This is a genomic window from Colwellia sp. BRX10-3, from assembly GCF_014077505.1.
Lineage (GTDB): Bacteria > Pseudomonadota > Gammaproteobacteria > Enterobacterales > Alteromonadaceae > Cognaticolwellia.
On the sequence record NZ_JACGWA010000002.1, the window covers coordinates 173,014 to 288,356 of the forward strand.

The 115,343-nt window shown below is 38.0% G+C and carries 91 protein-coding genes, 1 tRNA gene and 1 pseudogene (2 of these 93 only partly in view); 50 read left to right on the forward strand and 43 right to left on the reverse strand.

Annotation, left to right across the window (positions count from 1 at the left end; all coding sequences use genetic code 11):
• On the forward strand, positions 1-552 hold the 3' portion of the coding sequence (trmB, locus tag H4J38_RS05835) for a tRNA (guanosine(46)-N7)-methyltransferase TrmB (protein ID WP_182130447.1). The gene continues 174 nt to the left of window position 1, outside the view; only the last 552 of its 726 coding nucleotides appear in the window; its start codon lies beyond the left edge, outside the window; the stop codon is at positions 550-552.
• 135 nt (positions 553-687) lie between these two features.
• Here the strand turns inward: trmB and H4J38_RS05840 are convergent, their stop codons facing one another.
• The 3 genes from H4J38_RS05840 to H4J38_RS05850 form a co-directional block, all read right to left on the reverse strand.
• Positions 688-1,032, reverse strand: coding sequence for a hypothetical protein (locus H4J38_RS05840; RefSeq protein ID WP_182130449.1), 345 nt, complete (start codon positions 1,030-1,032; stop codon positions 688-690).
• Between the two features lie 134 nt (positions 1,033-1,166).
• Positions 1,167-1,643: a methylated-DNA--[protein]-cysteine S-methyltransferase gene (locus H4J38_RS05845; RefSeq protein ID WP_182130451.1), complete on the reverse strand. Its 477-nt coding sequence runs from the start codon at positions 1,641-1,643 to the stop codon at positions 1,167-1,169.
• Positions 1,644-1,702: 59 nt separating this feature from the next.
• Positions 1,703-3,154, reverse strand: a complete 1,452-nt coding sequence (locus tag H4J38_RS05850) for a DNA-3-methyladenine glycosylase 2 family protein (RefSeq protein ID WP_182130453.1) — start codon at positions 3,152-3,154, stop codon at positions 1,703-1,705.
• A 605-nt stretch (positions 3,155-3,759) separates the two neighbouring features.
• Here H4J38_RS05850 and H4J38_RS05855 point away from each other — a divergent pair.
• Positions 3,760-5,259, forward strand: a complete 1,500-nt coding sequence (locus H4J38_RS05855; protein ID WP_220465455.1) for an ATP-binding protein — start codon at positions 3,760-3,762, stop codon at positions 5,257-5,259.
• Between the two features lie 250 nt (positions 5,260-5,509).
• Here the strand turns inward: H4J38_RS05855 and H4J38_RS05860 are convergent, their stop codons facing one another.
• The gene (locus H4J38_RS05860; RefSeq protein WP_182130457.1) at positions 5,510-7,234 is read right to left on the reverse strand and encodes a Na+/H+ antiporter NhaC family protein; all 1,725 of its coding nucleotides are present in this window, start codon (positions 7,232-7,234) and stop codon (positions 5,510-5,512) included.
• A 329-nt stretch (positions 7,235-7,563) separates the two neighbouring features.
• Here H4J38_RS05860 and H4J38_RS05865 point away from each other — a divergent pair, with 329 nt between their 5' ends.
• The 8 genes and pseudogenes from H4J38_RS05865 (at position 7,564) to H4J38_RS05900 (ending at position 18,339) form a co-directional block, all read left to right on the forward strand.
• Entirely contained in the window at positions 7,564-8,235 is a 672-nt protein-coding gene (locus H4J38_RS05865) for a GntR family transcriptional regulator (RefSeq protein WP_182130459.1), read from the forward strand.
• 290 nt (positions 8,236-8,525) lie between these two features.
• Positions 8,526-10,082 carry a SulP family inorganic anion transporter gene (locus H4J38_RS05870; RefSeq protein ID WP_182130461.1) on the forward strand — a complete coding sequence of 519 codons (1,557 nt, stop codon included), beginning with the start codon at positions 8,526-8,528 and terminating at the stop codon, positions 10,080-10,082.
• 91 nt (positions 10,083-10,173) lie between these two features.
• Positions 10,174-10,479 (forward strand): DUF1289 domain-containing protein, encoded by a 306-nt coding sequence (locus tag H4J38_RS05875; RefSeq protein ID WP_182130463.1) that lies wholly within the window; start codon positions 10,174-10,176, stop codon positions 10,477-10,479.
• Positions 10,480-10,711: 232 nt separating this feature from the next.
• Positions 10,712-12,094 carry an amidohydrolase gene (locus H4J38_RS05880; protein ID WP_182130465.1) on the forward strand — a complete coding sequence of 461 codons (1,383 nt, stop codon included), beginning with the start codon at positions 10,712-10,714 and terminating at the stop codon, positions 12,092-12,094.
• Between the two features lie 10 nt (positions 12,095-12,104).
• Positions 12,105-13,364, forward strand: coding sequence for an amidohydrolase family protein (locus H4J38_RS05885; protein ID WP_182130467.1), 1,260 nt, complete (start codon positions 12,105-12,107; stop codon positions 13,362-13,364).
• Between the two features lie 338 nt (positions 13,365-13,702).
• Positions 13,703-13,879: pseudogene (locus H4J38_RS17435) on the forward strand (hypothetical protein); the annotation flags it as partial.
• A 251-nt stretch (positions 13,880-14,130) separates the two neighbouring features.
• Positions 14,131-16,842: an aconitate hydratase AcnA gene (acnA, locus tag H4J38_RS05895; RefSeq protein ID WP_182130471.1), complete on the forward strand. Its 2,712-nt coding sequence runs from the start codon at positions 14,131-14,133 to the stop codon at positions 16,840-16,842.
• 606 nt (positions 16,843-17,448) lie between these two features.
• Positions 17,449-18,339, forward strand: a complete 891-nt coding sequence (locus tag H4J38_RS05900; protein ID WP_182130473.1) for a D-hexose-6-phosphate mutarotase — start codon at positions 17,449-17,451, stop codon at positions 18,337-18,339.
• Positions 18,340-18,482: 143 nt separating this feature from the next.
• Here the strand turns inward: H4J38_RS05900 and H4J38_RS05905 are convergent, their stop codons facing one another.
• On the reverse strand, positions 18,483-19,871 hold the full coding sequence (locus H4J38_RS05905) for a sensor domain-containing diguanylate cyclase (protein ID WP_182130475.1): 1,389 nt from the start codon (positions 19,869-19,871) through the stop codon (positions 18,483-18,485).
• A 173-nt stretch (positions 19,872-20,044) separates the two neighbouring features.
• Entirely contained in the window at positions 20,045-20,725 is a 681-nt protein-coding gene (mutH, locus tag H4J38_RS05910; RefSeq protein ID WP_182130477.1) for a DNA mismatch repair endonuclease MutH, read from the reverse strand.
• Positions 20,726-20,941: 216 nt separating this feature from the next.
• Between mutH and rppH the strand changes: the two genes are divergently transcribed.
• From rppH to H4J38_RS05935, 5 genes are all read left to right on the forward strand, one after another.
• Positions 20,942-21,448, forward strand: coding sequence for an RNA pyrophosphohydrolase (gene rppH / locus H4J38_RS05915; protein WP_182130815.1), 507 nt, complete (start codon positions 20,942-20,944; stop codon positions 21,446-21,448).
• 198 nt (positions 21,449-21,646) lie between these two features.
• Positions 21,647-23,926: a phosphoenolpyruvate--protein phosphotransferase gene (ptsP, locus tag H4J38_RS05920; protein WP_182130479.1), complete on the forward strand. Its 2,280-nt coding sequence runs from the start codon at positions 21,647-21,649 to the stop codon at positions 23,924-23,926.
• A gap of 47 nt (positions 23,927-23,973) precedes the next feature.
• Complete coding sequence (locus H4J38_RS05925) at positions 23,974-24,768, forward strand: sulfite exporter TauE/SafE family protein (protein WP_182130481.1); 795 nt, start codon at positions 23,974-23,976, stop codon at positions 24,766-24,768.
• A 209-nt stretch (positions 24,769-24,977) separates the two neighbouring features.
• Positions 24,978-25,811: a thymidylate synthase gene (locus tag H4J38_RS05930; RefSeq protein WP_182130482.1), complete on the forward strand. Its 834-nt coding sequence runs from the start codon at positions 24,978-24,980 to the stop codon at positions 25,809-25,811.
• 397 nt (positions 25,812-26,208) lie between these two features.
• A complete protein-coding gene (locus tag H4J38_RS05935; protein WP_182130484.1) occupies positions 26,209-27,048 on the forward strand; it encodes an HDOD domain-containing protein in 840 nt (279 codons plus the stop codon).
• Between the two features lie 206 nt (positions 27,049-27,254).
• On the opposite strand, the gene rdgC is transcribed toward H4J38_RS05935, so the two are convergent.
• Together rdgC and H4J38_RS05945 are read right to left on the reverse strand one after the other, a co-directional pair.
• Positions 27,255-28,175, reverse strand: coding sequence for a recombination-associated protein RdgC (gene rdgC, locus H4J38_RS05940; RefSeq protein WP_182130486.1), 921 nt, complete (start codon positions 28,173-28,175; stop codon positions 27,255-27,257).
• Between the two features lie 114 nt (positions 28,176-28,289).
• Positions 28,290-30,041 (reverse strand): sensor histidine kinase, encoded by a 1,752-nt coding sequence (locus H4J38_RS05945; RefSeq protein WP_182130488.1) that lies wholly within the window; start codon positions 30,039-30,041, stop codon positions 28,290-28,292.
• Positions 30,042-30,361: 320 nt separating this feature from the next.
• On the opposite strand from H4J38_RS05945, the gene H4J38_RS05950 reads away from it, so the two are divergent.
• The 4 genes from H4J38_RS05950 to H4J38_RS05965 all read left to right on the forward strand — a co-directional run bounded on the left by H4J38_RS05950 (position 30,362) and on the right by H4J38_RS05965 (position 34,936).
• Positions 30,362-31,288: a porin gene (locus H4J38_RS05950; protein ID WP_182130490.1), complete on the forward strand. Its 927-nt coding sequence runs from the start codon at positions 30,362-30,364 to the stop codon at positions 31,286-31,288.
• Positions 31,289-31,546: 258 nt separating this feature from the next.
• On the forward strand, positions 31,547-32,248 hold the full coding sequence (phoB, locus tag H4J38_RS05955) for a phosphate regulon transcriptional regulator PhoB (protein WP_182130492.1): 702 nt from the start codon (positions 31,547-31,549) through the stop codon (positions 32,246-32,248).
• Positions 32,249-32,258: 10 nt separating this feature from the next.
• Entirely contained in the window at positions 32,259-33,554 is a 1,296-nt protein-coding gene (gene phoR / locus H4J38_RS05960; protein WP_182130494.1) for a phosphate regulon sensor histidine kinase PhoR, read from the forward strand.
• Positions 33,555-33,976: 422 nt separating this feature from the next.
• On the forward strand, positions 33,977-34,936 hold the full coding sequence (locus H4J38_RS05965) for a PstS family phosphate ABC transporter substrate-binding protein (RefSeq protein WP_182130496.1): 960 nt from the start codon (positions 33,977-33,979) through the stop codon (positions 34,934-34,936).
• 273 nt (positions 34,937-35,209) lie between these two features.
• Here the strand turns inward: H4J38_RS05965 and H4J38_RS05970 are convergent, their stop codons facing one another.
• The 4 genes from H4J38_RS05970 to H4J38_RS05985 form a co-directional block, all read right to left on the reverse strand.
• Positions 35,210-35,707 (reverse strand): glycine cleavage system protein R, encoded by a 498-nt coding sequence (locus H4J38_RS05970; RefSeq protein WP_182130498.1) that lies wholly within the window; start codon positions 35,705-35,707, stop codon positions 35,210-35,212.
• Between the two features lie 37 nt (positions 35,708-35,744).
• Positions 35,745-36,104, reverse strand: a complete 360-nt coding sequence (locus H4J38_RS05975) for a PilZ domain-containing protein (protein ID WP_182130500.1) — start codon at positions 36,102-36,104, stop codon at positions 35,745-35,747.
• A 107-nt stretch (positions 36,105-36,211) separates the two neighbouring features.
• Positions 36,212-37,891, reverse strand: coding sequence for an energy-dependent translational throttle protein EttA (gene ettA, locus H4J38_RS05980; RefSeq protein ID WP_182130502.1), 1,680 nt, complete (start codon positions 37,889-37,891; stop codon positions 36,212-36,214).
• A gap of 127 nt (positions 37,892-38,018) precedes the next feature.
• The gene (locus H4J38_RS05985; RefSeq protein WP_182130504.1) at positions 38,019-39,311 is read right to left on the reverse strand and encodes a diguanylate cyclase; all 1,293 of its coding nucleotides are present in this window, start codon (positions 39,309-39,311) and stop codon (positions 38,019-38,021) included.
• A gap of 394 nt (positions 39,312-39,705) precedes the next feature.
• On the opposite strand from H4J38_RS05985, the gene H4J38_RS05990 reads away from it, so the two are divergent.
• Positions 39,706-41,334, forward strand: a complete 1,629-nt coding sequence (locus H4J38_RS05990) for a YdiU family protein (RefSeq protein ID WP_182130506.1) — start codon at positions 39,706-39,708, stop codon at positions 41,332-41,334.
• Positions 41,335-41,337: 3 nt separating this feature from the next.
• Here H4J38_RS05990 and H4J38_RS05995 read toward each other — a convergent pair whose 3' ends face one another.
• Positions 41,338-41,856, reverse strand: a complete 519-nt coding sequence (locus H4J38_RS05995; RefSeq protein ID WP_182130508.1) for a CBS domain-containing protein — start codon at positions 41,854-41,856, stop codon at positions 41,338-41,340.
• Between the two features lie 229 nt (positions 41,857-42,085).
• Between H4J38_RS05995 and H4J38_RS06000 the strand changes: the two genes are divergently transcribed.
• From H4J38_RS06000 to H4J38_RS06030, 7 genes are all read left to right on the forward strand, one after another.
• Positions 42,086-44,326 (forward strand): ABC transporter permease subunit, encoded by a 2,241-nt coding sequence (locus H4J38_RS06000; RefSeq protein ID WP_310733450.1) that lies wholly within the window; start codon positions 42,086-42,088, stop codon positions 44,324-44,326.
• A gap of 15 nt (positions 44,327-44,341) precedes the next feature.
• On the forward strand, positions 44,342-45,979 hold the full coding sequence (gene pstA / locus H4J38_RS06005) for a phosphate ABC transporter permease PstA (RefSeq protein WP_182130510.1): 1,638 nt from the start codon (positions 44,342-44,344) through the stop codon (positions 45,977-45,979).
• A 99-nt stretch (positions 45,980-46,078) separates the two neighbouring features.
• Entirely contained in the window at positions 46,079-46,915 is an 837-nt protein-coding gene (gene pstB / locus H4J38_RS06010) for a phosphate ABC transporter ATP-binding protein PstB (protein ID WP_182130512.1), read from the forward strand.
• Positions 46,916-46,960: 45 nt separating this feature from the next.
• Positions 46,961-47,665 (forward strand): phosphate signaling complex protein PhoU, encoded by a 705-nt coding sequence (phoU, locus tag H4J38_RS06015; RefSeq protein ID WP_182130514.1) that lies wholly within the window; start codon positions 46,961-46,963, stop codon positions 47,663-47,665.
• A 185-nt stretch (positions 47,666-47,850) separates the two neighbouring features.
• On the forward strand, positions 47,851-48,531 hold the full coding sequence (locus H4J38_RS06020; RefSeq protein WP_182130516.1) for a TIGR00153 family protein: 681 nt from the start codon (positions 47,851-47,853) through the stop codon (positions 48,529-48,531).
• Between the two features lie 9 nt (positions 48,532-48,540).
• A complete protein-coding gene (locus tag H4J38_RS06025; RefSeq protein WP_182130518.1) occupies positions 48,541-49,836 on the forward strand; it encodes an inorganic phosphate transporter in 1,296 nt (431 codons plus the stop codon).
• 694 nt (positions 49,837-50,530) lie between these two features.
• Positions 50,531-50,606, forward strand: a tRNA-Phe gene (locus H4J38_RS06030).
• Between the two features lie 80 nt (positions 50,607-50,686).
• Here H4J38_RS06030 and H4J38_RS06035 read toward each other — a convergent pair.
• Positions 50,687-51,442: a hypothetical protein gene (locus H4J38_RS06035; RefSeq protein ID WP_182130520.1), complete on the reverse strand. Its 756-nt coding sequence runs from the start codon at positions 51,440-51,442 to the stop codon at positions 50,687-50,689.
• Positions 51,443-52,115: 673 nt separating this feature from the next.
• The gene (locus H4J38_RS06040; RefSeq protein ID WP_182130522.1) at positions 52,116-53,096 is read right to left on the reverse strand and encodes a rhodanese-related sulfurtransferase; all 981 of its coding nucleotides are present in this window, start codon (positions 53,094-53,096) and stop codon (positions 52,116-52,118) included.
• Positions 53,097-53,438: 342 nt separating this feature from the next.
• On the opposite strand from H4J38_RS06040, the gene fahA reads away from it, so the two are divergent.
• Both fahA and H4J38_RS06050 read left to right on the forward strand, forming a co-directional pair.
• Entirely contained in the window at positions 53,439-54,761 is a 1,323-nt protein-coding gene (fahA, locus tag H4J38_RS06045) for a fumarylacetoacetase (RefSeq protein WP_182130524.1), read from the forward strand.
• A gap of 568 nt (positions 54,762-55,329) precedes the next feature.
• Positions 55,330-57,897: a TonB-dependent siderophore receptor gene (locus H4J38_RS06050; RefSeq protein WP_182130526.1), complete on the forward strand. Its 2,568-nt coding sequence runs from the start codon at positions 55,330-55,332 to the stop codon at positions 57,895-57,897.
• A gap of 105 nt (positions 57,898-58,002) precedes the next feature.
• Here the strand turns inward: H4J38_RS06050 and H4J38_RS06055 are convergent, their stop codons facing one another.
• A complete protein-coding gene (locus H4J38_RS06055) occupies positions 58,003-59,268 on the reverse strand; it encodes a multifunctional CCA addition/repair protein (RefSeq protein ID WP_182130528.1) in 1,266 nt (421 codons plus the stop codon).
• Positions 59,269-59,413: 145 nt separating this feature from the next.
• Here H4J38_RS06055 and H4J38_RS06060 point away from each other — a divergent pair, with 145 nt between their 5' ends.
• A complete protein-coding gene (locus H4J38_RS06060) occupies positions 59,414-61,072 on the forward strand; it encodes an AAA family ATPase (RefSeq protein WP_182130530.1) in 1,659 nt (552 codons plus the stop codon).
• A 109-nt stretch (positions 61,073-61,181) separates the two neighbouring features.
• Here the strand turns inward: H4J38_RS06060 and leuD are convergent, their stop codons facing one another.
• The 4 genes from leuD to leuA form a co-directional block, all read right to left on the reverse strand.
• Positions 61,182-61,778 (reverse strand): 3-isopropylmalate dehydratase small subunit, encoded by a 597-nt coding sequence (leuD, locus tag H4J38_RS06065; protein ID WP_182130532.1) that lies wholly within the window; start codon positions 61,776-61,778, stop codon positions 61,182-61,184.
• A 1-nt stretch (position 61,779) separates the two neighbouring features.
• Entirely contained in the window at positions 61,780-63,198 is a 1,419-nt protein-coding gene (gene leuC, locus H4J38_RS06070) for a 3-isopropylmalate dehydratase large subunit (protein WP_182130533.1), read from the reverse strand.
• Position 63,199: 1 nt separating this feature from the next.
• Positions 63,200-64,312 (reverse strand): 3-isopropylmalate dehydrogenase, encoded by a 1,113-nt coding sequence (gene leuB / locus H4J38_RS06075; RefSeq protein ID WP_182130535.1) that lies wholly within the window; start codon positions 64,310-64,312, stop codon positions 63,200-63,202.
• A gap of 96 nt (positions 64,313-64,408) precedes the next feature.
• Entirely contained in the window at positions 64,409-66,004 is a 1,596-nt protein-coding gene (leuA, locus tag H4J38_RS06080; protein ID WP_182130537.1) for a 2-isopropylmalate synthase, read from the reverse strand.
• A 404-nt stretch (positions 66,005-66,408) separates the two neighbouring features.
• On the opposite strand from leuA, the gene H4J38_RS06085 reads away from it, so the two are divergent.
• On the forward strand, positions 66,409-67,452 hold the full coding sequence (locus H4J38_RS06085; protein ID WP_182130539.1) for a CDP-glycerol glycerophosphotransferase family protein: 1,044 nt from the start codon (positions 66,409-66,411) through the stop codon (positions 67,450-67,452).
• 32 nt (positions 67,453-67,484) lie between these two features.
• Here H4J38_RS06085 and H4J38_RS06090 read toward each other — a convergent pair whose 3' ends face one another.
• From H4J38_RS06090 to H4J38_RS06100, 3 genes are all read right to left on the reverse strand, one after another.
• Positions 67,485-68,228 (reverse strand): glycosyltransferase family 25 protein, encoded by a 744-nt coding sequence (locus H4J38_RS06090; protein WP_182130541.1) that lies wholly within the window; start codon positions 68,226-68,228, stop codon positions 67,485-67,487.
• Positions 68,229-68,280: 52 nt separating this feature from the next.
• A complete protein-coding gene (locus H4J38_RS06095) occupies positions 68,281-69,789 on the reverse strand; it encodes a capsule assembly Wzi family protein (protein WP_182130543.1) in 1,509 nt (502 codons plus the stop codon).
• Between the two features lie 61 nt (positions 69,790-69,850).
• The gene (locus H4J38_RS06100) at positions 69,851-70,450 is read right to left on the reverse strand and encodes a TIGR04211 family SH3 domain-containing protein (RefSeq protein ID WP_182130545.1); all 600 of its coding nucleotides are present in this window, start codon (positions 70,448-70,450) and stop codon (positions 69,851-69,853) included.
• Positions 70,451-70,656: 206 nt separating this feature from the next.
• Here H4J38_RS06100 and H4J38_RS06105 point away from each other — a divergent pair, with 206 nt between their 5' ends.
• The gene (locus H4J38_RS06105) at positions 70,657-72,168 is read left to right on the forward strand and encodes an inorganic triphosphatase (protein ID WP_182130547.1); all 1,512 of its coding nucleotides are present in this window, start codon (positions 70,657-70,659) and stop codon (positions 72,166-72,168) included.
• Positions 72,169-72,347: 179 nt separating this feature from the next.
• Positions 72,348-73,202 carry a L,D-transpeptidase family protein gene (locus tag H4J38_RS06110; RefSeq protein WP_182130549.1) on the forward strand — a complete coding sequence of 285 codons (855 nt, stop codon included), beginning with the start codon at positions 72,348-72,350 and terminating at the stop codon, positions 73,200-73,202.
• Between the two features lie 92 nt (positions 73,203-73,294).
• Here the strand turns inward: H4J38_RS06110 and H4J38_RS06115 are convergent, their stop codons facing one another.
• The 9 genes from H4J38_RS06115 to H4J38_RS06155 form a co-directional block, all read right to left on the reverse strand.
• Positions 73,295-73,555, reverse strand: coding sequence for an LPP leucine zipper domain-containing protein (locus tag H4J38_RS06115; protein ID WP_182130551.1), 261 nt, complete (start codon positions 73,553-73,555; stop codon positions 73,295-73,297).
• 247 nt (positions 73,556-73,802) lie between these two features.
• Positions 73,803-74,288, reverse strand: a complete 486-nt coding sequence (locus tag H4J38_RS06120; RefSeq protein ID WP_259365412.1) for an ion channel — start codon at positions 74,286-74,288, stop codon at positions 73,803-73,805.
• A gap of 55 nt (positions 74,289-74,343) precedes the next feature.
• On the reverse strand, positions 74,344-74,673 hold the full coding sequence (locus H4J38_RS06125) for a hypothetical protein (RefSeq protein WP_182130553.1): 330 nt from the start codon (positions 74,671-74,673) through the stop codon (positions 74,344-74,346).
• A gap of 2 nt (positions 74,674-74,675) precedes the next feature.
• Positions 74,676-75,314: a hypothetical protein gene (locus H4J38_RS06130; protein WP_182130555.1), complete on the reverse strand. Its 639-nt coding sequence runs from the start codon at positions 75,312-75,314 to the stop codon at positions 74,676-74,678.
• Between the two features lie 96 nt (positions 75,315-75,410).
• A complete protein-coding gene (locus H4J38_RS06135; protein ID WP_182130556.1) occupies positions 75,411-76,100 on the reverse strand; it encodes a PspA/IM30 family protein in 690 nt (229 codons plus the stop codon).
• Positions 76,101-76,123: 23 nt separating this feature from the next.
• Entirely contained in the window at positions 76,124-76,537 is a 414-nt protein-coding gene (locus H4J38_RS06140; RefSeq protein ID WP_182130558.1) for a YjfI family protein, read from the reverse strand.
• Between the two features lie 154 nt (positions 76,538-76,691).
• Positions 76,692-78,398: a polyamine aminopropyltransferase gene (locus H4J38_RS06145; RefSeq protein WP_259365413.1), complete on the reverse strand. Its 1,707-nt coding sequence runs from the start codon at positions 78,396-78,398 to the stop codon at positions 76,692-76,694.
• A gap of 98 nt (positions 78,399-78,496) precedes the next feature.
• A complete protein-coding gene (locus H4J38_RS06150) occupies positions 78,497-79,399 on the reverse strand; it encodes a DUF350 domain-containing protein (protein ID WP_182130562.1) in 903 nt (300 codons plus the stop codon).
• 8 nt (positions 79,400-79,407) lie between these two features.
• Positions 79,408-80,418 (reverse strand): hypothetical protein, encoded by a 1,011-nt coding sequence (locus tag H4J38_RS06155; RefSeq protein WP_310733451.1) that lies wholly within the window; start codon positions 80,416-80,418, stop codon positions 79,408-79,410.
• A 112-nt stretch (positions 80,419-80,530) separates the two neighbouring features.
• On the opposite strand from H4J38_RS06155, the gene glnE reads away from it, so the two are divergent.
• On the forward strand, positions 80,531-83,428 hold the full coding sequence (gene glnE, locus H4J38_RS06160; protein WP_310733452.1) for a bifunctional [glutamate--ammonia ligase]-adenylyl-L-tyrosine phosphorylase/[glutamate--ammonia-ligase] adenylyltransferase: 2,898 nt from the start codon (positions 80,531-80,533) through the stop codon (positions 83,426-83,428).
• Between the two features lie 22 nt (positions 83,429-83,450).
• Here glnE and H4J38_RS06165 read toward each other — a convergent pair whose 3' ends face one another.
• Together H4J38_RS06165 and lpxL are read right to left on the reverse strand one after the other, a co-directional pair.
• Positions 83,451-84,134: a TcpQ domain-containing protein gene (locus H4J38_RS06165; protein WP_182130564.1), complete on the reverse strand. Its 684-nt coding sequence runs from the start codon at positions 84,132-84,134 to the stop codon at positions 83,451-83,453.
• Positions 84,135-84,185: 51 nt separating this feature from the next.
• Positions 84,186-85,124 (reverse strand): LpxL/LpxP family Kdo(2)-lipid IV(A) lauroyl/palmitoleoyl acyltransferase, encoded by a 939-nt coding sequence (lpxL, locus tag H4J38_RS06170; RefSeq protein ID WP_182130566.1) that lies wholly within the window; start codon positions 85,122-85,124, stop codon positions 84,186-84,188.
• A 69-nt stretch (positions 85,125-85,193) separates the two neighbouring features.
• Between lpxL and hldE the strand changes: the two genes are divergently transcribed.
• Positions 85,194-86,621: a bifunctional D-glycero-beta-D-manno-heptose-7-phosphate kinase/D-glycero-beta-D-manno-heptose 1-phosphate adenylyltransferase HldE gene (gene hldE / locus H4J38_RS06175; RefSeq protein ID WP_182130568.1), complete on the forward strand. Its 1,428-nt coding sequence runs from the start codon at positions 85,194-85,196 to the stop codon at positions 86,619-86,621.
• A gap of 128 nt (positions 86,622-86,749) precedes the next feature.
• On the opposite strand, the gene tolC is transcribed toward hldE, so the two are convergent.
• Positions 86,750-88,108, reverse strand: a complete 1,359-nt coding sequence (tolC, locus tag H4J38_RS06180) for an outer membrane channel protein TolC (protein WP_182130570.1) — start codon at positions 88,106-88,108, stop codon at positions 86,750-86,752.
• A 182-nt stretch (positions 88,109-88,290) separates the two neighbouring features.
• Here tolC and H4J38_RS06185 point away from each other — a divergent pair, with 182 nt between their 5' ends.
• From H4J38_RS06185 to parC, 9 genes are all read left to right on the forward strand, one after another.
• Complete coding sequence (locus tag H4J38_RS06185) at positions 88,291-88,929, forward strand: NUDIX domain-containing protein (protein WP_182130572.1); 639 nt, start codon at positions 88,291-88,293, stop codon at positions 88,927-88,929.
• Entirely contained in the window at positions 88,930-89,388 is a 459-nt protein-coding gene (locus H4J38_RS06190; protein WP_182130574.1) for a DUF1249 domain-containing protein, read from the forward strand.
• Positions 89,389-89,421: 33 nt separating this feature from the next.
• On the forward strand, positions 89,422-90,192 hold the full coding sequence (locus H4J38_RS06195; protein WP_182130576.1) for a metallophosphoesterase: 771 nt from the start codon (positions 89,422-89,424) through the stop codon (positions 90,190-90,192).
• 24 nt (positions 90,193-90,216) lie between these two features.
• Positions 90,217-90,801 (forward strand): YqiA/YcfP family alpha/beta fold hydrolase, encoded by a 585-nt coding sequence (locus H4J38_RS06200; RefSeq protein ID WP_182130578.1) that lies wholly within the window; start codon positions 90,217-90,219, stop codon positions 90,799-90,801.
• Between the two features lie 16 nt (positions 90,802-90,817).
• Entirely contained in the window at positions 90,818-92,707 is a 1,890-nt protein-coding gene (parE, locus tag H4J38_RS06205; RefSeq protein WP_182130580.1) for a DNA topoisomerase IV subunit B, read from the forward strand.
• 139 nt (positions 92,708-92,846) lie between these two features.
• The gene (locus H4J38_RS06210) at positions 92,847-93,254 is read left to right on the forward strand and encodes a VOC family protein (protein ID WP_182130582.1); all 408 of its coding nucleotides are present in this window, start codon (positions 92,847-92,849) and stop codon (positions 93,252-93,254) included.
• Positions 93,255-93,384: 130 nt separating this feature from the next.
• Positions 93,385-95,301, forward strand: coding sequence for a tetratricopeptide repeat-containing diguanylate cyclase (locus H4J38_RS06215; protein ID WP_182130584.1), 1,917 nt, complete (start codon positions 93,385-93,387; stop codon positions 95,299-95,301).
• On the forward strand, positions 95,294-96,544 hold the full coding sequence (locus H4J38_RS06220; RefSeq protein ID WP_182130586.1) for a GGDEF domain-containing protein: 1,251 nt from the start codon (positions 95,294-95,296) through the stop codon (positions 96,542-96,544). Before H4J38_RS06215 ends, H4J38_RS06220 begins: the two co-directional genes overlap by 8 nt.
• Before the next feature lie 148 nt (positions 96,545-96,692).
• On the forward strand, positions 96,693-98,981 hold the full coding sequence (parC, locus tag H4J38_RS06225) for a DNA topoisomerase IV subunit A (protein ID WP_182130588.1): 2,289 nt from the start codon (positions 96,693-96,695) through the stop codon (positions 98,979-98,981).
• Positions 98,982-99,121: 140 nt separating this feature from the next.
• Here the strand turns inward: parC and H4J38_RS06230 are convergent, their stop codons facing one another.
• The 3 genes from H4J38_RS06230 to tal all read right to left on the reverse strand — a co-directional run bounded on the left by H4J38_RS06230 (position 99,122) and on the right by tal (position 101,068).
• The gene (locus H4J38_RS06230; RefSeq protein WP_182130590.1) at positions 99,122-99,739 is read right to left on the reverse strand and encodes a DUF6942 family protein; all 618 of its coding nucleotides are present in this window, start codon (positions 99,737-99,739) and stop codon (positions 99,122-99,124) included.
• Between the two features lie 81 nt (positions 99,740-99,820).
• Entirely contained in the window at positions 99,821-99,994 is a 174-nt protein-coding gene (locus H4J38_RS06235) for a DUF3545 family protein (protein ID WP_182130592.1), read from the reverse strand.
• Between the two features lie 120 nt (positions 99,995-100,114).
• Complete coding sequence (tal, locus tag H4J38_RS06240) at positions 100,115-101,068, reverse strand: transaldolase (protein ID WP_182130594.1); 954 nt, start codon at positions 101,066-101,068, stop codon at positions 100,115-100,117.
• Between the two features lie 304 nt (positions 101,069-101,372).
• Here tal and yaaA point away from each other — a divergent pair, with 304 nt between their 5' ends.
• Positions 101,373-102,149 carry a peroxide stress protein YaaA gene (yaaA, locus tag H4J38_RS06245; RefSeq protein ID WP_182130596.1) on the forward strand — a complete coding sequence of 259 codons (777 nt, stop codon included), beginning with the start codon at positions 101,373-101,375 and terminating at the stop codon, positions 102,147-102,149.
• 314 nt (positions 102,150-102,463) lie between these two features.
• Here yaaA and H4J38_RS06250 read toward each other — a convergent pair whose 3' ends face one another.
• The 3 genes from H4J38_RS06250 to fldB all read right to left on the reverse strand — a co-directional run bounded on the left by H4J38_RS06250 (position 102,464) and on the right by fldB (position 106,033).
• The gene (locus H4J38_RS06250; RefSeq protein WP_182130598.1) at positions 102,464-103,690 is read right to left on the reverse strand and encodes a dipeptidase; all 1,227 of its coding nucleotides are present in this window, start codon (positions 103,688-103,690) and stop codon (positions 102,464-102,466) included.
• A 481-nt stretch (positions 103,691-104,171) separates the two neighbouring features.
• Complete coding sequence (srmB, locus tag H4J38_RS06255) at positions 104,172-105,407, reverse strand: ATP-dependent RNA helicase SrmB (protein ID WP_182130600.1); 1,236 nt, start codon at positions 105,405-105,407, stop codon at positions 104,172-104,174.
• A 101-nt stretch (positions 105,408-105,508) separates the two neighbouring features.
• Positions 105,509-106,033: a flavodoxin FldB gene (gene fldB / locus H4J38_RS06260; RefSeq protein ID WP_182130602.1), complete on the reverse strand. Its 525-nt coding sequence runs from the start codon at positions 106,031-106,033 to the stop codon at positions 105,509-105,511.
• A 272-nt stretch (positions 106,034-106,305) separates the two neighbouring features.
• On the opposite strand from fldB, the gene dsbC reads away from it, so the two are divergent.
• The 5 genes from dsbC (at position 106,306) to H4J38_RS06285 (ending at position 112,913) form a co-directional block, all read left to right on the forward strand.
• Positions 106,306-107,094 (forward strand): bifunctional protein-disulfide isomerase/oxidoreductase DsbC, encoded by a 789-nt coding sequence (gene dsbC / locus H4J38_RS06265; protein WP_182130604.1) that lies wholly within the window; start codon positions 106,306-106,308, stop codon positions 107,092-107,094.
• A 122-nt stretch (positions 107,095-107,216) separates the two neighbouring features.
• A complete protein-coding gene (locus H4J38_RS06270) occupies positions 107,217-109,001 on the forward strand; it encodes a DHH family phosphoesterase (RefSeq protein WP_182130606.1) in 1,785 nt (594 codons plus the stop codon).
• A gap of 217 nt (positions 109,002-109,218) precedes the next feature.
• A protein-coding gene (gene prfB / locus H4J38_RS06275) for a peptide chain release factor 2 (protein WP_182130608.1) occupies positions 109,219-110,317 on the forward strand; the annotation gives its coding sequence in 2 pieces (ribosomal slippage) (positions 109,219-109,293 and positions 109,295-110,317; 1,098 coding nt in all).
• Positions 110,318-110,428: 111 nt separating this feature from the next.
• Positions 110,429-111,970: a lysine--tRNA ligase gene (gene lysS, locus H4J38_RS06280; protein WP_182130610.1), complete on the forward strand. Its 1,542-nt coding sequence runs from the start codon at positions 110,429-110,431 to the stop codon at positions 111,968-111,970.
• Positions 111,971-112,364: 394 nt separating this feature from the next.
• Complete coding sequence (locus H4J38_RS06285) at positions 112,365-112,913, forward strand: YkvA family protein (protein ID WP_182130612.1); 549 nt, start codon at positions 112,365-112,367, stop codon at positions 112,911-112,913.
• Between the two features lie 257 nt (positions 112,914-113,170).
• Here H4J38_RS06285 and H4J38_RS06290 read toward each other — a convergent pair whose 3' ends face one another.
• Both H4J38_RS06290 and H4J38_RS06295 read right to left on the reverse strand, forming a co-directional pair.
• Positions 113,171-114,967 carry a putative 2OG-Fe(II) oxygenase gene (locus H4J38_RS06290; protein WP_182130614.1) on the reverse strand — a complete coding sequence of 599 codons (1,797 nt, stop codon included), beginning with the start codon at positions 114,965-114,967 and terminating at the stop codon, positions 113,171-113,173.
• Between the two features lie 253 nt (positions 114,968-115,220).
• On the reverse strand, positions 115,221-115,343 hold the 3' end of the coding sequence (locus tag H4J38_RS06295; protein WP_182130616.1) for an AmpG family muropeptide MFS transporter. 1,137 nt of this gene lie beyond the right edge of the window; only the last 123 of its 1,260 coding nucleotides appear in the window; the start codon falls outside the window, past its right edge — the gene reads right to left on this strand; it ends in the stop codon at positions 115,221-115,223.

Here is a 115,343-nt window from a genome sequence, read left to right on the forward strand (position 1 = left end):
AGTGTTTTGTTTGGTAATGACAACCCTGTTGTGCTAGAAATAGGCTTTGGCATGGGTAAGTCGTTAGTTGAAATGGCCAAAAATGCGCCTGAACTTAATTTTATTGGCGTTGAAGTTCACCGCCCAGGTGTTGGCGCATGTATTGGTTTAGCGCAAGAAGAAGGCGTTAAAAACCTTCGAGTATACGAGCATGATGCTATCGAAGTTCTAGCTGATTGTCTTCCTGCTGAATGTTTAACAACGGTTCAGTTGTTTTTCCCTGATCCTTGGCATAAAAAGAAGCATCACAAACGTCGTATCGTACAAGCAAGTTTTGTTGAAGCTATTCGTGAAAAGCTGAAAGTTGGTGGTGTTTTTCACATGGCAACTGACTGGGAAAATTACGCGGAATGTATGTTAGAAGATATGACATCTGCGCCTGGCTTTAAAAACTTATCAGCAAACAATGATTATGTACCGCGCCCGGATTCACGCCCGTTAACTAAGTTTGAAGACCGAGGTCAAAACTTAGGTCATGGTGTTTGGGATCTGCAGTTTGAAAAATTAGCTTAATGAAGCTTATCGTTTAGCTAGTTATGACATTTAGCCAGCAAAAAAAAACAATGAGTTAACTGTTTTAATAGTTAGCGAAGAAAAAGAGCGTATACGCTCTTTTTTTGTAGGTGAGACTTTAGTGTGTAAATAGTACTAGCGGTGCAATTTATCTCGTTCAATATGAAATAAATGCTGGCTGTTACGTAAATTACCTGTTTCTTTTAACCATGGCTCATTAATGATTTCTCGCATTAACGCTGCTTGTAAAACTCTGCCAGCTGAAACGCTCCAATAGTTAATGGTTGCTTCTTGATGGGCAAGGGTATTAGGAAGTTGCTCTGAACGAGTTTTGGTCATTTCGTCAATAATATCGGCAATAACTTTTGGTTTTAGCTCTTGAATTATCTGACGTTTAAATTGGCTAAAATGCTTAGCCCGCATAAGCTGCCAAATTAGCCAAACTAAGAATATGACTGCGATTACAACAATTATTTCCAAAACTATACTCTAGTATTTCTATTAAATATCGGCGTTATCATAACAGTATTTATATCTCGTCCAAATTGTTTTTCATTTGGTTTAAGTGATGATTTGATTTATAAATCGAGCATGGTACTCATGTTGCGAATATTTTAAGGTTTAAATTGTGCACCTTCGTGCATTAAGAGCTTTGCCTTTAATGCTAAGCCGCCTGCGTAGCCAGTTAACTTGCCGTTACTGCCGATAACTCTATGACACGGCACTATTAGTGCAATAGGGTTTGCGCCATTTGCGGTGCCAACAGCGCGAACCGCTTTTTCATTATTAATACTTTTTGCGATCCAACCATAGCTTTTAGTATCACCACAGGGTATTTCGGTTAACGCTTGCCAAACCTTTTTTTGAAAGTTAGTGCCTTCAGGGGCTAAAGGAAGATCAAAGTGCTTTCTGTTACCGGCAAAGTATTCGGTTAGTTGTTGAATTACTTCTGTGAACTTGCTGTTATTTTCGGTTAAGCCAGTAATTGTGATAGGCGACTGTCCTGTTTGAAAAGCGAGTGCGCTTAAACCTTTTTCGTTTGCGGTTAAGACAATTTCACCCAATGGTGATTGATAAGTACAATAATACATTTAGAACTTCCTCGGTTTTGGTACTGGTATTTAGGTCGAACCTTCTACTGAGATTTATACTAACATTGTGCGCTTTGAATTTTAGGTGCTAACGACTGCCATAAATATATAGCGGCGTAGGCACGCCAAGGTCGCCAACACTCTGCTAACGCTAGTATATTTTTGTTTTTTGGTTTTATTTCATCAATAGTTAAGGCTTTTATAATGCCTAAATCAGCACTTGGAAAAGCATCAGGATCGCTTAACCCCCTCATACCAATATAATTTACGGTCCACGGTCCAATGCCTTTGAGTTTTGTTAATCTAGCCTCTAACTCTTCAATCGTTAAGCCTTGGGTAAATATACTGTTATGTTCTTGAAAGTAGGCAACCCAAGTTTGCAAAGTGGCAATGCGAGAGCGAGTTAACCCTATCTCTTGGTAATCTACATTCATTAGTGCAGCAACACTTGGAAAGTACTTTGCAACATTAATATTTTCAGGTTGTTCGATATCAACAACATTATCACCGTACTTTTCTGCGATGCGTTGCGCCAGTGTAGTTGCGCCTTTTACTGATATTTGTTGGCCTAATATTGCTCGAATAGAAAATTCAAAAATATCCCAACAGCCGTGTAATCTTAAACCGGGAAATTGCTCAATAACTAACGCTAATTTAGGGTTTTTTATTAAATGTTGATGAATTAATTGCATATCGGCGTCTAAGTCGAACATGCGACGAACGCGGGCGATAATTTGATTTAGAAAACTGTAGTCAGACAGTTTAACTGTTAAATTTAAGGCGCTCTTATCTTGATGATGGGTGACTTTTATCCAGCCACGACAGTCTTCAAGTTCGACGGTTCTAAAATAGTGTTCAGTGCTAATATCCTCAATATTGCTCATTTTTCTTGAGCGGAAAAAACTCAACATTAAAGGCCAATCAAAAGGTGCTTTATAAGGTAATAAAATGGTTACTGGGTGATCAGAACTCGTTATTTTATTACCTCGGATATCACTGGGCGTGGTTTTATAAGTTTGCATTATGACCTCATTAAAACGGCGTATGCTATTAAAACCGGCTGCAAAAGCAACGTTAGTAATGCTTAAATGTGTTGAAACTAGCAGTTTATGCGCAAGTAATAATCGCTGCTGATGAAAAAACTCACTCGGCGGTAAACCATAATACTGCATAAATAAACGACGAATTTGTCTGTCGCTAATAACGAGTTGCTCGGCACATTTTTGCAAACTGTAATTATTTTCGTAGAAGGCTTGAGTAATTTGTTTTATTTTTCTTGGTAAGGGCAGATTTGGTGCTAATTGGGGGAAACAGCGTTTACAAGGACGAAAACCTGATTGTTGAGCAAGCTCGGCGCTTTCATAGTATGTTACGTTTTCAGGTTTTGGTGGTCTGGCAGGGCAAATGGGGCGACAGAAAATACCGGTAGTAATAACAGCGGTAAAAAACTTGCCATCAAAGCGAGCATCACGGCTTAACCGTGCACTTTCACAAATCTCTGCACTTAACATATTTTTCCTATAATCATGGTTATAGCCTTTAACATCATTATTAACTTTTGATTGATCATACTTCAGGCAATGTAAATGACTAGCGATAATCGGACAAGGCCTAAAATATAAATTTGATTGGTATTTTTAAATAGTTTGAGTAAATGTGGGATATAGTACTGTGATTAATCTCGTTGTAGTGTTTGTTAAAATTCAGTAAAAATACACCCAATTTAAGTTTAATAGAGTCTATGTGGCTAAAACTACTGAGCAAATATATTAACGAGTATATTACTCGTAAACACTCACAATGAGATTCTATCGAAGTAATAGAAAATTTATCTACCCTAATTTTACAATTTTGCCGACATTGAGTTATTTATAGGTTAAATTCATTATTCTGCTATTAGACTTTAAAGGAACTCTACAATTGTAATAGTGTTAAGATTTAAAGTATAAGTTACGTTAAAAAAATTTCAGCAGTCGTATCTGACAATATTATATAAGTGATAAAAATATGTATGGATTGAGTAATGAACAGTAAAGGTGCTTTTAATGGCAAGCTAAGTCGACGAGTTTTTATTTACATTTTTCTGTGTAGTGCTTTTTTATCTGTGTGCTCAACTATGATTCAATTATATGTTGATTTTCAAAATGGCGTTTCCACGCTAGATGAACGCTTTAATAATATTGAATTAAGTTTTAATCAGTCAATATCCACCAGTTTATGGGATTTTAATGAAGATTTAGTAGAACAACAAATTTTAGGTATTCAACGACTTCCTGATATTCGTCATGTTAAAATAACTACCAGTTTTGGTAAGGTTTACCAAGTAGGTGACGCTACCGTTGGTGCTAAAAAAGTTGAAAGTCATCCCATTGCTTTTGAAGGCAATATTATTGGAAATATGGTTATTTCTGCTGACTATCAAGATATTTATCAGCATTTATGGCAGAAAGCCGGTTTTATTATATTTACTGAATTTATTAAAATATTCATAGTTGCCCTTTGTACGTTTTTTATTGTTCATTGGTTAATAACCCGTCATTTGTATCGTATTACTTTATATTCACAGGCCATGAGTGGCGAAAGTATCGATATGCCATTAACGTTGGAAAGTCGTAGCAAAAAAACTGACGAACTTGATGAGTTAGTATCAGCCATTAATATTATGCGTATGACACTAAAAAATGACATTATTAAGTTAGAAGATGCAGAAAATGCATTGATTAATCTCAATGGCGATTTAGAAATTAAAGTTTATGAACGCACCTCGAAATTAGCTGAAAGTAATCAAGAGTTACAACGCTCGCTTAATGAGTTGACCTTAGCTAAGGACCAGCTTGTTCAATCAGAGAAAATGGCTTCACTTGGTCAATTGGTCGCAGGTGTTGCTCATGAAGTTAATACCCCATTAGGAATTTGCGTTACCTCAGTAAGCGCCTTAAAAGAAAAGGTTGCTGAATTGAGTCATGCACTTAATGATGAAACATTAACAAAAAAACAATTAACGTCGATGTTAAGTCTGTTTGCTGAGTATGAAAAAATTATTGAACGTAGCCTAAACAAAGCCGTAGAATTAATTCGTGGTTTTAAATCTGTTGCCGTTGAGTATCATACCGATCCAAAAATAAACATTAACTTAGCACAGCACGTTAATGACATTGTAAATACCGTAAAAACTTTATTTAAACAAAAAAAATATACGATTAAGATCTTGGTTGATAAAGAGCTAAATTTAGTCACATACCCAAGTGCATGGAATCAAATATTAACCAACTTTTTAACTAATTCTCATATTCACGGTTTTGAAAACCGTATAGATGGTGATATTTCTATCGAATTTAAAGCGAATGAAGATAGTCTTTTATTGATATATAAAGATAACGGTAAAGGCTTGGATGCTAAAATAAAAGATAAAATATTTGACCCATTTGTTACCACAAAAAGAGGCTTAGGTGGTTCAGGTTTAGGTATGAATATTGTTTATAATCTAGTTAGTACTAAGCTAGAAGGTACTATCAAAGTTATTGAAAGGGAGAAGGGCTGTTGTTTTGTTGTGGAAGTACCTCTACAAAAAGAAAATATAATTAAGTCAGTGCCAGAGTTAAAAATCATACCTTAATCGCAATGCTTTAAGCAGATAAAGTAGCTAGCTAACCTCAAGTTTACTCACTTTTAATTAAGGTTAGTTATATTTATAGCTATTATTAATTGATCACCCGTAAGCATCCTATTTCAATCCCATGTCAGCATTATTGCTATTCATACATAAAGCTATGATTGATTAACGGGTCTGTACAGCCAGTTTTCTTAATAATATTTTTTATCACACTTTTTACCACAGCTTTTAATAACACGATGTATAAAAAAGATTAAACAAAAAAGTAAGCAGTCAAAGTCCAAAGTAAAGCGGCTAATGAAGCGGCTAATGCTGCAGGCGCTAACTGAGATTTTACATGGTCCATTAAGTCACACCCTGTGGTCATCGCACTGAGAATAGTCGTATCAGAAATTGGAGAACATTGATCGCCAAAAACACTTCCATTTAGCACAGTGGCAAAACATAGCATCATAAATAATTCAGGATTAGCTACCCCTTGGCTTTGAGAAATAGCCCAAGCCAATGGCATGGCTAAAGGAAAGGCTATGGCATAAGTGCCCCAACTTGTACCGGTAGAAAAAGCTATTATCATAGTGATAAGTTGTAAAATCACCGGTAAGCACCAGAAGGGTAATTGCTCACCTAATAAAGAAACTAAAAATAGGCCACCGCCGGTTTCTTTACTAATACTGCCAATAATCACCGCTAACATTAAAATAACCGATGCAAATACCACACCTTTTAAACCGTTACCAAAACCGTCAACGACATCATTTAAAGACATACCTTTTATTAAAGCAATAACCGCTGAAAGTATTAGTGCAGCACCAAAAGCCCAATTAATTTTAGGCGAGCCCAGCATTACAAAGCTGCCAATGGCAATGGCGGTTAAGGTGATTAAAGGTAATATAAATTCAAGCACATGGGGTTTATAACCTTTAGGTATATCTGTACTTTGCAATTCTTTTGCACTTAAAGGCTTGGCAGTAGGAGCGTCTAGTTGATTATGTGTTTCAGCTCGCAGCTTGGCAGCGCGTATACGCTTGCCTGAAAAAGTGGTGATATTTAGGCTTAATAGCAAGGTACCCGTAACAGCAAACATACTATAAAAGCTAAATGGAATACTTTGGAAGAAAAAACTGATCCGGTCTGCTTCTGTTGCTAAAAAAGAAACGCCAGGAATAAATATTAAGGCTTGAACGTATGCTGGCCAAGCATTAAAAGCTAGTATTGATGCGATAGGTGACGCGGTTGAATCAACAATGTAACTCATTTCTTCGTGACTAACTTTTGCTTTATCTGCTAATGGTCGTACTGTGGTTCCTACTAACACTGTACTCATGGTGCCACCCTGGAAAAACAACATGCCAAGTAACCACGAAACCAGTTTTGCGGACTTTCTTCCCTTAACAAAATGTTTGGTCATGAAATTGGCAAAAGCTTGTGCTGCGCCAGTTTTAGACCAAATACCTAACAAACCACCTAATAGCCATAAATAAAGTAACAGCAGTGCGGCAGTGCCTTCTTTTGCCAGATTTGGAATAATGACTTTATCGGTTAAGTCGTAACGGCCTAGCATTATTGAGCCAACTACTACGCCGCCAAGTAAAGCTGTAAGTGGCTCACGGGTTAATAAACATAATGCTATTGTAATAAATGCAGGCAGCAGTGACCAAATACCAAAGTGGAAGGCAGGTTTTAATAGTTTTAATTGCTGGTTTTCGTCTTGTACCCACTGTTGTTCGAGCGCTGGTGAACGGGCTGAAGCACTCAGGTTAAGCTGATTAAGTGGCGAGCTTTGATAATCGACTACATTATCTATAATAACTTTTTGACCTTTATAAATATAACTCGAAATACCTTTAATATTAGTACTAACATCATAAACATAACTTTGTTCTACCCAGTGTGGTGCGATAAATTGTTTAATATAAATTGCTGATAAAATGGCAAAAATAAATGCGATTAGGGCGATACTATTGTGTTTTGTCGGCATACAGAAACTCTTTTATTTTTATTTGTTTAACACGTATGTGCTTAGCTTGTATTTGTTAAGAGGTAATCAAAATATTTTTATAGATTTAACGATAACAGAATTGTCAGTGTATTAAAGGATATTAGTCGCAAAATTATAAGTGTGATAAATCAACAAACTAATACTATTAAATTTATATCCTAATTAACGCTAATTTGTGAACTAAGTCAGTTAATTAAGCAAGCGGACAAAAACCCTGAAAAGTCACCTAATAGCTTGGGTATTGCGCTATTGTTTTGTGTTTAGCTCTGGGTTCTTTATAATGGAATTAATATTTTTAGGAAGCCCATATGAGCATCGTATACAAAACTAGAACTCAATTAGTTGTTGAAACACTTAGAGAAAAAATATTAAGTGGCAAAATTAAAGCGGGTCAGCCTTTAAGACAAGCAGCGCTTGCAACTGAGTTAAACGTTAGTCGAATTCCTATTAGAGAAGCACTACTGCAGCTTGAAGGTGAGGGTTTAGTTGCGTTTGAAGCTCATAAAGGTGCAACAGCGACAGAACTTAATGCTGACCAAGTTGATGAACTGTTTGAATTGCGCGCTATGCTCGAGGCTGATTTATTGGCTAACTCTTTGCCGAATATTAGTGACGAAAAACTAGAAGAAGCAACGCAATTACTGAAAAAACTTGATAAAGCACTAGGCAAAGAAAATGCAGCTAATACCTGGAGTGAGCTCAATTCTGATTATCACAATTGCTTATATTCGGGCGCTAAACGCCCACAAACACAAAACCTAGTGAATACACTCAATAAAAACGCTGATCGTTATATTCGAATGCATTTACTTTGGGCCGGTGGTATTTCTAAAGCAGAATCTGAACATAATGAGATTTTAGCGCTCAGTAAAGCTCGCGATATCGATAAGGCAGTAGCGTTATTGAAACAACATATTTTAGGTTCTCGCGATGAGATTAAAGCATTTTTAGAAGCACGTGAATTAAAAATTAACGGCTAATTTTTGCTGTTTAATCCTCAAGTAAATGGCTCCAAATGGCATAATGCCATTAAGTTTAATATTTGTTTGATAACCTTGATGTAATTATGAGCAAATATTGACTTTTCATAGATATATCTATAGTATTCCCGCGCCTTCAAGCCCCGAAAGATAACGTTTTTCGTTAAATTCGATTGGTATAAAACACCTTTCATCAAGATACTCTCGGGACTGTACCTAACGTATTTAAATTCAAGCTGGTTTTAAACTCAGCTTATTTTTTTGATGTTCTAATCAAAGTAGAGAAAATAATGTTTGAATTACACGCCAGTAAAGTGGCAAATTTAAAAAACGATGTATTATCTGGTTTTACGGTAGCCTTAGCATTAGTGCCCGAAGCCGTCGCATTTGCCTTTGTTGCGGGTGTTGAACCTCTGGTTGGTTTATACGCTGCCTTTATGGTTGGTTTAATTACCTCTATATTTGGTGGTCGTCCAGGTATGATCTCTGGTGCTACTGGCGCAATGGCCGTTGTAATGGTGAGTTTAGTTGCTATTCATGGTGTTGAATATTTATTTGCCACGGTTGTGCTAACCGGGGTGCTGCAAATACTGGCGGGGCTCTTTAAGCTCGGTAAGTTCATTCGCTTAGTGCCTCATCCGGTTATGCTAGGTTTTGTTAATGGCTTAGCAATTGTTATCTTCCTTGCTCAGTTAGGGCAATTTAAGGTCACCAACGATGAAGGTGTATTGGCCTGGATGCAAGGCAGCCAAATGTTAATTATGGTGGGTTTAATCGTGTTAACTATGGCGATTATTCACTTTTTACCTAAGCTGACTAAAGCTGTTCCGTCATCACTTGTTGCTATTGTTGTAGTTACATTTTTAGCGCAAAGCCTAGATTTAGACGCCCGTACAGTGGTTGATTTCGTGCGTGATATGACCAATGATCCTCTGGCTTCTATTGCCGGTGGTTTACCACAATTTAGTATTCCAAACGTGCCATTTAGTTTTGAAACATTCCAAGTGATTTTACCTTTTGCACTTATTTTAGCCGCTATTGGTTTAATAGAATCATTGCTAACGTTAACCTTAATTGATGAATTAACCGGTACACGTGGCCATGGCAATAAAGAGTGTATTGCACAAGGCGCAGCAAATACCGCAACTGGCTTTTTTGGTGGCATGGGTGGTTGTGCCATGATTGGTCAGTCCATGATCAATGTTAATTCCGGTGGTCGCGGCCGTATGTCGGGTGTTACGGCAGCACTTGCGCTACTTGGTTTTATCTTATTTGGATCGGGTTTAATTGAACAAATTCCATTAGCAGCACTTGTGGGTGTTATGTTTATTGTGGTTATTGGTACTTTTGAATGGTCGAGTATTCGTATTCTAGGCAAAGTGCCAAAAGCTGACGCCTTTGTTATTATTTTAGTATCAGCCGTAACTGTCGCCACTGATTTAGCGATAGCTGTTGTAGTTGGTGTTATTGTTTCAGCCTTGGTGTTTGCTTGGGAACATGCAAAACATGTTGTGGTTCATCGTTCAATAAATTCCAATGGATCAACGGTTTATGACGTTTCTGGACCACTATTTTTTGGTTCTGTATCTAGCTTTTTAGAGCAGTTTGATATGGAAGGTGATAGCGATGATGTTATTGTTGAATTTAAAAATTCACGCGTAGCCGACCATTCAGCTATTGAAGCCATCGATACTTTAGCCGACCGTTATATTAGTCACGGCAAGCAAATGCACTTAAGACATTTAAGTAAAGAGTGTACGCTATTGTTAACTAAAGCGGGCAGCTTAGTGGAAATCAACGTGATTGAAGACCCTGATTATCATATCGCCAGTGATAAACTAGGTTAAATAACCTCCAAAGTGATAATTGGGTATATACTAAAAGTATATGCCCAATGGCTTAATTTAAATCAATTGGTATTAAACGAAGTATAACTAGATGCAGTTAGAATTTTTTGATGTCCCTAGCCCTTGTATCGGTATTTGTCAGTCTGATGACAAAGGACAATGTTCGGGTTGTTTTCGTATGCGAGACGAACGTTTAAATTGGATATCATTTGATTCTAACGAGCGTCAAAAAGTTATTAAACGTTGCTTGCAGCGTAAAAATCGTAAAACTAAACCTGTAAAAGTTAAAGTAGCTGAAGTTATTGTTGAAGATAAACAAGCCTCTTTACTTGATTCTCCAAGTAAGCATCGCATTGATAAGAGTAGCGATATTGATTTTGGTGACTTTGAACTTTAACTTTAAATCTCCGCTAGCATCCATTTACCGCAGATAGTTGGCAGTTCAACGCAATTGCTCATCTCCCCTATATGTCTGACTTGTTGTCGAAGACAATTCATAATATTGTAGCAATAATATCTACAATAATTTAGGTTAAATAACTTAACTTGAATAATCACAAACTCATACAAACTCGACTGAATAACATAGTGTTTTTTTGCAGTATGTAGAGTAAAACAGGAATACATTTATGCAAAAATTTCTACCATCATTAGTGATGGCAGCACTTTCTGTTGCCTTAACTGGTTGTTTGCAAAGCGAACAGCAAGACGAAAAAGTGGTGATTAATAAAAACCCATATCCAAGTACTTACAAAGCTTTACCACTGCAAACTACATTAATAAAAAACGCAACGGTATTAACGGGTACCGGCACTCGTATGGATAATGCCGACGTTTTGATGGTAGACGGTAAAATTAACAAAATTGGTAACAACTTAATCGCCGAAGGCGCCGTTGAGATTGACGCTAATGGTAAATGGATAACACCAGGCATAATTGATGTGCACTCACATTTAGGTGTTTACCCAAGCCCTTCTGTAGAGTCACACTCTGACGGTAATGAAATGAGCTCGCCTAATACTTCAGAAGTATGGGCTGAACATAGTATTTGGCCGCAAGATCCTGGTTTTGAAGCAGCGCGTGCCGGTGGTATTACTACACTACAAATTTTACCTGGCTCAGCTAATTTATTTGGCGGTCGCGGTGTAACACTGCGAAATGTTCCTAGTCATACCATGCAAGGTATGAAGTTTCCAAATGCACCATATGGCTTGAAAATGGCTTGTGGAGAGAATCCAAAACGGGTTTACGGTAGCCGTAAAGTCTTGCCGTCAACGCGCATGGGTAATATGGCTGGTTACCGTATGGCTTGGGCTGATGCCACTGAATATAAACGTGCTTGGGAAAAGTATGACACTGACTATCAAGCAGGTAAAAATCCTACAGCACCTGAGCGTGATATAGAACTAGATACTTTAAAAGGCGTACTCGATGGTGATATTTTAATTCATAACCATTGTTATAAAGCTGAAGAAATGGCGATGATGATCGATCTGGGTAAAGAATTTAATTACCACTCGGGTACTTTTCACCATGCTATTGAAGCCTACAAAGTTGCGGATACGCTGGCTGAAAATGGCAACTGTGCAGCCATGTGGCCAGATTGGTGGGGCTTTAAAATGGAAGCTTACGACATGGTGCATGAAAACGTAGCGATTGTTGATGCCGTAAAAAATTCTTGTGCGGTAGTACATTCTGACTCTTCTAGTACCATTCAGCGTTTAAACCAAGAAGCGGGCAAGGTTATGTATCGTGCCAACGAAAATGGTTTTGAGATAACGCCTGAATTAGCTATAACGTGGATCACAGCGAATGCAGCACAATCATTAGGTCTAGCGGATGAAACGGGTAGCTTAGAAAATGGTAAAAATGCTGATGTGGTGATTTGGAATCAAAACCCATTCAGTGTTTATGCCCAAGCTGAACAAGTATTTGTTGATGGCGCGAAAGTTTACGACCGTTTTGATGAAAAATATCAAGCGAAAAGCGATTTCCTGTTAGGTCAAAGATAAGGTGAAGATTATGAAGCATTTTAAAGTATTTAAATCATCGCTAATTGCTTTGGCGCTAGCAAGTTCAACAGCAAGTTTTGCTGAAAGTTTTGCTATTACTAATGCTACTGTACACACGGTAACTGAACAAGGTGTGCTTGAAAATGCCACAGTAGTGATTGAAAACGGTAAAGTTATTGCCATCAACCCAGAAACCATTACCGCCGATACTATTATTGACGCTGAAGGTAAAATTTTAACTCCGGGTTTAATTGGCTCAATGAACCAATTAGGGCTAGTAGAAGTTGGCGCGGTTTCAAAAAGTCGTGATGCCAGCGATAAAAAAGCTGATATTACCTTTGATGCAAGTTTAGCGTTCAATCCACGCTCTACAGTTATTCCATATAGTCGTAAAGGCGGAATTACCAGTAATGTTGTCAGCCCTCGTGGTGGTGATGATATGTTTAAAGGCCAAACTTTTGTCGCTGACCTTTCGGGTGAGTTTGATAGCGTTCGAGCTAGTAACAAAAGTGTTGTTATTGATTTAGGTTCTAAAAGTAAAGGCTCGCGAGCGTTAAGCTTACAAAATCTACAATTTAAACTTGAAGATGCTGTTAAAGAATTAGCAAAAGCGAAAAAGAAAACTAATGACGCAAAAGACAAAAAAGAAGCAAAAGAGCCAAGTCGTGAAGCGCAAGTTATTAACGCGCTACTCGCGGGTGAAAAAGCTTTAGTCGCTTATGCAGACCGCGCTACAGACTTATTGTTTTTGTTAAAGCTTAAAAAGCAGTTTTCATTAGATATGGTATTTGTTGGCGCTGCTGATGCGGTATTAATTGCTGATAAAATCGCTGAAGCTAAAGTACCTGTTGTGATGACGGCGTTAGATAACTTACCAGGTAGTTTTGATTCTTTACATTCGTCACTTGAAAATGCAGCTAAGTTAACTAAAGCGGGCGTGACGGTAGTTTTGACGGTTAACGGCGATACCCATAATCTCTATCAACTGCGTTTCCATGCCGGTAATGCAATTGCGAATGGTTTATCACCTGATGCTGCACTTGCTTCGGTAACGGCTAATGTTGCACAAGCATTTAACCTTGATAGTGGCACAATTTCGGTCGGTAAAACGGCAGATTTAGTGTTGTGGAGTGCTGATCCATTTGAGCTCAGTACTAAGGTTAGTCAAATGTGGATTGGGGGTAAAGAATATTCGACCCGCAGCCGCCAAGACGCCTTGCGTGATCGTTATACAACGCCAAGTGATATGCCGAAAGCTTACGTAAAGTAATGTGAAAATTATTGGTTACATCCGCGTCTAAAACCCCGTAATAAGTTTAAAGCTTGTCAGTAACTACTGATGGGCTTTTTCCCTTTCTTTTTTACCCATCAGAACCCTAGACCAAGTTAATTATTCTCTGTTCATTTTTTAAATGATTATAATGAATACCTACAGCATTATAAATTTTATAAGTCGAATACTACTGACTACATTTAATTTGCATACTTGGCTTCCTTAGAGCGAGTCTAAGTGGATACACAATAGTAGCTGTTATTGGGACCGACTCTTTTTGGGGAGGATAAATAAGCATACTGACACAATAAAAGAAAAAGGATGATAAGGGCGCTTGGGCTATTCTTGCATTGCGTCTAACTCCTACTTTACCTTCTACTATAACAAGTATTTTAGCAGGCAGACTTGAGATAAACATTTTCAAATTTATGTTAGGCTCGACAATAGGCATTGCTCCCATAGACTTGCTTAAGCACAGCATTTTTTTGCAAGGGCGCACTGGAATTTATTAAAGAGCCCTCGAGTTTGGCAATAACATCCATTGTAGCCGCCATCATTCTGTTTGTTATTTATTATGTTATTAAGAAAAAACAGATGGATTGATAATTAGAACAGCTATATTTAAGATCTAGGGCAAAGATCTTATCTTTACGGTTTTTGTAGACTCAAGATTTTTGCTGTAAAAATATGGCTTGAATTACGATGAGTAATCGCTCAATAAGTTACCTTAAAAAAGGCCGGCAACGGTCAAAAGGAGAGTAAAGTGGCATTTTTAAATAAGCATATATCGACACTAAAGGTACGAGGCAAAGATTATAACTACTTTGACCTATCGACATTAAAAGCTAATACCAAAAGGCTACCGCTGACGGCAAAAATATTATTAGAAAACTTGCTCCGCCACAGTGATGAAAAATATGTTCAGCTAGACGATATTCAAAACTTAGCTAAATGGGACACAAGTTCCTCTTCTGATACCGAAATAGCATTTGTACCTTCTAGAGTCATACTGCAAGACTTTACCGGTGTTCCCGCGGTTGTTGATTTAGCTGCTATGCGCAATGCGATGTTGGACTTAGGCGGCGATCCAAATAAAATTAATCCGCTTAAACCGGTAGATTTAGTTATTGATCATTCAATTATGGTAGACGAATTCGGTAAGGCTGATTCGTTTAAGCGTAATACTGAAATTGAGGTTGAGCGTAATAAAGAGCGCTATCAGTTTTTGAAGTGGGGGCAAAGTGCATTTGATAATTTCAAAGTAGTGCCACCAGGAAAAGGCATTGTACATCAAGTCAATTTGGAGTATTTAGCCCGTGTGACCTTTGTCGATGAACAGCAAGACACACCGTTACTTTACCCAGACACCCTAGTCGGTACCGATTCACACACCACAATGATCAATGGCTTAGGTGTGCTTGGTTGGGGCGTAGGCGGTATTGAAGCCGAAGCGGCCATGTTAGGTCAGCCCGTGACTATGTTAATACCTGAAGTGGTGGGAATGGAATTAAAAGGCAAGTTACCCCCAGGAGCAACTGCGACCGACTTAGTATTAGCGGTTACAGAACAGTTGCGTGCATTTGGCGTAGTGGGTAAATTTGTCGAGTTTTTTGGTGCTGGTGTAAAACACTTAACCGTGGCCGATCGGGCAACACTTGCCAATATGTCGCCTGAGTATGGTGCAACGTGTGGCTTGTTCCCTATCGATGAACAAACGACAAAATATTTGGCGTTAACTGGTCGAAGTGAGCTACAGATCGAAATTATTGAAGCTTATTCAAAAGCACAAGGTATGTGGGGCAGTGAAGCTCAAGAACATGCCGAGTATCATGCAACACTCGCTTTGGATTTAGACACTGTTGTTCCTGCCATCGCTGGACCGAAACGCCCACAAGACAGGATCAATCTGGATCAAGCAGCGACTGCGTTTCAGAATTGGATAACAGAACAAAACGAATTAGTTATTTCGACTAACGACAAGCAGGAATCTAACTTTGATGATGAAGGTGGTGCAGAAAATATTGGTTCAAAAACCACCGTATCTTATCGTCATAATGAACAAGACTTTGATCTTCATGAAGGTGCGGTTGTAATTGCTGCGATTACCAGTTGTACTAATACTTCGAATCCATCTGTGTTGGTTGCTGCTGCGCTGTTGGCAAAAAAAGCCAATGAATTAGGACTTACGGTTAAACCTTGGGTTAAAACAAGTTTTGCCCCAGGTTCACAAGTGGTGACTGAATATCTAAACAAAGCAGGGTTATCTAAAGAGCTAGATAAAATGGGATTTAACTTGGTAGGTTATGGTTGTACCACCTGTATTGGTAATTCAGGCCCATTACCCAAGGCCATTTCTAATGCGATTAGGGAAGGTGATTTAACCGTAACATCGGTTTTATCAGGTAATCGCAACTTTGAAGGCAGAATACATTCAGATGTTAAAGCGAATTACTTAGCGTCACCACCGCTAGTGGTCGCCTATGCGCTGGCGGGTAATATGAAAATTGATATTACTAAAGAGCCACTTGGTATCAGCAGTGCTGGCAAGCCAGTTTATTTAAAAGACTTATGGCCAAGCCAACAAGAAATACAAGAGATTGTCACTCGTGTGGTCAATAAGTCGATGTTCTCAGAGAAATATGGCTCTGTTTATGACGGCGGTGATATATGGGAAAATCTCGAAACTGTTGACGCCGATATTTACAACTGGCCAGACAGTACTTATGTGAAAAAACCGACATTTTTTGCAAATATGCCAGCTGAGCCTGAGCCAATTAAAGTTATTGAAAATGCGCGTTGTTTATTGAAATTGGCAGACAGTGTTACCACTGACCATATTTCTCCTGCAGGTTCCATCGGCAAAGATACTCCAGCTGCTGATTATCTTCGTGCTAATCACGTTGAGCAAAAAGACTTTAACTCTTATGGCTCTAGACGAGGTAACCATGAAGTAATGATGCGCGGTACTTTCGCAAACGTTAGACTAAAAAATCAGCTTGCCCCCGGTACTGAAGGTGGTTTTACACGTAAACAACCTAACGGTGAACAGATGACGGTATTTGAGGCTGCGCATCAATATATAGCTGAAAATATTCCCACTATTGTTATTGCTGGCAAAGAGTACGGTACCGGTAGTTCTCGAGATTGGGCTGCCAAAGGGCCGCTGTTATTAGGTGTGAAAGCGGTTATTGCTGAGACCTATGAGCGTATCCATCGCTCTAACCTTATCGGAATGGGCATATTACCCCTGCAGTTTAAACAAGGTGAAGGGGCAAGCACTTACGATTTAGATGGTACAGAGCAATTTTCTATTCAAGCGGTTGAGGCTGGCCAGAAACAAGTGAAAGTAGAGGTGCTAAAAGCTGACGGTGGAAGCCTTAGTTTTGAAACAGACATACGTATTGATACACCAAATGAGTTCGAATATTTTCGCCATGGCGGCATTCTTCAATATGTTATCAGATCATTGCTTTAGAAAAAATAAGTAGTCAGGATCAGATTAGCCAGATAGGCCTAGTATGACTATCTGGCTAATCGCATTGTAGTTGCATGTAATTTTTAAATTATGTGATGAATATGTCGAAATTTGAATGTTCAAATAACGAACCATAGTTTTTTTTCAGATTTTTCAGATAAAAGTGATACTAAGTGAATTAACTATGTCACTAAAGTTCTAGCAGCTAACTTAGAACAAGCAAAGTCTTTAGGTGATTTTTTTATGTTTTATAAGTTTTTTTATGTGAAATTTATTGTGACTTAACCTCCGAAGGCATAATTTAAAACTTATGGTTCGTGTGCTTTAATTCAATGATTTTGCTGCAAATAAGTGAGTTTTTAGGGCTGTGGTCGAACATTAATTTAAAATACTAATTTTTAAATTACTAGCTTACCTGTAAGTATTTTTGATTTCGCTAAGTGATAAAATCATTAAGTTATTTGGTATTACTGACACTTTATTTCTGATGTGATGAAAGTCGATCGGAATACTTTAACGCTTTCATCCACCCGAACAATTACCTAGAATGACTTTATAAAAGTGTGGCGTTCGATATATGCACTATAAAATAAAGAGAGCTGATAAATGCTAGAAATATTGTTAGAAAATGAATTTGGCCGTATTGAGTTATATCAACTTGCCAATGGCTTGCAAGCTTTGCGGTTTTTTCATCAAAAAGGTCAAGGCTCGGTAAGCTTGTATGGCGGCCAAGTGCTTAGTTGGCAGCCTAATGGGCAACAACCCGTGTTTTGGCTCAGTGATACAAGTCATTATAGTGTGGGCAAAGCTATTCGTGGTGGTGTGCCGCTATGCTGGCCATGGTTTGGCGGTGAGGTTAAGTTACCTAATGGCGAGTTAAGTAAAGTCAGTAACCACGGTTTTGCTAGGCAAAGTCAATGGGAAGTTGCTGATACACTAATGTCAGCGTCGGCTGTTACAATAACCTTATCGCTAAAGGCTGAGCAATGCTCACCACATTGGCCTACAGCATTTGAATTAACACAGACTTTGGTGTTTGATGAATCATTTCAACAAAGTTTAGTCATGACCAACTTATCTGAAAAAACGGTAGAATATACTGGCGCCTTACACAGTTACTTTTGTGTTGGCGATCCGCAGCAAACTGAAATTTCGGCATTAAATAATGTGCTTTATGATGACAAACTAAAAGGGAGTAATGATCAAAAATCAACACTAAAAAGTTGTTTAGGCCCAATTGACCGTATTTATCACAGTAGCGATAAGATGGTTATTGTTGATCATAAATGGCAAAGAGAGATTGAGGTTTTGAGTCAAGGATGTCAGCAGTGGGTGTTATGGAATCCGGGTAAAGATGCTCAAGCCATGATTGACTTACATAGCCATGGTGAAAATGAATTTGTTTGTTTAGAAGCGGCAAATACTGACTGGCAAAAAATAGCTAGCCAAAGTAGTGTCAGTATAAGCCAAACAGTTAAATTACATACTAAACGATAACTTATTCTAAGCTATCGTTTAGCTGTTTATATTACTTAACTGGTAGATTTCTAAGTGTTTTTAAAACTATGCTTAAAGGTGCTATAAGAGCCTTATAAGCCCAATGCGCTTACCTGGATTTCACTTAGCGGGAATATGACCATTTAATTAAAAATCACACTTTGATTTCTACCATTAGCTTTCGCTTGGTATAAAGCTTTGTCCGCGCCTTTTATATAATCTTCTATCGTTTTATTTTTTAAAGGTAGTTCACAAATACCAAAGCTAATGGTGGTAGTAAAGGTTCCACTAGTTGTTGATATAGGGAAAGAAATAGCCGCTATGTTTTTTCTAATACGCTCAACAATAATAAGAGTTTGGCTTGCTGTTGTTTCTGGTAACAACATAACAAATTCTTCGCCACCCCATCGGCCAACAACGTCAATTTTTCGTAACGTTTGTGACAATTGTTCAGAAATAATACGCAGTACATCATCACCGACTAAATGCCCGTAAGTGTCATTAATATGTTTGAAGTTGTCGATGTCAGCAATAACCAGACAAAGGTTTTCATTAGTTTTAGCTATACTATCAAAGCGCCAATGCACATGACTACGATTAGGTAGTTGAGTTAAGTGATCTGTTTCAGCGTGCTTAATTAAACGCGATTTTAAATAATTAATGCTATTTAAAAGTATCAGATAAAAAATTATAGCAACGATGAAAAATAGGATAAAACGGCCAATAAATATTTTCCAATACTCACTTTGTTGAGCCGCAGGTGGTGAGACAATAAACATACGCCAATTAAGCTCTTGTATTGGCATTTGGGAAATTAGCAAACCCTCGTCAGAGGTATACATGACCTCTGAACTTAAGTTTTTATCAGCGGCGTTATTTTTGATAAGTGATTGGTGCCAAGGCAAATCACTCAAGCGAGTCATTAATTCTTGGCGATGATGGCTTTCGGTTTTTATAATTTTATTTGAAGATAAGGTGATAATATTATTACTATCAACAAAGTATAATTCAAAGCCAAAACGTTCGTTGTATTCTTGAAATTTGCTAGCAAAATACTTTAGGTCAATGGCTACACCGGTAAAGCCTATGAACTCACCGTTACTATTACGAATTTTATTATCAAAGTATAAATGTGGGTTCTGTGAATTGCCTATGTCGGTAAATTGGTCGCCTGGTAAATCTTTAAGGCGGCTGTACCACTCAGTTTCTTTGCTGCTTAACATGGATTCTTTAGCGTTTGAGTCGATCATTAGGTTGTGTTTTTCTAACGCTATAAACGCAATCATATTATATGATTTGGCAACTTTATTTAAGTAAGAGACAATATAGTCTTTTTCAATTTTTTCTTGGCTGGCATAATCGATAACAAACTGATTTTTAGCCATAAAATTTGCCACATTTAATGGTCGCAGTATTTCACTAGTGACTAAGGAAAATAGGGGAGTTATCGCACTTTGTACTTGTTTATTGTGGCTATTTATTACATCTTTTAGGGTAAAATAAGATGTCAAAATAACCGTGACAATTGTCATGAAAAATATTACTGCGATGTAGCGATCAAATTTATTGCCGAACTTCATGGGAAAATAACAGTGCCTTGTATTAATATATATTAATTTATAACGCGGTTGGTTAATTTTAGCTATGGTTTTTATAATTATAATTATAATTTACTTTTATTTCAATGACTTTAAAATTTGACTCGCTATAAGTTTATACGCAGATACCTATTAAGCAGTGCCTGTGTAAAGCTCGTTTTTAAATAAAACCCTCTAGGTAAGGTCATAAATGGTTGACCAAGACGATTAAATGCTTGGGTTTTTGCTTGGCTGTTTGCTGCTTTAGGTCGAAGTTGTAAAACTTGGCCATGCTTACCGTGAATATTCTCCACATCACCTAGTACTATCATGTCAGTGAGCTCTTGCCAGTCAAGAGCAAGTAGATGCTCTTCTTCTTTTGAAGGTGACCAAATAAAAGCCGTGCCGACCATGCGTTCAGCAACCGGAATGCTTCGCTCAGAAATAACAGGTACCCATAATACACGAGCCATTTTATTGCGAATATGACTGGTTTTCCATTGGGCGCCAACTAAACCTGTAAGCGGGGCAACGCATACAAAGGTCGTTTCCAAAGGCTTGCCTTGATAATTAATCGGTAATGACTTTAGCTCGATGCCTAAATGCGGGAAGTCAGGTTCAGGTCGAGAGCCTGCGCTAGCACCTAATACTTGCTCCAGCAATAATCCGATCCAGCCTTTTTCACGTTTTAGGTCCTTAGGTACAGCAACATTAATAGATTTTGCAATTTCACCTAGCGACATACCGGCAAGATTTTGTGCTCGTGCCAATAATTCTGCTTCGTTTTTAGGGCTTTTTGTACTGCTCAATACTGACTCTTGAATCAATTTTCTTTAGCTTATTATTATTCAGCTTTACGGCTTTGAGCAAGGCAATTATTTTTTGTTATGTTTGAAACTTTTAAATGTTATGGGTAAACAATCACTAATACCGACATATTGTGATGGTTTCTGATAATAAATGTTTGCCCAAAAGTCCAGAGTGTGGAAGAATCAAAGCATTATTTAATGCTGTCAGGAGTTCCTGTGATAGATGCCGAAGGCTATCGAGCCAACGTCGGCATAGTAATAATCAATGACAGGGGACAAGTATTTTGGGCAAGGCGTTTTGGTCAGCATTCTTGGCAATATCCACAAGGTGGCGTTGACGAGGGTGAATCTGCAGAGCAAACCATGTACCGGGAATTAGACGAAGAAGTCGGTTTAAAACCTGAACATGTTAAAATTGTAGCGACCACTAAGCATTGGTTAAGATATAAATTACCAAAAAGGTTAATTAGGCACGAAAGTTTACCCGTATGTATTGGTCAAAAGCAGAAATGGTTTTTACTGCAATTGACAGCACCAGAGTCAGCGGTTGATTTGTTACATTCAAGTCATCCAGAGTTTGATGACTGGCGTTGGGTTTCTTACTGGTATCCAGTAAGACAAGTTGTGTCATTTAAACGCGAGGTTTATCGCAAAGTGATGAAAGAATTTGCTCTAGCGGCAATGCCTAGTTTTCGTCAAGAGCGTCGCCGACGTCGTGCTTAACTATTAATCAACCTAGATTATTATTATGTCTTGTAAAATAGCTCACTTCGGTGAGCTATTTAGTTTAACGTTATTGAATTATCATAGATAATATATCTAACATCATTAAGTTGTGCTGAGTTAGCACTTGTCATTTCAATCATACTAGTTTGTATGATGTCTACATGCACAAAAAAGAACTAACCTAAAGGGACGGTAATGCTTACTATTTTGCGCCGAATTGTTCTAGAGTTTAGTCAAGCATCAGAGCTTGACCAGGCGCTATTGCGCTTAGTTAGCCAGATTAAAGACGCACTTTCTACCCAATGTTGTTCAGTATATTTAGCTGATCATCAGAAACAACACTTCATTTTAATGGCGTCTAACGGCTTAGCAACAAATGCCTTTGGCCGCACCAGCGTTGGTTTTACCGAAGGACTTGTTGGTCTAGTTGGGCAACGTGAAGAACCCATCAATATTGCCAACGCCCAGCAACATCCTGATTTTATTCATGCACCAGAAGTAGAAGAAGAAAATTTTAAAGCCTTTTTAGGTACGCCAATTATTCATCAACGTAAAGTCTTGGGCATATTAACTGTGCAGCAAGAACAAGCCCGTGTTTTTAATGAAAACGAAGAAGCATTTCTGGTGACACTGTCGGCTCAGCTTGCAACCGCATTGGCCAGTGTTGAAGCACAAGGAATGATTGAGTTATGTCATGGTAATCAAAGCCTAGGTAAGAACCTTATAGGTATAGGTGGTGCGCCTGGAGTTGCGATTGGTGAAATGATTGTCGTGCATCCCAAAGCAGACCTATCCACTATTGCGGTTGACAAAACCTATGATAGCCAACAGCAGTTAATAATTTTTAATGATGCGGCAAGTCGTACAATTGCTGAATTCTCTCAGATGAGTGAAAAGTTAAAAGCAATAATTTCAGACAACAGTCTCGATATTTTTGATGTGTATAAGCAATTGCTTGAGAGTGATAATTTCAAAGCCGAAGTTATCGCTAAAATAACGCAAGGTTGGAATGCACAAAGTGCTCTCAAATTGGTTGTTGATCATTATGTTATGAAATTTGAAGCTTTAGATGATGAATACTTGCGTGAGCGTGCCTATGATATTAAAGATTTAGGTAATCGATTATTAAATAATATTCAAAACTTGGCCGAACAGGACCAAAAATTACCTGAGCAATTCATATTGGTTGCAGAAGATGTGAGTGCAACCATGCTCGCTGAATATCAGCACCTTGGGTTGTTGGGAATTGTTTCAATCACAGGTTCAAATAACTCTCACACTGCCATTTTAGCTAAAGCTTTAAATATTCCAGCGATTATGGGCGTTGACTATTTTGCTATTCGTCAGTTGCATAAAAAGCATGCCATTTTAGATGGGTACGCTTATCAGCTTTATGTAAATCCAGGTGAGGCACTGATTAATGAATATCAACATATTCTAGCGGCAGAAAATTTACTCAATTTACAAGTAAAAGAAGCTGAACATTTACCTGCGTCGACAAAAGACGCCCACAGCGTCAGCTTATTAATTAATGCTGGTTTATCGGCAGGGTTTGAATACTCACAAAATGTCGGTGCTGATGGCGTTGGCTTGTATCGTACTGAAATTCCATTCATGAATCGCAGTTGTTTTCCATCTGAGTCAGAACAAACGGTGTTATATCGTCAAGTGTTAGCGTCATTCGAGGGCAAGCCGGTCACCATGCGAACCTTAGATGTGGGTGGCGATAAATCACTCCCTTATTTTCCCATTATTGAAGCTAACCCATTTTTAGGTTGGCGTGGTATTCGTATTACACTCGATCACCCCGAGATATTTTTAGTGCAAATTCGAGCCATGATGAAGGCAAATCATGGCATTGGTAACTTAGCTATCATGTTACCGATGATTTCCAGTATCACGGAAGTAGATGAAGCTATTAGGCTGATTAATCAGGCATATTTTGAGCTTACAACAGAATTATTTTGTGAAGAAGGTCACACGTTAGAACGACCAAAAATAGGGGTGATGATTGAAGTGCCGGGCATTATTTTTCAGTTAGAAGATTTAGCAGCGAAAGTTGACTTTTTCTCTGTTGGCAGCAATGACTTAACGCAATATTTATTAGCCGTTGATCGTAATAATAGCCGTGTAGCAAGTTTATATGACTTTTATCATCCCGCGGTTTTACGTGCACTGAACTATATCGCGCAAAAAAGCCAAGAAAAAAGTGTGCCATTAAGCATTTGTGGTGAATTGGCAAATGAACCTACCGGTGCGCTTTTACTTATCGCTATGGGATATGAAAACTTAAGTATGAGTGCACATAGTCTTGCAAAAGTTAAATGGGTGATTCGTCATGTAAAATATCACGAGTTAACACAAATTTTAACTCAGGTATTGAGCTTAACGAATACCCAAGAAGTACATAGTTATATGCATGAGCAATTAGTTAAATTAGGGTTAGGAGACTTTGTTCATGCAAGATTACAATAAGTGCTTTACAGCACCTTTATTACGCCATTATAAGTTAAGTGATTTCGATGTTTATTAGTGTTTTTGCAGCTTGTGCCCTGCTGGGCGCAGTGGTTGGTTTTTTTGCCGGTTTACTGGGTATTGGTGGCGGGCTAATTATTGTGCCCGTATTGGTATATTTATTACCATTATTAGGTATAAGTGCCGAGCTAGCTTTTCCTATGGCGCTTGCAACGTCTTTGGCTTCGATTATGTTTACTTCCACCTCTGCCGCTTTTGCCCATCATAAAAATGGTAATATTCCTTGGCCGCTGGCAAAAAGCCTAGTAATAACGGTAGCCATTGGTGCTGTACTTGGCGCTATTATCGCTGGGTTACTGTCATTAAAAGCTTTAACAACTATATTTGGTAGCGCGGTACTTATTTTAGCGCTCTACATGTTCTTATCGATTAAAATCGAGCGCAGTGTGCCATTACCCACGAAATGGTGGTTACAATTTATTGGGCTGTTTACTGGCGTTTTAGCAAGCTTAATGGGTATTGCTGGTGGGGCGATATTGGTACCTATTTTAATGTATTGCTCATTGTCTATGCGACAAGCTATTGGTGTTGCTACCGCTTGTGGCATTATTGTCGCGTTATTTGGTACTTTGGGCTATGTCTTTGTCGGTTTGGGACGAAGTGACCTGCCGCCTTGGAGTATCGGTTATATCTATTTGCCTGCTTTATTAGGCATAGTATTAACGTCATCATTATTTGCGCCACTTGGTGTTAAAGCAGGTGCTAAATTGTCATTACCTTATTTGAAAAAAGGCTTCGCACTATTTTTGATGTTAGTAGCAATTAAAATGATGTGGTATTAGGCACAGCGTTGTTCACTTTTATCATAATAATGTTGCCTAGTAGCTGACAATTTCATGCCAAAAAATGCTAAGTACTGATAAACTGCAAGTATTGTAAATCAGTCGTTATCATTATCGCGCTGATATTACGTATTTGGCAGCAACTAATCCCATGTTAATTAATTAACTTGGTTCAATTGTTCTTATTAATAACGTTAAAGGAAAACCTAGTGAAAGCATATCTTGATTTAATGCGCCATGTTAGAGACGAAGGGGTTGAAAAATCTGATCGTACCGGCACGGGTACTAAAAGTATATTTGGTCATCAAATGCGTTTTGATCTTGCAAAAGGTTTTCCGTTAGTAACCACGAAAAAGTGTCACCTTAAGTCGATAATTCATGAGTTATTATGGTTTATAAAGGGCGAGTCTAATATCGCTTATTTACAGCAAAACGGCGTAAAAATTTGGGATGCTTGGGCAACCGAAGAAGGTGAACTCGGTCCAGTATATGGCGTGCAATGGCGTAACTGGCCAGCAATAAATGGGGCAACCATTGACCAATTAGCGCAACTAATTGATGATTTAAAAAATAATCCTGACTCGCGCAGACATATTATAACTGCTTGGAATCCTGCGTTACTGCCTGATACCTCAATAAGTCCATCTGCAAATGCAGCATTAGGTAAACAAGCCTTGCCGCCATGTCATACGCTGTTTCAGTTTTATGTTTTAAATGGCAAGTTGAGCTGTCAGTTATATCAAAGAAGTGCTGATATTTTCCTTGGGGTGCCCTTTAATATCGCCAGTTATGCTTTATTTACCATGATGATTGCGCAAGTTTGTGATTTAGAACTTGGTGACTTTGTACATACTTTTGGTGACGCACATTTATACTTAAATCATCTTGAGCAAGTAGACGAGCAATTAACACGTGAGCCTTTAGCGTTACCCAATATGTGGATTAATCCTGAAGTTAAAAGTATTTTTGATTTTACTTTTGAAGATTTTGAATTACAAAACTATCAAGCTCATCCTCATATTAAAGCGGCTATTTCAGTTTAATGCTGGGCTTATAAAAATAGAAATAAACGAATAGTTATTAAATAAAGAGTGCTAAGGCGCTCCTTATTTATGCCATAAAATGATTTCAGTAGATAGCTACATCTATCAAAGTATACCTCACCAGATCACCATTAATTTATTTACTTTCCATAGCTAGAGCCAAGCTTATTGCCCCTTATTTTCTGTTTATGGCTAGCATATGGCATCGCTACTTTTAGATAACGCTTAACACTACCTAGCGATAAGTTAGCACCACAACAAGGTATTAACTTATCTATATAGATCAAACTTTCGACTAAAAATTATAAAACCATCAATAGCAGGCTTTTAATTACTAAAATTTAAATGTATGGTGGTAAATTGGAGAATTAATAAACGTTGATAGCAAGGAGATTTCATGGGCGCAGAAAACGCACTTTATATAATATTGATCGAAAAAATAAGACAAGATGCGTTAGTGTTACCTACCTTACCCGAAATAGCGTTAAAAGTGAGACAAGCTACAGATGACCCAAATATTAATTTAGGGCAAATGAGCGACATTATTGCCCACGATGCGGCATTATCTTTAGGGATGTTAAAAGTAGCAAATAGCGTTGCATTCGGTCGAGAAGTTAAGGTTGAGTCAGTCGCTAAAGCTGTAACTCGTATCGGCTTAAGACAAATTAAAAGTATTGCAACGGCAATGGCTGTTGAGCAAATGTTTGTCTCTAATAATCAAGTTGTTGCAGAGTATATGCAAAGGTCGTGGCGTAAAACCGTTGATGTTGCCTCGGTTGCTATCGCACTCATGACCTTATATGTACAAAAAAATAAACAAACCACACTCACGCTTGATAGCTTAACATTAGCTGCGCTGATTCATAATATTGGTATTTTACCAATATTAACAGAAGCAGAAGGTCATCCTGAAGTATTTGCTAATCCAACATTTTTAAACAAAGCCATTATAAAATTTTCTAATGAGATTGGTGGTGAAGTGACAAAATCTTGGGGTTTTTCTGAAGAGTTTACTGAATTAGTGATGTCTTGGAGTGATTTAACTCTGTTGCCAAAAGAGGCTCATTACCTTGACTTTATTCGGGCAGGGGCGGTTTATCATGAAATATTTAAAAGTGAGTCAACACGAGACTTTTTACTTAAAAGCTATGTAGCTAAAGGTATTTTACCTAAAGTAAAGTTTATGGACTCAGATGAATTCAGTGAAATGTTAGCAAAAGCTAGAGCTATGTTTTAGTTGAATTAATAGTGAGTTGATTTACTTTGTTGTCCCTTGAGTTGTTATTATTTAGCTATTAATCCTATTAATTTAAGTCGATTGCTATAAATTGAAAGTATAAAAAAAAGCGCTGGTTAGCGCCTTTTTCATCATTATTAAACTTTAGAAGTACTTTTAACTGTTAATTAGGCTTCTAAATTGTTTATCTAACCTATTCTTCTAACTTATGCTTCTAAGTAATCGCTAGCTTTTAGTGAAAACTCAGCTAATAGATTATCTATAAAACGATTTAACTCGCCTGCCATTAAGGCAAAGTCAGCATCGAGCTTAGCTACTACGTCATCACCATCTATATCGTCGTTTTGCTCTTGAATAACGTCATAGAATTTAAGGCGTTTGATAGCCAAATCGTCACATAATATAAACGATAAGGATTCGTCCCATTCTAGGGCAATTTTTACGACGTATTTATCAGCGTCTAAGTGTGCTTTAATTTCTTCGCTAGTGAGATCTTGGTTTTTAACTCTTACCACTGCGCCGTCATCGCCTAAAGCATTAAATTCTGCTTCCATACCCAATTGAAAGTTAGTACCTAAGTTACTTTCCACTAACCATTCAGTCATGACTTCATCTGGAGCTTTTTCTGGTGACGGAGTCGTTACTGGCAATGTGCCAAGTGACTTACGCAAAAGTGCTAAAAAGTCTTCAGCTTTACCTCTACTACTAGTATCGATAACAATAATGTTATGAACCGGGTTGATGTAAGCACGGGTGTCACTAAAGCGAGAAAATGCGCGAGGTAATAACTCAAAAATAATATCTTCTTTAAATTGCTCTTTTTCTTTTTTAGTGGCGCCGCGTGATTGTTCTGCTTCTAATTGCGCTACTTTTTGTTCGATCATATCTTTAACAACAGGAGCAGGTAGAATTTTTTCTTCTTTGCGGGCACATAATAAATAATTACCGTTTACCGCGTGTACGGTTGTATCGCCGTGCTTGCCTAATGCATTGACCCAACCAAAATGTGATTGCTCAGTCGAAGCACAAGGAGTAAATAAATTTTCAGATAATTGCTTTTCTAAATCTTCTTCAGAACATTCAAAAGGGCTAGTAAAGGCAAAAAAGTAAAGGTTTTTAAACCACATTAAGATAATCCTATGCCCGATAACAGTGGGCGAATAATTGAAAAACGACGGCTATATTACCGTACTTATTTGTATCACGCACGACTTAGATTATTCTCGCTTGTTAACTAGTGTTCATCGCATATTATCAAACTTAATATCGTAAGTGAGACCTTCTCCAAGGACAGAACTTGCATTAACACTGCCATTTAATGTGTCGTTTACAAGATTATGGACTATGTGGGTGCCTAAGCCTGTGCCACCTCTATTTCCTGCTGTAGTATAAAATGGGTCAAAGAGGTGTTCTAATTGTTCGCTAGTTAAACCCTGGCCATTGTCTTTATAGGTGATATGAACGTGCTCACCGTTAAATTGCACTAAAATGTTAATGACACCGCGATTTTTATCTTTAAAACCATGGATGACTGAATTAATGATTAAGTTAGTAAATATTTGAGAAATAGCGCCAGCATGACAATATATTTCAGAATCTTTAGGGCAATCTACCTTAATTGAGTGGTTGGTTTTTTTCAATTTAGGGTGTAATGAATGAATAATTTCATCAATATATTTGCCAAGATTAACATGACGAATTTTTTCACTTATCTGATCAACCGCCACTTGTTTATAACTAGTGATTAATTCAGATGCACGTTCTAGGTTTTTTAATAATAAGGTCAGGCCTTGTTCTGAATTCTCTGTAAAATCATTAAGCACGCGTTTTGACAGTTTATTGTTATCTATGTCTGATTTAAGCTCAGTGAGTAAGTCTGCCAGATAAGATGTCGACGTTATGCTGACACCTATTGGAGTATTAATTTCATGGGTAACTTCTGCAGACATACTGCCAAGAACAGCCATTTTTTCAGCATCAAGTAAACGCTCTTGCGCTTTTTTTAATTCGATAATAGAACTTTTTAATTCGTGATTTGTACCCAGTAGGGTTTTTTCTGTGATGCTTCTGCGGCTATTTTCAGCTTGTAGCTTTTTCTGCTGTTCGAGTAGCTCACGCTGCTGCATTTCCATTTTTAACATGGTGGTACTCAGTGAAGATGTTTTACGCGCCACCTCTTGCTCAAGCATCAGGTTTTGCTCATCAAGCTTACTGTTAGCAGATATAATTTTACTTTGTGCAAGGGTGAGCTTCTCTTTGTAGACCACCAGTTCATCAATTAAATTATTGTAGGCATTTTGGAGAATATTTAATTCGTTATTTTCGTAGTTAATTATGTGCAGTTTAGATGCCTCTGGATCGTCTATATCAAACTGGTTAATTTGTTCGGTTAATTCGTTCAGTGGGTTGGTTAAAAGGCTTGAGAAAGCCAAAGAAAATAATATCACCAGAGCTGCTGTTTTAACCATGGCATTACCGATTAAAAAATAGATACCGACCTGTATTCGGTTAAAAATCACTTCGTTGCTTGATAATAAAGTTACTGAGCCAACTTGGGTCGTACGTCCTGAAAACTCAAAAATTAATGGAAAGGCATGACCAAACAAACCACTGTTGTGGGAGGAAACATTAAAATATTTACGGTTATCAGTGTCATCGTCAACCGACTCAATATAAAGGGTTTCTTCATCAGGGGCTAAGCCTAATTGTGCGATGATCTTGTTGTTTTCATCAGTAACCGCTATGCCTTTAATCATTGGTATAGCGACTAAGCCTTCCGCGATAGATATCGCTTGCTGGGTATTAAGCTCCCATACAGCGCGAGTTAAACTGCCACTAAAGGTTTTCTCTAGCGTTAATAGTTCATTGGCAATATGGTTTTTAGTATTGATGTATTCTGCACCAATCTGCACACAAGTAACGATAAATGTCAGGACGAAGTAAAACGACAACACTCGTGTAAGTAATTTTCGTGACAGGCTAGTTGCTTTCATTAAATATTTCTTTTATTTAGTATTTCTTGATTCTAGCTGTTTTAGATAAGGTTAAAAGTTTTTTTTAAAATTTAATGACTTTTAATTAATAATCTGGAGTTTAGATAAAAGCAGTTACTTCAGCCCAACGTATTAAAAATGACGGTATGTCATTAATTTACTGAAAAAAATAATAAAAGTTTGATGTCGATGTTATTAAAAATTGTAATTTTTGTTAAAATTGTGGAAAATTATTTCTAGATGTCACAAAAATGTCATAAAGGTTAGGCAAAATGAACGCAATTATTTTTTAGCCATAATCAATTCTTAAAGGTATCAACATGAAACATACTTACAACAAAATCGCTGTCGTTTTATTGTCTTCTTTATCATTGTCGGCATTTGCAGCTGATGTTGAAGTTTACGGTAAAGCAAATCTTTCTTTGCAATCTTCAGATGAAGGAGAAGGGTCATTCACCGAAGTCAAAAGTAACGCTTCGCGCATTGGGCTTAAAGGAACACATGAACTCAGCGATGGCTTAACGGTTATCTATAAAGCAGAGTTTCAGGTTGACTTAGATGGTGATAGTGCAAAAGGTGATAGCATTACTGATCGTAACCAGTATGTTGGCTTAGCCGGTAGTTTTGGTGAGGTTTTATTGGGTAAAAATGACACTATGCTTAAGCAATCACAAGGCAAAGTTGATTTGTTTAGTGATTTAAATGGTGATATCAAAAGTTTATGGAAAGGTGAAAACCGCATGGCGGACACACTTTCTTATAAATCACCTAAATTTAATAATTTTCAAGTAGGTGTTACTTATATCGCTGAAGATGCCGTTGACGAAGAAGATGGTGTTTCTGTAGCGGTATTTTACGGTGACGCTAAATTGAAAAAATCAAAAATATTCGCCTCAGTTGCTGTTGATGCAGAAGTTAATGGCTATGATATCACTCGTGCAACGGTGCAAGGTAAAGTGTCAGGTGTTGTTTTAGGTGCTATGTTGCAAATTCAAGAAAAAGTTGACGGTAGCGATGAAATGGATGGTTTCATGGTATCGGCTAAATATAAAATGGATAAAATAACCTTTAAAGGCCAATATCAAGCGGCTGACTTTAAAGATGGCGATGATAAATCTGGTATTACTATTGGTGCAGATTATTCATTAGCCAAAAGCACTAAGTTATACACTTTCTATACTACCTTTGATATGGACAGTGGCGAAGACCAAGACTACTTAGCTGCGGGTATTGAATATAACTTTTAATATCGATGGTAGGTTTTTGTCATCAAAAGATATAAGGGTAAACAGCTTTTAGTCATATCTAATTATTAAGCCGCATTATGCGGCTTTTTTCTTGCCTAATTGTTTGGTATCGATGATCATAACAACAATAACAAACAGATTGATTTTGCTAAGGGCTTAATAAATTAACCCAATGGTAATAATTCTATCGTTGTCATGAAACTGTCACAATAATTTATCACAATGTTTACTATACGATTAGGCGATTAGGAAGGATACATGAGTAGACAGATTTTGGTTGTTGAAGACGAAGCTCCAATAAGAGAAATGATCACCTTTGTTTTAGAGCAAAATGGTTTCAATGCCATAGAAGCTGAAACGATAGAGCAAGCACAAGCTAAAATTAAAGAACCTTATCCCGATTTAATTTTGCTTGATTGGATGTTACCTGGTGGCACGGGCGTAAAGTTAGCCAAATCATTAAAACAAAATGAGTATACCCGTACTATTCCAATTATCATGTTAACAGCAAGAGCAGACGAAGATGATAAAGTTAAAGGTTTTGATGCGGGTATCGATGACTATGTAACTAAACCTTTTTCACCGAAAGAATTAATTGCTCGTATTAAAGCGGTTATTCGTCGAGTATCGCCTACCGCGTTGGAAGAGGCGATTGATTTTCACGGCATTAATCTTGATCCGGTAGCGCACCGGGTGTCAATTAATGATAAAAGTTTAGATCTTGGGCCAACGGAGTTTCGTTTGTTACATTTTTTCCTGACCCACACTGAACGGGTTTATAGCCGAGAGCAGTTACTTGATAACGTATGGGGCACAAACGTTTATGTTGAAGATAGAACGGTTGATGTGCATATTCGACGTTTGCGTAAAGCTATTTCTGGTGAAGGTCACGAAGACTTTATTCAGACTGTACGGGGTTCTGGTTATCGCTTTTCGGGCAAGATTCAAACCTCAGGTTAATCGTTAATTTATGTATTTTCGCATCTCAGCCAGAACGCTTTTTACGCGTATTATTAGTTTACTGATTATCAGTGGTTTTGTTGGCTATTTATTTGACCAAACATTTCTCGTTGTAAGTCTTGTATCACTATGTCTGCTTGCCTGGCATTACAACCACTTATTCAAATTGATAAAGTGGTTGTGGCTAGGTAAATCTATAGCACCACCACAAGCTAATGGAATTTGGGGCCGTATATACGATGGTCTTTATCGCCGAATTCGCAAACAACGTTTAAAACAAAAGCAATTGAATGAACGTATTCGCAAGTTTCGTGATGGTGCTGAAGCACTGCCAGATGCGGCATTAGTGCTGTCAACTGAACTGATTATTTTGTGGGGAAACAAAAAAGCATCACAACTTTTGGGTGTGCGTTGGCCTGAAGATGTTGGTTTACGTATCAATAATTTGATTCGATTTCCTGAATTTTCTAAATATTTAGACGATGGTGACTTTGATAGCCCTTGTTTAATTATTTCACCAATAAATAATGAGTTACAGCTTGAGCTACGTATGATGGCTTACGGCAGTGATCAAATTTTATTATTAGCGCGAGATATTAGTAAAATACAACGGCTAGAAGAAATGCGTCGTGATTTTGTTGCTAATGTTTCTCATGAGCTAAAAACTCCATTAACTGTGGTGCGCGGTTATGTTGAAATGGTACAAGCTAGCGATGCTGCGCTGGAGCCTCATTGGCAAAAAGCTTTCACCACAATAGAAACACAAGTATCACGAATGGATAGGCTAGTTGAGCAACTGTTGGTGTTATCAAGGGTTGAGAATAATGTCGATGCTGATAATCATCAACAAATCGACTTATCGCGTTTGATCCTAACAATACTTGAAGAAGTGAAGTGGTTAAATCAAGATAAAAACCATGCTATTCACGAAAACATTTCGCCTAATATAAGCATTAATGGCAATGAACACGAACTAAAAAGTGCTTGCTTGAATTTAATTTCAAATGCCATTGCTTATACTCCTGCAAATGGTGTTATTGCTGTGACGCTTCGAAATGATGGCAATAAAATACGTTTTAGTGTTAAAGATAATGGCTCTGGTATTAAACCTGAACATGTTAATCGTTTAACTGAACGTTTTTTCCGTGTCGATAAGTCAAGGTCACGCAATACCGGTGGCTCTGGGTTAGGTTTAGCGATAGTTAAGCACGTGTTGAATCACCATCATGGTGAGCTTTCAATTGAGAGTGAATGGCAAAAAGGTAGTGAGTTTATTATCTGTTTCAGTCCTGAAATAGCTAAATAATAGGCTTGTTAATATGCTTACCCACATTACTAAATCTCATTGTCGGGTTATTTTTCTATCTTAAGATTTAAATAACATATCTAAGAATAATAAAAGTCATTTGCAATTAATTTTACCTTTATTGTCTGTATAGTTTTGACTACCCAATCTATCACTTAGCAACGTTAAAACGCTATATACTTTGTGCCTATAAACTTGGTCAGCAAGTCAGCTTTAAATATAAAGCTCACTAGGGCTTTGGTATTTGTACTTTAAAATAAAATGCTTAACCTGGTACTCAAAAATCCAGCCTTCTACAAGTAAACTTAAAACTGACAGCTTTTTTAGGTTTGTCATACAAGTGTCACAAACTTTACTTATTATTGTCATATTCACTTTCTATAGTGTTCTCAAATTAATTACATTTCTCATCGGAGAGTAACATGAGTTTAAAACGTACATTAGGCGTTATTGGTTTATCAAGTCTTATCAGTTTTTCTGCATTTGCAGTTGATAATGATTTACCAATCTATAAAAAAGTAAGTGGTGTTTCAGGCAATGTTTCGTCTGTTGGCTCAGATACATTAGCCAATATGATGACATTTTGGGCGGAAGAGTTTAAACGTACTTATCCGAATGTTAACGTGCAAATTCAAGCAGCAGGTTCATCTACCGCGCCACCGGCATTAACAGAAGCAACGTCTAATCTTGGGCCTATGAGCCGTAAGATGAAGTCAAGTGAAATTGAAGCATTTGAGAAGCGTTATGGTTACAAACCAACGGCTGTTCGTGTTGCAATTGATGCTTTAGCTGTATTTGTGCACAAAGACAACCCGATAAAAGGTCTTCGTATTGATCAAGTTGATGCTATTTTTTCAAATAACCGTAAATGTGGCGCCGTAAAAGATGTTGACCGCTGGGGAGATTTAGGCTTAACAGGTGATTGGACTGGTAAAGATGTGCAATTGTATGGCCGTAATTCTGTATCAGGTACTTATGGTTACTTCAAAAAGAAAGCGCTATGCAAAGGAGACTTTAAAAACAGTGTTAACGAACAACCAGGTTCAGCGTCGGTTGTACAATCGGTTTCGGCATCGCTAAACGGCATTGGTTATTCAGGTATTGGTTATAAAACCTCGGGTGTACGTGCATTACCACTGGCTAAAAAAGGTGAGGATTTTATCGAGGCTAACATGGAAAATGCCGTTTCTAAAAAATACCCATTATCGCGATTTTTGTATGTTTATGTTAACAAACACCCAAACAAACCTTTAGCACCTATGGAAGCTGAGTTTTTGAAAATGGTGTTATCAAAATCAGGACAAGCCATTGTAGAGAAAGATGGCTATATTCCATTACCCGCTTCGGTTGTTGCCAAAGAGTTTAAAAAGTTAGACTTATAAGCTCAAACGGAAAAATTAACACATAAAAAAGTCCGTAATCAGAAATGATTATGGACTTTTTTATGTTCAGGACGAACGGTATGCTGCGGTCACATGGATGTGAAAGAGCAGCGCTGTTCAGGACGAACGGTATGCTGCGGTCTCATGGATGTGAAAGAGCAGCGCTGTTCAGGCAGTTCCTAGCCATTCTGGCTCCATGGTATTAGTATACCTCGGTAATTGCACCTGTATTACTGAAATGACTATACCTAGTCAGTCTGGTAGGCTTTTAACTTAACGAGAAATATCTACCATCAAATCATCCGCGAGGTTTTCAAGCGCATCAATCATGGTATCGATATTATGTTTGTCTGCGGAAATAGTCACTTTTGCTTTAAATAATTTATGACCCGAATGCGGTGCGCTTTCTTGTTTACTGACCAGTTTAAGTAAGTTGCCACCATGATGATGAATGGTTGAAGAAATTTCTTGCACTATACCGGCTCTATCGTTTGCTGTTAACTCTAAAACAAGCAAGGTTTCAGGTGCTATATCATTACTTTGCACATGCTCAATCTGCATTTTAAAATCAGCCAAGGCAGCAAGTTCTTTGGATAATGCTGCTGAGTTTTCAGGGGGGACGGCAATTTCAACTACGCCAGCAAAAACACCCGACATGTGGTGTAAACTCGATTTTTGCCAATTGGCTTTATGTGTGCTGAGTAAATCGGATAATACTTTTACTATGCCAGGTCGGTCAGCGGTGATGAAAGAAATAATAAGGTGATTCATAGTAAGTCCTTAGAAAATTCAGTTGAAATCAGAGGTTTTAAGCGCGGCTTAACTGCGAGAGTTCTTTATGAAATTGTTCATCATCTGCGAGGTTAAGTTCAATCAAGCGACGTAATAAACTTATACTGTCAATATCAATACCATGGCATTGTACACCAATTTCATTTTTTTCTTGATGAACAATCGCGACATTCATTATGATTTTAGCTTCAGAATTATCTAATTGAAATGACAGTAGACCGAGTTCTCGTTTTAGGGTTAGCCCCTTAGTATCTAAGGAAAGCAAAGCACCATTTAAAGATATATCCTGAATATTGACGCTAAACAAGTGTTGGCCTATTGCTAATTCTGCCGGCATAGAAAAAAGAATACGAGTAAATTGACGTCTATTCTGCATTGGTTTAGTTATCCCCAAAAATGGTTTATTCAGCATAGCTCGCTTTTAAGAAAAAGGCACCTTAATTAAGTTATTAAGGTGCCTTTTTCTTGAGGTTAACTAATTAGTTAACCTATTTTTTTATACTTGATTCTATGTGGTTCAGCTGCTGCTGGGCCGTAAGTTTTCTTCAACCATTCTTCGTAGTCGGTATAGTTACCTTCATAGAAGTTGATTTGACCTTCATCACGGTAATCCAAAATATGAGTAGCGATGCGGTCAAGGAACCAGCGGTCATGAGAAATAACCATGGCACAGCCCGGAAATTCTAATAGCGCTTCTTCAAGTGCACGCAAAGTTTCAACATCTAAATCATTGGTTGGCTCATCAAGCAGCAATACGTTACCACCGGTTTGCACAAGTTTGGCTAAATGAACACGGTTACGCTCACCACCAGATAAGTCACCAATAATTTTTTGTTGATCATTACCTTTAAAGTTAAAACGGCTAACATAAGCACGACTCGGAATTTCAAAAGTACCAATTTGCAATATTTCATGGCCTTGAGATATTTCTTGGTATACCGTTTTGCTGTTGTCCATGTCATCACGAAATTGGTCAACACTGGCAAGCTTAACCGTATCACCCAATTCTATAGTACCAGCGTCTGGTTTTTCAGCGCCTGACATTATTTTGAATAAGGTTGATTTACCCGCACCGTTTGGTCCGATAATACCGACGATTGCGCCTTTAGGCACACTAAAGCTTAAGTCATCAATCAGTACTCTATCGCCAAACGACTTTGTTAGGTTATTAACATCTAATACTTTATCGCCTAAACGAGGTCCAGGTGGAATGTACAATTCATTTGTTTCGTTACGCTTTTGATGATCTTGGTTATTAAGTTCTTCAAAGCGTGCCATACGGGCTTTGCTTTTTGATTGTCGGGCTTTAGGGTTTGAACGTACCCATTCAAGTTCTTGCTTAATGGTTTTTTGTAGCGCGCTTTCACTTTTACTTTCTTGCTCAAGACGGGCATTTTTTTGCTCTAACCATGCAGAGTAGTTGCCTTCATAAGGAATACCATGTCCTCTATCCAGTTCTAATATCCAGCCAGCTACATTATCTAAGAAGTATCTATCATGTGTAATAGCTACAACAGTGCCAGGGTAATCATGTAAAAAACGCTCTAACCAAGCAACTGATTCAGCATCTAAATGGTTAGTGGGTTCATCAAGTAGCAACATGTCAGGTTTTTGTAATAACAAACGGCAAAGTGCAACACGACGACGTTCACCACCACTAAGTACACCAATTTTTTGTTCCCACTCGGGTAAACGTAAAGCGTCAGCTGCTCGCTCTAATACGTTTTCGATATTGTGACCGTCTTGGCTATTAATAATGTCTTCAAGTTGCCCTTGCTCTTTTGCTAAGGCGTCAAAATCTGCTTCTGGCTCAGCGTATTCTGCATAAACTTGGTCTAACCGTGCCATGGCATTTTTTACTTCAGAAACTGCTTCTTCAACGATTTCACGAACGGTTTTTTCTTCATCTAAAATGGGCTCTTGTGGCAAATAACCAATCTTTGTGCCCGTAAGTGCTTTTGCTTCACCTTCAAACTCGGTATCAACACCGGCCATAATGCGTAATAAAGTTGATTTACCTGAGCCATTGAGACCTAGCACACCAATTTTTGCACCAGGAAAGAAAGAAAGAGAAATGTCTTTTAAAATTGTGCGTTTAGGAGGAACCACTTTTGAAACGCGGTTCATCGACATGATGAATTTATCTGGTAATGGTTGTGCCATGGAAGACCTTTTGAAACAGTGTTAGTAATGCCGCTATTCTAGGTTAATAGCTACCTTGTTGGCAATGAGGTTTTATTTACTCAGTACAAATGCCGTGTCAATTTATGATGATAAAGCTACGACGGTGTTAATCAATGAGATATACGTGATTTCGTCCATGAGACTTCGCTTTATATAATGCCGTGTCAGAGCGAGCATAGAGATCTTGAAAATAATTGTCGCTTGCTTTTATTACTGATACACCGAGACTAATTTTTATTGGCAACTTAATATTGTTGTGAATTAATATTGGGTTTTTATCTAATAATTCACGAAGCCTTTCGGCAGCTTGCAGGCTTTTATTTTTAGTGATGTTAGGCAGTAAGATTGAAAATTCTTCTCCGCCAATACGGGCGAAAATATCTTCGGTTCTTATTGTTGGGGTAATTAATTGCGCAATTTTGATTAACACTTGATCGCCAATAGGGTGGCCATATTGATCATTAACCGCTTTGAAGTGGTCAACATCTAGCGAGATAACAGCCAGTGACTGTTGGTGCCTTTTCGCACGTTTAAACTCTCGGTTAGCATTTTCAAAAAAATAACGGCGGTTGTAAATACCGGTTAAGTCATCTGTATTGGCGAGTTGTTCAAATTTTTCTTTCAGTTGATAGAGTTCAGTTACGTCGGTGGAAAACGCTATCATCGTTTGCAGATCACCCTTTAATTGGAAAGGGACTTTTGTACTGAGATAATGATGAATTTTTTCGTCAGAATCTTCCAATGTTTCGTTCATTACTACTTTTTCGTTGCGCTCAAAAACGACTTTGTCATTTTGCCAAAAGTGCTCTGCATATTTTTGTGGCACAACTTCAGAATCGAGTTTACCAATAATTTCTTCTGCAGGTAGGCCAATAAGCTCAGCTACACGGCTATTGACATAGCGGTATCGGCGTTTAGCGTCTTTCATATAAATGTAGGCATCAACATTATTTAAAACCACGTCGAGTAAATGCCTTTGATTCTGATTATCAGCTTCTAGTGCCTTTTGCGCAGTAATATCTGTCGATATCCCTGAAAGACCGATAATGTCGCCAGTATCGTTGAATATAGGATTTTTAATGACTTTATAGGTGTGAACTTTACCGGTAGATTTAATGAGGTTATTTTCTTCAAAAACTAAAGAAACCTTATCACTGATGACCTGTCTATCATTTATAAGTAACTCATCAAGCACATTTAAATCAAAAAAATGGCTATCATCTTTACCTATAATATCTTGCGCTGGCATTTGAAATAACGCTGCAACATCGGCATTAACGTAGGTATATTTACCTGTTAAATCTTTGCTGTAAACATAGGCGCCGATATTATCGAGCACACTAGACATTGCTTTTACATGTTGTAATAAAGTTTCTGTATTATTTTTTTTATCTGTCATATATGCATCCAATCACTGTTATTCGACCCAAGTTCCGTACTTCCCTTCGACACTTAATTTACAGGCTGTTTAACAATCAGTGGCTTGTCATGAAAAAAACACTTCCCCTGAAGTTTTCAAGACAGATAAATAATATCTTCTTTCTGACATTAAATTGCAAATAAAATCTTTTATATAGTCACTAAATACAAGCTAAAGGCTGCGCTGTGGTGTGACTTTAACTTTACTGATTGAAATACATTAATGGAAATTTGTTAAATTTTAAAAGGCAATTCATCTTAGCTAGAGAAAAATCACTCCATGTTACGGCCCACATTTTATTAAGCCGATAGTTGAATTTGACACTCGTCCAGTTGATACTAGCGCATTGCTTAACTATAGAGTGCTCAGCCCCTTGTCCGATATTACATTTACCTTAGACAATCAATTTACTGCGACCTTTGTTGCTGATGAAGAGGCAACAAATTACCCACGACAAGTCATGTGTGCCTATTCTTTTGTTCAGCCGAAAACTACAACAATGCCAAAGTTAATCGCGAGTAGCGAAAGTGTGGCAAAGCAAATAGGCTTGAATGAAGAGCAAGTCAATTCAGCCGAATTTTTACAGTTGTTTTCAGGCAATAGTTTGTTAGCTAATATGAAACCATTTGCCATGTGCTATGGCGGACATCAGTTTGGCCATTGGGCAGGGCAGTTAGGTGACGGGCGAGCCATTAATCTTGCTGAAATTGTTACTCAAAATAATGGTCATAAAACCTTGCAGCTTAAAGGTGCAGGGCCAACACCGTATTCACGCACCGCTGACGGTTTTGCGGTATTACGTTCTTCGGTCCGCGAGTTTCTTTGCTCTGAAGCTATGTTTCATTTAGGTATTGCGACAACGCGGGCATTAAGTTTATCTCTTACTGGCGATAAAGTGGTAAGGGATATGTTCTACGATGGCCATGCTAAGGCAGAACAAGGTGCGGTAGTTTGTCGGGTTTCATCATCTTTTATTCGTTTTGGCAGCTTTCAACTACCCGCATCTAGACAAGACCTTAGCCTGCTAACACAGCTGGTCGATTATGTTATCGGGCGAGACTTTGCACATTTAGGCGCGCCAAGCCCTGAGGTTTATTTAGCTTGGTTTAATGAAGTGTGTGACAGAACCTGCAAGCTCGTGGTTGATTGGATGCGAGTGGGATTTGTACACGGGGTAATGAATACCGACAATATGTCAATTATCGGTGAAACCATTGATTATGGTCCTTATGGTTGGATTGATAACTTTGATTTAAATTGGACGCCAAATACCACTGATGCTAATGGCAAACGTTATCGTTTTGGTGATCAAGGCGAAATTGCGCAATGGAATTTATTTCAACTCGCTAATGCCATATTCCCTTTAATAAACGATGCCGAGCCATTACAAAAAGCACTGAATAAATTCTCCCAAAACTATCAACAGCAGTGGCAAAATATGATGGCAGCTAAGCTTGGCATTGAACTATCCGCCAAAACATCTGCAAAACTCCCCACAGAGCCCTCAACAGAATTAACAACGGCACTTGCAAGTGAAGCAGAGATAAAGCTGTTTGTTGATCTTGAAGATATATTGATGAGTGTTGAAACCGATATGACCATTTTTTATCGACGTTTAGCTGATTTACCTGATGATAAATCTCTTTGGTTAAGTCATTTGAATGTATGTTTTTATGATGAAAATGAAATTTCCGTGACCTATCAAGATACTTTATCTAGTTGGCTTGAGCGTTATAGTAAACTTCGTGATAGTGGCAATAAAAGTCGAGGAGAAATCAGCAAAAAAATGAATGCGACTAACCCTAAGTATGTATTGCGAAATTATTTAGCCCAGCAAGCCATTGAGTTGGCTGAGCAGGAAGATTATTCTTTGCTTCATCAATTACAGCAAGTGTTAACTAAACCTTATGATGAACAGCCAGAGTTTGAAAGGTTTGCTGAAAAACGCCCTGCTTGGGCAAAGCATAAAGCTGGTTGTTCGATGTTATCTTGTAGCTCTTAAGTTTTATTTATTATTGTCGCCTTTAGTGCTTTGTGAAGTGCTCTCACTTTCGAGATCACTTTTACTTTCAACCTGACTATCGTTATGGGTAGTTAAATTGTCATTTGTTTTTCGGCGATATTGTACGGCAATAACCTTGATGATATCGCGCCAAGTAATGATACCAATTGGACATTGGTTTTTATCGACAATAGGAAGACAAGAAATTTTGTGGTCATGAAATAGCAGTATCGCTTCAGTTAAGCTTACTTCTTCTGTTGCGGTAATTGGATCGCGAGCCATGATCAAATGCACTTTTTTATTCAGAATAAAACTGTCTTGCGGGGTTTCTTTTCGCGTACCTACCGTAGTACTTAAGTTTTTCCATAAATCACGGTCGGTAATAACACCAGCTAATGTCGCTTGATCTTTGATCAAAATATGATGCACATTGTGCTGTTCAAGCAGCTTTTTAGCATTCGCTAAAGTGTCATCCATATCTAAGGTTATTAAATCACGACACATTATTTTACTAATATTCATGCCTTTATCCTTTTCAATAATGCATTGTTATTTTTATAGATACGGTTACTTAAAATAAGTACGCGTTAATAAATCATAACATAACAATAAACTAGCACCTTGTTTCTTATAAATTTAAGTCATTCAAATTTGTTATTTGAGATAACAGCGCCTTGTCACAAAACTGTCATGTTGCTGTCTTATAATCGCTGCAGTTATAAAAAATCATCATAGTTGAAGGTATTTTTAAGTGGCCATAGCTTCTAAATCAGCAAACTATCGCAAGGTGAAAAATTCATTAGCAAAATGGATTATCACCTTAGGCGGTATCAGTGTTTTATTTACTTTAGTGTTAATATTCATGTATTTACTCTATGTAATTAAACCTATTTTTGAATCTGCAAAAGTTGATGTAACAGCTAAATTTGTTATCAACGAAGAATATAAAGTGTTAGCAACAGGTGTTGATGAATTAAAGGAAGTTGCTTATAGCATTACAGAGCAGGGCAATATTAACTTTTATCAATTAGTTGATGGCGCAGGTTATAAAGCCGGCGATAAAATACTTTCAAAGCAGCTAACCGCTGACGGTGAAAGTATAAAGCAGCTAGTTAATATCGGCCAAGAGCAAAAGTTATTGCTTGATAGTGCGGGTAACGTACAGCTTGTTGTACCAAGTTTTACTGCTAATTTTGACAGTGGTGAAAGGGTCATAATTCCAAGTCTTCGTTATCCATTAGGTGAAGAATATTTACCTATCGATGAAAATAACGCCGCATTGACTAAACTGTCCTTTGCCATGGATGATGAAAAAGCAGTTTTCGTTGGTTTTACCGATGATAACCGCTTGATCAAAACAACCCTTCTAGCCGAAGACGATTTTAGTTATGACATTGCCTATGAAGCGCAATATGAAGAAATTGACTACGCGGCAAAACAAATTAACGATATTTTAGTTTCGCCCGATTTAGCCATGGTGTTTGTTCGCCAAGGTGATCAAGTCGCCGTGTTTTCATTAGATGACGATGAAGTTGAGCTCAAAGCGACCATTATCCCGCAACTGGCACAAAACAAATCGACACCGAATCATATTACCGCCATGGCGTTACTTTCTGGTGGTAGCTCGGTTCTATTGGGTGACGACAAGGGGTCTGTAAGTCAGTGGTTTGAAGTGGCAACAGAGCAAGGGCGTGAGTTTAAAGAAATTCGCCGTTTTAATGTTAGCGACCATGAACCTGTAGTCGCCATATATACTGAACAATTTCGTAAAAGTTTTTATACCGAAACACCGTCAGGTGAAATGGGTATGTTTTATACCACTAGTGAAGCAGATTTATGGCGTGGTAAATTACATCAAGGTAATGCTCAAGCTTTCGCTATTGCGCCTCGTGCCGATGGTTTGGTGATGTTTACGAATAACGAATTAGCGATTTTCTCTGTTGAAAATGAGCATCCGGAAGTTACCTGGCAAGCACTTTGGGAAGAAGTTTGGTATGAAGGTTACCCAGAACCTGAGTTTATTTGGCAATCGACTTCTGGCTCTGATGACTTTGAAGCAAAGTTCTCTTTAGTACCTATTTCATTCGGTACGATTAAAGCGGCATCTTACGCCATGATGTTTGCCGTACCTATTGCTTTAACGGCTGCAATATACACTGCTTATTTTATGACGCCAGGTATGCGCCGAAAAGTTAAGCCAACGATTGAAATGATGGAAGCGTTGCCAACCGTAATTTTAGGTTTCTTGGCTGGGCTTTGGCTCGCGCCAATTATTGAAATTTACTTACCTGCTATCTGTTTATTGCTGATATTTATTCCATCATCGGTATTTATTACCGCTTTTGCGTGGCATAAATTACCGCGAGAATATAAAACACTTATTCCTGAAACATGGGCGCCAATCATTCTAATACCCGCCATTTTAGTGGCAGCTTATGCGTCATTCGCATTATCTCCTGTACTTGAATTACATTTGTTTGGTGGCGACGTTAGACAGTTTATAACCAATGATTTAGGCATTGATTTTGACCAACGAAATGCTTTAGTTGTTGGTATAGCCATGGGGTTTGCAGTTATTCCAACCATATTCTCTATGGCTGAAGATGCCATATTTAGTGTGCCTAAACATTTAACTAGCGGCTCATTGGCCTTAGGTGCTACTCAATGGCAAACCCTAATTAAAGTGGTGTTACTGACCGCCAGCCCAGGCATATTTTCTGCCGTTATGATGGGGCTAGGACGCGCTGTTGGAGAAACCATGATTGTGCTAATGGCAACGGGTAATACGCCTATTCTTGATTGGAGCATTTTCCAAGGCATGAGAACACTTGCAGCAAATATTGCGGTTGAAATGCCAGAATCGGAAGTGGGTAGTTCTCATTATCGAATTTTGTTCTTGGCCGCATTTGTTTTATTTGTATTTACTTTTGTAGTCAATACGCTAGCTGAATTTGTACGTCAGCGTTTGCGTGAAAAATATAGCTCATTGTAAGGAAGGCGACATAGCATGAATAATTGGTTTAAGTCTGGCTCTCCTTGGGTGTGGTTGTCAGCAGGTGGTGTTAGCATCAGCCTGATATCGGTTTTAGGTTTACTGGGGTTAATAGCCTGGCGCGGGTTAAGTTATTTTTGGCCAGCAGATATTTATCAGTTTGAAATGACTGATGAGCAAGGTAAAAATTTAACAGTTATTGGTGAAATTTACGAAAGAGAAAGTATACCTGCATCACAGTTGGTACATCTAAATCTTAATATTGACGAGTCAGCGGAAACTATTGAGCGACTATTAATTAAAACCGGTAACCGTGAATTAGTCAGTTTAGACTTTCGCTGGATTTTAGTACCACAAATTAATAAAACCTCATTGCCTGAAGAACTTGTGGTTATTGAGCGTCGCACCAATGGTAATTTTTATGGTTATATCGAGGAAGTTATTCTAGATGGTCAGGCTGTAGAACAAAATAAAATGTTACAGCTCGTTGAGCGAGTTAGTGACTTTCAAACTGAAATGGAAGACTTACAAAAGTCTGATATTGGCGCCATTAACTATCAAATTGAACGCACACGTTTAAAAGAGCGCAAGCATATACTTGATGACACGCTTACTACGCAATTGCAGCAAGAGTTTAAAGATAAAGTGTCGGGTTTAAAGACTGAATATCAAGTGCTTGAAAAACAATTAATGGCTTTACGTGAGAAAATATCTCGTGATCAAATTGTTATGCGCGCTATGGATGGACAAAAAGTTACCATTAACTTTGAAGATGTATTACAGGTTACCTTTAATAATAAACTCAACGTGTTTGAAAAACTGAAAATGTTTTTTAGTCAAATTGGGACATTTGTTAGCGAAGATCCGCGTGAGGCGAACACCGAAGGTGGCGTATTTCCTGCGATATTCGGTACGGTATTAATGGTGTTGTTGATGACGGTGATTGTTTCACCACTCGGCGTGGTTGCCGCAATTTATTTACACGAATATGCCGGTAATAATGCGCTTACTAAGCTATTACGTATCGCGGTAATTAACCTTGCGGGTGTGCCATCTATTGTTTATGGCGTATTTGGTTTAGGATTTTTTGTTTATATGGTAGGTGGTAGCTTAGACCAATTATTTTATACTGAAACCTTGCCTAGCCCAACATTTGGTACACCAGGTGTAATGTGGTCAGCGCTTACTTTGGCTATTTTAACCTTACCTGTGGTTATTGTATCAACCGAAGAAGGGCTATCGCGTATTCCTTCTGCTATGAGGCATGGTAGCTTGGCGTTAGGTGCAACCAAAGCTGAAACCTTATGGCGTATTATTCTCCCTATTGCCAGTCCGGCAATTATGACAGGTATAATTTTAGCCATAGCGCGTGCTGCCGGTGAAGTTGCGCCATTGATGTTAGTTGGTGTTGTGAAAATGGCGCCGAATTTACCACTTGATGGTAATTTCCCCTTTTTACATTTAGACCGTAAATTTATGCACTTAGGCTTTCACATCTACGATGTAGGCTTTCAAAGCCCAAATGTTGAAGCGGCGAGACCTTTGGTTTATGCCACAGCCTTGTTATTAGTGACTATTATTGTTGCGTTGAATATTACCGCGGTATCAATTCGTAATCGCCTGCGCGAAAAGTATCGTATGTTAGAACATTAATATTCGCCGATAAAACAAAGCGATTTTAAGACAATTTAGAAAGTTAAAGATGAATGGGAAGAAATTCCCCTCTATTGAATAAGATTTAAAGAGAACATTATGATTTCTGTTACACCAAAAAATTTATCAGTTCCATTATCACAACAGCGAGTTAAGCTCGATCTTAATAACCTTTCGCCAGAGCAAGTAGCGTTAGAGATTAAGAACCTAGATTTATATTATGGTGACAAACAGGCATTGCAAAATATCTCAATGTCGATCCCTAAAGGTCAAGTAACGGCGTTTATCGGGCCAAGTGGTTGTGGTAAATCAACCTTGCTGCGTTGTATTAACCGGATGAATGATCTGGTTGATATTTGTAAAATTACCGGTCAGATAAATCTGAATGGCGAAAATATTTATGACCGTCATACCGATGTAGCTGCATTACGACGAAAAGTGGGGATGGTGTTTCAACGCCCTAATCCATTTCCTAAATCAATTTATGAAAATGTGGTTTATGGTTTGCGTATTACCGGTGAAAATAATCGCCGAGTATTAGACGAAGCAGCAGAAAATGCACTGCGCAGCGCAGCGTTGTGGAATGAAGTAAAAGATAGATTACATGAAAGTGCTTTAGGGCTTTCTGGTGGTCAGCAGCAGCGTTTGGTGATTGCCCGTGCAATAGCGATTGAACCTGAAGTATTACTGCTTGATGAGCCAACATCGGCATTGGATCCTATTTCAACATTAACCATTGAAGAATTAATCAATGATTTAAAGAAACAATTTACCGTGGTTATTGTTACCCATAACATGCAACAAGCGGCACGTGTTTCAGACCAAACTGCCTTTATGTATATGGGCGACCTTATTGAGTATAGTGATACAAATACTTTGTTCACCACACCAATGAAGAAGAAAACGGAAGACTACATTACTGGCCGTTACGGTTAATACAATTGGTATAAGCTAAATTGACGATAAACAGAGGATTTTACCGTGGATAATTTAAATATTGGTCGTCATATTTCTGGCCAGTTTAACGAAGACTTAGAACGCATTATTAATCATGTTATGCATATGGGGGGGTTAGTTGAAAAGCAATTAGCCGAGGCATTAACATCGGTTTGTGATGCTGATGAAGCCTTAGCAAAAAAAGTGCTCAGTAATGACTACCTCATTAATAATGCAGAAGTAAGTATTGATGATGAGTGTACGCGTATTATTGCAAAGCGACAGCCCGCAGCTGGTGATTTACGATTAGTGATGGCGATTGTAAAAACCATTACTGACCTGGAACGTATTGGTGATGAAGCCGGTAAAATTGCTAATGTTACTTTAGAGAGTTTATCAGGTAAGCACAAAGACCTGTTGTCTAACTTAGATAACTTGGGTCGTCATGTGTTAACTTTTTTACAAGCGACTTTAGACGCATTTACCCGCATGGATGTTGATGCGGCGATTAAAGTTCATAAAAGTGATGATAAAATTGATCGCGAATATGAAGCATTAATGCGTCAACTAATGACCTACATGATGGAAGACCCACGTTCTATTCCACAGATCATGAGTGTTATATGGTCAGCACGTGCATTGGAGCGAATTGGCGACCGTTGTCAAAATATTTGTGAGTACATCATATATTTTGTCAAAGGTAAGTCTGTCCGCCACACCACACCAGAAGATTTAGAATCATTATCTTAAAAGTAAATACGTTACTAAATTAGCTTTTACTTAGTTAATAAGGTATATACTTTTAAGTGAACTGATAATAGCTAATCATTCTATAAACAGCCGTTATCTTGCTATAAAGCCTTTGAAATAATTTTCAAATGCTTTAATATTCGCGGCGAATAACAATAAAGAGCATAAGCTCCTGGAAATTAATTATGGCCAGAAATTCAATCATTGGCATTTTTGCAAAGTCGCCAATTAAACCCTTAGAAAAACACATTAGAATAGTACATAAGTGTTGTAGTCAACTTGTACCTTTCTTTGCCGCAGTTACTGAAGAAGATTGGAGTGCCGCAGGAAAAATGCGTACAAAAATCTCAAAATTAGAACGTGATGCGGATGACTTAAAACGTCAAATTCGTTTAGAACTTCCGGGTGGTTTATTTATGCCCGTTGATCGCGCTGATTTACTAGAGTTATTATCTCAACAAGATAAAATTGCCAATCGCGCAAAAGATATTGCCGGACGTATCTTTGGACGCAAATTAACCATTCCCACCGAACTGCAAGAACAGTTTATAGCTTATGTAGCACGTAGCATAGATGCTGCTGAAAAAGCCGCTGATGCAATAAACGAATTGGATGACTTATTAGAAACTGGATTTCGTGGTCGTGAAGTTCAATTGGTCACTAAAATGATCAGTCAACTTGACGAAATTGAAGATGAAACTGATGGTATGCAAGTTAAACTGCGTAAAGATCTTTTGAATATTGAAAAAGATTTAAATTGCATAGACGTGATGTTTTTATATCAGATCATTGATTGGGTTGGCGACTTAGCTGATCTTGCCGAACGTGTTGGTGCACGTTTAGAAATTCTTTTGGCTAGAAAATAAGGCTTACTCATGGAAATAATACTCTCTCATGGCTCAACGTTAGTCATGATCGCCGCTGCCGTTGGTTTTTTTATGGCATGGGGCATAGGTGCAAACGATGTTGCTAATGCAATGGGAACTTCAGTTGGTTCAAAAGCACTAACGATTAAGCAAGCCATAATCATTGCAATGATTTTTGAATTTGCTGGCGCATATTTAGCGGGTGGTGAGGTTACATCAACCATACGTAAGGGCATTATTGACCCGGCGTTGTTTGTCGATATTCCTGAACTCTTAGTCTTTGGTATGATTTCAGCCCTATTAGCAGCAGCAACTTGGTTGTTAGTGGCGTCTATCTTAGGCTGGCCCGTATCAACTACGCATTCAATTGTTGGTGCTATTATTGGCTTTGCCGCAATCGGCATAAGCCCTGATACAGTAGCTTGGGGCAAAGTAGGCGGAATTGTTGGTAGTTGGGTTATTACACCGTTAATTTCAGGTGTTATTGCTTTTATTATATTTAATAGCGCACAAAAGCTTATTTTTGATACTGACAAACCATTAGAACAAGCGAAACGTTATGTACCGTTTTACATGTTTTTAGCCGGTTTTGTATTGTCGTTAGTTACGATTAAAAAGGGCTTGAAGCATATTGGTTTAGACAATATCAATTTAGGTTTCTATAACTTTGAAATTGCTGGTGCTGGTGGCTATTACCTCGCCATTATTGTTGCAATCATTGTGGCTTTTATCGGTAAGTATTTTATTACTCGCCTCAAGTTTGATGATAAAGCTGATAAAACTACCCATTACGCTAATGTTGAAAAAGTGTTTGCAGTTTTAATGGTAGTAACGGCTTGTTGTATGGCATTTGCCCACGGTTCAAATGACGTTGCCAATGCTATTGGGCCATTAGCGGCTGTAGTGAGTATTGTTGATAACGGCGGTGAAATTGCTAAGAAAGCTACGCTAGTTTGGTGGATTTTACCGCTAGGTGGTTTAGGTATTGTTGCAGGTCTTGCGTTGTTCGGTCATCGTGTTATTGCCACTATTGGTAATGGTATTACGCATTTAACACCAAGTCGTGGTTTTGCCGCAGAGTTAGCTGCAGCATGTACGGTTGTTATTGCTTCAGGTGCAGGCTTACCGATTTCAACTACACAAACCTTAGTGGGTGCTGTGTTAGGTGTAGGTATGGCGCGTGGCATTGCAGCAATTAACTTAGGTGTAGTACGTAATATTGTTATCTCTTGGGTGATTACATTACCAATAGGTGCAGGTCTTTCAATTATCTTCTTCTGGATAATGAAAGCGATATTTAGTTAATAGACTCGCTCAATAGACTTTAAAGTAAGCCAGTATTTATACTGGCTTTTTTATGGCTGTAGTTCTGGGAAATATCAGCAATTGCTGTTGGATTATCTCCTTATAAAAATATGACTTACGATTTTAATACTAATCTAAATAAATAGTCGATTATCCTAATGTACTCTGAACCTGTAAAATCTGCTTTGCCTGCAGATTCTTATGTTTATTTAGCCAGGAACAATATGTGCTCTTGAATATTTAATTACTTCTCCCGCTGTCCTCAGGCTTTTCTCCCTGTGAATTATTTTATTATTTATTACGGGAAGGGCATCATGAGTAGGAAATGAGGAGACTTCAAAATTTCAGAGCAAGTTGTGTTAATAGCAAGTTGATTCAATACCGCTCATTTTAATAGCTATGATGAACACTATCGCGTGCTAAAATTAATAATACCAATTGAAATTAATATCAAGTTATTCAAAGATGATCTAAATCTGTGTATCTGCAAGTATGAACATCAACTTAACTCAATAGGTATAAGTTTGGTAGGGCAATACTCTAACTGTTGGTTTTTTATGCTATCTCAATCCATTATCTACGCTAGTAGAGGTTAACTAACAAAATGGCTTGCGAGTGAGGTTAAATCTAGATATTATGTCGCTTCTTTCGAAATGAATACGATACTTTTCTAGTTTATTTCAGTAAAGATAGTGCCTTGATAGCTCAGTCGGTAGAGCAGAGGATTGAAAATCCTCGTGTCCCTGGTTCGATTCCGGGTCAAGGCACCATATTTTCTTTTAGTAACACCAGACAAAAACTAATTTCTCCTTATAAAATAAGCTTCTTATTTACACTATTAGATAAGTAGTTACATACCACTCATTTCCTTATTAACTTCGATAACTTCTTGCCATTGATTTTTAAAAGTATGGTCATAACTCGCTCTAAACGCTTTGTAACTCCCTTTTCCGTATAAGGCTTCAAAATGTTTACTAAACTCCCAATCATCATCTAGCTCAGCCCAAGAGTTCATGGATGAAATAGCCATGAGATGGCGTCCATTTGTATTTCCTTGAATGAATTGGTTTGACATAACTGACCAATAATTAACTTTACCAGTTTTGTTGAGAGTAGCTTTTATTTGGTTCAGTAAATAGTGGATAACCTCCTCTTCTTGATCTGAGTTAACCGTAAGATATCTCGCTATATACTTTTCTGGATCAGCGGCTTTTTCGTCAATATTGTTAATCATTAATCCGTCCATGATGCGCCAAATTTCACTTTGATTATAAGAGATAATATATGGATTGATGTTATCAGCCCAATCATCATCGTGTTTTTTATCATCAGGTCGAGAGTCAAACTCAGCATAACTTATAGGACCCATAACCCAAATCAATTCATTAGTATTGGCGCCATAGGTAACGTTATAAATCTTGGTTTTAAGCGCACCTGTGACATGGTATTTTTTTATATGACTTCGCATGTTACTGGTTAGTTTCTTAGCGTCTTTATTGTTTACAGTGAAGCGAAATGTGTCAAATTGCGTATAAGCTTTAGTCTCTTCAGCTAGCACAGAAGATGTAAAAATAAGTGCTACCAGTATAGTTATTATTTTGTTCATAATAGTTCCTTTATTTTTCATTATTGAATTATTATTAGACCTTTAAGTTTTAGAGTTAAAGATTACATCAATAATTTTGGTTGTTTAATCACCGATTTCAGTATAGTTATCGTACTGTTTATTTCCAGTTATCATCTTTCAGGCAAATAATTAACTTAGGCAATGGTAAATATATTCAGTATCTTTATATAAGCATTATGTTTGAATTGAGAAGCTATATTTCACTTAGCTAATTACAGGTGAAAAAGAAAACTACGGAAAGTCGAATTATGTATGCTTTAAAAAGCTGCTAGTGCGGAAGTTAGAAAGCCAGTTTTTTTTGGATACCTCAGGTTTATCTAACCCAATTATTGTATTAACCTAAATATACACATCAAGGTTGCCAACCAATCTTAGGAGATTATTTGAGTAACGCTATATTTGATTACTTTCATCAAGGTAGTTAAGCAAGAAGCTTAAAGTCATTAAGGCCGCTGGACAAATGTTAGGAGAATACCTGTAACCATAACTAAAAACATTTTATTGTTCTAAGAGCGCTATTGAAACGCTAAGTTGAACAATAACTACATTTGTTAGGTATACAGGTGTTAGTGCATATAGTCTTTCAATTTTTAATAGGTATACAGCCCATGTTTTAGGGCTTTATCGAGTTATTTAATTTGTGGGCTATTAGCTAACTTATCTTATTTTGTGCTTGCTTAACGGCACTTTTAGTTGCTCGACGCTCAGCAATAACTTGCTTTATCTCGCCGCCAATATGCTCTTCACCGCGAGCTTTAGCTAGGTTGATTTGTTTTTCACGTTCTTGAAAGCTACTTTTTTGCTCGTCAGTGTATTTATCATAACAACGTGGGCAACTTACACCTTGAATATAATGTTCGCTGGTTTTGTCTGCGTCAGTAATAGGATAGCGACAGGCGAAGCATTGGTCATATTTACCACGTTCTAAACTATGATTAACGGCGACTCTAGCGTCAAACACAAAGCATTCGCCTTGCCACATTGTTTCTTGCTCTGGCACGTCTTCAAGATATTTTAAAACCCCACCTTCTAAATGATAAACCTCTTCAAAGCCTTGCTCTTTTAGATAGGCTGTTGATTTTTCACAACGTATGCCTCCGGTGCAGAACATAGCAACTTTTTTGTGTTTGGTTTTATCTAAATTTTTCGCAACATAATCAGGAAATTCACGGAAAGTTTCGGTGTTAGGATTAATGGCATTTTTAAAGGTACCAATTTCTACTTCGTAATCATTACGCGTATCTATCAATAGCACTTCGGGATCAGAAATAAGCGCATTCCAATCTTTAGGTTTAACGTAGGTGCCAACGGTTAATGTTGGATCAATACCTTCGATACCCATGGTGACAATTTCTTTTTTTAATTTAACTTTAGTGCGTTGAAAAGGGTTTTCTTGATGAAAGGAGCATTTAGTTGACACACCTGAGAGGCGACTATCACTATTAATAAATTCGAGCACGGCGTCTATGCCAACTTGTGAGCCTGCGATAGTGCCATTAATACCTTCAAGTGCTAAAAGTAAGGTGCCTTTAACAGCATTATCTTCCATCACTGCTAACAATAATGGCTTAATTGCGTCGAAGTTTTCTAAGCGAACGAATTTATATAATGCACAAACGGTAATGTTATTCATATTTTATTGACCCATTGAGCGAGCCCGATAGTAAGTCAGGAGCTATAGATTGAATGTAACCCCACTAACAAAGCAGGGATGCTAATTTTTTATCAATTGATAAAGCGGCAGCATTCTAGCAAATGTGTAATACAGAGAATAGTGCTGTGGTTAATATTTTTGAAAACGTTAAACTAAAGTGTTTGTAAACTTGTTCCTGCAACATATTGTTGACAGTTGTTTATCAAGTATATTTTATTGGCATAGCCTTTATAGGATCGCTTGTTATAATATCGCGCTATTACATATTTATTAACGTGTATTTCAAACACGTATTTCACATTTTTCTGGAGTTTTTAGCCCATGTCGAACACCAACCTACTTAATGAAACGCATAATCCGGCTTTAACCAGTTGGGTAGAGTCTGCCAATATGGAAGATTGTGATTTTCCAATTCAAAACTTACCCTTTGCTACTTTTAAACGAAAAGGCAGCAAAGAGGACTTTCGAGCAGGTGTTGCTATTGGTGATCAGGTTATAGATTTAAAAGCATTATTCGCCTCAAATGTTTTTCAAGGTGATGCACAATTGGCCTTAGAACAATGTTGTCATTTTCAACTTAATGATTTTATGTCGATGGGTAAGCGTTATTGGAGTGCCTTACGTCAAGCTTTGTCACAAGCATTAACACAAGGTTCAGAACAGCAAGCTGCATTAGCATCATGTTTAGTCGCCCAAACGGATGTTGAATACGCTTTGCCATGTCAAATTGGTGATTACACTGACTTTTACACTTCTATTCATCATGCCACATCGGTTGGCAGCAAGTTTCGTCCAGATAATCCATTATTACCAAATTATAAATGGGTGCCTATTGGTTACCATGGCCGTTCTTCTTCAATTGAGGTTTCTGGTAATGATTTCAAGCGCCCTAAAGGACAAACTAAGGCACCAACTGCAACCGAACCTTCTTTTGGCCCATGTAAGCGTTTAGATTATGAAATGGAAGTGGGTATATTTATTGGTAAGGGTAATGATTTAGGTGAGCCAATAAGTATTGAGAACGCTGAGGAACACGTCTTTGGTATGTGCTTATTTAATGACTGGTCGGCACGCGATATTCAAGGTTGGGAATATCAGCCATTAGGGCCATTTTTGTCGAAAAGTTTTGCTTCAACAGTTTCACCTTGGATAGTTACGTCAGAAGCACTAGCGCCTTATCGCTCTTCGTGGACACGTGACGTGGCCGACCCTCAGCCATTGCCATACTTGGAGTCAAAACAGAATCGTGACCTTGGCTCTTTAGATTTAAGTTTACAGGTATTAATTGAAACTGAATCTATGCGTAAATCAAAGCAACCAGCAGTACAGTTGTCGCAATCAAACTTTAAAGATTCATACTGGACAGTAGCGCAGATGGTAGCGCATCATACCGTTAATGGTTGTAACCTTCGTTCAGGTGATATGTTTGGTAGTGGTACGCAATCAGGTCCTAATCCTGAAGAAGCTGGCTCTATGCTTGAATTGTCAAATGCAGGCGCTGAGCCTATTCAATTACCTAATGGTGAAACGCGTACTTTCTTGGAAGATGGTGATTGTGTGATCATGAAAGGTTGGTGTAAAAAAGCGGGCGCTGCACGCATAGGTTTTGGTGAAGTTAGCGCGACTATTTTAGCTGCTGATTAAAAATATCGTTTTATGAACTTATAAAGCTCCACATTTGTGGAGCTTTTTTGTTTTTAGTCCATCCAATGATATTTTTGCATATACTGCAAAAAATAAAGACTTGCCCCAGACCTCGCTGTTAACAAGCTATTAACCTTGGTAACTAATATTTAACTCTACCTTACGTAAAGGTAAATAAGACTTTTGAAAAAGTTCATTTTTATTTACATTTTTTTAAATTATTTTTTATTGATTAAATATGCAGAGACTATTTGATTTAATACGAACAATTTCGCACATTGTTTGTTTGAATATTTTTCTACAACGCAGATGCGCTGTAGGGTGCAGGTTAATTACCTATACCAATGTAGTATTGCATATATTTTGTATACATTTGCATATCAATTCTTTTTATCCTCCTAATACTAAATGTTGAAGTAAATCAGTGCTTGTAAAGCATTTCTAGCTGTTTTATAAAGAATGAAGCCTTTTAGACTATCCGCACCAATATCTGTTGCGATAATCGCAATAGGTAAAAATAAAATTAAAACTATAAAAAGCATATTCATATATTTAGGAAGGAAATAACATGTCTACAACATTTCGTACCGGTACATTAGCCTTAGCTGTTGGTATCGCATTAGGAACAGCTCCTAGTTTTGCTGCAGGTTTTGCAGAAGACGCAGCAAAAAAAGAAAGTGTTGAACGTATCGCCGTCATTGGTTCACGTTCAGCTCCACGTTCAGTAGCTGAATCGCCAGTACCAATTGATATTATTGGTGGTGATGAGCTAGGTAAGAATGCTTCAAGTGACATGCTAGACATGTTAGTTGGTGCTATTCCATCATTGAATGCACGCGCACAACCTATTAGTGATGCTGCATCACTAATTCGCCCAGTTAACTTACGTGGTTTGCCATCTGATTCAACGTTAGTACTTTTAAACGGCAAACGTCGTCACCGTGCATCAGTTATTGCTTTCCAAGGTGGTGGTATTAATGATGGTGCTCAAGGTCCTGATATTTCAGTAATCCCAAGTGTTGCTATCAAGCAGGTTGAAGTATTACGAGATGGTGCTGCAGCACAATACGGCTCTGATGCGATTGCCGGTGTAATGAACTTTGTACTGAAAGATGATTCAGACGGCGGTTCAATGTCTGTGAAAAAAGGTTCATATTACGAAGGTGATGGTGACCAAACTATTATAGACGGTAATGTCGGTTTACCATTTACGAAAGATGGCTTTGTAAACTTAAGCTTTCAATTAAAAAATGCTGATGCAACTAGCCGAAGTGTACAACGTCCTGATGCACAAGGTATCGCAGACGCAGGCAATACTTCAATTCAAAATCCAGCGCAAATTTGGGGTAATCCTGAAGTTAAAGATGATATTACTTTGTTTGGTAATGTTGGTTTAGATTTAGGCGATGATAAAGAATTCTACATGTTCGGTAACTATTCTGAACGTGATGTTACTGGTGGTTTTTACTACCGTAATCCACATAACCGTGGCAATGTTTATTCTATTGATGGCGGTGATACATTGCTTGTTGGTGATATTGCACAATCACAAGGCGCAGCTCGCACGTGTGATGTAGTACCTGCTAATGTTGGTAATGTTCTGAATACTCCTGAATATCAAGCAATGGTTGCTGATCCTAACTGTTTCTCAATGAACCAAATATTCCCAGGTGGTTATACCCCACAATTTGGTGGCAATATTACTGATACTTCATTAACTGTTGGCACCAAAGGTGATATTAACAGTGGCATGCTTGAAGGTTGGTACTATGATGTAAGTGGTACAGTAGGTCGTAACGAATCTAAATTTAATTTAAAAAATACGTTAAACCCGTCACTTGGTTTAGATACCCCTGTTGATTTTCAAACGGGTAGCTACATCCAAATGGAAAAAACCTTCAACTTTGATTTAGTTAAAGGTTTTGAAATGGGGCTTGAAGAACCAGTAAATGTTGCGACAGGCCTAGAATGGCGTGAAGAGAGTTTTGAAATTGTTTCTGGTGATAAAGCTTCATGGGAAGCAGGTGCATTTGCTGACCAAGGTTTCAACATTGGTTCACATGGTTTTAAAGGTTTTGGTCCTGAAACTCAAGGCCGTAATGACCGTCGTAACATTGCCGCGTATGTGGATGTTGAAGCTCAGTTAACTGAAGACTTTTTACTTGGTGCAGCTGTACGTTATGAAGACTTCACTACTTTTGGTAACACAACTAACTATAAGCTAACCGCACAGTATACGGTTAACGATGAAATCTCATTACGTGCTTCTCACAGCACAGGTTTTAGAGCACCAACGGTTGGTCAAGCAAACGTAGTAAATACTCAAACATCATTAGTGATGGGTGAATTAATTCAAACGTTCCTTGCTCCACCAACTAATCCACTTTCTGCGTTTTATGGCGGTAAAGAATTAACACCTGAAGAATCACGCAGCTTTGCTGGTGGTATGGTTTATCAAGAGGGTGATTTCTTCTTTACACTTGATTACTACAATATTGAAGTAACTGATCGTTTAGCACAGTCTAGCCAAATTGACGTTCAAGCGGCTGACTATGCTCAACTTGAAGCGCTTGGTGTAGTGAATCCAGAGTTGATTTCTGCAGTAACATACTTTGCTAACGATTTTGATACCACTACTCAAGGTGTTGATGTTGTTGCTAACTATTCAATGGAGTTATTAGACGGTGATACATTGTTATCATTAGCATATAACTGGAATGAAACGACAGTTGATAAATTTAATCCAGCTACTACCGATGAAGGTAAAGTACATCGTTTAGAAGAAGGTATGCCTGATCATCGTGCTACTTTCACTATTTCACAAACTTGGGATAGTGTAACGAGCTTTGTACGTGTTAACTACTTTGGTGAGTACTTTGCAACACACGCTGATGATACTTGTGCAATCGGTTGTTGGAATGAAATTGCTGATTCAGCAATCACTATTGATGCAGAAGTAAGTTACTTCGTAAATGACAGTATTACATTGTCTGCTGGTGCGAATAACCTTTTCGACCAAGAAGCTCAAAAGTTACCTGAAGAATCATACGGTGTACTTGGTGCTCAATATTACGAAAGTGGTCCATTTGATTACAACGGTGGTTTCTACTACGTAAAAGCAACTTATAACTTTTAATGTAAAAGTGAATTAAGTCTAAAAAGCCATATCATTTGATATGGCTTTTTTATGCCTAGCGATTTTTATTGGGATAGGCCTTTACCGTGAGAAATGTTTGATCAATTAAGTAATATTGTGTTGGTGCATATAGTGTTGTTTGTATTGTTTTAATTTTTCAAGCCTTTGCTGTGATATCGCTGCTTTAATCTCGAGCCCTTTTAAACCCTTTTCAACAAATGGCTTAGCCGTTACTTGGCTTAGTCTTTCAAATGCATTATAAAGAAATTCTTTTTGTCGGTATTTACGGGTTTCAAAACCTAAGCGACCAGTAAAGTCTGCTTGGCAACAAAGTAGAAAATCAAGAAACTCTTCTGGCTTGCGCCAAACATCTAGCTGGTTATAAAGTTTTAAAATAGTACTGGCTTCTAATTCAAATATTTTATGTACATGCAGATGAAATTGGCAAACTTTTAACGCTAAATTTTTGTGTGCTGTTGGTACCCGCAAACGTTCACACAGTTCCTCTATTAAAGGTAAACCTGCTGTTTCATGACCAGGATGAGAAGGTAACTGTTCATTTTCAGTTAACGATTTACCTAAATCATGGCAAACACTGGCGAACCTAACGCTAGTTTTTGCTGAAAGTAACACTGCTTGCTTTAATACCATCATGGTATGTATTCCAGAACAAATCTCTGGATGCCATTTCTCAGGATTAGGAATACCCCATAAATTATGTAGCTCAGGCCAAAGTGATTTCAACGCTTGGCATTGATATAGCATTTGAAAAAACACTTCTGGATTAGCATCGGCTAAGCTTCGCTCCATCTCTTGCCATATTCGTTCACCAGAAAGGCTTAATAATTCGCCACTTTCGCTGAGCTTTGTCATCAAGGTCATTGTTTCTGCCGCTATGGTAAAACCATACTCATGGTAGCGAGCGGCAAAACGAGCAACGCGTAAAACTCGAAGTGGGTCTTCAATAAAAGCGGCTGAAACGTGACGCAATTTGCGATTGTTGAGATCTATTTGGCCGTTGTAAGGGTCAATTATTTTACCGTTTTTATCCATCGCCATCGCATTAATGGTGAGATCTCTTCGCATTAAGTCTTCTTCGAGGGTAACGCTCGTTGATGCATTGCAATTAAAACCGGTGTAGCCTTGGCCAGCTTTTTTTTCTGTGCGTGCTAATGCGTATTCTTGTTTGCTTTTTGGATGAATAAATACTGGAAAATCTTTGCCTACTTGTATAAAACCAAGGCTGAGCATTTCGTCGACACTGGAGCCAACAACTACATAGTCATTGTCAACAACGGCGCGATTGAGTAGAGAATCGCGCACGGCGCCCCCGACAAGAAAAGTGTTTAGTTGCTGCATTTTATTTGCCATTAAACGCTATAAACCTCTGAAAAATAAATAATATCGAATAATTAAATTGTTATAAAATAAATTTTAACACAATTGCACGTGATTTTTGACATATGATCGCGTTCAGGGTAATTTCACAGGGTCGTTTCATCAGTTAAGATTTACTATGTATACAAGCTATTTTGGTTTAGAAGAAAAGCCATTTTCAATTGCGCCAAACCCTGATTATTTGTTTATGAGTGATCGTCATCGCGAAGCGCTTAATCACTTAACTTATGGTCTAGGTGATACCGGCGGATTTGTTTTGCTTACCGGTGAAGTAGGGACTGGCAAAACCACGCTAAGTCGTCGCTTAATGGAAAACTTGCCTGAAAATACGCAAGCCGCTTTTATTCTTAATCCAACCCTTTCTAGCCAAGAATTGTTAGCGACCCTTTGTGATGAATTAAAAATTCGTTATCGTAAAACTGGTGCAACCCTAAAAACGCTCACTGATAAAATCCAACAGAAGTTACTTAAAAATCATAGTGATGATATTAATACTCTGTTGATTATTGATGAAGCGCAGCATTTACAACCAGAAGTGTTAGAACAGCTTCGCTTGTTAACAAACTTAGAAACCAATACAAAAAAACTATTACAAGTTATTTTAATTGGTCAACCTGAGCTACAGCAGTTATTGCAGCGTCGAGATTTACGCCAATTAGCGCAAAGAATAACTGCGCGTTATCATTTATTGCCGTTGAATAAGCAAGAAGTTGCTCAATATCTGAAACACCGTTTGTCAGTGGCAAAATGTTTTCGCAATATTTTTGATAAGAGCGCGGTCAATGCCATCCATAAAACCTGCAAAGGTATCCCTCGCTTAATGAACCTGTTAGCAGAACGCTCTTTGATGAACGCCTATAACAGTAACAATGCCGTGGTTAATCGTAAAATTGTACTACAAGCGGCTCACGATGCCTTAGGTGATGAATTTCAAGTGAATCCGTGGTGGAGAAACTCGTGGATCAAAGCGGGTGGCCTAATGGGGGCATTATGTTTAGTTTTAGTTGCAGGCGTTTGGTGGGGTGCTTATCAATCACGCGACATTGGCCAGTACACTCAAGTAACCGATGCTACTAAAAGTCAGGCTGATACTATCGTTGAGCAAAAACAGCTAACTCATCAAGAAATACCTGCAACAGTAAGTAGCGCGGATGGCGTTAGTGGTGAGAGTAGTAATGCGATTAACAGTACCACGAATCAACTTAGCTCTGTTGTTGATAAAAATAACACACAGTCGAAGCAAAACAAGGTCAACCCTGGAAATTCTGTCACTGAAACTACCCATGTTAAAACTTCTAGCGACAATACTGTGATAGCGGATGATAAAAATGAATTTATTGCGAGTGAAAAAAAGTTAGCAGACTCACAAACCACAATGCAAAAAATTGTACCAGCGGTTAAAAAAGCAACGTCTAATAATTTCGTTGTTAAAGCTGAAGAAGGGGTGTCTGACGCGTTATTGGCAAGCTTTAAATCTGCCATCGAACAAACTCAGCAAAGTAACGAGCCGAGAGATAATTTCGCCGTGGAGAATAGTGAGCTAATTCCGCTGACACAAATGCCAACTTGGGTACAAGACGGTGTGCCTTCGCTTGCGTTTGAAATGCACATTTATGCGAGTGATGGTCAAGGTTGGGTCAGGGTGAATGGTCGTGATCGTTATGAAGGAGATTATATTGGTCGTGAATTACTACTCAGTGAAATACTGCCACAGCAGGTTGTTCTTAGCTTTAGAGGTGAAAAGTTCACCATGGCAGCGCTATCTTCTTGGAATTAGTTAAAATCGTTTGGAGTATTTTTAAAATAATTTCGAAGTGAGTAAATATATATTTATTAAATAGCGCTTTAACCACCAGCCTTTGCGACTGATGGTTAAAATATTTCGCTTACTGCCAAGCGGGCATTTTGGCTTCGTAATCTTCTATTTTTGTAAGTTTATTTAGCGTCCAACCGACACTATCAACACCGTTTTCTAAGCAATATTTATGAAAAGGTGCAATGTTAAAACTATATTGCGCACTTTCTGTTTTAACCGTGCTTGCTGTTAAATCAACAGTAATATGCTGCAGACCCTTCTCTGATTGCTGGAATAGTGTCGCTATTTCTGCTTCTGTTAAAGTAACCGGCAAAATGCCAATATTGATACAGTTAGCATAGAAAATATCGGCAAAGCTAGAGGCGATAATCACTTTAAAACCATATTCTTGTAGTGCCCAAGGTGCATGTTCTCGACTTGAACCACAACCAAAGTTTTCACCCGTAAGTAAAATGCTAGCGCCTTGATATTTTAGCTCATTAAGAATAAATTCAGGGTTATCTTCTTTGCCTGCATTATCTAAATAGCGCCAATCGTTAAATAAATGTTGGCCAAAACCTGTTCGAGTAGTTTTTTGTAAAAATTGTTTTGGGATGATTTGGTCAGTATCAACATTCGCTGCGTCCAATGGCACAACTAAACCATAATGTTGGGTAAAATTTTCCATGTTATGCTCCTTGAACTTTTGAGTTGATAGTGGTTAAGTCGACAAAATGTCCGGCAATAGCAGAGGCGGCAGCTAACTCGGGGCTAACTAAGTGCGTACGACTACCGCGGCCTTGTCGGCCTTCAAAATTACGGTTACTGGTTGAAGCACAACGGTCGCCTTCGGTTAATACATCATCATTCATACCTAAACACATTGAACAACCCGGTAAGCGCCATTCAAAGCCAGCATCTATAAAGGTTTGTGCTAAGCCTTCAGCTTCTGCTTGTGCTTTAACACGATAAGAGCCCGGTACTACAATCGCATCAACCGTTGGTGAAACTTTTTTGCCTTTAGCAATTGCCGCTGCAGCGCGTAAATCTTCTATTCTAGAGTTTGTACATGAGCCAATAAAAACTTTATTAATAGTTATGTCGGTAATTTTTGTACCAGCCGTTAAGCCCATGTATTTTAAAGCTGCAATACAAGAATCTCGCTCAACAGGGTCAGAGAAATCTTCCGGTGAAGGCACAACATTATCAATTTGGGTAACTTGCCCTGGTGTTGTTCCCCACGTTACTTGAGTTTTAATATCTTTTGCTTCAAGCGTTAAGTAACTATCGAAAGTTGCACCAGTGTCTGATTTTAGTTGCTGCCAATCACTAACAGCTTGCTGCCATACTTCGCCTTTTGGCGAGTAGTCTTTGCCTTTTAAGTATTCAAACGTGGTTGCATCTGGCGCGATAAGGCCAGCTTTAGCACCAAATTCAATGCTCATATTGCACACTGTCATACGCTCTTCCATGGTTAAGCGTTCAATGGCATCTCCACAATATTCAACTACATAACCTGTTGCGCCAGCACTGCCTGTTTTACCAATAATGGCTAAAATAATGTCTTTAGCACTAATACCGGGAGCCACTTGGCCTTTAACTTCAATTCTCATGGTTTTAGCTTTAGTTTGACGTAACGTTTGTGTTGCAAATACATGTTCAACTTCAGACGTGCCAATACCAAATGCTAATGCGCCAAAAGCGCCATGTGTAGAGGTGTGTGAATCTCCACATACAATTACGGTGCCGGGTAAGGTTAAGCCTAGTTCTGGACCAATAACGTGCACAACCCCTTGGTTTTTATGGCCCATGTTAAACAACTCTACGCCAAACTCTTTACAGTTTTTTTCAAGCGTTCGCAATTGATTTGCTGCGCCTTCTCCTGCGGCATTAATTTCAATAAAGCGGGTAGAAATATTATGATCCATGGTCGCGATTGTACGTTCAGGGTGGCGCAACACACGATTATGAAATTTTAAATTGGCAAAAGCTTGTGGAGAGGTAACTTCGTGGATCAAGTGACGATCAACAAAGATCAACGGTGTTTCGTCGGCTTTTTCTTCAATAATATGACTTTGCCATAATTTTTCGTATAACGTGGTTGCCATGCTACTTTGCTCCTGAAATTTTTTGATTGTTAACTATATACTGGCAAATAATATCGCCCATTTCTTTAGTCGATTTAGCCTTGTGACGTTCTTCGGCGCTAAGTAAGTCTCCGGTAAAATTACCGTCATTAAGTGCTGATGCAACGGCTTTTTCGATTGCGGTAGCGGCCTCTGGCTGGTTTAAACTATGACGCAACATTAATGCCGCTGACAGAATTTGAGCGATAGGGTTAGCAATACCTTTACCGGCGATATCTGGTGCTGTGCCGCCTGCTGGTTCATACATACCAAAGCCTTGCTCATTTAAGCTGGCTGAAGGTAATAGCCCCATAGAACCTGTGATCATGGCGCAAATGTCAGATAAAATATCACCAAATAAATTCGAACATAGCATGACGTCGAACTGAGCAGGGTCACGAACTAATTGCATAGCCGCGTTATCAACATACATATGTTCAACAGCAACGTTGGGGTAATCTTTTGACACCTCAATAACCACTTCTCGCCATAATTGAGACGAAGCTAGTACATTGGCCTTGTCGATAGATATAACCTTGTTACGACGTTTCTGGGCTGATTGAAAAGCTAGGTGTGCGATACGGCTAATTTCTTTACGAGAATAAATCATAGTATCAAAAGCTGCTTCGTCTTCCTGTCCTACATTTTTACGACCTTTAGGTTCACCAAAGTATATACCGCCAGTTAACTCTCGTATCACTAAAATATCAAAGCCGGCTTGTGAAATGTCAGCACGTAAGGGTGAAAGATGTGACATAGCACTTTGAAGTTGTGCTGGTCGCATGTTACAAAATAGCCCGAAATGACCGCGTAAGCCAAGTAAAGATGCTCTTTCTGGTTGTTCTGTTGGCGGTAAGTTGCTCCACTTTGGACCACCGACTGAGCCAAATAAAATAGCGTCGGCTTTTTCACAGCCTTTAACAGTGCTTTCTGGAAGTGCCTCACCGTGATTGTCGATAGCACAACCACCCACGTCATAATGCTCTGTGCTTATTTCAAAGTCATACTGTTTGGCAACTGTTGCTAAAACTTTCTCTGCTTGGGCCATCACTTCAGGCCCGATACCGTCACCGGCTAATATTGCAATCTTCGACATAGTGTTGTTTTAAACCTATAAATATACTTAATAAATGAATCTGATTTACGGCTAACTCGGTTATCGTTAGCCTTATTTTGTTTAATCGTCGTGCTACTAAATTTGGCTTTGGCCGTCGATAGCTGCTTCTTGTTTAAAATCGGTTTTGAGTTCGGTTTTTAACTCGGCAATGGTGATGGCACGATGAATACCATTAAGTGCATTAACTAAGGCGTGCCCTGATGCCTTAATTACATCGGTATCTAAGCCGTAACCATGGAAGTTTCGGCCTTGCCAAGACACAACGATGTCGGCCTTACCTAAGCCATCTTCACCTTCACCTTTGTTTGAGATTTTGTAATCGCTTACTTCAAATTCAATATCAATGGCTTTTTTAATCGCTCGATAAAGTGCGTCGACAGGGCCATTACCGGTTGCTGAGACAATTTTATCTTCATCACCTATGGCAAGTTTGATACTTGAAGTCGCAAACTCACTGCCACCACTTTGAACATTTAGCGTTAGTAAACGATAAAAGTCTTGCTGGTCTTGCTGTTGAATATTAAAAAGTAATGCTTCTAAATCGTCATCGAAGACTTGGCCTTTTTTATCCGCTAAGGCTAGAAAATCAGCGTAAAGGGTTTCAATTTCATAATCAGATTCTTGATAACCTAAGCTCTCCATGCGATGTTTAATAACATGACGACCGCTGCGTGAGGTTAAATTTAACTTGGTTTTACTGATGCCGACGCTTTCTGGTGTCATAATTTCGTAGGTGTTACTAGCCTTAAGCATGCCGTCTTGATGAATGCCCGATGAATGACTAAAGGCATTGCCACCTACAATCGCTTTGTTTAATTGCACTGGCATATTACAAAGCTGACTGACTAATTTTGACGTACGGGCAATTTCTTGATGATTAATTCGAGTATGCACGCCTAAGAATTCTTGGCGAGTTTTCATGATCATGGCCACTTCTTCAAGTGAACAATTACCTGCACGCTCACCAATACCGTTGATGGTACATTCAATTTGTCTTGCACCCGCTTGTACTGCCGACATTGAGTTAGCTACGGCTAAGCCTAAGTCGTTATGACAATGTACAGAAATAACCGCTTGGTCGATATTAGGTACACGATTAAATAAAGTATCGATAATACCGCCAAATTCGTTAGGTAACGTATAACCAACAGTATCTGGAATATTGACCGTGGTCGCACCCGCTATAATGGCTTGTTCAACCATGCGGCATAAATTATCAATCGGGGTTCTCCCCGCATCTTCGCATGAGAACTCGACATCATCGGTAAAACGTCGGGCATATTTAATCGCATGTACTGCCATGGCTTGCACGTCAGCAAAGCTTTTTTTCAATTTTTGTTGTACATGAACATCAGAAGTAGAAATAAAGGTATGAATACGAAATTGATCAGCGGGCTTTAATGCATCAGCACAGGCTTTAATATCGCCTTCTACTGCTCGAGCTAACGCACAGACTCGTGAGTTTTTAACTGTGCGAGCTATTTCTTGAACTGATTCAAAATCACCTGGTGATGAAACTGGAAAACCCACTTCCATAATATCGACACCTAAGCGTTCAATAGCCAGAGCTATTTGTAATTTTTCGTGAACCGATAAACTCGCGTTTAACGCCTGTTCGCCATCACGCAAAGTGGTGTCGAAAATAATAACTTTATCGTTAGAAATGCCCATGTGTGTCCCTGATTAAAAGTGTTTACGCTAGATGACGAGCATAAAAAAACCCGCGGTAATTAGCGCGGGTTTAGTGTTTTATTATGTTGTCTATTTATTTTTCAAGCAATAAAAACCTATCCGCGCGTAGATAATGTGAGGAGGAGGTTAATTCGAATCATGTTTGTGAATTTATTCATTTATGATTTAGCTTAAAGTTTTTGATTTAATAAATAGTTAGTAAGTTATTAATAGCGTACTTACTACTGTAATGTCAATTGTGATTTTGTTATATATTATAAGTGATGTGGTTTTTCTACTTTCATTAAGCCAAATTATCTCTATTGATTTATCGGAGGCTGATTTTTAACATATAACTTGTTAATATCTGCTGTCTATAACTTACACTATTTCATGAGTTCAAAATGCCAGCGAAAAGGTTTCTTTTAAATATTTCTCAAAATTATAGTTTTGCTATTTTAAGACCATTACAAGAAGCGATTCGTGATAGCAACAGAGAAGTTTATTGGTTCGTACAAGGTGATTCAGTTAATTTAACTTACTTTAGGGCGGACGATAAAGTATTAAATACTGTAGATGATGTTATGAAATATGATCCTGATGCTGTAATTTTTCCTGCCAATATAGCGCCAACATTTTTCCCTGGAATCAATGTCGCTGTTTTTCATGGCTTTGATGCCGGAAAAGTAGATAAAAAAGGCCTTAATGATCATTACAAAGTGCGTCATTGTTTTGATTTATATTGTACTCAGGGACCAGATTCGACTGTTGAATTTCAACGTTTAGCAGAGAAGCATCAGACCTTTACAGTGATTGAAACCGGTTGGTGTGCATTAGACCCTTTATTCTCAAACAACATGCTTGATAAAGTAGCTGCAAAGCCGACAATATTAATGTGTTCAACATTTTCTAAAAAATTAACTTGCGCCCCTCACCTTTTTGATAAGGTAAAGTCTTTAAGTGAGACAGGGAAATGGCATTGGTTAATTCAGTTTCATCCTAAAATGGATAAAAGCATTGTTGATAAATATAAATCAATTCAAAGTGAACACTTAACTTTTGTTGAAACTGATGATGTTATTCCACTGTTGAAGCAGGCAGATGTTATGGTTTGTGATACATCTTCAGTGCTTATTATGTTTTTATTACAAGGTAAGCCAGTTGTTACTTATAATAATATTTCACCAGATGAATATTTAATTGACATTGATTCACCCGATAAGCTTGAGGAGTCAATAGAGTATGCGCTGCAAAAACCTCAATGTTTAATGGATAACATCCAAAAGTTTATTGATAGCACACACCCCTACATTGATGGAAAATCATCTTATCGCGTACTAGATGCGATTGATAAAGCTATTGAAGAAAAACCAAGTCTTAAACCTAAGCCCCTTGATTTATTTAGACAATTTAAAATGCGTAAGCAATTACAGTACTGGAAATTTTAATCTTACGCACTAAAAATAGCGTTAGTAAGATATTAAAACTCACCTGATATGTGCGTTTTTCTTAAGTACCATAAGTGTATTCTGTATTTGATATTACGAATGAAACTGGTGCTTTTAGTGCCATGAAACCCACCATTTAATAGTGTTATATCACTGGCGAAGCTTTTATTTTCACTGATCGGATAAGGGCGTAAACCAAATACAGATAAGTCTAGTTCTTGGCAAAACTGCATATCAATATCAACAGGACGATAGAACTTATCTCTTGAAAGCAGTTTTTTAGCACCGGCTAGGTTGAGCGTATAACCTGTTGCACAGTTAGGAATTTTTGTAAAATTAATTAATTCAAACCGTTGATCTAATGAGCTGATTTGCTTTGGTTTATGATTTCTATTATCGGCTAGTTTAATTAGGTCGTATTTTTTTAAAGTATCGGTAAGTGAAAGCAATTCAATAAAATTTTTTTCGATAATCATGTCGTCTTCAAGAATTACTGCAAACTCTATATTTTCGGCGACCATTTTTCGCCAGACATTTTTATGACTGATGTAACAGCCAATTTCACCTAAACTTAAATCAGCTCTGAAATACTTTCTATTGAGTATTGCTGAATACTCAATATTGATTTCTGTCTTCGTTAAATTATTACCCTTTACTGCAGGGATTCTTTCGTAGTTAATTTCGTTCCTTGAAAGTTGTTCGTCCATACTCAACATTCGTTCCTGTGCACAGTCTAAATTGATGACATATACAGGACAGTGGTTGGCTAATGACATGTTAACTTCCTCTGACTTTATTTGTTTTTTAGTAAATGAAAATAACTTTAACTTAAAGGTTATATTCAATTTTTAAAAAAAAGTTGGCACTGTTTGTACTTTTATCTATAGCTTTAAATGTAGACTTACTTAGATCTACGCCAGCAGTATAACGCCAGTTTTTATAACTATGCTGAACTTTAGTCGAAACCATTATCATGTTTTCGGCAACTTTTGTCAGTGGATTTCCAATAATGGCATTACCAGGAGCTTTATCGTTATTATCTTTATTGAGTTGTAAATGACGAATTTTGGTAGTCATATTTGTATTTTGGTTTATGGTGGAAATAAAACCTAACACTACGCTTGTAGCATCATTATCGTACAAATTACCTAATGTTCTTTGTTGATAGCGCATGCCTGTTTGGTAAATGCTATGTTCATAAAAGCAATTGCCGATACTACTGTTATTTGTGTCTGAACAGTCAGCATAGGTATCTGTGTATTCTAAATATAAGGTTGTTGGCGCAGAAAAAATTGTTACGTGAGTATCTATACCTACTTGAACTTTGGGTTCTGTTAAAAAACTTATAGCAGAGCCGCTATTATCGCCATCTTCTGCAAAATACTGACCATACAGACTCATAGGGGTATTGAGGATACTAAATGAATACCGTAAATCGTATCCTGCTTGCTGGTTACCTGGTTCGTTTTCTTTATTCTCACCGCAGACTAATCCTGAAGCACCACAATTATCTTTGCCTAATAACAAATCTGCAAAGGTTCCAAAGCTTTTTGGACGATCTTTACCGCCCCATTGTGCTAGCCGAGTTAGCCCTATTTCTAGTCCATCCAAAGGTTTAAAGTTAAGTCTAAAACCCCACAATAAGGTGTTATCAATAACGCGGTTATCGTCCATAACGCCCATAAAGGATGTTACGGTCCACGGGATTGCAATTTCAGTAAATGGAATTGCTAATGGTGTTGCTGATCTTCGTGATAATGAAATCGCTGGAATTGGTCTAGCGTTATTGGTTAAGCTTAAGTTGCTGTCCCAACCTGGCCCCCACCATCGGTCTTGTTTTCCTAATGAGAACACCCAATTACCAATGAAACCTGCGACATAGCTACCATCTAAACGGGTTTTGTCATTATCTCGTGGTGAAAAGGTATAACTTGATGAAAGGCCGACAGCAAATGAGTCTGTCATATAGCTTGCTTGAATTTTTATGTTGTTTTTGTCTCTGAAATCTTCACCAAAACTTGTGAAACGTTTATCTTTAGTTGCCGTATTGAACTCTAATTTTTTATTATTTTTTTTGGCCATTCTAAATTGATGATTGATATAGTCAAACGCTTGCTTTTCTGAACTGTTTAATGAGGAATAGTCAACCTGTTTTAAATCACGCCCAATATCAAGCCACATCAGAGGAAATGTTGTTACTGGGGTTTTTATATGGCCGGCATCAGCAAGCTGTTGAATACCGGCTCTAAGATATATATTCGAGGTGTCTATCCAAGGTTCAGCAGAGGTTAAAAAGCAAAATAAAAATAAAGTGTATGATAAATTATGTAATTTCAAAATATTAGTTTCAATTCTATGTGTGATTTGTTGCGTAACTTTTTAATAAATAAGTAAAAAGTTAACCCCAGTTTTCCATGCCTGATTTACGTTTTGAAAATAAACGTGGCAAGATTAAGCCCAATAAAAGCCCCACACCTAAGACGATTGCGCCATTAAAAAACCATTGTTTTTTAATGCTAGTATCTTGGTTTTTCAATTGTGATTTAGTTTGTGTTAAGTCCATATTAAGTGCTGAAATACTATTTTGTAAGTCACTACGTTCAGATTTTAAAGAGTCAATTTCGCTTATTGCTTCGTTAAATTGCTGAGTAATATCACTTTTACCTGCTTGAAATATGGCTAGTTTTTCATTGAGATCGGCAATAACATAACGCATGCCTGGTTTTGTTGAAACATGCTTGCTTTCAATCCAGCCGGTACGATCTTTATCCGTAATTATCTCGCTGTACTCGTTATTTGATTCACCAGTTAATTGTACTTTTTCACCAGAGTTTACCGTACCTTGTATACGATAATTTTTGCCTGCACCCGAGTGCATATAAACAATTAAATCTTCAGAAATATAACCAGCAGTTGTTGATGTATTAGCTTCTTCGGCAAAAGAAAGTAAGGAAGTAAAGAATAGTAGAGTAACGAATGTTTGTTTTATGTTTATCATGAAATAACCAATAGCGCCATTTAAACAGAGAATGGCAAAGATAGTAGGACTTTGAAGGGATGATAGCAAGTGATGTCGCTTAGATTTCTAAGATTTTTGATATAAATTATTAATCATGTAAGATTGACACTATTATTTTCTGTAATTGTACAAAAATATTGTTGTTACAGTTAATAAGCTTGATTTATAACTAATATTGGAAAAATATGACGACCGAAATAGAGCTTAAATATTTAGTTTTAGGCGATAACACCGTAGACAAAATCACCAAGACATTTAACCGTAAAAACATTCACTTTAGCTATCAGGAAAAGCAACTCGCTAATTGCTATTTTGATACGCCAGAGTTGAATTTACGGCAACATGACATGGGGTTGAGAGTTCGCCGCAATAATAATCATATTGAGCAAACGATTAAAACGGCAGGGCAAGTTGTTGGTGGCTTACATAGTCGTCCTGAATATAATGTTGATATTGATTGTGACTTTCCGATTTTAACGCTTTTTCCAAATAAAATTTGGCAACAAGGGCAATCGGTAAGTAATATTCAACATGACCTGATAGTTTTGTTCAATACAGATTTTAAACGTTGTACGTGGTTAGTTAACGATGTAGATGGAAATGTGGTTGAATTGGCTTTTGATCAAGGTACTATTGCCAGTTCAGGCAAAAATAATATCATCCACGAATTAGAATTCGAATTAGTTCAAGGCGATAAATCGGCACTATTTAATTTAGCATCGTTACTTTTTAAAGACCTAGCACTGCGCCCAGGATTAAAAAGTAAAGCAGCAAGAGGTTATGCGCTCTGGCGAACAGAGCCAATAAAAGAGCGAGCTGAACAGCAAGTTTTTATTTGTGAAAAAAGTAGTGACTCAATTGCTGATGCCTTTACTTATGGACTTAGTCACGGACTGACCAGCTTGCAGAATAACATTGAGCAATATTTAACAACTGAAACTTTGCATGAATTAGTTCAAGTAAAAGACAGTTTAGCGGTTATTCGCCATGGCTTTTGGTTGTTTTCGGAATATTTAACGCCGGATGAATTACGTATAAGAGATGAATTGAGTTATTTTGTGCATTTACTCGCTTGGGTTGATAACGCGATACACTTAAAAGAACTCACCAATAAAACCGGTAATTATCGTAAAAAACTTGATTTTAGCAAGCAACTAATCAAGCAGCTTAAAATAGAAAAACAACGTTTCCCTAATAGCGACGAAATTTGCCAGCTTTTACATAGTAGCCGTTTTAATCAGCTGCAACTTTCAATTCTTCAACTCTATTTATCACGTAGTGAAAATAAAGCGATTGAAAATAATATAAACGACCATGCGCTTATTGAATTTGCTCAAAATAAAATTCAATTTAGCTTAAGTGAAATTAGTGCAGAGCTAAAGAAAACGACTAATTTAAACTGTCAGCAATATATTGCACAAAGCAAACTCTTATATCGCAGTTCATTAACCGGCACTTGGCTTGCGGGATTATTCGATAACGACTTACGTGATAAATTTCGCCACCCATGGTTAGATTTACAGCAAGGTATAAGCGAGTTAAAGTCACTATGGATTATTCAACTGCAACTAGAAAAACTCTCTGAGCCGCCTCAGAAAATCGTACAGTGGCAACACAGTAAAGTGGAAGGCTTGTTATCGGCACTAGATAATACTAAAGCTATCGCAATTGCCATGGAGCCTTACTGGCTTGAGTAACAATAGAGCCAAAACATCGGATTAAAAATTTTATTATAAAATAATAGGCTACTTAATCATTAGCTTATTATTAATATTATGTAACCAATAGAGTGACTATCGTTATTTGTATTAAAAGTTTTTTCTTAAGCAAACTCATTAATAAGACTTTAATCTGCAGCTTATTACTCTCTAGTTTAATGGCGACAGTAAGTTTTGCGAAAGCATATTCGTTGCCAGTGGAAGGTTCGCGATTAATTGGTGAGAAACAATATCATGAAGTGGTCAAGGGTGATTACTTTCAACGGATTGCTGAAAAATATGACGTTGGCTTTCTTGCGCTAATGTCTGCCAACCCAGGTGTTGATCCTTTTTTACCCGCTCTTGGCCAACAACTAATTATTCCAAGTCAGATGTTACTTCCCTTTGGTAAGCGCGAGGGCATTATTATTAATTTGCCCGAATTACGTTTGTATTATTTCCCCGAAAATAGCGATCAAGTTCATGTTTTCCCTGTTGGTATTGGCAGGCAAGGGTTAGCAACACCAAAAACAGTGAGCTATATAGGAGAAAAACGAAAAGATCCTGTTTGGCGTCCAACGGTTGAAATGAAACAGCGTTATTTTATTGAGCATGGTAGGCAATTGGCTGATGAAGTGCCTGCGGGACCCAATAATCCTTTTGGAAAATATGCCTTACGTTTAGGTACAAGTGTTTATTTATTGCATGGTTCAAATCAACGATTTGGCATTGGCATGCGAGCAAGCTCAGGCTGTATTCGATTGTATGATGATGATATTAAATGGTTATATCAGCATGTTGAAATTAACACACCGGTACGTATTGTTGATCAAACCATAAAACTATCCTATGAGCCAAATAAAAAATTAATAGAGATACATAGCCCACTAACTGGTGATGATGGGGTAGCGAATAAGCCTGAAGTTACTCATGCTGTAGCCACCTTTGTTGGTAATTCAGTCGATAATAAAAAACTACTATTGCAGCAAGTGGAAAGCCCCAAAGGGTTGGTAACTGAACTGCTTATGCAATAAAAAAGTTAGCGGCCTGAATAGCAAAAAAGCACATAAACCAAGGTTTAGTGCTTTTTTAAGTCAGTTATCTTTTTAAACAAACTGCAGGTGTATTATTTTTTGTAGCTAGCCACTACATTATCAATACGTTCATTTGTGTCTTTAACTGCTTGGTTGGTCAGTTCTTGCGCCATACCTAATTCGTTTACTTCAGCCGAAATTGCCTTCGTCTGAGAAGACAAACTGTTAACTTTTTCTGTTAAATTATCGACTTTTTGGTTTAATTGAGAAATATTTGCTTCCAATGCCGAGTTGTTGGCACAGCCGCTAATAACGGCAACTAAAGCCACTAGAGTTAATTTTTTTAATAGCATAATGGGTTCCCTTTGTTTTTATTAAGTTTTTAAGTTTCTAAAAATAACAATGTTATTCGTATGAGCTAGTATGGCACAAAATTATTACACTTCCTAAAAACAGCTGAATAGCCATTATTTAGTATTATCATTCTAGCGTGATATGTTGATTTATGGGGTTATTTTTGGTGCACAAAGTGTTTTGAATACAGCTTGTATTTTTAGCAGTATTTATTTCAATTAAGACTATGTATTAATTTTTGACGAGCTATTTATCCGTTTTAGTTAACGAGTCTAACTTCTCTTCTAATTTTATTAGCTTTTTAGTTATTTCTATATTTTGAGTGATGATTTGTGAATTTTGCATTCTAAGCTCTCGGTTTTTAATGTTTGTATCAGCAAAGCCAAATATTTTATTAACAAATACCGCACCCATACCACCGAGTAGGCCTATGCCTAAAATAAACATAATAAAAACAGAGGCTCGACCAACAAAACTTATTGGATAAACATCACCAAAGCCAATAGTAGTGGAAGACATAACCATCAGCCAAATAGCATCTGCATAGCTTTTAACCGGTGAGGTCTCTAGCCCAATTTCGGCTTGATAGGTAATGTAACCTAATGATAAATTTAAGGTTATAAATAAAAATAAAGATATACTGCCAATAAAACCGTAATTATAATTTTTTACCCCAAAGTCATCGACACGGTATAAATTACTTTTTTCCATTACTTTTTGAACGACTATCATTTTAATCTCTTATTGCATTAGCTGCTGGCTACTCATAAACGAGTTAAGCCGAGTTTCAGTTGATAAGTGTATCATCAACATAATTGATTAAATCATCCATTAATTTTTTTTTAATTTCAAGTTGTTGTTCTGCTGACAAGCTATATTTTTCACCTAGTAATGCGTAGTCTTCAGCAGACAGACTCACCGTTAATCTTGGGCGTTTAGGGCGCTTATTGGTCGGTAGCCCTAAAATATCTCTAATTTGCTCTGACGGGCTAATGCCTGCTTCTAAGGCTTGTTTTCTAATGGCTAGTTGAATTTTTTCATCCATATCAAAAGCAACTTGTACTGCTTTTACTGCTTTGACTGATGATTGCCATTTTTCGGGGATTTTTCGCGACATAATTAACTTCCTGGATACATATCAACAATATCTGTGGTGGGCCTAAATAAAGTTAAAAACACTTCGGTATCACCGTCTTGCCAAACTTCAATATCAAGTCCTTTGTCTTGTTCTTCATCAAAAAGTGCATAAAGTTCAAACTGTTCTCCGCTGTCTTTACCTTCATAGGCTGAAAGTGCATCTTTGCGGTAATCTTTACGATGAAAGTATCCAACTTCGGCATAGCTGCTCTGTTGGTATAATTCGCTGCTCCAGCCTGATGTAGTATTACTGTCTGCTATGCGTGTTAACTGAGCTTGTCCGGGTTCATCAAAAACTTCAGCAAATTTTTCTAGATCGAAAAGCGTCTCAACATCTTGATGGAGTATTTTCAGTGAAAATTTTAAAAAGGTTTTATCGTCAACGTCCAAGGTTAAATATAGCTCTATATTATCATTGCCTTGTAAAACCCATTCAGCTTGGGTTTTATGTTCAAATTCATAGCTATTAACCGCAGTTACTTGAAATTCTTGCGCTCGCAGTGCTGCAGGCAAACCAAAACTGTCAGACATGACAATAATGTCACCTAAGGTGAGCTCTTTAACATTATCGAGTTTGCGCTCTTGCGTTGGTTTTTTGAATATATTTTTAAAAAAACTCACTGTCTGCTCCGAATAATAATGGCTAAAAATGGCAATAAATTAAGCTAAAAAACCGCTTTGTATCATAGATACAAAGCGGTAATAGTAATTTTTGAGCTATTTTTGTTTAGCTTTTAAGCGCTCTAATACTGAATTTGCATTGTTGTCATTAGCACCAATGCCGGCTTCTTTAAGCTTAGCTTCTAGTGAGTTATCTGAATTTTCAGACTCAAGTACTTCAGCTGCTTTCATTCGGTCATCAAATTTTTGTTGCTTAGCTTTAATACGCTCTAATGAATCTTTAGCGTTTAATAACTTAGAGTTGCTTGATGAGAAGTTATCGGTTATTGCTGACGTCGCTTTTTGTACGCTTTCAGTGGTTTTCACCATAGACAATTGACGCTTGTATTCAGCAACATGGCGTTCACTCTTTTTCACTAACTCTTTCAAACGCTCAGCATTACCTTGAAAGCTGTCAAGCGCTTGTTGTTGAGTAGTTAATTCATTTTCAAGCGTGGAAATTTTTTCTGCAACAGCCATGGCAAGTTCATCATCACCTTTTTCAAGGGCTTGAACGGCATAGCCTTCATGTTCAACAACTTCACGTTTAATACGCTCAACGTCACGACTAGAAGACATTTGCTGTGCCATAACACCGGTTAAATCACGTTTAGCTTTGGTAAGGTGGTTTTCTGCGTCACGAATTTCTTGTTCAAAAATGCGCGTAGCATTTGAGTCAATAATTGATTCACCCACTTCACTTGCACCGCCGCGAATTGCGGTCATAATTTTTTTAAAAATACTCATAATAATACTCCTAAGGTGGCTGCTTAAATTAAGTAATCACTCATGTCGTCAATAATTTCTAGCGCATTGTTACTTAATACGGCTAGTTCGTGTTCGATATCATCAAATGTTGAGCTAATAGCTAGCGCACCAAAAATGACATATTTATCACCAATTTTTGAAAATGAAGATAATGGCATAGGTATGTTCATCTCTAGCATACTGACATGCATCTCATTCATTTTACTTGATTTAACTTCTTCTTCACCCCAGAGGTAGGTGATACAAAGAATTTGATCATCAGTTACCGAAACAAAAATTGGTAACTCTTCACGGCCAAATACCGTTATTTGTAGTACATCAACTTCACCTGAAATAGGTTGGCAATCAAAAACCATCCCGGTGTCTGAATTGTCGGCCAAAGTATTCAGGTAGTCAGCTATCTTATGAATATTCATGTAATTCCTCATGCTCTAATAAGTAGCGTAAAAATCAGTGATACTGTTTTTACTTAACGACATATTATGTCGTATTGGGTTAATTTAGCATTGTGACATATTATGTCAAGTGCTAATTCATTTTATTTCTTAATTTATCTTAATTTAATTATTATCATTGTAAATGGGCATTATTTAATCCTTGCTGATCTTGCCATGCTTGCTGATGTAGCTGGTAAATGGCATGGCTACCAAGATAATTAATCGGTACCGCTTCGCTATCTAGATAAAAATCGCGAGAAAATTCAAAGGCATTCATCACCATAGGTAAGGTTAACCAATGGTGTGAAACTGGCAGTTCTGGTAAGTTGTTAAGTCTCGTTAAAGGACCTGCGCCCATTTTACTCGCAATAGTCCAGCCCCATTCGCCAAAACTAGGTACGTTGTCATGATATTGCTGAACGGTTGAATAGCCTGCAGCTTGAACCGTTTTTCCAATGGCGATAAAGGCATTTTTAGCATGATAAGGGCTGGCCGATTGAATACCAATTAAACCATCGCCTGCCAATAACTGCTTTAAGCGGGCGTAAAAGTTAACCGAGTAAAGTTTATTGAGATCCGGATGGCTAGGGTCGGGTAAATCAACAATAATAGCGTCGAAGGTCTGCCGGCTTTGCAATAATTTATCGATAGCGAGAAAGGCATCAGCAGCAATAATTTCCACGCGTTTATCGCGTAAACTTGCCGCATTTAAGTCTTCAATGGCATTAGCTAATGATTGCGGTAATTTATCATGTGGATTTTTAAATAGTTCAATAAGCTCATTATCTAAATCAATTAAGGTGACTTTGCTAGGTTGCCATTGTAAAACGTCCCTGAGGGCTAAGCCGTCACCACCACCAATAATTAGAATGTTTTCATGACGTGCTGAACCTGCTAACACCGGGCTTACAAGATAACTGTGGTAAATAAATTCATCTGAAGATGAAAACTGTAAACGACCATTTAGATAGAAGTTAATAATGTTGCCATCGTTGGGCCCCATATTTCGCTGGGTAAAAGTCAGTTGTTGATATCGGGTTTTGTCACTATAAACCACTTTGTCGAGATAAAGTAAGTTGCTCATTTGACTCAACCAGCTATTACCAAATTGATAAATAGCCATGATCATTAACAACAAAACACCATGAGCCGATATTAAGGTTTTTCTCCAGGTCAGCCTTTGCCAATAGTAGAGTATAAATACGATACCGGCGGTTAGGTTTAATGCCGCGGTTAATGCACTGGCTTTGCTGATGTCTATGGATAATAAAAATATAACCCAAATTGCAGCGCCGATACCTGCGCCGATATAATCAGCACCGTAGATGGTGCCCAGATTATTTTTGAGATGCTTTTGGTGTATTTCTTCGCGAATACGCGCAATTAGCGGTATTTCCATACCGATAAAAAATCCTAAAATTAAACCGAAAAAGTAAGGGCTATTAAAAGCAATAAAGCTCAGTTGTTTAAATAAGCCACCACGTGGGTATGCATCTGGGGGCAAGTTGAACATTGAGCCTAATATTTCAGGGAAGGTCTGGGTTAGGGCGATTAGGCCGCCAATAATCAATATTGAGCTGCTACCTAAAAACGCAATGGTAAGCTCTAACCAAACAAAACCATTAAAAGCGCATTGAATTTTTCGTGCCGCAAAAGCACCTAAACCCATAGCGACAATCATCAGGCCGATCATGGCATATATGGTGCTTTCCATAATGCCAAGCACTCGACCAGCATAATGCGATAAAAGGTATTCGTATATCAGCCCGCAACCCGCTAAAACAGCCATAGTTAAAATCAGGAGAACATCGTCCCAAAGTCTATTTCTGTTGATTATCATGGACATTCCTAGCTTGAGTTATTTGCTTTTAAATGGCAGGAAAGGAATCAAGCGCATAAGTTGCGCTTGATTCCTTAAATAGAACAGGTGCGATAACGTTATGACATTAACGCGGTTAAAATAAGTGCGATAGAAATACTGATTGCCATTTCAACACTCGCAACACCAATATTATGTTGCTGGTCTACTTCTTCAACTAAGTTGATGCCCATAAGGACTAGGCGCTTGGCAATTGAAGTGAGTAGGGCGACCAATAAGGTCATGATCATACCAAAGACTAACCAGCCAACTAAGTTAACCAATAAGGTATCTGGGCTATAGGTTAAAAAGTGACTCGCTGCGGTTACGGCTAAGGCGGTACTAATAGCTTGGCCAGCGTAGCGAATGGCTAATGCAACATGACCTTCAGCAAAAGCATTTTGCATACTGTGGTTTTTATTGTTTTTCGCGTACTGACGCTCTTTAATACGAGTAACTAACACTAACATGGCTTGTGAAACAATAAAGCCGGCAGCGATGGCAGTAAATGTGCTGATATCTAAGCCATAAACCCAGAGTAATACAGCACGAATAACAATTGCTGTGGCAATAGCACCAGAAGCATCGACGATACCAACAGCAATATTACGTGCTTTAATTTGCGCGTTTTTATCAATTTTATTTAAAGCAAAACGGTCATGAAAAACTCGGCCAATTTTAATCAAAATTAAACCAAAAATTCCGTAACTGGCCATGCCGATAATTTCCATTAAGTAACTATCAGCATTTTCACCACTAATGGCACCTGTTAATACGATGCCCAGCGCAGCAACACTGCCGGCAACGCTAATACCAAAGGCAAAATTATCTTCTTTGGCAAGTTCATCGGTTGAGTTTACTTTTGCTGATAAACCACTGATGAAGCGCATAGCGCCAAGTAATATAATGGCAATAGTAATATCGATAGCTAAGAAGATTAATAGCTCTATATTTAGTCCGGTTATTTCAATAAATGTATTCATATTTATCCCTACTTTCCACGTCTAAAGCTACGTGACGTTGTGCTTTTACTGTTTCTAAAGCTAGCATTTTTTCCGCTTTTACTTGATTTTGCATAAGCGCTTTTATTGGTGGTTTTGCTAGCAAATCGATTGGCACTGGTTTGTGCACTTTTACTTTGACTAGAGATACTTGACGCGCCCGTTCTATTTTTACTATAGGCACTGGTGTATTTTTGGCCACGGCTTTGAAATGATTTTTTGGTACGGGTATCTAAATCATTTTGCTTACGCAGCTGATCGGGTGAACTGTAGCGCTTGCGGCCATAATCATTGTAATAACTATAATTTCGGCCACGGCCCCAATCATTATAACTGGTTCGGCGAGAGCCAAATACATCACCCATCATAGAGTACATACCATACCAAGCCCAAAACGACATCCCATTAGAGCCAGACGTCCAACTACCGTATGATGGATTGCCGATTAGTTGTTCTCCGGTGCCAAAGTCTTGCGCCTTATTAGCCGCCATACTTTGTGCTTTGGACATAGCGTTAACCCGCGGTAAACTACCATCAGACATATCGGCTAATACATTAAGTGGATCACTTAAAGCATCAGAATACAAAACCGGATCGGCTGCTTGATAAAGATTTAAAAGTTCATCATAAATAGCTTGAGAGCTCTCAAACATTTGAGGCTGATTTTTTACCGTGTTTAATCGCTCAACTAAAGCAACAAACATCGGGCCTTTTGTGCCAGTGTCTTTTAGAAACTCGTCAATTAATGGTTTATAACTTGGTTTGCTTTGAAGTAATCTTTCTCCGTATTGGCTAATTAAATTAGCATTACGAACTTGCCCGTCAGCAAGTGATTGAGCAAGTAATTCAATACGTTGTTCAGTGAGTGGGATTTGTTGGGTGATTTGCTCTTTTATTGGATCTCCACAAGCGGAGAGCAATAACATTAGCAAGAGTATCATTGATTTTAGCGGCTGCATTCCTGCCATAGTGTCCTCAAAAATGCTATGGTTATCATTCATTAGTATCACTTTTGACATAATATGTCTATGTTTTTAGGTGTATCAGTGAAATTAGTTTATTACTCATTATTAATTATTATCATTTGTTATTGTAACTTTTATCGAGGATAGCGTGCCTAATTCATCTCCTTTACCCTTTTCGATGTTACTTGTAAGTCAACAAGCAAAAAGTTGGCTAGAGTTTTCACAACAATATCCTAGTGTTACAGATAGTTTACCGCCAGAGCGTTTAACGTTGTTTAAAAAATCGTTAGCGTTAAGTGACTTTATTCTGCGCAGTGCCATTCAAGCACCAGAATTGCTCGTTAAACTTTTTAATAGCGAGCAGTTACTTTCAACCAATACGCCTGAATATAGTGTTATGTTGGCTCAGGCTATAGAAAAATGTACAACAGAAGAACAATTACAAAAGTGCCTTAGGTTGTTTCGTTTAGAACAAATGGTGCATATTGCTGTTGGTGATTTTTTGTTGAATATTTCGCTTGATGAATCGTTAAAGCGACTTTCCTTACTCGCCGATAGTTTGGTAATTGCCGCCAACAATTGGTTATCAAAATTTTGTGAAAGTAAGTGGGGTGTGCCGGTTAACAGCGCCGGAGAAGCACAAAGCTTACTGGTATATGCCATGGGGAAATTAGGTGGGCAAGAGCTCAACTTCTCATCAGATATTGATTTAATTTTTGTTTATCCTGAAGCGGGAGAAACCCAGGGCCTTAGGCGCAGTATCGACAATCAATTGTTTTATACGCGCCTAGGACAAAAATTAATTACCGCGCTAAATCAACAAACAGCGGACGGCTTTGTATATCGCGTTGATATGCGTTTGAGACCTTTTGGCGAAAGTGGACCCTTAGTGTTGTCGTTTACTGCCATGGAAAATTATTACCAAGATCAAGGGCGAGATTGGGAACGTTACGCCATGCTTAAGGCGCGCCTGATTGGCGAAGGCAAATATCATGGGCAATTGTCCAATATGTTGCGGCCTTTTGTTTATCGCCGCTACATTGATTTCAGTGTTATTGACAGCCTGCGACGGATGAAAGCCATGATTGCCCAAGAGGTTAGGCGTAAGCAGCTCAATAACAATATTAAGCTAGGTGCTGGCGGTATTCGCGAAGTTGAGTTTATTGTGCAAGTTTTTCAAATGATCCGGGGTGGCCGAGATAGTGATTTACAGCATCGTAACTTACTCACCGTTGTACCTTTATTAGTAAAGCACGGTGAGCTTACACCACAGAGTGCGATAGTGTTAACGGATAGTTATCGATTTTTGCGACGTGTTGAAAACATTATACAAGCGTTGAATGATCAACAAACACAAACGTTACCTGACGATGAGTTAGATCAGGAACGTTTACTGACTATTCTTGCTGATGATAACTGTACAAATTGGTCAACTTTTCTTGAACATCTTTCTTTTCATATGAAAGGGGTTCATCAACAATTTGTTGAACTAATTGGTGAGGAAAGTCCAAATCGTCAGGCGGTTGATCAGTATTGGACAACCTTGTGGGATAGCCAATGGAGCGATGAGGAATCTATTGCTTGGATTGAACAATCTCCCCAGCTACTAGACAAAATAGATGGCGTTGAGTTTGCTCACAGTGAAACCATCTGGCTAGCGCTCAGAGATTTTCGTCGTGAAATGATCAAACGCAGTATGGGGAGCCGTGGTAGACAAGTGTTAGATAAATTGATCCCAACTGTGCTGTGGCACCTCGCCGATTTAAAACTAACGGATCAAACATTAGCACGTGTTTTAGGCGTGCTAACAACGATTGCCACGCGCACGGCCTACCTAGAATTATTATTTGAAAATGAAGGCGCATTAAAGCAATTAATTCATTTATGCCGAAATAGCAGCTGGGTAGCAGAGCATATCGCTAAATTCCCAATTTTACTGGATGAATTGATTGACCCTAAATTATTTCATCAACCACCGTTACTATCTTCATATGTCGCAGAATTGCGTGAAACTATGCTACGGGTACCTGAAGACGACCAAGAAGCGCAAATGATCACTCTACGGCAGTTTAAACAGGCTAAACAGTTGCGTATTGCTGCCGCAGATATTACTGGCATTTTACCGATTACCAAAGTTAGTGATCACTTAACCGCACTAGCAGAAGCACTGGTTGAAGAAGTCGCTAACTTAGCGTGGCAACAAATGACACTGCGTTTTGGTGTGCCAACCAGCAAGTTAGAGAGCCAAGATAAAGGCTTTGCTGTTATTGGTTATGGAAAATTAGGTGGTATTGAACTCGGGTATAGTTCGGATTTAGATTTAGTCTTTGTACATAACGCAGATGTAGCCGAAATGACAACAGGAGAAAAATCGATTTCTGCTGGCCAATTTTACCTAAAACTTGCCCAACGTATGATGCACTTATTTAATACTCGTATGGCCAATGGCATCTTATACGAGTTAGATATGCGCTTGAGACCTTCGGGTAATGCCGGGCTTTTAATGGTACACATTGATACCTTTGCTCATTATCAATCTACAGATGCTTGGACGTGGGAGCATCAGGCGCTGGTCCGTACCAGAATAATTTATGGTCATGAAGGGTTAGCAGAAAGATTTAAAGAAATTAAGCGTGAAGTGCTGATGAGAAAACGCGATAAAGCATTACTACGTGAAGATGTGATAAAAATGCGTAATAAAATGCGCGAACACTTGGATAAATCAACAAAGAGCGAAGTCGACATTAAGCAAGGGCTGGGTGGTTTAGTCGATATTGAATTTCTCGTACAATATTTAGTTTTAGCCCATAGTGCTGAGCACCCAAAATTGAGCGATTATTCAGATAATATTAATCTACTGGAGTATTTAGCAAACATTGGCTTAATTACAGCACAACAACAGCATTCTTTAGTTGATAATTACTGTAAATTACGTGATTTAAGTCATCTTGCAACTCTGCAAAACAGCGCTGCAATGATCCCTGCAACTAAATTTTCAGCTGAGTATAGTGAGGTAATGGAGCTTGTTGAACAGTTATTGCAGTAGGCAATTAGTCTTTGAGCTTAGATTAGCTACTGCCGTTTGGCAGTAGCATGCATTCATTTACTAAGTAAGGAATGCTGTACTCGATCAAAACAATGGCACGTTGCTGATAGCAAAAGTAAATAGATAGGCCATTTTCAAAATGACCTTCAACGGCCTTACCTACTTGATAAGAGGTAGCGATGATATTTTTATTGACTCTAAAAGCACTTTTAACCACAAAGTCACGATTTAGCCACCAAAGCATTTCTAGGTCATTATCTTGAGCATACTCAGATAGTTTTTGAAATAAAGTTTCGCCAAGGCGAAATGGGTGGTTATCAGTTTTCCCTGTCCAATCTTTACGTAAGGGCTGAGTGATTAAACGTCTTGCTTCTAATATTTTTTCTAAATCACCTTTTGGATCTGGTAAATAGACAATATTATTACGAATTTTAGGACCTTTGCCATCCATGTCGCCATGAAGGTTAGCGTAATAGCGAGAAAGCCCATCAGCAGCGGCATTTGTACTTTCTTTAGCAACAACAATTTTTTCTTCTGGTGCTACTGGCTCAGCTCCCTCTTCATGGTGAAGGTCAACTTTTGTTGCAACAACTGCATCAGCTGTATTTCCGCTGAGTGAAAATAATAGTTCTCGGTTGAGCAATAACGCTGTAGCCAAGCCAATTAGAATCAAGCCTAAAATAATACTTCGTAACCAAAATTTCATAAATTACTTATAGTTAAGTTTATATCTCACCAACACCATAACGAACAATAACTATTTATACAATGATGGGTCATCTTCGTTAGGGCGAGTTTTAAAGCGACGATGTAACCACATATACTGCTCAGGTTTTACCATAATGGCTTTTTCTAACTCTTGATTTATTCTCAATACATCAGCGGTGTCATCGCCAGTTGGAAAGTTTTCTAGCATAGGTTTTATCTCTAATGTGTAACCACTGCCGTCGTCATTACGCGTTGGAATTAACATGTGCGTTTGAGTGTTTTTTTGTCGAGCAAATATTAATGTACCTGTAGTCGATGCCGCTTCTGGCACGGCGAAAAAGGGCACAAATACACTACGATTGCGACCGTAATCTTGATCAGGTAAATAAATACAGGCTTCACCGTCATTGAGTGCTCGAAGTAAGCCTTTAACATCACGTTTGCCCAACATATATTTGTTTGAACGCCCACGCCCACGAAACTGAAAATATTCCATTAACGGATTGTTATGCGGTCGATAAAATACCACCATAGGATGGCCATAACCAATGCCTCTACAGTTAATCTCGGCGCTAAGATAATGCATAGCAAGTAGCAGTATGCCTTTACCTTGTTTTTGTGCTTCTTCAATGTGTTCAAGGCCGATAACTTTGGTTTTTCGTTTTACACGCCAATTTGGCCACCACCAACCCATACCAGTTTCCAATAAAGCAATACCGGTATTTTCAAAATTGCGTTTAAGCATAACTTGGCGTTCAGCATCTGGCATATCAGGAAAGCAAAGCTCTAAATTTCGCAAAGCAACTTTCTTACGGCTTGAGCCAATTTTATAGAGTAAGCGACCGATTATTTTACCGAGAAATAGCTGAAACCTATAAGGTAGCCAAGAAATGGTATAAAGAATAAATACCCCGAGCCAAGTTAGCCAATATTTTGGTAACAGGTAAGATATTTTAAAATTTGGTTGTAAAACTTTGTTTTTACTCACGGGATGATTTCAACTCATTGAATTGCTTGTGATACAATATTGCTTATTATATCTGTTATAGGGCACAGGATGAAAGTAGATATTCCCGCTTTTGATAAAGCGCGTGTTTTAGTGGTTGGTGATATCATGTTAGATCGCTATTGGTATGGACCTACACAACGTATTTCACCCGAGGCACCTGTGCCGATTGTTAAAATACATCAAGAGGAAGATCGACCAGGAGGCGCAGCCAACGTAGCTTTGAATATTGCTTCGCTAAATGGTCACGTAACTTTATTGGGTATCACTGGCGAAGATGAAGCGTCACAAACATTGCAAACACAGTTGTCAGCAATGAATATAAATTGTCAATTTATTCAATCTATCGATCACCCAACCATTACTAAATTACGTATTTTAAGCCGAAATCAGCAATTATTGCGCTTAGATTTTGAAGAATCTTTTGCTGAACTTGATAAAAAAGCATTGATTGAACAAACCAAAGCCTTAGTTGCTCAGCATGATCTTTTGTTGTTATCTGATTACGACAAAGGCACATTATCTGAAGTTCAGGCACTTATACAAGTAGCAAAAGCGCAAAATATTCCTGTGTTAGTTGATCCAAAAGGCACTGACTTTTCACGTTATCGTGGTGCGACATTAATTACGCCAAACCTTGCAGAATTTGAAGCCGTAGTTGGACATTGTAAAACTGAAGCTGAAATTGTTAGTAAAGGCCAAGCACTATTAAAGGAATTAGATTTAACAGCCATGCTAGTCACTCGAAGTGAACACGGCATGACTCTGTTACGCCATGGCCAAGAAGAATTTCATTTACCCACGCAAGCGAAAGAGGTTTATGACGTAACTGGCGCTGGCGATACGGTTATTGCCACATTAGCTCTTGCTATAGCAGCAAAAGCCGAGTTTACCCAAGCCAGCGCCTTAGCAAATATTGCGGCTGGTATTGTTGTCGGTAAATTGGGTACGTCGACGGTCAGCGAAGCTGAATTAAGTGCTGAGTTATCATCAGGTCAAGAAAGTGGTTTTGGTGTGATGTCTGAAGAACAGCTAAAAATTGCCGTTGAATTAGCCCAAGCGCGCGGTGAAACTATTGTGATGACCAATGGTTGTTTTGATATTTTGCATGCGGGCCATGTTTCATATTTAACTACCGCGAATACCTTAGGTACGCGTTTAATTGTTGCGGTTAATGATGACGCTTCAGTAACGCGATTGAAAGGCCCGGGTCGCCCGGTTAACCCAGTGGATCGTCGAATGGCGGTGCTCGCTGGTTTAGGCGCAGTCGATTGGGTAGTGCCTTTTAGTGAAGATACTCCGCAACGTTTAATTGCCAACATTTTACCCAATACCTTAGTTAAAGGTGGTGATTATAAAGTAGAAGATATCGCAGGTGGAGCTGAAGTTATCGCGGCAGGTGGTGAAGTAAAAGTACTTAATTTTGAAGATGGAATTTCGACAACCAAAATTATTAACGCGATAAAACGAGAAGATTAGTCATTCTGATTTTATCTTCTGATCTTCGTTCTTTCACATTCATGTGAACACAAGATACTGTTTGTCCTGAGCATAAAAAAGCAGCATTTAATGCTGCTTTTTTATTTTTCATTAAAAGTTACGCTTTATTAATTTTCTGTTAAACCTTGGTTTATATCAGCTAAATCTTGCTCGGTAATGGTACCGCCAGCACGTTTTAATGCTAATACATTTTGAATATAATCATATCGTGTTGACGATAAGTTACGCTTGGCGTTGTACAAGTTTCTGGTACTGTTTAACACATCAACAATAGTACGTGTGCCCACTTCAAAACCCGCTTCTGTTGCTTTTAATGCACTTTGTGCACTAATCTCTGATTGCTCTAATGATCTAATAGCTGAAACCGCTGCAATCACAGTGTTATATGCATTGCGCGTGTTGCGTACTACATTTCGGTGCGCTTGTTCCATATTTTGGCTAGCGGCAACATAATTGTTTTGTGCTTTGCGAACCGTGCTTGATATCGCGCCGCCTGAATAAATAGGTACATATAAAGAAATGCCAATTGAATGGCTATCTAATGCAGGGTTATTAAAGTTGATACTGTTAACTTCATTATCTTGCTCTCTGCTACCGTAGCTGCCCGATAAACTTAATGTAGGGTAATGTCCAGAACGTGCAATGTTGATATTTTCTTTAGCAATATCAATGCTTATTCTTTCTGCAATGAGTTCTAAGTTTTTAGCTTCTGCAGTTTGTTGCCATTCATTAGCACTGTCAGGAGATGGACGAGAAGTACTGAAACGCTCAGTATTTAAAATGTTCAAATCACGAGGATATATATTGGTGATAACCCGTAAAGCTTCTTCGGCATTAAATACTTTGTTTTCAGCTCTAATTTCATCGGTTACAGCATTGTCGTATTGTGCTTGTGCTTCATGAACATCAGTAATTGCGGTTAAACCAACAGAGAACCTTTGTTTTGTTTGTTCTAGCTGGCGTTCAATTGCGGTTTTCTCAGCAATCGAAAATTCCAAATCATCTTTTGCTCGCAGCACCTGAAAGTATGATTGTGTTAAGCGTACAATTAAATCTTGCTTAGCTAATTGGTAGATAACATCACTCTGGTGGGCAATTTTTTTCGCATTATCGAGTTTTAACCAAGTACTATGATTATATAACTCCATGTCTAAATTAAGACTATAGCTAGTAGTATCACTTTTATTGGTAAGAAGTAGACCTGAGGACTGTCCAGTATCTGAAGTAGGAATAAACTCGTTTTCGCTTTCTGTATAGCTTGCTGCGCCGTAAATTTGGGGTAATAACACTGAGCGAGCTTGTTCAATACCTTCTTCAGCTGCTAAAAATTGTGCATGCGCTCTAAGAACAACCGGATCATTGTTTTTTGCCTGCTGGTATACTGACAGTAAATCTTCGGCATTAGCTAAAGAGCTACTTGCAGCACACGCAAGGCCAATAAAAAGTGTGGTTATTGTTTTTTTCATCTTGAAGCGATTCCTGTAATAATGAACGTGCAATTATTTTTCTAATTGTAACTATCTTATCGCGAATAAGGAATTAGCTAAATAAAATAAGTGTTTAGGGAAGTATTCTAGTGTAACAAAATGTTAAGTGCGAGTGAATCGAAAATTGTTTAGTAACATGTCTAGTAACACAGGAAGAATGAATGATTAATATGACCAAAGCACCTTTATTACGCTTTAATTTAGCTGATATAGAAGTGATCGAAAAATCAAGAAAATACCAAGGTTTCTTTGCCATTGATGAGTATTTATTTCGTCATAAACTTTATCAAGGTGGCTACAGTAAGGTATTAAAACGAGAGGTTTTTGAACGTGGCGACGCTGTTGGCTTATTGCCTTATGATCCGGTCACAGATTCTGTAATACTTATTGAACAATTTCGCTCTGGCGCACTGCGCAGTAAAACTGGGCCATGGCAATTAGAACTAATCGCTGGTATGTTTTCAGAAAATGAAGTGCCATTAGAAGTCGCGATTCGTGAAGCAAAAGAAGAGGCTAACTTAGAAATAAGGCCTGAAAAAGTAATTAAAGTGATGGATTATCTTTCAAGCGCTGGCGGCATGAGTGAATGTATTCATCTTTATTGTGCCTGTGTAGATAGTGAAAATGTTTCAGGTGTTTTTGGCCTAGCCTCAGAAGGCGAAGATATTTTAGTGCATGTTATGTCGCGCCAAGATGCACAGAAGTTACTTGAACAGGGAAAGATACTGAATGCTGCTACTATTATTGCGCTACAATGGTTAGCTCTAAATCTTGATAAGCTTAAATCAAGCTGGAAATAAATGTCAGTTGTTGAAAAAAAATATCGTCCTCACTTACCGACTTTAATGTCCTTATTTGAGGTTAATTATATGTTATTACTGCGTGTTCTTGCGGATAAAGAGCAGGTGGGAGAACAGCGGTGCTTTTTTATTTCTGACTTTTTAAGCTATCGAGTAAAAGTAAATGAAGTGACAAAGTACACGACATTATTAACGATTAACCAAGAGGCGAATATTCACGGCTATAATTTGACAGAGTTATTTCGCCCCAAAATGGTCGTCCGCTTATATCATGACGCTCGCATGGCTGAAGTGATCAGTAATCAAGATGTAAAACAGATCAAGCCACGTTATGACTATCCCAACGATAAAATGCATTTACCCGATGAAAAGCAACAAGTGAACTATTTTTTAAAAGAATGGCTACAACTTTGCTTACAATTGGGCCAAGTACATTTTAATATGACAAAAAAATCTTAAGTTAATGTCACACAAACCAATAGCATAAAACAAATGATACAAACAAAAATATCAAAGCAACTTACCCTAGCGCAAATTAGTGATAGTCACTTATTTGCCGAACGTAATGGTTTACACCATCAGGCTAATGTTTTCCAGAACTTGAAAAATGTGCTTTTGGCCATTAAAAGTCAGCCTTCAATTGATGTTATTGTTTTCACTGGCGACTTAACACAAGATCACACTGAAGGGTCTTATCAACTATTTGTCCAAGCCTTTGAAGAATGCGAAATTACCACCCCCGTTTATTATGTTGCCGGTAATCATGACGAGCCGCAGTTATTAAATCGCTATTTGTCGAACGCACCCTTTCTCCAAGAGAGCCTAATCGAAGGTAACGATTGGCAAGTGCTATTATTAGAAAGTAAGAGTACTACACCTGCTGGCGTGTTCAGCAAAGCACAAGGTGATAGTGCTAGCCGTGTAATTGACCCCGCTAAATCTCAATTGGTATTAATGCATCATCATGCTGTAGATGCGGGCTTTTTTATTGATCAGCATGGTTTGATAAATAAAGCCGAATTCCAAAATTTTTTAACGGCATATCCTTCGATAAAAGCGATCGGATGTGGCCATATTCATCAAGCATTAACTTTGCCTGTAAAACTGCCAGCAAGAACGATTAATTTATACAGCTGCCCAGCAACATCTATTCAATTCGACATCAATTCTCAGACCGCCAAATCAAATGGCCAACCACCAGGTTATCGAATATTTACCTTGGCTGACAATAGCCAAATAACCAGTAAGGTGTTTTATGTCTAAAACAATGAGAGAAAATAATTCGTTATGATTAATATATTGTATATTCATGGTTTTAACTCTTCGCCTTTGTCGATGAAAGCTGAACTCACACGAAAGTTTTTCGCTAAAAATCATCCAGAAATAAACTTTCATTGTCCGCAATTAGTGTCTTCTCCTAATGCGGCCATTAAACAACTTGAAGATATTATTGCCCTTGAACCTAACGCTACTTGGTTATTAATGGGCTCATCTTTAGGGGGTTATTTTAGCACCTATTTAGCAGAGAAATATCAAACGAAAGCGGTGCTAATTAACCCCGCGGTTAAACCGTTCGAATTAATGAACGATTATCTTGGAGAACAAGTAAACCCGTATACCCAGAAGCGCTATCAAGTTAAAGAGCTGCATATTGCTGAACTAAAAGCGCTCGAACAGGAAAATATTTCTAAAAATAATTACTTGGTCATGGTACAAACCGGTGATGAAGTGTTAGATTACCAACAAGCCGTTGAAAAATACCGTCATTGCCAATTGGCAGTGGAGCAAGGTGGCGATCATAGTTTTATTAACTATGAAAATACCTTGCCTAACATAGCGTTATTTTTCAATTTACCACTAATATCAGCCTAATTATCAGAACATATAAATGAGCGAACAATATAATTCCGACTCCATTGAAGTCTTAAGTGGCCTCGACCCGGTACGTCATCGTCCTGGCATGTATACCGATACCACTCGTCCTAATCATATAGGCCAAGAAGTTATCGATAACTCTGTTGATGAAGCATTAGCAGGGCATGCACAAAATATTACTGTGATTCTTGATAAAGATCAGTCATTAGAAGTTATTGATGATGGTCGAGGTATGCCGATTGATATTCACCCAGAAGAAGGTGTATCTGGCGTAGAACTTATTTTTTGTAAACTGCACGCTGGTGGTAAGTTTTCCAATAAAAACTATCAATTTTCAGGTGGTTTGCACGGTGTGGGAATTTCTGTTGTCAACGCCTTATCTACCCGAGTAGACGTTTCAGTTAGGCGTGATGGTAAAGTATACGAAATGGCTTTCGAAAGTGGCTATAAGGTAGAAGAGTTAAGAGAAACAGGTACAGTGGGCCGTCGTAATACCGGCACCCGCGTAAAATTTTGGCCTGATGCTAGCTATTTCGATTCGGCCAAGTTTTCAGCACGTCGATTAGTGCATTTATTAAAAGCTAAAGCCGTACTTTGTCCTGGGTTAACTATAAAGTTTCATGATAAAAACGAAGATGATAAATATGAATGGTGCTATGAAGATGGCTTAGTCGATTATTTAAAAGAGTCAGTTAAAGGTTTTGAAAGCTTGCCAGAAGAGCCTTTTGTTGGCAGCTTTACTTCGCAACATGAAGCAGCTGATTGGGCAGTAACTTGGCTACCTGAAGGTGGCGAATCAGTTGGTGAGAGTTATGTTAACTTAATTCCTACCGTGCAAGGTGGTACACATGTTAACGGCCTTCGCCAAGGCTTGTTAGAGTCAATGCGCGAGTTTTGTGAATTTAGAAACTTACTCCCACGTGGTGTTAAGTTAACACCAGACGACATTTGGGATAAATGTGCTTATATCTTATCAGTGAAGATGGAAGACCCACAATTTGCCGGACAGACTAAAGAACGACTCTCTTCTCGCCAATGCGCGGCATTCGTTACTGGTGTAGTAAAAGACTCATTTAGTTTGTGGTTAAACGAGCATACGAGCATTGCGGAAACCTTAGCTGAGTTTTGTATTTCTAATGCCCAGCGACGTTTACGTGCTAGTAAAAAAATCATTCGAAAAAAGGTCACTCAAGGGCCAGCTTTACCAGGCAAGTTAACCGACTGCGGTAGCCAAGATATTTTGCGTACAGAGCTGTTTTTAGTAGAAGGTGACTCTGCGGGTGGTAGTGCAAAACAGGCAAGAGATCGTGAAATTCAAGCCATTATGCCGCTGCGTGGTAAAATTTTAAATACTTGGGAAGTAGACTCAGGGCAAATATTAGCATCACAAGAAGTTCATGATATTTCAGTTGCTTTAGGTATTGACCCTGATACGGATGATTTATCAGGACTTCGCTACGGTAAAATTTGTATTCTTGCCGATGCCGATTCTGATGGTTTACATATTGCGACCTTACTTTGTGCGCTATTTACTCAACATTTTCTACCTTTAGTGCAAGCTGGGCATGTCTATGTCGCTATGCCTCCATTGTATCGAGTTGATGTGGGTAAAGAAGTATTTTACGCGTTAGATGAAGCTGAAAAAGACGGTATTTTAGACCGTATCGAAGCCGAGAAAAAACGTGGAAAAGTCAATGTACAGCGATTCAAAGGGCTGGGTGAAATGAATCCGTTACAATTACGTGAAACTACCATGGATCCCAATACACGTCGCTTAGTACAGTTAACCGTAGATGATCATTCAGAAACTATGGAATTGATGGATATGTTACTCTCTAAAAAACGTGCAGGCGATCGTAAAGATTGGTTGCAATCTAAAGGCGATATGGTTGAATTAGATTGATTTTTTTAGCATGCTAATGAAAAACCAAGTGGATAAATTAACGTTATTATTAAATGTTAAATCTAATCAATACTTATTTACTGTTAATTAAAAAAGGTATAGTTACTCACTATACCTTTTTGCTTTTTTAGGAAAACTCATGATTGAACACCGTCTGTTACGCAGTATATGTCATGCGTCAGTAGGGACTAATAACCTCACGAAGGCAAAGTCCTTTTATACTCCTGTGTTGGCAAAATTAGGTATAGAACTAGTTAGCGAATATGAACATGCGGTTGCATACGGCAAGGGCTATCCTGAATTTTGGCTACAACTACCTTTTGATAAAAAGTTGGCAACAGCTAGCAACGGCGTTCATTTTGGTTTTGTTGCGTTAAATAAGCAGCAGGTTGATGACTTTTATCGGTGCGCAATTACCTTAGGTGGACGTTGTAACGGTGAACCAGGTCCAAGGCCTGAATATGGAGAGCCTTATTATGGCTGCTTTATTGTAGACCTTGATGGTAATAAAATAGAAGCAAGTTATTGGCTAGTTACTGAAAAATAGTTTTAAAATAATTATTTTTTCGCATTTTTATTTGTGTTTTTAACTCATCATAAATAATAGTTTATCATTTAAGCAAATTCGTTTTATACTGTAATTTGCATATTATCGCACGGGCCGTTGGAGCGCGAATTTGTTAAAGAGCTTTATAAAATTAACCTTTCAAAATAGTGCCCCGATTCTCTTTATTTTCTTGTTAATATCTTGTAAATCAAATGCTTTGCAGTCTGTAACTGACAGTGACTTTAATACGTTTTTATTACGTGCAGAGCAGCTCAACAACAGTGATCCTAAAGCGGCGCTGTTTTTATTAAATGCGCATAAAGAACAGCTAGACACTCAGCCCGTTTCCAACCAAGTAAATTACTATCGCATTCAATCAGCAGCCTATGCCGACCAAGCACTATACAGTTTAAGTGAGGCTTCGGCAGAACAGGGCTTAAAACTTGCCAAGAAAATGAATAATCCGAGTGTGTTTATTGCTGAGCTTGCTTACACCAAAGGTTTTTCGCTTGAAAGTTTGGGCAATTTTGACGGCGCTTTTCAAATCTATCAAAATGGTTTAGATGTTGCACGTTCTATGAATAATCAGGAATTAACCGCTCGAGGTCTGATTAATATTGGCGCGATATTATATTTACAAAAAGACTACAAACAATCGTTAATCACCCTAAATCAAGCTTTAGAAATAGCCAATGACATTGCAGATGATTCACTGTTAGGCGACGTCAGCAGTGAGTTAGGTATTTTATATGGAAATTTAGGCGAAGAAAGCCAAGCAAATGATTACTTTCAAAAATCGTATCAGCATTTTAAGAAAGCTGGCAAACAGAACTATGCACTTAATAGTTTGCACAATGTTGCTAATAACCACGCTAACCAAGAGCGCTATGAACAAGCCATTAAAGTTTACCGCGTGTTAGAAAGTGAGATTCAGCCAAATACCAGTAATCAGTTTATCGCCGATGTTTATCGAAATATAGCTTGGGTGCTGCTAAATAAGGAAGATGCAGATACAGAAAATGCTTATCGCTACATTCTACTGGCAGGTGAGTATGTTAAAGAAGTTGAACAACATGCGGTTAAACTTCAATACACTGTAGATAAGGCCTTTGTTTTAGAAAAAATGGGTCGTTATCAAGAAGCGCTAGACAACCTAGAGCAAGCTCAAATACTGCTCGAGCGCAAAGCGAGTGATAATTATGACACCAGTGCACTAAATATTCTCTTTTTAAGCGCTAAATTACATTATGCTTTAGGCCATTATAATCAAGCATATAAAATTCAAACTCAGTATTTTACTCAATCTATAGTATACGAGCAGGCACGAGAAACCACTGAAATAGATGAGTTAATTTTGCAATATGAAAGTGCAACCGCTCAACGACAGAATAATATATTAGAGAAAAAACAACGCATACAAAATTTACAACTCCAACAAATGGCACTTGAAGCGGATGGTCGTCAGGTACTTGTTATGGTGTTGGCTGTTTGTACCTTGCTATTAGCCTGGTTCTTATATCGTGTGATAAAAGGACAAAAAAACTTAATTCGCGCGACTCGAACCGATAGCTTAACCGGTGTAGCTAACCGCCGAAGACTGCTTGAGTTAGGTGAAGAGTATTTTTTAAATGCCAAAAAGAGTCAGCAAGTCTTTAGTCTGTATATGATTGATATTGATTTTTTCAAAAAAATCAATGATCAGTTTGGTCATAGTATTGGTGATAAAGCCTTGCAAGAAATTGCTATTCAAGGCCAAAACCTCATGCGAGCTAGTGATGTATTTGGTCGCTTTGGTGGAGAAGAGTTTATTGCACTGCTGCCAGAAACCGGTAGTATCGAAGCACTTGAGGTTGCTCAGCGACTTCGACAAAATATTGAGCAATCAAAATGGCAAACTCAGCAAATAAACCATTTAACGGTAAGTATTGGTGTAGCAACTTTTGAGCGAGATAATTATGCAAACTTTTCGGCTTTGTTAAAGGCCTCTGATGAGCAATTATTAAAAGCCAAACAATCAGGCCGTAATAAGGTTAGTTACAATGCGTAAATATTCGTGGCTCAAAACTATCACTTTATATTTGTTCACGATATCTATCAGCACTGTTGCCTGCGCAGATGAAATTATCGGTCAACAACAGGTATTCAATAATATTGATAGCCTTAGTGCAAAACAGCAAAAATCAATAGTCGCTTTGGCGGTTAATAACGAAATATTATCGCTATTAACCTTGAGTGTGTATGACAAAGCGGCAGCGCAAGTTAAGTTATTGGCTTTACAAGAATTACCCTTAACAGTAAATATCGCTGAGCAATATTTACTGTATATCGTGCGTGCCAATATTTCTGATATTGAAGGGCAAGAGCATAAAGTGATTAATTGGCTCAATAAAGCAATTAAGCTTGAGCCGTTACTGACTAAAAAACAACTCGATACACCTTTATTTTCTAGTGCTTATTTAACCCTAGCAGACATTTATGCAAGGCAAGGCGAAGGAAAGAAAGCCTATGACACTAAACGGCTGTATATTAAAAAATATTTTGCACATTTGAACCATCAAAAAGAGTTAAGTGTTAAGCGTTTAGATGAAAAATATAACATTGAAAAAAAACATGAAGAAAACGAGCTGCTTACGCAAAATAGCCAAATAAAGCATTATGCGCTTGCCAGCGCTGAAGCTGAGCGTAGTGAACAATATCTTAATATTGCCATTTTTATTGCCGCAGTCAGCGTTTTCTTTTTACTACTTTTACGACAATTTAAAATTAGCCGAGCATTAAAGTTACTGGCAAAAACCGATAGTTTAACGTTATTACCTAACCGTGGGGCATTCTTTAGTAATGGTTATAATTTTATGACACGAGCATTATTGGCTGATAAAGAACTCAGTGTTTTAATGTTAGACATAGATAATTTTAAAAGTATAAACGATAACTTTGGTCATGATGTTGGCGACAGCGTTATTTGCCATGTTGCCGCGTTAGCTAGTGAAACCATGCGTTCTCGAGATTTTTTTGCCCGTATTGGTGGTGAAGAGTTTGCTGCCATTTTACCTGATGCGAGTATCGAACAAGCTCACGCAATTGCAGAACACATGCGTGAGAAAATTCAAGATGATATTAGTATGTATAAAAACAACAAAATTCGGGTGACAGTTAGCATAGGTATTGTCAGCATTGCTGATGTTAGAGAAAGTTTTGATAGCTTGTTACACGCAGCAGATATGGCAATGTATCAAGCAAAAATTAATGGTCGCAACCAAGTGTGCAGCTTTGCGAAAGAAAAAAAATAAAATAAAAATTAATCACTGTTGTGTGATATTTATCGCCTAAAAGTGTTCTTTCCACCGGTATAATCAGCTAAGCTACCCCTAGAACAATAATAATAAAAGTTACGTTTAATAATTCGGCATTAATCGAACTTTTTAGGAAAATACTTTCATGTCAGATGCAATCGACTTTAGTTTAGACGGTATTGAACAGCGCCCTCTAAGACAGTTCACTGAAGAAGCTTATTTAAATTACTCGATGTATGTCATTATGGACCGTGCCTTGCCACATATTGGTGATGGCTTAAAACCGGTGCAACGTCGTATCGTTTATGCAATGTCCGAGCTTGGCTTATCCGCATTAGCGAAATATAAAAAATCTGCTCGTACTGTTGGTGATGTACTAGGTAAATTTCATCCCCATGGTGACTCTGCCTGTTACGAAGCTATGGTATTAATGGCGCAGCCATTTTCATACCGTTATCCGTTAGTTGACGGACAAGGTAACTGGGGTGCTCCTGACGATCCAAAATCATTTGCGGCAATGCGTTATACCGAAGCGCGTTTATCACGTTTTAGTGAAGTTTTACTAGCTGAATTAGGCCAAGGCACTGTTGATTGGTCGCCTAACTTTGATGGCACCATGAAGGAGCCTAAAACCTTACCTGCACGTTTGCCACACATTTTATTGAACGGTATTACAGGCATAGCAGTAGGTATGGCAACAGACATTCCTCCGCATAATGCCAGAGAAGTTGCGAATGCTTGTATACATTTAATTGAGCAACCGAAAGCTGAATTAGCCGATCTACTTGAAATTATTCATGGCCCCGATTATCCAACCGACGCTGAAATTATTACGCCTAAAGCCGATATTGAAAAAATTTATCAAACCGGTCGTGGCAGTATTAAAATGCGGGCAGTTTATGAGATGTTGCATGGTGATGTGGTTATTACCGCATTGCCACATCAAGCCTCAGGCGGAAAAATATTAGAACAAATTGCCAATCAAATGCAGGCCAAAAAGTTACCAATGGTGGTTGATTTACGTGATGAATCTGATCATGAAAATCCTATCCGTTTAGTTGTTGTTCCACGTTCAAACCGTGTTGATATTGAACAACTTATGCAGCACTTGTTTGCCACCACAGATTTAGAAAAAAACTTTCGTGTTAACTTGAACATGATCGGTTTGAACAACAAGCCAGCCGTTAAAGATATTAGAACCATATTAAGCGAGTGGTTAGAGTATCGACGCGAAACAGTGCGTCGTCGCTTGCAATATCGATTAGATAAAGTATTGGCTCGTTTGCATCTTTTAGATGGCTTATTAATCGCGTACCTTAATATTGATGAAGTTATTGAGATAATTAGAGGCTTTGATAACCCCAAAGCTGAGTTAATGTCACGCTTTGAACTTTCAGAACGCCAAGCCGAATCAATATTAGAAATTAAGCTTCGCCAACTCGCTAAGCTTGAAGAAATTAGGATCCGTGCTGAGCAAGCGGAATTAAATATAGAACGTGAATACCTGGAGAAAATTCTCAGCTCTAAAGTTCGCATGAATACCTTAATGAAGAAAGAAATTCTAGAAGCAGCTGAAAAATATGGTGATGATCGCCGCTCGGTTATTGTTGAGCGCAGTGAGGCAAAAGCCTTATCTGAAAAAGACTTGATGCCAAGTGAGTCAGTTACTGTTGTTGTTTCTCAAAAGGGCTGGGCACGTTGTGCAAAAGGCCATGATATTGACGCAGAAGCATTAAGCTACAAGTCAGGCGATGAATACTTATGTTCAGCCAAAGGACGAAGCAATCGCCCTGTGGTGTTTATTGACTCATCGGGAAGGGCATACGCCACTGATGCGCATAGTTTACCTACGGCGCGAAGCCAAGGAGAGCCGCTCACAGGGCGCTTTAATTTGTCGAGCGGTGAATACTTTGAACAAGTCTTGATGGCTGATGACGAATGTCGTTACTTACTCAGCAGCGATGCAGGTTATGGCTTTGTTGGCAGTTTTGCCGACATGGTCAGTCGTAATAAAAATGGTAAAGCGTTATTAAGTTTGTCTGTAGCAGCGAAAGTAATGACACCAAAAGTCATTAGCAATTTAGATACAGAATTAGTACTTTCAATTACCTCGGAAGGACGCATGCTGGTTTTTCCAGTTAAAGACTTACCTATTTTGACTAAAGGTAAAGGCAACAAAATAATTAATATTCCTACAGCAAAAGCAAAAGCGCGTGAAGAATATGTAACCTTGCTCGACGTCTTGCCACCAGATAGTGCTGTTACCTTGCATGCAGGTAAACGTAAGTTAACTCTAAAAGCTAGCGACATTGAGCATTATAAAGGTGAACGTGGACGTCGAGGTAATAAACTACCAAGAGGTTTACAGCGTGTTGATCATATCGTTGTAGAGAAATCCACTACGGATATAGAGCCTGAAGTTCCTGAAAGTTAACGCACTGCTAAGCTGTTAATATCAAAGCCCTAAATTAATCGTTTAGGGCTTTTTTTATGTTTAGGCCCCTCCCAGACATCTTGCTGATATCCTATCTTATGGATATCGGTTACAGCTCTATAGTAAAGAAAGGGCTAATGCTATGCTTCTGGCGCTGTTAATTGCCGAATTAGAGCCGCAAGTTGGACAATTTTTATATTTGATAATTGTCGATAATCAAAATATGGGCAAATAATAATGCCTAACTCATTATTAATAGCAAAATCATGACTAAGCCAAGTGCAGTCGTAACAAAGCCCCAGTTGTTCTGCATAACCTTTGCCTAATATAACGTGCAGTTTTTTAACAGGTTTAGGTGTTGTAGAACTGAGTGTTTTAGAGTCAGGTGCTTTGAGCTCTGGTAGTTCAGATTCGATAGAAATTTTTGCTAAAAAATTCGTTTCACAATGGTTAGTCGCTAAAAAGCAGGGCGCTGAAAAAAGTAAGCAATTATCACTGTGTGACTGTAATAGAAAATCATCTCTTAAGTGTTGCCAACTAGAAAATTGCTTTGATGATAATTCAAATAATAACTTAGCGTAAACATTAAATATTTTCCGCCAATGGTTACCGGTTTCCTGACAAATATAGGCAATTTCACTAGGAACTATCGCTTTAACACAATTTAGGCTTTCATAAGAAGTGAGAGGTGGGCGGTTTTTTATATAAAAAACGAGTTTGGCATCAATATTACCTAAACCAATAGCGGTATTTTTCATTGACTTTCCTAAATAAAAAGCAATAAAAAACCCGGTATAATCCGGGTTTTTAGTCGTTTATATTAGCTATTCTAAGCTTAGTTAAAACTCTTTCAACATGCTTTCCAAAGAATTGTCATATGCTTTTAATTCTCTTTCCAGTTGAAATTTTTCTTTCAGTTGTTCAATTTCACGCCATTTTCTTTTTTTATTATTACTTGAACTTGATTTCGGCTGTGTGCCTAAAGAGTCCAATACTTGTTGAAACTTTTCCATGGTATGCTCCTTGTTTTTACAACTGCAGCTTTTTAATATCACAGTTGTTCACAAAATAGAAACATTATTTTGTATTTTCGTTACAAAGTCATGAATTTCACAAGTTTTATAATTTATAAATTAAAGCATTGCCTGTAATTGTTGCTCAAGTTTAACTTGGTCAATGGTAAAGTTTCGAATGCCTTCTGCCAACTTTTCAGTTGCCATAGCATCTTGGTTCATCTGCCATCTAAATTGTGCTTCAGTTAGTGGAGCTTCATCTGCTAATGGCGCATGGTCGCTAAAAAGCTTTTGCGTAACTGTTGCTGTTGAATTTGCTAATTCGTCCATAAGATTTGGGCTGATCGTTAGTCGGTCACAACCAGCCAGTTCAAGTATTTCACCAATATTGCGGAAACTAGCACCCATCACAACCGTTTTGTGGCCTTTAGCTTTGTAATAATTATAGATACTCGTTACTGACACTACACCGGGATCTTCGCTAGCTGAGTAGTCAGTGCGGCCAGTATCTTTTTTATACCAATCTAAAATACGACCAACAAAAGGTGAAATCAGATAAATATTAGCTACGGCACAGGCTTGCGCTTGAGCAAAGTTAAATAGTAAGGTTAAATTACAGTTAATGCCTTCACGCTCTAATTGCTCTGCCGCTTTAATGCCTTCCCACGTAGAGGCTACTTTGATCAATATGCGATCATTAGTAATGCCAGCTTCGTTGTACATAGCCATAAGCTTATAAGCTTTAGCGACAGATGCTTCAGTATCAAAAGATAAGCGAGCATCAACTTCTGTTGAAATTCTACCAGGTACTATCTTTAAAATTTCTAAACCAATTAATACCGAAAGTTTATCTGCAGCGTCAGTAACTTGCTGTTCAGCATTTGCCGACTGAGTTTTCGCCCATGCTACTGCAGTAGCCAGTAGATGTTGATAATTAGGCAGAGAGGCGGCTTTTAATAATAAAGACGGATTTGTAGTGGCATCTTGTGGTTGAAACTTAGCAATAGCTTCAATATCGCCGGTATCGGCAACAACAGTTGTCATTGCTTTTAATTGAGAAAGTTGATCGGTCATAACATGTCCCTTGATATTCATAATGGAATCAGATGAATGTGAGTGTATTAGTTAATTTTGGTGAAATATTACAACGTTTTTCAAGCAAGATAGGTTGAAATTGCTAGGTATCTGTTTTATTCATCTATATTTGTATCAAATTTTCATAATTTAGCAAGGGTGATAACGAAATAATTTAGATAAAACGCACTATTGTATGCTGTGTGGGCGATAAGTTAGATGATGAATTCATAATGAAGATAATTATATTCGTTTTTTCCTGTGTTATAGTGACAAAAATTTTTTAAGATAGAGTAGATATATAATGTTGCTTGTTGTTTCTCCAGCTAAGAATCTAGATTATGAATCCCCCGTTGCTACTGAAAAATATACTCAACCTGAACTATTAGCACACAGTAAAGTGTTAATGAAAAAGTGTAAAACACTGACTCCAGCTGATATCAGTTCATTAATGGGTATCAGCGATAAATTGGCCGGTTTAAATGCCGCGCGTTTTGGCGAGTGGGCAACCCCTTTTACACCAGAAAATTCTCGACAAGCCGTATTAGCTTTTAATGGCGACGTTTATACAGGCTTAGATGCTCCATCGTTTAACGAAGAAGACTTTGAATTTGCTCAGCAGCATATGCGGATATTATCTGGATTATATGGACTATTAAAGCCGCTAGACTTGATGCAAGCGTATCGACTAGAAATGGGCAAAAAATTAGACAATGATCGCGGCAGTAATTTGTATCAGTTTTGGGGCGATATTATCACCGAGCATTTAAATGCAGCGATTGGAGCTCAAGGCGACAATGTGTTAATTAACTTAGCGTCAAATGAATACTTTAAATCAGTTAACAAGAAAGTACTAAAAGCTGAAATTATTACACCGGCATTTAAAGATTGGAAAAACGGCCAGTTTAAAATGATCAGCTTTTTTGCCAAAAAAGCCCGCGGTTTAATGGCACGCTATATTATTGAGCACCAAATCACTGATGTTGAAAAGCTAAAAGAATTTGATGTGGCAGGGTATCAATATTCGAGTGAATTGAGTAAAGGTAATGACTGGGTGTTTACCCGTAAAGAAGTCGATTAAACTAATTGAATTTGATTAAATATAAAAGCTATAAAGGTGAAACAACTCATTTATAGCTTTTATAGAAGATAGTACCTGAATAGATAATCACGCGACCCCTGCCTTATAATATTTGTAGAAGCCTACATTTAAACTGATACTTTTGGATAGAAAACTAAACTTAATATTATAATTATTTAAGCCTGCTTTGAGCTGTGAGTTCAATAGGTCATTGCAGCCGTTGGACATCATCACTTGATGTTAATTTTGAGCCTTGAGTGACCGTTAACCGAATTTAGTTTAATTTCTGTTGTAGGCTTACAAAGGTTACATGACTAATGAGTTTGCAAAGCTAATTTTTCAGCTCCAGATTCAATCTCATTCCAAACGCGTAAAAAATTTCCTCCTAGAAGTTTAGTTATTTGCTCATCGCTATAACCACGGGTTTGTAAGCCTGCAATTAAATTAGGGTAATCGGCAACAGATTTTAGACCTTCCGGTAATGCTCCTTGTACGCCATCAAAATCTGAACCAATACCAATATGATCAATGCCTACAAGTTTTATAGCATAGTCAAATTGATTAAGCACAGCGTCTATGGGTGTCACTGGAATAGGATGTTTATCCCACCAATTTTTATCAAACGATTGTTCATCTATTAATTCTGTGCCTGAAACAATAGCTGCTTGGTTTTGCTTGGCTACTGCCGCTTTTTCTTTAAAAAAAGCTTGAAGGTCATCGGCCGATTTTCGATTAATAAAAGGTATGCCAAAGGATATTTGTATCACCCCGCCTTTAGCCGCTATAGCCAATGCAAGTTCATCACTAATATTGCGTTCAAATCCGGGAGTAAAATGTCTAAAAGCAGAGTGGCTCGCAATTACCGGTACTTTGCTCAATAACAGAACATCTTTAACAGCTTTATCGGATAAATGCGACACGTCTACTATCATACCTAGCCGATTCATTTCACTCACAACGTTCTTACCAAAAGGGCTTAATCCGTTCCATTGGCGTCTGGGATCATAAGAAGAATCGCTAATGCGATTGCTAGCGCTGTGAGCTAATGTAATATAACGGACCCCACGTTTAAAAAATTTACCCACTTGATTAATGTCATCCTCAATTGGAGCGCCATTCTCCATACCAAGAGCTAACAAAACACGGTTTCCCGTTTTTAATCGTTCAATATCTTTTGGTGAACTTAAAAGTCCAAATTTATCAGGATGACGTACAATTAATGCTTCAATACTATCAATCTGTGTATGGGCAATTTGTTTTGCTTTGCCTTGCTGATCATCACGAGCTGAAGTGTAAATTGACATAAAAGCTACATTAAGGCCGCCAGAATAAGCACTAGGGTAATCAAATTCACGACTAGGTGCAGTAGAGCCAAGATCACGCCACTCAGCAAGTAACTTGGTAGGGGCATCAATGTGTGTATCAACAATGATGGCTTTTTTCGCCAACTCCATAGCTGTGAGGGTTGTTGAGTTCGCTAATGTGTTTGCTGTATTAAGTAACAAAGCTATAACGATCGTTATCGATAGTTGCTTATTCATTGTTCACCTTTCCTTTTAATATCGAAAAATACTTTATCTAATTTTCAACTTATCGGTGTGACTTTTATCCTAATGCGATAATTTTTTGAGTAATCGATTTACTTTATTATAGAAGTTAGCATACAACATGGTAGGTGATATTTATTGTTGATTAAAGTAAGCATGCCCAATAAAAAATATTATGTCTGCAATTGTTAAATAGCTGCGGCCTTGATTTCAAAGTATCTATGACCTAAATACTGGCTTAGTTGTCTATCAAGATGAAATAAGGTCAACGTCTTTTGAATACCCAAAGTAGCTTAAAATTTAATTGTTCCTAATGCCCGTAATGTCGAAACAGTTGCCGTTAGCAAAAGATAAACCAATAACTAGATTACTATCACCTTATCACTATCGATAAAACTCAATTAATAATTAAGTGACTAAAAACAAAAAAACCTAAACGAGTGCGTTTAGGTTTTTAGATTTTAAAAGGCAGATTTTAACTTTTGGTGCGTTTCGCTATTTTTTTTGCTTTAGCTTTTTTCTGTGCCACAGTTCTTTTCACTTTAGTCTTTTTCGTGGCAACACGTGCTTCTTTAAATTTTGGTCTTAAGGTTTCAATTACACGACGTGGTAGGCGCTCTTTTATGTAACGTTCAATTTTACCAATGACTGTCATGTCGTGTGCTTCAACCAATGATATAGCTGTACCTTTATTGCCAGCGCGACCTGTGCGGCCGATGCGGTGCAAATATATATCGGCTGTGCGGGGCATATCAAAGTTTATTACATGCGTTATATCGTCAATATCAAGACCACGTTCAGCGACATCTGTAGCTACAAGCACATTAACGGTACCATTGCGCAAACGTTCAACTGATGTGTTGCGTTTGTCTTGTTGCATTTTACCTTCAAGCCATACGCAAGGTACGTTATCGGCGTAAAGTTTGCCTGATAGATGCTGCACGGTTTCACGTTTATTGGCAAAAACAAGGGCACGTTCTACTTCTTCTTGTTGTAATAAGTTTAGCAATAAGGCGTATTTATGATCTTTGTCGTCAGCTAAGTGCATCCACTGGTGAATTTTTGCTTTTTCTTTTCGAGAAGGATTTGCTTCTAAAAATACAGGGTCGTTCAAAAGTTCGCGAGAAAAACGTACTACTGCGGCACCTTCTAATGTTGCAGAAAATAGCATGGTCTGTTTACGCCAGCGTGCTTCGCCAACAATGCGATTAATGGTTTCAGCAAAACCCATAGCGAGCATACGATCTGCTTCATCTAAAATAAGAATTTCAATTTCACGGCTATCAAACTGCTCGCTTTCAATGTATTCCATTAAACGGCCAGGTGTAGCAACCAAAATATCGGTGTTACCTGTAAGTACTTCTTTATGACTGCCATAATTAACACCACCGGTAATTACCGCGGATTTAATATTGGTAAGCGCGGTTAACTTCTCACATTGCTCATGAGTTTGTATGGCCAGTTCGCGTGTTGGTGACAAAATTAGCACACGTGGAAAACCTTGCTGTGGACGGGGATAGTCAAGCAAGTGTTGAGCGGCTGGTAAAATGAACGCCGCTGTTTTTCCCGTTCCTGTAGGGGCTGAAGCTAATACGTCTTTGCCTGTCATAGCCACAGGAAGTACTAATTCTTGGATAGACGTCGGCTTTTTAAAGCCTGCATTTTCAACGCCGCCTAATAACGCGGAATCTAGGTCAAACTGCTCAAACATGTAATAATTTTCTTTGGGGATTAATAACGCGGATTATAATGGCAAAATACGATTTATCCTAAAGATCTTGCCAAATTAATCTATTTATTATGATATTTAACTTAATCCGCTAGTATATCAGCGATTTCATGGTTTATTTGTTGGCACCAAACTTTGATGCGCTCTTCACTGGCATCATATTGGTTGTCTTCATCAAGGGCTAAACCAACAAATTGTTGTTTGTTTTCGGTCAAAGCTTTTGACTCTGCAAATTCATAACCTTCATTTGGCCAATAACCGATAACATAGCCACCTTGTGCCAGCACTTGTTCATGTAACATGCCTAGCGCATCTTGAAACCAATCGGTGTAGCCAATTTGATCGCCCATGCCATAAAGCGCTACTATTTTACCTTCGAGATTAATCTCGGAAATTTCTGGCCAGTGTGACTCCCAATCTTCTTGAATTTCACCATAATCCCAAGTAGAAATGCCTAAAATTAACATGTCGTGATTTGCCATTTCGGCCAATGGTGTATCTTTTATATTAAATAAAGTGACTATGTCAGCGCCAAGTTCTGTTTGAATTTTTTCTGCTGCTATTTCGGTATAACACGTGGTTGAGCCATAAAATAATGCAATGTTCATTGATAAATTACCGAGGTTTTTACGAACCACTTTAGGTGGCAGGTGAGCGAGTGACGAGATTTTAACAAAATTTCAGTAAATAAGAAGCTTTGCGTTACGAGACAAATTAATATTTTATTAGATATATTAGCTATTGGAGGTCTCAGTGTTATTGCAATTATGACTTTTTCACTGTAATTTTAGCGGGATTAAAGCGGTCTTTGTATTTAACTAAATATTGCAAATGTAATTTTCCGCTCATTTTCCGCTTATTTAAGGTATGGAATTGATTTATGTCTAAGAATTTTTTATTGGCCGCAGCATTTGGCGTGTTAAGTTTGACTCACCATGTTGCCGCCTATGCTGAACCTGCAACGCCATCAAATAATAGTGTTATGTTACCCGTTGCACAATCGCCTGAGGTTGAAGCCGTTAAAGCAAAACTTTCGCAAACTTTAGGATTCAATGTTGCCAGTATTAAACCATCTCCAATGACTGGCGTGATTGAAGTGCTTACGGATCAGGGCTTATTTTATGCCAGCGCCGATGGTAACTTTTTATTGCATGGAAAAATGTACGGATTAGGCGATAACGTTACTAATTTAACCGAAGCAAGCTTAGCGCAAGTGCGTGTGGAAGGCATGGTTAAGTTTTCTGATGCTATGATTGTTTATCCAGCAAAAAATGAAAAACACGTAGTTACCGTTTTTACCGATATTACCTGTGGTTACTGTCGTAAAATGCATGAACAAATAGACGACTATAACGATAAAGGTATAACTGTTCGTTACTTAGCGTATCCACGTGCTGGCGTGAAAGACCGTTCAGGTGGTTATTCACAAGGCTTTAAAGATTTACGTTCAATATGGTGTCATGAAGATGCTAAGTCGGCGCTAACAAAAGCGAAAAGTGGCTCTAAGGTGGCAGCACGTATTTGTGATATGCCTATCGAAGAAGAATTTGACTTTGGTCGCCAAGTTGGCGTTACCGGAACACCTGCTATTATGCTTGAAAATGGCATGATGGTGCCAGGTTATCAAGACCCTGATAAATTATTTACGTTATTAGAATCCGCTCAGTAAGGTGGTTAATATCATACTGGTTAAGCCGTATTTTCAAATGGTGTAACTAAATTTTTTCATAAAATGGCAAGTATTTAACTTGCCATTTTTGTATCTAGCGTTTTAAGTATAAAGGTTCATTCATGCATAAAGAGATCATTCGTCGAGAGCAAGTAAGCGATGAGCATTTACCCGATACGCTGCATCCTATTATTCGACAAATATACGCGCGGCGCGGTGTTACTAGTAAAGAGCAGCTTGAATTAACCGCGTCACATTTATGCGCCGTTGATTCGTTGAAAGGTTTACCTGAAGCATGTGCGCTTTTATATCAGGCGCTACAAGAGAAAAAAAATATCACTGTGATTGGTGACTTTGATGCCGATGGCGCTACAAGTACTGCATTAATGATGGAAGCATTACACATGCTAGGGTCGAAAAATCATCATTTTCTTGTGCCCAACCGATTTAAATATGGTTATGGCCTTACGCCTGAAATTGTTGATATTGCAGCCTCTCAAGGCGCTCAAGTATTAGTCACTGTTGATAATGGCATTAGTTGTGTTGCCGGTGTAAAAAGGGCAAAAAATTTAGGGCTTCAAGTAGTGGTTACTGATCATCACTTACCTGGCGCGGATACACCACCTGCTGACGCTATTATTAATCCCAATCAACGAGGTTGTAACTTTGCTAGTAAGTCGTTAGCTGGTGTTGGTGTCGCTTTTTATTTTATGTTGGCATTAAGAAAATATTTACGCGAGCAACAATGGTTTGAACAACAGGGAATTAAAGAACCTAATATTGCGCAATTACTTGATTTAGTTGCACTAGGTACGGTTGCCGATGTGGTGTCACTTGATGCCAATAATCGTATTTTAGTTGAACAAGGACTAAAACGTATTCGCGCAGGTGCCACGCGTCCAGGTATTCAAGCATTAATCGAAATTGCCGGCAAAAATCAGCAAAAATTGATTGCTAGCGACTTTGGCTTTGCTTTAGGACCACGTATCAATGCCGCAGGGCGTTTAGACGATATGGCTTTTGGTATTAATTGTTTATTAGCAAAAGATTTATCAACCGCAAGAGTAATGGCCGCAGACTTAGATGACTTAAACAAAACACGCCGAGAAATAGAGCAGGGCATGCAACTTGAGGCTGAACAAGTGCTAGCAAGCTTAAAGTTTAGTGAAGATAATTTACCGCATGGCATTAGTTTGTTTCATGGCGATTGGCATCAAGGCGTTATAGGCATTGTTGCGGGGCGATTAAAAGAAAAATATCATCGACCTAGCATTGTTTTTGCCAAAGGTAATGATGACACTGACGAAAATAGTACTGACCTTAAAGCCAGCAGCATCGATAGCAATAGTATTGATATAAGTAACAACGAAATAAAAGGCTCAGCGCGCTCAATTCCTGGTTTACATATTCGTGATTTATTAGAGTACATTGACAGTCAACATCCTGGTATTATTATCAAATTTGGTGGCCATGCCATGGCGGCAGGTTTGTCGATAGCGGCTAATCAATTCCAACAGTTTTCATCACTATTTGAAAAATATGCAGAGCAATGGTTAAGCAAAGAAGCACTAACCGGCGTTTTATCTTCAGATGGTGAACTATTAACTAACGATATGACCCTTGCCTTTGCTGAAGTATTACGTGACGCCGGGCCTTGGGGACAGAACTTTCCAGAGCCAGTATTTGATGATGTTTTCACCCTTGTTCAACAGCGCATTGTAGGCGAAAAACACTTAAAGCTAGTGGTAGAAAAAGAAAAGCAAATATTTGATGCTATTGCCTTTAATGTTGATATAAAACGTTGGCCTGACAGCCAAGCGAAGCAAGTAAAATTAGCCTATCGTCTCGATATTAACGAGTTTCGTGGTAAGCAATCAGTGCAATTAATGGTCGAACAATTAGACTGAAGTGCAGTAAGAACATTATTAGCTTAATCGCTTAGATTAATAGTGACATTAAACGGATAGAAAAATATAATAAAAATGGCGTTTCATTGCACAAGCAAGCGTTTATTTAATCGCATAATTAAGCTACAATGCGCGACTGTTTTTTTGTTGTTTTTCCTTAATCAGTAATTATATTCACCATTTATATTCATCTATGACGGCGTAACAGTTAAAAAGTATGTTAGAAGTTAATCCAGTACTCAATAAAATTAAAGAAATTCGCGAACGCACCAACCTGCTTCGGGGGTATCTTTGACTACGATCAAAAGTCAGAACGTTTGGTTGAAGTTACACGCGAGTTAGAATCTGCAGATGTTTGGAATGATCCTGAACGTGCTCAAGCATTGGGTCGTGAACGCGCGGCATTAGAAGCCGTAGTTGAAACCATAGACGAAATGGATTCAGGTTGTGAAGACATTGAAGGCTTGGTTGAGCTTGCTGTTGAAGCAGAAGATGAAGAAACCTTTGTTGATGCCGAAGCTGAAACAAAAACTTTAGAAGCTAGTCTTGAAAAGTTAGAGTTTCGTCGCATGTTCTCTGGCGAGCACGATGCCAATAACTGCTATTTAGATATCCAGTCAGGATCTGGCGGTACAGAAGCGCAAGATTGGGCCGAAATGCTGATGCGTATGTATTTGCGTTGGGGGGAAGCCAACGGCTACAAAACTGAAGCGATTGAAGTTACGGGTGGTGATGTCGCCGGCATTAAAGGTTGCACCATTAAATATACTGGTGAATATGCTTTTGGTTGGTTACGCACCGAAACCGGTGTTCATCGTTTAGTACGAAAATCACCTTTTGACTCAAGTGGTCGTCGCCATACCTCGTTTGCTTCTGCGTTTATATACCCAGAAATTGACGACAATATTGAAATTGATATTAACCCAGCAGATTTGCGCATAGATACTTTTCGCGCTTCTGGTGCGGGTGGTCAACATGTTAACAAAACTGATTCTGCCATACGTATTACTCATGAACCAACAGGTGCAGTAGTAGCTTGTCAGGCGGACCGTTCTCAGCATAAAAACCGTGCAACAGCCATGAAGCTTTTAAAAGCTAAATTGTATGAAATGGAAATGCAAAAGCAGAATGAAGGTAAACAAGAATTAGAAGACGGCAAATCTGATATTGGCTGGGGCAGTCAAATACGCTCTTATGTTTTAGATGACAGCCGTATTAAAGATTTACGTACCGGAATAGAAAACCGTAATACGCAAGCAGTATTAGACGGTGATTTAAACAAATTTTTAGAAGCTAGTTTGAAATCTGGCTTATAGATACCTTAATTAATTTGAAAATATTTTTAATAGAATATACCTGTAATGGCAAAATTTGAGCGCTAATTAACTGAGCTTAAATAACAAATTACGTTAAACACGAGAAATAAAATGACTGATCAAGCACACCAAGACGAAAATAAATTGATTGCCGAGCGTCGTGGCAAATTAGCAAAAATTCGCGAAAACTGTCCGGCTAATGGCCACCCAAACAAGTTTGACCGAAAACACTATGCTGCTGATTTACAAGCTGAACACGGTGAGAAAGATAAAGAAACGCTTGAAGCTGAAACTGCTCTTTACAGCATTGCTGGTCGTGTAATGGCAAAACGTGGTCCATTCTTAGTTTTACAGGATATGTCTGGTCGCATTCAGGCATATGCACACAAAACTGTGCAAAAAGATATTAAAGAGCGTTGGGGCACTTTAGACATTGGCGATATTATCGGTGTTACCGGTACTATGCATATGTCAGGTAAAGGTGACTTATACGTTAATATGGATAAATATGAGCTATTAACCAAATCGCTACGTCCATTACCAGAAAAATTCCATGGCTTATCAGACGTTGAAACAAAATATCGTCAACGTTACGTTGATTTAATTATCAACGAAGACACCCGTAACACTTTTAAAATACGCTCGAAAATTGTTGACGGTATTCGTAAGTTTTTAACTGACCGTGACTTTATGGAAGTTGAAACGCCAATGCTGCAAACCATCCCTGGTGGTGCAACAGCTAAACCTTTTAAAACCTTTCATAATGCGCTCGATATTGAAATGTTTATGCGTATTGCACCTGAACTTTACCTAAAGCGTTTAGTGGTTGGTGGTTTCGAAAAAGTATTCGAAATTAACCGTAACTTCCGTAACGAAGGTTTATCAACGCGCCATAATCCAGAATTCACTATGATTGAATTTTATCAAGCTTATGCTGATTATCATGATCTAATGAACCTGACTGAAGACATGTTACGTACGTTAGCTGAAGACGTAATGGGCTCAGCTATTATTCGTAATACAGTTAAAAACTCTGATGGCGAAGTAGTAGAAGAGAAATTCTATGATTTTGGCCAAAAATTTACTCGTTTATCAATGGTTGATGCGATTTTATTACACGGTAATAATTTAGACGAAAATATCTTACGTAACCCAGAAGCTAACTTTGACGCGCTTAAAGCAATGGCGAAATCTGTTGGTGTGAAAGAAACCGAAGCATCCAAAGTATGGGGCGCAGGTAAGTATATTTGTGAGATATTTGAAGAAGTTGCCGAGCATATGCTTGACCAACCTACTTTTATCACTGAATACCCATGGGAAGTTTCACCATTAGCTCGTAGAAATGATGACAACGCATTTATTACTGACCGTTTTGAATTCTTTGTGGGCGGACGCGAACTTGCCAATGGTTTCTCAGAGCTTAACGATGCCGAAGACCAAGCGGCACGCTTCCAAAACCAAGTAGAGGGTAAAGACGCTGGTGATGATGAAGCAATGCATTTTGACGCTGATTATATTCAAGCGCTTGAATACGGTTTACCACCAACAGCTGGTGAAGGTATTGGTATTGATCGATTAGTGATGTTGTTCACTGATTCACCAACCATTAAAGACGTTATTTTGTTTCCACATATGCGTCCACTTTCTGAGTAATAGATAGCTGAATAAGTTTAGTTAAACGTATAATCTAAAAAAGCACCTTCGGGTGCTTTTTTATGTTCAGGCCATTCCTATCCATCACGGTAATTGCTTCTGCATTACACCAATGATTTACATTCCTGTAATAAAATGGCTTTACGGTATTAGCCTTAACATTTAAGTACATGATAATGAATGTATTAATGCACAGTTGTTATACTTATGTCGGTAATGTTTTGATTTAAATTAAACTATGACTTATGCCTAAATCGTTATTGAATTATTTTAATTGGGCCGCTGATGTTGAAGTGAATTGTTAATATTTGTGTATATTAGTGGTGTATTAAAAATCTTCTGTTAAATTAAAGGTGTACTAAATTCAAGCAAGCCAAATATTAGGAGAATTATAATGGCATTTGAAGTTACCTTCGAGTTAAAAGAATCAGATTTAGAGTATTTTCGTAATGTAATGCGCGAGTCAAAGTCGGACGCTAAAAGTTTAAGTGAAGCAGAAATTTTAGCAAACGCAAAAATCCTTAGTGAAGACGTAAAAACTGATGTACCGGAATTTGTCAGCGATCGCATTAAAAAATTAGGCACCTTAGTCGCTATGATTGAGGATAGTGAGTGGAAAATACCTGATGAAGCGCGCGCTGATGTATTAAGTGCTTTAGCTTATTTTAGTGACCCTGAAGATTTAGTGCCTGATCATATTCCAGTGTTAGGTTTTTTAGATGATGCCATCATGATCGAGTTAGTTGTTGAAGAACTCAAAGACGACATTGAGGCTTTCTTAGAGTTTTGCAAATACCGAACGCGTGAAGAAGGTCGCCATGGCGATGCGGATGTTACTCGAGATGAATGGTTAGACTCAAAGCGTAAAGAGTTGCACAGTAGAATGAGAAATCGTCGTTCAGGTCGCAGCGGTGGTCGTTCAGGTTTCCGTTCAGTTTTTTAACTGATATAGATTAAGTTAACTTTACATTTTTTAATTTAATGTCTAAAAAAAGCCGCGGTAAGCGGTTTTTTTAGTTTATAGCAGGCAACTGCAAAATTCCTATAATATTGCTTAATATGTATATTATGGTTTTAGTCAATAATAGACAGTTATACCGATTTATTTAAAGGCATAAATTTTATTAACTTACATAACAATGTTTGCTTTAAATAGATTAAGCCATGTTTCTCTAGCATTCTTAAATAGCTCTGTTGAATCTATTTTGGAATAACATCAAATGAGATAGTCATTCTAGTTTCATCGGAAGTAAATGGCTTTGTACCGTGCCAGAAGTAGGAAGGGAAAAGCACTAGTAATCCATTTTGCGGCTTAACAACATAGTCTGCTTCAAGTTTATGTTTCATATTGAATCCAGGTACACCAAACTCTATCCAGCCTTCACCATTATTATTAACTGCACTCGGTATTTGGTTATAATATGGGCCGCTTATCCATCCTTCTGAGTGGTAATGGTTTTTATGGAAACCTTGTTTTTGTAATAAAACTGACCAAGAACCCTGATACTGAAAACTGGACATTATTCGCTTTAAAAACGGATGACTTTTGTGCTGACTAAAACCATTTATATAGCGCTGTATATGCTTTTGTAATTCAATGTCGAGTAAGTTAATCACAGGTGATTTTGATGGAAATAAATCTCCAATGGTTTGTGTTCCATTAATTAAAGACTGATCAAGCGGGTGTTGTTTACTAGTATGTAACTTAGTTAACTCAGTATTTAATTCTTGATTAAATTCTATCAATGATTGGCCGTCATTAGGGGGTGTTACTTCTGCGCTATATATAAATTTATTGGGATCGCATAGCTCGTTATATTCTTTGGTTTTCCCAAGCATTTTTAAACTTGTTGATTTTAGAGTGATACAACTTAGGTTGTTTCGATCACTGTGGGTTAATCGGTCGAATATCTTTAATGATGCACTAGCATTATCATTAGCAATAAATGCGTGGCCTTGTTCATATAATAAATGAATATTATTTTTATTGTTTTTTAAGCCTTGAGTACTGATTGATACTGCTTCTTCGAATTCTCCAAGTTCCCTCAGAGCGTTAGATTTTATAATGTATGCGAGCGCTTCATTTTTATCTACAGTGAGGATTTTATCGGCAATTTTTATAGCTTTATCATACGCTTTTGCATGTAATAATTTTCTGCCAAACTCTCCCATCAAAGCAGTTGAATTTGTTCTTTCGATAGCAGACTTATAATTAGAAAAACATTCGTCTACAGGTAATGATCTTGACCATTTAATTAAGCTTAATTGATGATGAGCATCATAATCTAATGGAAAATCGTTAATAATTTTTTCATATACACTGATTGATGAATCAACTTTTTCTTCAATTAGGTAACAACTGGCTAACGCTTTATTTGATTCTGTACTTGCTCCATTTTGAGCTAATATTGATTTAAAATATTTCTTTGCTTCTGGTATGTTTCCATACTCTTTTTCAATTTGTCCCAGCAAATACAGACTTTGTTCGTTATGAGGATTATTATCCAAAATCTCTAACAGGATGTTTTTTGCTTTTAAGCTATCTTCTGTTTTGTTGTAACATTTCGCTAATCCAACCTTTGCACCGATGCTGTTACTATTTATCAATAAAGCACTTTTAAAGTAAGCTTTTGCGTCAACATAAGCATCTTCTGAGAATAAAATGTTTCCAAGGTTAATATGTGGGTCTATATATGTGGTTCTGCAACTTATAGCTTGCTTAAATTTGAGTTTTGCTAGCTCAACTTTATTTAATTGATTTAATAAGTTTCCATAGGCGTTAATTATTTCAGCTTGGTTAGGAGCCAACTTTAGTGCTTTTAAAAAATGTTTTTCACTTGCTTTAAAAAGGCTAAGTTTTCTTTCTGCAACTGCACGCAGATGCCAAAGCTGCGGGTTTTTACCCTGTAAACCTGTTAAGTTTTTGAAAATATCTAAAGCTAAATTAAATTCGCCGTTATTAAGATGATTGATTGCTTTTGTAATATTCGCTTGCATTGTTTCTTCTTTATTTTGTAAATTTATCAACGAGTGAAGATTAATAATATAATTGTAATGTCGATTTAAATATCACGTTACTAATGGGTTACAAATAACATTAAAACAAAAAAAGCGATAATTGTACCGTTAAACGCAAAGATATAACCGAAGCCTTTTAAGCCCTGTTTCATCGTGTAATTGTTACTTTTTAAATACCAATACCAAATAGCGCACATTAGTATGGGAACGAGAAAAAATAGTTTAATCATATTTACGCTATCTCCTGTGGTGCTGGTTTAGTTGGCTCTCGCCAAGGTGCAACTTTCAATAGCATTAGCATACCGGGTATGGCTAATGCTGTGCACATAAAGTAAAAATTAGTCCAGCCTATTTG

Coding starts and splice junctions, on each gene's coding strand:
- H4J38_RS06025 (WP_182130518.1), top strand. CDS start 48,541: ATGGAAATAATACTCTCTCATGGCTCAACGTTAGTCATGATCGCCGCT.
- pstA (WP_182130510.1), top strand. CDS start 44,342: ATGAATAATTGGTTTAAGTCTGGCTCTCCTTGGGTGTGGTTGTCAGCA.
- parC (WP_182130588.1), top strand. CDS start 96,693: ATGTCAGATGCAATCGACTTTAGTTTAGACGGTATTGAACAGCGCCCT.
- tal (WP_182130594.1), bottom strand. CDS start 101,068: ATGACCGATCAACTTTCTCAATTAAAAGCAATGACAACTGTTGTTGCC.
- H4J38_RS06155 (WP_310733451.1), bottom strand. CDS start 80,418: ATGAATGATAACCATAGCATTTTTGAGGACACTATGGCAGGAATGCAG.
- H4J38_RS05935 (WP_182130484.1), top strand. CDS start 26,209: ATGGGCGCAGAAAACGCACTTTATATAATATTGATCGAAAAAATAAGA.
- H4J38_RS05880 (WP_182130465.1), top strand. CDS start 10,712: ATGCAAAAATTTCTACCATCATTAGTGATGGCAGCACTTTCTGTTGCC.
- H4J38_RS06230 (WP_182130590.1), bottom strand. CDS start 99,739: ATGAAAAATACCGCTATTGGTTTAGGTAATATTGATGCCAAACTCGTT.
- leuA (WP_182130537.1), bottom strand. CDS start 66,004: ATGGGCATTTCTAACGATAAAGTTATTATTTTCGACACCACTTTGCGT.
- H4J38_RS05905 (WP_182130475.1), bottom strand. CDS start 19,871: ATGACAATTGTCACGGTTATTTTGACATCTTATTTTACCCTAAAAGAT.
- H4J38_RS06290 (WP_182130614.1), bottom strand. CDS start 114,967: ATGCAAGCGAATATTACAAAAGCAATCAATCATCTTAATAACGGCGAA.
- H4J38_RS05860 (WP_182130457.1), bottom strand. CDS start 7,234: ATGCCGACAAAACACAATAGTATCGCCCTAATCGCATTTATTTTTGCC.
- dsbC (WP_182130604.1), top strand. CDS start 106,306: ATGTCTAAGAATTTTTTATTGGCCGCAGCATTTGGCGTGTTAAGTTTG.
- H4J38_RS06165 (WP_182130564.1), bottom strand. CDS start 84,134: ATGAAATTTTGGTTACGAAGTATTATTTTAGGCTTGATTCTAATTGGC.
- H4J38_RS06020 (WP_182130516.1), top strand. CDS start 47,851: ATGGCCAGAAATTCAATCATTGGCATTTTTGCAAAGTCGCCAATTAAA.
- fldB (WP_182130602.1), bottom strand. CDS start 106,033: ATGAACATTGCATTATTTTATGGCTCAACCACGTGTTATACCGAAATA.
- H4J38_RS06140 (WP_182130558.1), bottom strand. CDS start 76,537: ATGAATATTCATAAGATAGCTGACTACCTGAATACTTTGGCCGACAAT.
- fahA (WP_182130524.1), top strand. CDS start 53,439: ATGTCGAACACCAACCTACTTAATGAAACGCATAATCCGGCTTTAACC.
- H4J38_RS06050 (WP_182130526.1), top strand. CDS start 55,330: ATGTCTACAACATTTCGTACCGGTACATTAGCCTTAGCTGTTGGTATC.
- H4J38_RS06135 (WP_182130556.1), bottom strand. CDS start 76,100: ATGAGTATTTTTAAAAAAATTATGACCGCAATTCGCGGCGGTGCAAGT.
- H4J38_RS05865 (WP_182130459.1), top strand. CDS start 7,564: ATGAGCATCGTATACAAAACTAGAACTCAATTAGTTGTTGAAACACTT.
- H4J38_RS06105 (WP_182130547.1), top strand. CDS start 70,657: ATGACGACCGAAATAGAGCTTAAATATTTAGTTTTAGGCGATAACACC.
- H4J38_RS06090 (WP_182130541.1), bottom strand. CDS start 68,228: ATGTCATTAGCCAACCACTGTCCTGTATATGTCATCAATTTAGACTGT.
- H4J38_RS06220 (WP_182130586.1), top strand. CDS start 95,294: ATGCGTAAATATTCGTGGCTCAAAACTATCACTTTATATTTGTTCACG.
- H4J38_RS06100 (WP_182130545.1), bottom strand. CDS start 70,450: ATGATAAACATAAAACAAACATTCGTTACTCTACTATTCTTTACTTCC.
- H4J38_RS06190 (WP_182130574.1), top strand. CDS start 88,930: ATGTCAGTTGTTGAAAAAAAATATCGTCCTCACTTACCGACTTTAATG.
- pstB (WP_182130512.1), top strand. CDS start 46,079: ATGATTTCTGTTACACCAAAAAATTTATCAGTTCCATTATCACAACAG.
- tolC (WP_182130570.1), bottom strand. CDS start 88,108: ATGAAAAAAACAATAACCACACTTTTTATTGGCCTTGCGTGTGCTGCA.
- H4J38_RS05885 (WP_182130467.1), top strand. CDS start 12,105: ATGAAGCATTTTAAAGTATTTAAATCATCGCTAATTGCTTTGGCGCTA.
- hldE (WP_182130568.1), top strand. CDS start 85,194: ATGAAAGTAGATATTCCCGCTTTTGATAAAGCGCGTGTTTTAGTGGTT.
- leuD (WP_182130532.1), bottom strand. CDS start 61,778: ATGGAAAATTTTACCCAACATTATGGTTTAGTTGTGCCATTGGACGCA.
- H4J38_RS06110 (WP_182130549.1), top strand. CDS start 72,348: ATGGCGACAGTAAGTTTTGCGAAAGCATATTCGTTGCCAGTGGAAGGT.
- H4J38_RS05900 (WP_182130473.1), top strand. CDS start 17,449: ATGCTAGAAATATTGTTAGAAAATGAATTTGGCCGTATTGAGTTATAT.
- H4J38_RS05950 (WP_182130490.1), top strand. CDS start 30,362: ATGAAACATACTTACAACAAAATCGCTGTCGTTTTATTGTCTTCTTTA.
- H4J38_RS05970 (WP_182130498.1), bottom strand. CDS start 35,707: ATGAATCACCTTATTATTTCTTTCATCACCGCTGACCGACCTGGCATA.
- H4J38_RS06195 (WP_182130576.1), top strand. CDS start 89,422: ATGATACAAACAAAAATATCAAAGCAACTTACCCTAGCGCAAATTAGT.
- H4J38_RS05875 (WP_182130463.1), top strand. CDS start 10,174: ATGCAGTTAGAATTTTTTGATGTCCCTAGCCCTTGTATCGGTATTTGT.
- leuB (WP_182130535.1), bottom strand. CDS start 64,312: ATGTCGAAGATTGCAATATTAGCCGGTGACGGTATCGGGCCTGAAGTG.
- H4J38_RS06120 (WP_259365412.1), bottom strand. CDS start 74,288: ATGATAGTCGTTCAAAAAGTAATGGAAAAAAGTAATTTATACCGTGTC.
- H4J38_RS06055 (WP_182130528.1), bottom strand. CDS start 59,268: ATGGCAAATAAAATGCAGCAACTAAACACTTTTCTTGTCGGGGGCGCC.
- rdgC (WP_182130486.1), bottom strand. CDS start 28,175: ATGTGGTTTAAAAACCTTTACTTTTTTGCCTTTACTAGCCCTTTTGAA.
- H4J38_RS05870 (WP_182130461.1), top strand. CDS start 8,526: ATGTTTGAATTACACGCCAGTAAAGTGGCAAATTTAAAAAACGATGTA.
- H4J38_RS05845 (WP_182130451.1), bottom strand. CDS start 1,643: ATGTATTATTGTACTTATCAATCACCATTGGGTGAAATTGTCTTAACC.
- H4J38_RS05985 (WP_182130504.1), bottom strand. CDS start 39,311: ATGACAGATAAAAAAAATAATACAGAAACTTTATTACAACATGTAAAA.
- H4J38_RS05945 (WP_182130488.1), bottom strand. CDS start 30,041: ATGAAAGCAACTAGCCTGTCACGAAAATTACTTACACGAGTGTTGTCG.
- H4J38_RS06185 (WP_182130572.1), top strand. CDS start 88,291: ATGATTAATATGACCAAAGCACCTTTATTACGCTTTAATTTAGCTGAT.
- H4J38_RS06040 (WP_182130522.1), bottom strand. CDS start 53,096: ATGAATAACATTACCGTTTGTGCATTATATAAATTCGTTCGCTTAGAA.
- H4J38_RS06210 (WP_182130582.1), top strand. CDS start 92,847: ATGATTGAACACCGTCTGTTACGCAGTATATGTCATGCGTCAGTAGGG.
- H4J38_RS06085 (WP_182130539.1), top strand. CDS start 66,409: ATGCCAGCGAAAAGGTTTCTTTTAAATATTTCTCAAAATTATAGTTTT.
- H4J38_RS06200 (WP_182130578.1), top strand. CDS start 90,217: ATGATTAATATATTGTATATTCATGGTTTTAACTCTTCGCCTTTGTCG.
- H4J38_RS06235 (WP_182130592.1), bottom strand. CDS start 99,994: ATGGAAAAGTTTCAACAAGTATTGGACTCTTTAGGCACACAGCCGAAA.
- H4J38_RS05965 (WP_182130496.1), top strand. CDS start 33,977: ATGAGTTTAAAACGTACATTAGGCGTTATTGGTTTATCAAGTCTTATC.
- H4J38_RS06125 (WP_182130553.1), bottom strand. CDS start 74,673: ATGTCGCGAAAAATCCCCGAAAAATGGCAATCATCAGTCAAAGCAGTA.
- H4J38_RS05975 (WP_182130500.1), bottom strand. CDS start 36,104: ATGCAGAATAGACGTCAATTTACTCGTATTCTTTTTTCTATGCCGGCA.
- leuC (WP_182130533.1), bottom strand. CDS start 63,198: ATGGCAACCACGTTATACGAAAAATTATGGCAAAGTCATATTATTGAA.
- H4J38_RS06150 (WP_182130562.1), bottom strand. CDS start 79,399: ATGAATACATTTATTGAAATAACCGGACTAAATATAGAGCTATTAATC.
- H4J38_RS06285 (WP_182130612.1), top strand. CDS start 112,365: ATGGCATTTGAAGTTACCTTCGAGTTAAAAGAATCAGATTTAGAGTAT.
- H4J38_RS05925 (WP_182130481.1), top strand. CDS start 23,974: ATGTTTATTAGTGTTTTTGCAGCTTGTGCCCTGCTGGGCGCAGTGGTT.
- lysS (WP_182130610.1), top strand. CDS start 110,429: ATGACTGATCAAGCACACCAAGACGAAAATAAATTGATTGCCGAGCGT.
- H4J38_RS06250 (WP_182130598.1), bottom strand. CDS start 103,690: ATGAATAAGCAACTATCGATAACGATCGTTATAGCTTTGTTACTTAAT.
- H4J38_RS06115 (WP_182130551.1), bottom strand. CDS start 73,555: ATGCTATTAAAAAAATTAACTCTAGTGGCTTTAGTTGCCGTTATTAGC.
- H4J38_RS06060 (WP_182130530.1), top strand. CDS start 59,414: ATGTATACAAGCTATTTTGGTTTAGAAGAAAAGCCATTTTCAATTGCG.
- srmB (WP_182130600.1), bottom strand. CDS start 105,407: ATGTTTGAGCAGTTTGACCTAGATTCCGCGTTATTAGGCGGCGTTGAA.
- H4J38_RS05855 (WP_220465455.1), top strand. CDS start 3,760: ATGATTCAATTATATGTTGATTTTCAAAATGGCGTTTCCACGCTAGAT.
- ptsP (WP_182130479.1), top strand. CDS start 21,647: ATGCTTACTATTTTGCGCCGAATTGTTCTAGAGTTTAGTCAAGCATCA.
- H4J38_RS06270 (WP_182130606.1), top strand. CDS start 107,217: ATGCATAAAGAGATCATTCGTCGAGAGCAAGTAAGCGATGAGCATTTA.
- H4J38_RS06035 (WP_182130520.1), bottom strand. CDS start 51,442: ATGAACAAAATAATAACTATACTGGTAGCACTTATTTTTACATCTTCT.
- parE (WP_182130580.1), top strand. CDS start 90,818: ATGAGCGAACAATATAATTCCGACTCCATTGAAGTCTTAAGTGGCCTC.
- phoB (WP_182130492.1), top strand. CDS start 31,547: ATGAGTAGACAGATTTTGGTTGTTGAAGACGAAGCTCCAATAAGAGAA.
- yaaA (WP_182130596.1), top strand. CDS start 101,373: ATGTTGCTTGTTGTTTCTCCAGCTAAGAATCTAGATTATGAATCCCCC.
- H4J38_RS05850 (WP_182130453.1), bottom strand. CDS start 3,154: ATGTTAAGTGCAGAGATTTGTGAAAGTGCACGGTTAAGCCGTGATGCT.
- H4J38_RS05995 (WP_182130508.1), bottom strand. CDS start 41,856: ATGAATATTAGTAAAATAATGTGTCGTGATTTAATAACCTTAGATATG.
- ettA (WP_182130502.1), bottom strand. CDS start 37,891: ATGGCACAACCATTACCAGATAAATTCATCATGTCGATGAACCGCGTT.
- phoR (WP_182130494.1), top strand. CDS start 32,259: ATGTATTTTCGCATCTCAGCCAGAACGCTTTTTACGCGTATTATTAGT.
- H4J38_RS06145 (WP_259365413.1), bottom strand. CDS start 78,398: ATGATAATCAACAGAAATAGACTTTGGGACGATGTTCTCCTGATTTTA.